The organism is Sorangium aterium, assembly GCF_028368935.1.
Lineage (GTDB): Bacteria > Myxococcota_A > Polyangia > Polyangiales > Polyangiaceae > Sorangium > Sorangium atrum.
Genome location: NZ_JAQNDK010000001.1, coordinates 692,059 through 807,401 on the forward strand (window position 1 = coordinate 692,059; position 115,343 = coordinate 807,401).

The 115,343-nt window shown below is 71.3% G+C and carries 93 protein-coding genes, 2 tRNA genes and 1 pseudogene (2 of these 96 only partly in view); 52 read left to right on the forward strand and 44 right to left on the reverse strand.

Annotated features, from left to right (window positions below; translation table 11 throughout):
- The 5 genes from POL72_RS02340 to POL72_RS02360 form a co-directional block, all read left to right on the forward strand.
- Positions 1-577: the 3' portion of an ABC transporter permease gene (locus POL72_RS02340; RefSeq protein ID WP_272093347.1), read on the forward strand. It extends 149 nt beyond the left edge of the window; the window shows 577 of its 726 coding nt (coding positions 150-726); the start codon falls outside the window, past its left edge; its stop codon occupies positions 575-577.
- Positions 574-2,559, forward strand: coding sequence for a Gldg family protein (locus POL72_RS02345; RefSeq protein ID WP_272093348.1), 1,986 nt, complete (start codon positions 574-576; stop codon positions 2,557-2,559). Before POL72_RS02340 ends, POL72_RS02345 begins: the two co-directional genes overlap by 4 nt.
- Positions 2,556-3,602 (forward strand): DUF4340 domain-containing protein, encoded by a 1,047-nt coding sequence (locus tag POL72_RS02350; protein ID WP_272093349.1) that lies wholly within the window; start codon positions 2,556-2,558, stop codon positions 3,600-3,602. Before POL72_RS02345 ends, POL72_RS02350 begins: the two co-directional genes overlap by 4 nt.
- Before the next feature lie 162 nt (positions 3,603-3,764).
- Complete coding sequence (locus tag POL72_RS02355; RefSeq protein WP_272093350.1) at positions 3,765-4,394, forward strand: hypothetical protein; 630 nt, start codon at positions 3,765-3,767, stop codon at positions 4,392-4,394.
- 4 nt (positions 4,395-4,398) lie between these two features.
- Complete coding sequence (locus tag POL72_RS02360) at positions 4,399-6,168, forward strand: serine/threonine protein kinase (protein ID WP_272093351.1); 1,770 nt, start codon at positions 4,399-4,401, stop codon at positions 6,166-6,168.
- Positions 6,169-6,181: 13 nt separating this feature from the next.
- On the opposite strand, the gene xerD is transcribed toward POL72_RS02360, so the two are convergent.
- Positions 6,182-7,072 carry a site-specific tyrosine recombinase XerD gene (gene xerD / locus POL72_RS02365; RefSeq protein ID WP_272093352.1) on the reverse strand — a complete coding sequence of 297 codons (891 nt, stop codon included), beginning with the start codon at positions 7,070-7,072 and terminating at the stop codon, positions 6,182-6,184.
- Positions 7,073-7,230: 158 nt separating this feature from the next.
- Between xerD and POL72_RS02370 the strand changes: the two genes are divergently transcribed.
- The 3 genes from POL72_RS02370 to rpmB all read left to right on the forward strand — a co-directional run bounded on the left by POL72_RS02370 (position 7,231) and on the right by rpmB (position 9,726).
- Complete coding sequence (locus tag POL72_RS02370; protein WP_272093353.1) at positions 7,231-8,094, forward strand: N-formylglutamate amidohydrolase; 864 nt, start codon at positions 7,231-7,233, stop codon at positions 8,092-8,094.
- A 13-nt stretch (positions 8,095-8,107) separates the two neighbouring features.
- Positions 8,108-9,190 carry a hypothetical protein gene (locus POL72_RS02375; RefSeq protein ID WP_272093354.1) on the forward strand — a complete coding sequence of 361 codons (1,083 nt, stop codon included), beginning with the start codon at positions 8,108-8,110 and terminating at the stop codon, positions 9,188-9,190.
- A 311-nt stretch (positions 9,191-9,501) separates the two neighbouring features.
- On the forward strand, positions 9,502-9,726 hold the full coding sequence (gene rpmB / locus POL72_RS02380) for a 50S ribosomal protein L28 (protein ID WP_012237062.1): 225 nt from the start codon (positions 9,502-9,504) through the stop codon (positions 9,724-9,726).
- A 320-nt stretch (positions 9,727-10,046) separates the two neighbouring features.
- Here rpmB and POL72_RS02385 read toward each other — a convergent pair whose 3' ends face one another.
- The 10 genes from POL72_RS02385 to POL72_RS02430 all read right to left on the reverse strand — a co-directional run bounded on the left by POL72_RS02385 (position 10,047) and on the right by POL72_RS02430 (position 17,216).
- Entirely contained in the window at positions 10,047-11,096 is a 1,050-nt protein-coding gene (locus POL72_RS02385; protein WP_272093355.1) for a hypothetical protein, read from the reverse strand.
- The gene (locus tag POL72_RS02390) at positions 11,093-11,818 is read right to left on the reverse strand and encodes a DUF72 domain-containing protein (protein ID WP_272093356.1); all 726 of its coding nucleotides are present in this window, start codon (positions 11,816-11,818) and stop codon (positions 11,093-11,095) included. Before POL72_RS02390 ends, POL72_RS02385 begins: the two co-directional genes overlap by 4 nt.
- Positions 11,819-11,907: 89 nt before the next feature.
- A complete protein-coding gene (locus tag POL72_RS02395) occupies positions 11,908-12,855 on the reverse strand; it encodes a lysophospholipid acyltransferase family protein (RefSeq protein ID WP_272093357.1) in 948 nt (315 codons plus the stop codon).
- 72 nt (positions 12,856-12,927) lie between these two features.
- A complete protein-coding gene (queG, locus tag POL72_RS02400) occupies positions 12,928-14,109 on the reverse strand; it encodes a tRNA epoxyqueuosine(34) reductase QueG (protein WP_272093358.1) in 1,182 nt (393 codons plus the stop codon).
- 71 nt (positions 14,110-14,180) lie between these two features.
- Positions 14,181-14,756, reverse strand: coding sequence for an RNA methyltransferase (locus POL72_RS02405; RefSeq protein ID WP_272093359.1), 576 nt, complete (start codon positions 14,754-14,756; stop codon positions 14,181-14,183).
- Positions 14,753-15,547, reverse strand: coding sequence for a tRNA (guanosine(37)-N1)-methyltransferase TrmD (trmD, locus tag POL72_RS02410; protein WP_272093360.1), 795 nt, complete (start codon positions 15,545-15,547; stop codon positions 14,753-14,755). The genes POL72_RS02405 and trmD overlap by 4 nt, the downstream gene beginning before the upstream one ends.
- A 40-nt stretch (positions 15,548-15,587) precedes the next feature.
- Positions 15,588-16,100: a ribosome maturation factor RimM gene (rimM, locus tag POL72_RS02415; protein ID WP_272093361.1), complete on the reverse strand. Its 513-nt coding sequence runs from the start codon at positions 16,098-16,100 to the stop codon at positions 15,588-15,590.
- A gap of 12 nt (positions 16,101-16,112) precedes the next feature.
- On the reverse strand, positions 16,113-16,364 hold the full coding sequence (locus POL72_RS02420; protein WP_012237070.1) for a KH domain-containing protein: 252 nt from the start codon (positions 16,362-16,364) through the stop codon (positions 16,113-16,115).
- A gap of 1 nt (position 16,365) precedes the next feature.
- Positions 16,366-16,632 carry a 30S ribosomal protein S16 gene (gene rpsP / locus POL72_RS02425; protein WP_012237071.1) on the reverse strand — a complete coding sequence of 89 codons (267 nt, stop codon included), beginning with the start codon at positions 16,630-16,632 and terminating at the stop codon, positions 16,366-16,368.
- A gap of 401 nt (positions 16,633-17,033) precedes the next feature.
- Complete coding sequence (locus POL72_RS02430) at positions 17,034-17,216, reverse strand: hypothetical protein (protein WP_157906850.1); 183 nt, start codon at positions 17,214-17,216, stop codon at positions 17,034-17,036.
- Positions 17,217-17,528: 312 nt separating this feature from the next.
- Between POL72_RS02430 and POL72_RS02435 the strand changes: the two genes are divergently transcribed.
- From POL72_RS02435 to POL72_RS02475, 9 genes are all read left to right on the forward strand, one after another.
- The gene (locus POL72_RS02435) at positions 17,529-18,965 is read left to right on the forward strand and encodes a DUF4350 domain-containing protein (RefSeq protein WP_272093362.1); all 1,437 of its coding nucleotides are present in this window, start codon (positions 17,529-17,531) and stop codon (positions 18,963-18,965) included.
- Positions 18,962-19,939 (forward strand): AAA family ATPase, encoded by a 978-nt coding sequence (locus POL72_RS02440; protein WP_272093363.1) that lies wholly within the window; start codon positions 18,962-18,964, stop codon positions 19,937-19,939. The genes POL72_RS02435 and POL72_RS02440 overlap by 4 nt, the downstream gene beginning before the upstream one ends.
- Before the next feature lie 6 nt (positions 19,940-19,945).
- On the forward strand, positions 19,946-21,616 hold the full coding sequence (locus tag POL72_RS02445) for a DUF58 domain-containing protein (protein WP_272093364.1): 1,671 nt from the start codon (positions 19,946-19,948) through the stop codon (positions 21,614-21,616).
- A 9-nt stretch (positions 21,617-21,625) separates the two neighbouring features.
- Positions 21,626-22,456 (forward strand): 16S rRNA (adenine(1518)-N(6)/adenine(1519)-N(6))-dimethyltransferase RsmA, encoded by an 831-nt coding sequence (gene rsmA, locus POL72_RS02450; protein ID WP_272093365.1) that lies wholly within the window; start codon positions 21,626-21,628, stop codon positions 22,454-22,456.
- Between the two features lie 247 nt (positions 22,457-22,703).
- Positions 22,704-24,128: a F0F1 ATP synthase subunit beta gene (gene atpD, locus POL72_RS02455; protein ID WP_272093366.1), complete on the forward strand. Its 1,425-nt coding sequence runs from the start codon at positions 22,704-22,706 to the stop codon at positions 24,126-24,128.
- 7 nt (positions 24,129-24,135) lie between these two features.
- Positions 24,136-24,693, forward strand: a complete 558-nt coding sequence (atpC, locus tag POL72_RS02460) for an ATP synthase F1 subunit epsilon (protein ID WP_272093367.1) — start codon at positions 24,136-24,138, stop codon at positions 24,691-24,693.
- Between the two features lie 199 nt (positions 24,694-24,892).
- A complete protein-coding gene (gene dnaG, locus POL72_RS02465) occupies positions 24,893-26,842 on the forward strand; it encodes a DNA primase (protein WP_272093368.1) in 1,950 nt (649 codons plus the stop codon).
- Positions 26,843-27,106: 264 nt separating this feature from the next.
- On the forward strand, positions 27,107-28,879 hold the full coding sequence (gene rpoD, locus POL72_RS02470; RefSeq protein WP_308738119.1) for an RNA polymerase sigma factor RpoD: 1,773 nt from the start codon (positions 27,107-27,109) through the stop codon (positions 28,877-28,879).
- 123 nt (positions 28,880-29,002) lie between these two features.
- Positions 29,003-29,314: a hypothetical protein gene (locus tag POL72_RS02475; RefSeq protein WP_272093369.1), complete on the forward strand. Its 312-nt coding sequence runs from the start codon at positions 29,003-29,005 to the stop codon at positions 29,312-29,314.
- Positions 29,315-29,356: 42 nt separating this feature from the next.
- On the opposite strand, the gene POL72_RS02480 is transcribed toward POL72_RS02475, so the two are convergent.
- The gene (locus POL72_RS02480) at positions 29,357-30,139 is read right to left on the reverse strand and encodes a rhomboid family intramembrane serine protease (RefSeq protein WP_272093370.1); all 783 of its coding nucleotides are present in this window, start codon (positions 30,137-30,139) and stop codon (positions 29,357-29,359) included.
- A gap of 212 nt (positions 30,140-30,351) precedes the next feature.
- Positions 30,352-33,000, reverse strand: coding sequence for an outer membrane protein assembly factor BamA (gene bamA, locus POL72_RS02485; protein WP_272093371.1), 2,649 nt, complete (start codon positions 32,998-33,000; stop codon positions 30,352-30,354).
- A gap of 309 nt (positions 33,001-33,309) precedes the next feature.
- Here bamA and POL72_RS02490 point away from each other — a divergent pair, with 309 nt between their 5' ends.
- The 3 genes from POL72_RS02490 to POL72_RS02500 all read left to right on the forward strand — a co-directional run bounded on the left by POL72_RS02490 (position 33,310) and on the right by POL72_RS02500 (position 38,621).
- Positions 33,310-35,712: a DNA gyrase/topoisomerase IV subunit A gene (locus tag POL72_RS02490; protein ID WP_272093372.1), complete on the forward strand. Its 2,403-nt coding sequence runs from the start codon at positions 33,310-33,312 to the stop codon at positions 35,710-35,712.
- A 2-nt stretch (positions 35,713-35,714) separates the two neighbouring features.
- On the forward strand, positions 35,715-37,652 hold the full coding sequence (locus tag POL72_RS02495) for a DNA gyrase/topoisomerase IV subunit B (RefSeq protein ID WP_272093373.1): 1,938 nt from the start codon (positions 35,715-35,717) through the stop codon (positions 37,650-37,652).
- A gap of 393 nt (positions 37,653-38,045) precedes the next feature.
- Positions 38,046-38,621 (forward strand): helix-turn-helix domain-containing protein, encoded by a 576-nt coding sequence (locus tag POL72_RS02500; protein WP_272093374.1) that lies wholly within the window; start codon positions 38,046-38,048, stop codon positions 38,619-38,621.
- An 84-nt stretch (positions 38,622-38,705) separates the two neighbouring features.
- On the opposite strand, the gene POL72_RS02505 is transcribed toward POL72_RS02500, so the two are convergent.
- Positions 38,706-39,524, reverse strand: coding sequence for a carbon-nitrogen hydrolase family protein (locus tag POL72_RS02505; protein ID WP_272093375.1), 819 nt, complete (start codon positions 39,522-39,524; stop codon positions 38,706-38,708).
- 63 nt (positions 39,525-39,587) lie between these two features.
- The gene (locus POL72_RS02510) at positions 39,588-40,259 is read right to left on the reverse strand and encodes a hypothetical protein (protein WP_272093376.1); all 672 of its coding nucleotides are present in this window, start codon (positions 40,257-40,259) and stop codon (positions 39,588-39,590) included.
- 173 nt (positions 40,260-40,432) lie between these two features.
- Here POL72_RS02510 and POL72_RS02515 point away from each other — a divergent pair, with 173 nt between their 5' ends.
- Positions 40,433-40,918: an NUDIX hydrolase gene (locus POL72_RS02515; RefSeq protein WP_272093377.1), complete on the forward strand. Its 486-nt coding sequence runs from the start codon at positions 40,433-40,435 to the stop codon at positions 40,916-40,918.
- A 13-nt stretch (positions 40,919-40,931) separates the two neighbouring features.
- On the forward strand, positions 40,932-42,956 hold the full coding sequence (ligA, locus tag POL72_RS02520; RefSeq protein ID WP_272093378.1) for an NAD-dependent DNA ligase LigA: 2,025 nt from the start codon (positions 40,932-40,934) through the stop codon (positions 42,954-42,956).
- Between the two features lie 33 nt (positions 42,957-42,989).
- Here ligA and POL72_RS02525 read toward each other — a convergent pair whose 3' ends face one another.
- Positions 42,990-43,994 carry a DUF2804 domain-containing protein gene (locus POL72_RS02525; RefSeq protein ID WP_272093379.1) on the reverse strand — a complete coding sequence of 335 codons (1,005 nt, stop codon included), beginning with the start codon at positions 43,992-43,994 and terminating at the stop codon, positions 42,990-42,992.
- 329 nt (positions 43,995-44,323) lie between these two features.
- Here POL72_RS02525 and pruA point away from each other — a divergent pair.
- Positions 44,324-45,831: pseudogene (gene pruA / locus POL72_RS02530) on the forward strand (L-glutamate gamma-semialdehyde dehydrogenase).
- A gap of 40 nt (positions 45,832-45,871) precedes the next feature.
- Here the strand turns inward: pruA and POL72_RS02535 are convergent.
- A complete protein-coding gene (locus POL72_RS02535; RefSeq protein ID WP_272093380.1) occupies positions 45,872-46,147 on the reverse strand; it encodes a hypothetical protein in 276 nt (91 codons plus the stop codon).
- Between the two features lie 444 nt (positions 46,148-46,591).
- Here POL72_RS02535 and POL72_RS02540 point away from each other — a divergent pair, with 444 nt between their 5' ends.
- Both POL72_RS02540 and POL72_RS02545 read left to right on the forward strand, forming a co-directional pair.
- Entirely contained in the window at positions 46,592-48,106 is a 1,515-nt protein-coding gene (locus POL72_RS02540) for a PPC domain-containing protein (RefSeq protein ID WP_272093381.1), read from the forward strand.
- A gap of 186 nt (positions 48,107-48,292) precedes the next feature.
- Positions 48,293-50,440: a M3 family metallopeptidase gene (locus tag POL72_RS02545; protein WP_272093382.1), complete on the forward strand. Its 2,148-nt coding sequence runs from the start codon at positions 48,293-48,295 to the stop codon at positions 50,438-50,440.
- A 117-nt stretch (positions 50,441-50,557) separates the two neighbouring features.
- Here the strand turns inward: POL72_RS02545 and POL72_RS02550 are convergent, their stop codons facing one another.
- Positions 50,558-53,359: a tetratricopeptide repeat protein gene (locus POL72_RS02550; RefSeq protein ID WP_272093383.1), complete on the reverse strand. Its 2,802-nt coding sequence runs from the start codon at positions 53,357-53,359 to the stop codon at positions 50,558-50,560.
- 149 nt (positions 53,360-53,508) lie between these two features.
- Here POL72_RS02550 and POL72_RS02555 point away from each other — a divergent pair, with 149 nt between their 5' ends.
- A complete protein-coding gene (locus POL72_RS02555) occupies positions 53,509-53,814 on the forward strand; it encodes a hypothetical protein (RefSeq protein ID WP_272093384.1) in 306 nt (101 codons plus the stop codon).
- Between the two features lie 14 nt (positions 53,815-53,828).
- On the opposite strand, the gene POL72_RS02560 is transcribed toward POL72_RS02555, so the two are convergent.
- Positions 53,829-55,157: a serine/threonine-protein kinase gene (locus tag POL72_RS02560; protein ID WP_272093385.1), complete on the reverse strand. Its 1,329-nt coding sequence runs from the start codon at positions 55,155-55,157 to the stop codon at positions 53,829-53,831.
- Positions 55,154-56,377 (reverse strand): FHA domain-containing protein, encoded by a 1,224-nt coding sequence (locus POL72_RS50910; RefSeq protein ID WP_272093386.1) that lies wholly within the window; start codon positions 56,375-56,377, stop codon positions 55,154-55,156. The genes POL72_RS02560 and POL72_RS50910 overlap by 4 nt, the downstream gene beginning before the upstream one ends.
- Before the next feature lie 105 nt (positions 56,378-56,482).
- On the opposite strand from POL72_RS50910, the gene pilB reads away from it, so the two are divergent.
- The 6 genes from pilB (at position 56,483) to POL72_RS02595 (ending at position 63,708) form a co-directional block, all read left to right on the forward strand.
- The gene (gene pilB, locus POL72_RS02570; protein ID WP_272093387.1) at positions 56,483-58,183 is read left to right on the forward strand and encodes a type IV-A pilus assembly ATPase PilB; all 1,701 of its coding nucleotides are present in this window, start codon (positions 56,483-56,485) and stop codon (positions 58,181-58,183) included.
- A gap of 4 nt (positions 58,184-58,187) precedes the next feature.
- The gene (locus tag POL72_RS02575; protein WP_272093388.1) at positions 58,188-59,327 is read left to right on the forward strand and encodes a type IV pilus twitching motility protein PilT; all 1,140 of its coding nucleotides are present in this window, start codon (positions 58,188-58,190) and stop codon (positions 59,325-59,327) included.
- Positions 59,328-59,524: 197 nt separating this feature from the next.
- Positions 59,525-60,217, forward strand: a complete 693-nt coding sequence (lexA, locus tag POL72_RS02580; RefSeq protein ID WP_272093389.1) for a transcriptional repressor LexA — start codon at positions 59,525-59,527, stop codon at positions 60,215-60,217.
- A 108-nt stretch (positions 60,218-60,325) separates the two neighbouring features.
- Entirely contained in the window at positions 60,326-60,652 is a 327-nt protein-coding gene (locus POL72_RS02585; protein ID WP_012237102.1) for a DUF4398 domain-containing protein, read from the forward strand.
- Positions 60,653-60,660: 8 nt separating this feature from the next.
- Complete coding sequence (locus tag POL72_RS02590) at positions 60,661-61,809, forward strand: OmpA family protein (protein ID WP_272093390.1); 1,149 nt, start codon at positions 60,661-60,663, stop codon at positions 61,807-61,809.
- Between the two features lie 246 nt (positions 61,810-62,055).
- Positions 62,056-63,708 (forward strand): hypothetical protein, encoded by a 1,653-nt coding sequence (locus tag POL72_RS02595; protein WP_272093391.1) that lies wholly within the window; start codon positions 62,056-62,058, stop codon positions 63,706-63,708.
- Between the two features lie 111 nt (positions 63,709-63,819).
- On the opposite strand, the gene POL72_RS02600 is transcribed toward POL72_RS02595, so the two are convergent.
- Positions 63,820-64,185: a PilZ domain-containing protein gene (locus tag POL72_RS02600; protein ID WP_272093392.1), complete on the reverse strand. Its 366-nt coding sequence runs from the start codon at positions 64,183-64,185 to the stop codon at positions 63,820-63,822.
- A gap of 268 nt (positions 64,186-64,453) precedes the next feature.
- Between POL72_RS02600 and POL72_RS02605 the strand changes: the two genes are divergently transcribed.
- Both POL72_RS02605 and POL72_RS02610 read left to right on the forward strand, forming a co-directional pair.
- On the forward strand, positions 64,454-66,070 hold the full coding sequence (locus POL72_RS02605) for a TIGR02266 family protein (protein ID WP_272093393.1): 1,617 nt from the start codon (positions 64,454-64,456) through the stop codon (positions 66,068-66,070).
- Between the two features lie 39 nt (positions 66,071-66,109).
- Positions 66,110-67,072: a hypothetical protein gene (locus POL72_RS02610; RefSeq protein WP_272093394.1), complete on the forward strand. Its 963-nt coding sequence runs from the start codon at positions 66,110-66,112 to the stop codon at positions 67,070-67,072.
- Between the two features lie 258 nt (positions 67,073-67,330).
- Here the strand turns inward: POL72_RS02610 and POL72_RS02615 are convergent.
- From POL72_RS02615 to POL72_RS02655, 9 genes are all read right to left on the reverse strand, one after another.
- A tRNA-Val gene (locus tag POL72_RS02615) sits at positions 67,331-67,402 on the reverse strand.
- A 399-nt stretch (positions 67,403-67,801) separates the two neighbouring features.
- On the reverse strand, positions 67,802-69,001 hold the full coding sequence (locus POL72_RS02620; RefSeq protein WP_272093395.1) for a pyridoxal phosphate-dependent aminotransferase: 1,200 nt from the start codon (positions 68,999-69,001) through the stop codon (positions 67,802-67,804).
- 84 nt (positions 69,002-69,085) lie between these two features.
- Complete coding sequence (locus tag POL72_RS02625) at positions 69,086-70,195, reverse strand: MlaD family protein (protein WP_272093396.1); 1,110 nt, start codon at positions 70,193-70,195, stop codon at positions 69,086-69,088.
- A 35-nt stretch (positions 70,196-70,230) separates the two neighbouring features.
- Positions 70,231-71,010, reverse strand: a complete 780-nt coding sequence (locus POL72_RS02630) for an ABC transporter ATP-binding protein (protein WP_272093397.1) — start codon at positions 71,008-71,010, stop codon at positions 70,231-70,233.
- A gap of 36 nt (positions 71,011-71,046) precedes the next feature.
- Positions 71,047-72,807, reverse strand: coding sequence for a single-stranded-DNA-specific exonuclease RecJ (recJ, locus tag POL72_RS02635; RefSeq protein WP_272093398.1), 1,761 nt, complete (start codon positions 72,805-72,807; stop codon positions 71,047-71,049).
- 88 nt (positions 72,808-72,895) lie between these two features.
- Positions 72,896-74,140, reverse strand: coding sequence for a protein translocase subunit SecF (secF, locus tag POL72_RS02640; RefSeq protein ID WP_272093399.1), 1,245 nt, complete (start codon positions 74,138-74,140; stop codon positions 72,896-72,898).
- Between the two features lie 74 nt (positions 74,141-74,214).
- Positions 74,215-76,368 carry a protein translocase subunit SecD gene (gene secD / locus POL72_RS02645; RefSeq protein WP_272093400.1) on the reverse strand — a complete coding sequence of 718 codons (2,154 nt, stop codon included), beginning with the start codon at positions 76,366-76,368 and terminating at the stop codon, positions 74,215-74,217.
- 55 nt (positions 76,369-76,423) lie between these two features.
- A complete protein-coding gene (gene yajC / locus POL72_RS02650) occupies positions 76,424-76,858 on the reverse strand; it encodes a preprotein translocase subunit YajC (RefSeq protein ID WP_272093401.1) in 435 nt (144 codons plus the stop codon).
- A 205-nt stretch (positions 76,859-77,063) separates the two neighbouring features.
- On the reverse strand, positions 77,064-78,206 hold the full coding sequence (locus POL72_RS02655) for a transketolase (RefSeq protein ID WP_272093402.1): 1,143 nt from the start codon (positions 78,204-78,206) through the stop codon (positions 77,064-77,066).
- A gap of 478 nt (positions 78,207-78,684) precedes the next feature.
- Here POL72_RS02655 and POL72_RS02660 point away from each other — a divergent pair.
- The 3 genes from POL72_RS02660 (at position 78,685) to infC (ending at position 80,107) form a co-directional block, all read left to right on the forward strand.
- A tRNA-Val gene (locus tag POL72_RS02660) sits at positions 78,685-78,756 on the forward strand.
- Between the two features lie 33 nt (positions 78,757-78,789).
- The gene (locus tag POL72_RS02665; RefSeq protein WP_272093403.1) at positions 78,790-79,143 is read left to right on the forward strand and encodes a hypothetical protein; all 354 of its coding nucleotides are present in this window, start codon (positions 78,790-78,792) and stop codon (positions 79,141-79,143) included.
- Positions 79,144-79,381: 238 nt separating this feature from the next.
- Entirely contained in the window at positions 79,382-80,107 is a 726-nt protein-coding gene (infC, locus tag POL72_RS02670) for a translation initiation factor IF-3 (RefSeq protein ID WP_272093404.1), read from the forward strand.
- A 199-nt stretch (positions 80,108-80,306) separates the two neighbouring features.
- Here infC and POL72_RS02675 read toward each other — a convergent pair whose 3' ends face one another.
- Together POL72_RS02675 and POL72_RS02680 are read right to left on the reverse strand one after the other, a co-directional pair.
- Positions 80,307-81,845 carry a serine/threonine protein kinase gene (locus POL72_RS02675; protein ID WP_272093405.1) on the reverse strand — a complete coding sequence of 513 codons (1,539 nt, stop codon included), beginning with the start codon at positions 81,843-81,845 and terminating at the stop codon, positions 80,307-80,309.
- A gap of 182 nt (positions 81,846-82,027) precedes the next feature.
- Entirely contained in the window at positions 82,028-82,714 is a 687-nt protein-coding gene (locus POL72_RS02680) for an SMI1/KNR4 family protein (protein ID WP_272093406.1), read from the reverse strand.
- A gap of 127 nt (positions 82,715-82,841) precedes the next feature.
- Here POL72_RS02680 and POL72_RS02685 point away from each other — a divergent pair, with 127 nt between their 5' ends.
- The 6 genes from POL72_RS02685 to POL72_RS02710 all read left to right on the forward strand — a co-directional run bounded on the left by POL72_RS02685 (position 82,842) and on the right by POL72_RS02710 (position 88,907).
- Complete coding sequence (locus tag POL72_RS02685; protein WP_272093407.1) at positions 82,842-83,105, forward strand: hypothetical protein; 264 nt, start codon at positions 82,842-82,844, stop codon at positions 83,103-83,105.
- Positions 83,102-84,718 (forward strand): hypothetical protein, encoded by a 1,617-nt coding sequence (locus POL72_RS02690; protein ID WP_272093408.1) that lies wholly within the window; start codon positions 83,102-83,104, stop codon positions 84,716-84,718. Before POL72_RS02685 ends, POL72_RS02690 begins: the two co-directional genes overlap by 4 nt.
- A gap of 85 nt (positions 84,719-84,803) precedes the next feature.
- On the forward strand, positions 84,804-86,249 hold the full coding sequence (locus POL72_RS02695; protein ID WP_272093409.1) for a hypothetical protein: 1,446 nt from the start codon (positions 84,804-84,806) through the stop codon (positions 86,247-86,249).
- A gap of 20 nt (positions 86,250-86,269) precedes the next feature.
- A complete protein-coding gene (locus tag POL72_RS02700; protein WP_272093410.1) occupies positions 86,270-87,682 on the forward strand; it encodes an FAD-dependent oxidoreductase in 1,413 nt (470 codons plus the stop codon).
- Between the two features lie 38 nt (positions 87,683-87,720).
- Positions 87,721-88,287: an FMN-binding protein gene (locus POL72_RS02705; protein WP_272093411.1), complete on the forward strand. Its 567-nt coding sequence runs from the start codon at positions 87,721-87,723 to the stop codon at positions 88,285-88,287.
- Positions 88,284-88,907: an Aq_1264-related membrane protein gene (locus POL72_RS02710; protein ID WP_272093412.1), complete on the forward strand. Its 624-nt coding sequence runs from the start codon at positions 88,284-88,286 to the stop codon at positions 88,905-88,907. Before POL72_RS02705 ends, POL72_RS02710 begins: the two co-directional genes overlap by 4 nt.
- Before the next feature lie 203 nt (positions 88,908-89,110).
- On the opposite strand, the gene glgB is transcribed toward POL72_RS02710, so the two are convergent.
- Complete coding sequence (glgB, locus tag POL72_RS02715) at positions 89,111-91,357, reverse strand: 1,4-alpha-glucan branching protein GlgB (protein ID WP_272093413.1); 2,247 nt, start codon at positions 91,355-91,357, stop codon at positions 89,111-89,113.
- A gap of 337 nt (positions 91,358-91,694) precedes the next feature.
- Here glgB and POL72_RS02720 point away from each other — a divergent pair, with 337 nt between their 5' ends.
- On the forward strand, positions 91,695-93,275 hold the full coding sequence (locus POL72_RS02720) for an aldehyde dehydrogenase family protein (protein ID WP_272093414.1): 1,581 nt from the start codon (positions 91,695-91,697) through the stop codon (positions 93,273-93,275).
- A gap of 304 nt (positions 93,276-93,579) precedes the next feature.
- The gene (locus POL72_RS02725; RefSeq protein ID WP_272093415.1) at positions 93,580-93,783 is read left to right on the forward strand and encodes a hypothetical protein; all 204 of its coding nucleotides are present in this window, start codon (positions 93,580-93,582) and stop codon (positions 93,781-93,783) included.
- Between the two features lie 303 nt (positions 93,784-94,086).
- Here POL72_RS02725 and mgtE read toward each other — a convergent pair whose 3' ends face one another.
- From mgtE to POL72_RS02745, 4 genes are all read right to left on the reverse strand, one after another.
- Positions 94,087-95,400: a magnesium transporter gene (mgtE, locus tag POL72_RS02730; RefSeq protein ID WP_272093416.1), complete on the reverse strand. Its 1,314-nt coding sequence runs from the start codon at positions 95,398-95,400 to the stop codon at positions 94,087-94,089.
- Positions 95,401-95,729: 329 nt separating this feature from the next.
- The gene (locus tag POL72_RS02735; RefSeq protein ID WP_272093417.1) at positions 95,730-96,044 is read right to left on the reverse strand and encodes a hypothetical protein; all 315 of its coding nucleotides are present in this window, start codon (positions 96,042-96,044) and stop codon (positions 95,730-95,732) included.
- 287 nt (positions 96,045-96,331) lie between these two features.
- Entirely contained in the window at positions 96,332-96,625 is a 294-nt protein-coding gene (locus tag POL72_RS02740; RefSeq protein WP_272093418.1) for a hypothetical protein, read from the reverse strand.
- Positions 96,626-97,122: 497 nt separating this feature from the next.
- Positions 97,123-98,376 carry an FAD-dependent monooxygenase gene (locus tag POL72_RS02745; RefSeq protein WP_272093419.1) on the reverse strand — a complete coding sequence of 418 codons (1,254 nt, stop codon included), beginning with the start codon at positions 98,374-98,376 and terminating at the stop codon, positions 97,123-97,125.
- Between the two features lie 88 nt (positions 98,377-98,464).
- On the opposite strand from POL72_RS02745, the gene POL72_RS02750 reads away from it, so the two are divergent.
- Positions 98,465-99,010, forward strand: a complete 546-nt coding sequence (locus tag POL72_RS02750) for a TetR/AcrR family transcriptional regulator (RefSeq protein ID WP_272093420.1) — start codon at positions 98,465-98,467, stop codon at positions 99,008-99,010.
- Positions 99,011-99,359: 349 nt separating this feature from the next.
- Here POL72_RS02750 and lon read toward each other — a convergent pair whose 3' ends face one another.
- The 4 genes from lon to POL72_RS02770 all read right to left on the reverse strand — a co-directional run bounded on the left by lon (position 99,360) and on the right by POL72_RS02770 (position 105,339).
- On the reverse strand, positions 99,360-101,759 hold the full coding sequence (gene lon, locus POL72_RS02755) for an endopeptidase La (RefSeq protein WP_272093421.1): 2,400 nt from the start codon (positions 101,757-101,759) through the stop codon (positions 99,360-99,362).
- Positions 101,760-101,994: 235 nt separating this feature from the next.
- Positions 101,995-103,812 carry an LA_2272 family surface repeat-containing protein gene (locus POL72_RS02760; protein WP_272093422.1) on the reverse strand — a complete coding sequence of 606 codons (1,818 nt, stop codon included), beginning with the start codon at positions 103,810-103,812 and terminating at the stop codon, positions 101,995-101,997.
- Positions 103,813-103,861: 49 nt separating this feature from the next.
- Entirely contained in the window at positions 103,862-104,740 is an 879-nt protein-coding gene (locus POL72_RS02765; protein WP_272093423.1) for a hypothetical protein, read from the reverse strand.
- Entirely contained in the window at positions 104,737-105,339 is a 603-nt protein-coding gene (locus tag POL72_RS02770; RefSeq protein ID WP_272093424.1) for an RNA polymerase sigma factor, read from the reverse strand. Before POL72_RS02770 ends, POL72_RS02765 begins: the two co-directional genes overlap by 4 nt.
- A 519-nt stretch (positions 105,340-105,858) precedes the next feature.
- Between POL72_RS02770 and POL72_RS02775 the strand changes: the two genes are divergently transcribed.
- Entirely contained in the window at positions 105,859-106,347 is a 489-nt protein-coding gene (locus POL72_RS02775; protein ID WP_272093425.1) for a hypothetical protein, read from the forward strand.
- A 56-nt stretch (positions 106,348-106,403) separates the two neighbouring features.
- On the opposite strand, the gene POL72_RS02780 is transcribed toward POL72_RS02775, so the two are convergent.
- Positions 106,404-107,105, reverse strand: a complete 702-nt coding sequence (locus tag POL72_RS02780; protein WP_272093426.1) for a glutathione S-transferase family protein — start codon at positions 107,103-107,105, stop codon at positions 106,404-106,406.
- Between the two features lie 18 nt (positions 107,106-107,123).
- On the opposite strand from POL72_RS02780, the gene gcvA reads away from it, so the two are divergent.
- Positions 107,124-108,059: a transcriptional regulator GcvA gene (gene gcvA, locus POL72_RS02785; protein WP_272093427.1), complete on the forward strand. Its 936-nt coding sequence runs from the start codon at positions 107,124-107,126 to the stop codon at positions 108,057-108,059.
- Positions 108,060-108,069: 10 nt separating this feature from the next.
- On the opposite strand, the gene POL72_RS02790 is transcribed toward gcvA, so the two are convergent.
- On the reverse strand, positions 108,070-108,702 hold the full coding sequence (locus POL72_RS02790) for a TetR/AcrR family transcriptional regulator (protein WP_272093428.1): 633 nt from the start codon (positions 108,700-108,702) through the stop codon (positions 108,070-108,072).
- A 334-nt stretch (positions 108,703-109,036) separates the two neighbouring features.
- Between POL72_RS02790 and POL72_RS02795 the strand changes: the two genes are divergently transcribed.
- Both POL72_RS02795 and POL72_RS02800 read left to right on the forward strand, forming a co-directional pair.
- Positions 109,037-110,518 carry a serine/threonine-protein kinase gene (locus POL72_RS02795; protein ID WP_272093429.1) on the forward strand — a complete coding sequence of 494 codons (1,482 nt, stop codon included), beginning with the start codon at positions 109,037-109,039 and terminating at the stop codon, positions 110,516-110,518.
- A gap of 10 nt (positions 110,519-110,528) precedes the next feature.
- The gene (locus POL72_RS02800; protein WP_272093430.1) at positions 110,529-111,650 is read left to right on the forward strand and encodes a tetratricopeptide repeat protein; all 1,122 of its coding nucleotides are present in this window, start codon (positions 110,529-110,531) and stop codon (positions 111,648-111,650) included.
- Between the two features lie 96 nt (positions 111,651-111,746).
- Here POL72_RS02800 and POL72_RS02805 read toward each other — a convergent pair whose 3' ends face one another.
- Positions 111,747-113,261: a PQQ-dependent sugar dehydrogenase gene (locus POL72_RS02805; RefSeq protein ID WP_272093431.1), complete on the reverse strand. Its 1,515-nt coding sequence runs from the start codon at positions 113,259-113,261 to the stop codon at positions 111,747-111,749.
- A 254-nt stretch (positions 113,262-113,515) separates the two neighbouring features.
- Here POL72_RS02805 and POL72_RS02810 point away from each other — a divergent pair, with 254 nt between their 5' ends.
- Both POL72_RS02810 and POL72_RS02815 read left to right on the forward strand, forming a co-directional pair.
- On the forward strand, positions 113,516-114,166 hold the full coding sequence (locus tag POL72_RS02810; protein WP_272093432.1) for a cytochrome c3 family protein: 651 nt from the start codon (positions 113,516-113,518) through the stop codon (positions 114,164-114,166).
- A gap of 155 nt (positions 114,167-114,321) precedes the next feature.
- Positions 114,322-115,343: the start of a TAT-variant-translocated molybdopterin oxidoreductase gene (locus tag POL72_RS02815; protein ID WP_272093433.1), read on the forward strand. The gene runs 2,014 nt beyond the window's last position; only the first 1,022 of its 3,036 coding nucleotides appear in the window; it begins with the start codon at positions 114,322-114,324; its stop codon lies off the right edge, out of view.

Below are 115,343 nucleotides of genomic sequence, written 5' to 3' on the forward strand. Positions count from 1 at the left end.
GGTGCTGCTCAAGTTCTTCGACGGCACGGCGTTCATCACGATGGTCGCGGCGCTCATCCTCTCGATGCGGCTCATCGCCGGCGAGCGCGAGAGCGGGACGCTCATCCTGCTCAAGACCGCGCCCGTGCGCGACGGCGAGATCATCGCCGGCAAGTTCCTCGCCGCGCTCGCGCTGGTGTCGCTGATGACGGCGATCACCATCTACATGCCGCTGCTCATCTTCGTGAACGGCAAGGTGTCCGTCGGGCACATCCTGGTCGGCTACTCCGGGGTGCTGCTGCTCGGCGCCGCGTCGCTCGCGATCGGGCTCTTCGCCTCGACGCTCGCGGCGAGCCAGGTCATCGCGGTCATCCTCGGGGCGGCGATCATCGGGACGCTCGGCTTCCTGTTCCTCGTCGCCCGCGTGACCGAGCCGCCGCTCAACGACTTCGTGAGCGCGCTGAACCTCTACCCGCTCAACCAGAAGCCGTTCCTGAACGGCGTGCTCCGGCTGGAGAACGTCCTGTACTACGTCGCGGTCGCGTACTTCTTCCTGCTCGCGGCGACCCACACCCTGAAGGCGCGGAGGTGGCGGTGAAGGACAAGCAAGCTCAGGCCGACGAGGCCGAGATCCGCGGCGAGGGAGCGGGCTCCGCGCCCCCGCCGGACGCCGGGCGGGAGGCCCCGCCGGCCGGCGAGCCGGCGCCTGCCGCGCCGCGCACAGCGCCAGCGATCCGCGCGGGGGGCTGGATGGTCCCGGCGTACGCGGGCGCGCTCCTCGCCATCTTCCTCGGCGAGCGCGTGGTGCCCACGATCGAATGGCTCCGCTATGCCCTGTCGGGGCTCGGGTTCCTGACCCTGGCCCTCGTCACGGCGCTGCGCTTCGCGACGGCGGTGCGCGAGGCGGGCGAGCGCCGCGCGGTCGAGCGCGCGCTCGCGATCCTGTCGGCGCTCGGCGTCGTCGCGGTGGCGGCCTACTTCACCACGACCGACGCGGGGCAGGCCATGCTCGGCGCCTCGCGCGCCGCGCCCGAGCTGCGCGCGCGCATCCACGCGGCCACGACGGTCGCCTGGATCGCGCTCCTCGTCATGGCGACGGTGCCGCTGTTCTTCGGCGAGGCGGCGCTCGCGCCGATGCGGCGCGCCGAGCGCATCGAGGGCCGGCGGGTGCGCGCCGCGACGCTCTCGGGCGTGACGCTCGCGTTCGCCGCGGTCTACTCGGCGCTCTTCGTGTTCGCCGCGAGCCAGCTCGATCTCAAGGCGGACTTCTCGTACTACCGCACGGCCCGCCCGGGCGAGTCCACGAAGCGCGTCGCCGAGAGCCTGACCGCGCCGCTCAAGATCACGGCCTTCTTCCCGCAGCAGAACGAGGTCGGCGCCGAGGTGGAGGGCTACCTGCGCGAGGTGAAGTCCGCGTCGCCGCAGATCACCGTGGAGATGCAGGATCGCCTGCTCGTCCCCGCGCTCGCCAAGGAGGCGAAGGTCACGCAAGACGGCGTCATCGTGCTCTCGCGCGACAGCTCGCGCGAGACGCTCACCGTCGGCTCCGACATCAAGAGCGCGGGCGCCAAGCTGAAGAGCCTCGACGCCGACTTCCAGAAGGTGCTGCTCAAGGTGATCCGACCGCAGCGCACCGCCTACCTGACGGTCGGCCACGGCGAGCTGAACGAGTCGGCCAGCTCCCCCGAGGGGCGGACGACCAAGAACCTCCGCAAGCTGCTCGAGTCCCAGAACTACATCGTCAAGGACCTCGGGCTCGCCCAGGGGCTCGGCAGCGAGATCCCGAAGGACGCGAGCGTCGTCATCGTGCTCGGCCCGCAGAAGGCGTTCCTCCCGGAGGAGGTCGCGGCGCTCAAGCGGCACGCCGACGAGGGCGGGCACCTCCTGCTCGCGCTCGATCCGGACGCCAAGGTCGATCTGGATCCGCTCGCCGGCGCCGTGGGGCTCACGTGGAAGCCCGAGGTCCTGGCGAACGATCGGGTCTATGTGCGGCGGCGCTACAACGACTCGGACCAGGCGATGCTGGTCACGACGCGGTACTCCTCGCACGCCTCGGTGTCGACGCTGAGCCGCCACGCGCAGCAGGCGCCGACGATCTTCCCGGGCGCGTCGTCGCTCGACAAGCGCGACGGCGGCGACCAGAAGATCGACTTCGTCGTCCGCTCGCTTGGCGAGACGTTCGCCGACGCGAACGGCAACTTCAAGTTCGACGCCGACAGCGAGAAGCGCAGCGCCTACAACCTCGCCGCGGCGGTCTCGAAGGAGCTCGCGCCCGGCGGGGACGACAAGGAGAAGAAGGAGCTGCGCGCGTTCGTGGTCGCCGACGCCGACGTGTTCAGCGACGCGGCGTTCAGGAACGAACCCAACATCGTGCTCGCGCTCGACGCGCTCCGGTGGCTCGGCGGCGAGGAGAGCTACGCCGGGGAGATCACGACGAGCGAGGACGTCCGGATCGAGCACACGAAGGAGAAGGACCAGGTCTGGTTCTGGGCCACGATCCTCGTGGCGCCGGCCATGGTGCTGGGTCTCGGGCTCTTCATCACGCGCCGCGGGCGGCGCGCGAGCGGGAGGCGCGCATGAGGTTGGAACGCAGCTTTTTCGTGCACCTCGGCCTTGTTGTGGTCGCGGCCTTGTTCGCGGTCCTCGCCTGGACGCGCGACGAGAAGGCGGCCGCCCTCTCGGTCGCGGACGTGACCGTCTGGGCCGGCCGCGCCGACGACGTCGAGCGCGTCGCCTTCGAGGGGAAATCGAAGACGGTCGTCCTCGAGGCGAAGAAGGACAAGGAGGGCCGCTACTTCGTCGGCACGACGGAGCGCAAGACGACGCCCCCGGCCGAGAAGCCGAAGGACCCGCACCAGAACCCAGACGACGCGGAGCAGGACGACGAGCCGCCCGCGCAGGCTGAGCCGACGGTGAAGACGACGACGTTCGTCTCGGTGGCCGCCGGCAACAAGCTCGCCGAGGCGATCGCGCCGCTGAAGGCGCTGCGCTCGATCGGCCGCATCGGCGACGACCGCGCGGCCGAGTTCGGCCTGGCCGAGCCGGAGGGCACGCTCACCGTCAAGCTGCGCGGCGCCGAGCGAAAGCTGGTCCTCGGCGGCGCGACGCCCGGCGGCGCGGACCGGTACGCGCGCGACGAGGCCACGGGCGAGGTGTACGCCATCAAGGGCGACATCTACCGCGATCTCGACACCGCGGAGTCACGGCTCCTGGAGCGGGATCTGCACGAGTGGAAGGACGTCGATCTCGCCAGGGCGCGCGTCATCGCCGGTGACAAGCGCCGCGAGGTCGTGCGCAGCGGCGACGAGGGCAAGAAGTTCTGGGCCGATCCGGCGAGCCCCGAGCAGAACGACGAGACGGTCGGCAACTGGATGACCAAGCTCGACCGCCTCCGTCCCACCGAGTACGTGGCCGCTGCCCCGGAGCAGAAGGAACTCGTGGTGCGGATCGAGTACACAGGCCGCTCCGGCGACATCGGCTTCGCCGAGCTCGTGAAGGGACCCCCCGGGGCGAGCGGCAAGCCCGACTATTTCCTGGTCACGGAGCGCACCCGCCTTTACGGCAAGGTGCCGGTCGGCGTCGCCGAGCAGGTCGAACAGGACGTCGGCGCCGTCGTCAAGTAGCCCTTGCGCCTCGCGACCGCGCCGGGCGGCTGCTCCGGCGCGGTCGGCCTTCCGTGCGGCGCCGGCCGCGCCCTGCGACGCAAGCTGCCTCCCCCCAGTCGCTCTTTACTTGCCGTACCGGGTCCGGTCCTGCAACGCTCGGGCGCAATGTTCTTCCGACGATTGCCTACCCTAGCGCTGGGCGCTGCGGCGGCGCTCGCCGCGGCGTGCAGCTCGCCGCCTCCGCCGCAACCTGTAACGGCGCCGCCGACCGTGACCGCGACGCCTCCGCCTCCGCCTCCCCCTGCTCCGAAGCCCTGCAAGGCGCTCGATGAGCAGTGCCAGGCAGAGGCGTCGACCCGGGCGAAGATCGCCCAGAGCTCGCTCGTGTTCACGCCCGCGAAGGGCTGGACCTACGCCCAGGCGGAGAGCGCCACGATCGCGCAGGCCGCGGACGAGGGCCCGGCCTTCGCGACGGCGCAGATCGACGCGGGCGAGGGCAAGCAGGCGATCGAGAAGCGCGACGCCGCGCTCGAGGCGCTGGCGCATGAGATCAACGTGACCTTGCCGAAGAAGAAGGTGAACTGGAAGAAGCCCGACGACATCAAGGACGTCGCCGGGCGGAAGATCGGCCTTTGGCAGAAAGAGGGCGCGACCCGCGGGGCCAGGAAGGGCCCGCTGCTGATCTTCGGCGACACCGGGAAGGACGGGGAGATCGTGCTGGGGCTCGGCTTCGTCCCCGAGGACGACAACTCGGGCGCCGACGAGACCATCCTGCAATCGATCGAGTCGATCTCGGTCGCGGCGGAGTGACCGCGTGACGGCACCGAACGTCGCGCCGGGCAGCGTCATCGCGGGGAGGTTCTCGGTCCGCTCGCTCCTCGGCTACGGGGGCGCGACGGCCACCTTCCGCGCGGTGACGGCGCAAGCGCGCGACGTCGCCCTCAAGCTGTACTCGCCGGTCGTCGGCCAGCGCGCGGATGCGATGCAGCAGCTCCAGCGGTACGTGGCCGAGACGAACCGGCTGCCGCCGGAGCTCGCCGCGCACATCCTCGAGGCCGGCTACGACCCGGCGACGGCCGCGCCCTTCACGGTGACGGACATGATCCCGTTCCCGTCGCTCGGCGAGCTCGTGCGACGCCGGCCGATGGGCTTCGAGGAGGTCGGCTCGATGCTCCGCTCTCTCGCGGCGGTGCTCGACGCGGCCCACGCCCGCGAGGTCCCCCACCACGGCCTCAAGCCGACGAACCTGTTCATCGACCCGAGCGCTCCGGGCAGCGTGAAGCTCACCGACTTCGGGCCGCCCCTCGCGCGGAGCATGCTGCCGACGCAGGAGGGGTACGTCCTCTCCGCCCCGTGGCTGGCGCCCGAGCAGCTTCAGCCGGGCGGCCAGGCGGGACCGGCCGCCGACATCTTCTCCGCGGCGCTGGTCTCCTTCTTCGCGCTCACGGGCCGCTCGTACTGGCGTTCCTGCCAGGGTCAGGTGGACGTCCAGGCCTGGCAGCGCGAGCTCATGGCGCCGCGCCTCGCCGCGTCCGTGCGGGCCGCGGAGCTCGGCATCCCGCTGAGCCCCGTGCTCGACGGCGCCTTCGCGCGCGCGCTGGCGCACGATCCACGCGAGCGTTTCCGCTCGGCGAGCGAGCTCGCGGCCATGCTCAGCGGCTTCTCGGCGGCCGCGATCGAGGTCGGCTCGACGCTCGCCCTGTCCCCTTCGGTGAACGAGGCGGTCGCGCCCACGCCGCCGCCCGTTGCCGTCACCGCGGCGAGCGCGCCCGCGCCCTTGCCGCCCGGCGACGCCACGCAGCTGGTGCCCTCGCCGTTTTCACCCTCGCCGCAGCCGTCGCCCTCGCCGTTTTCACCCTCGCCGCAGCCGTCGCCCTCGCCGTTTTCACCTTCGCCGCCGCTCGCGCCGTCGCCGCATCCTTCCGCCGACGCGCCCGCCGGACAGGCGCCGTCGCCTTCGGCCCAGAGCCCGACGCCATCCCGTGGAAGCGGCGTCCCCGCGCTGACGGCGGTCAGCACCGCGCCCCGGTCGCCGTGGGGCAAGGCGGCCTCGCTGATGGTGGGCATCGTTGGGGTGCTGCTCGTCGGGGGCACGGCCGCCGCGTGGTACGTCCTGGACCGCAAGGACAAGGCGCAGCCGAGCCCCAGCGCCTCGACCAGCGCTTCCGCGGCGGCTCCCCCCGCGCTGTCGGCCGAGCCCGCTCCGCCTGAGCCAGCCCCCAGCGCGCCGGCCGCCGACGCCGGCACCCCGAGCGCCGAGCTTCCGATCGATGCCGGCGCCTCGACCGACGCCGGCGTGGCGACCGACGCGACGGTGAAGATCTCCTGCAAGCCCGTCGCCTGCGAGGAGATCACCATCGACGGCAAGGTGACTCAGGCCCCGGAGGTCGAGCTCGGGCTCACCCCTGGGGTGCACAAGGTGAGCGTCAAGCGAACCGGCTACTTCCCGCGGAGCATGAGCGTGGTCGTCAAGGCCGGAACGCCGCTCGTGCAAGAGTTCCAGCTCACCGAGATCCCCCCGGCTCAGCCAGCGGGGCAGGCGGCGAGCAAGCCTTGCGGCAAATTCCTCAAACGCTGCAAATAGCCATGTTGCGCGCTCACGCGCGAGGGTGTGCCCGCCGGTACGCGGCGCGCACGTGGTCGTCGGCGAGGTGCGTGTAGATCTCGGTCGTCACGACGTTCGCGTGACCGAGGAGCGCCTGGACGCTCCGGAGATCCGCGCCCCCCTCGAGCAGGTGGGTCGCGAAGGAGTGACGGAGCTTGTGCGGCGAGCTCGGCTTGGCGATGCCCACGGCGCGCGCATATCCGCCGAGGAGCTTCCACACCGCCTGCCTGGTGAGCGGTCCGCCGCGCGGCGAGAGGAACAGCACCTGGGTCGCCGCGCTGCGCGGGTGCGTGGCGCGCAGCTCCAGGTACGCGTCGATGGCGGCGAGCGCCGGCTCGCCGAGCGGCACGAGCCGCCGCTTGCTCCCCTTGCCGAGCGCCATCACGATCCCTTTGCGCCGGTCGATGTCCGCGAGCTTGAGGCGCACCACCTCGCTGACGCGCAGGCCGGCCGCGTACATCACATGGAGCATCGCGCGGTCGCGCAGCCCCTTGAACGTTCCTTGCTCGGGCGCCTCGATGAGGAGCGCGATCTCGTCGAACGAGAGCACCTTGGGCAGCCGCCGTCCGACCTTGGGTCGCTCGACCAGCGCGCACGGATCCCGCTCGATGCAGCGCTCGCGGAGCAGGAAGCGGATGAACCCGCGGACCGCGGAGAGGTGGCGCGCCGCCGAGCTGGCGCTGATCCCGGCCTGGCCGAGCGCGACCAGGTAGGTGCCGATCAGCGCCTGGTCGAGCCCGTCGACGGTCGTGATCCCGCTCGCCTCTGCGTGAGCGACGAGCTTGGCGAGATCATGGCCGTACGCCTCGAGCGTCAGGGGCGCCAGAGCCCGCTCGACGCGAAGGTGATCCAGGTAGGCGTCCACCCAGGTCGCGAGGTCCACGGCCAACGGTACTTCGAAAGCGGCGAAGCGCGCCAGAAAGCCGGGCCGGAGCGGAGCGGCCCAGAACGCCCCGAACGGCAATACGTCCTTCTCTCTTCCGGCATTTCACCTCCCCGTCCTGGTTCCAGCCGGACGCGGAATGCGTCACAGTGGGCCTCGTGGTGTCAGCCTTCGAGGTCATCGAGCCCCGCGGAGCGGAAAGCCCGGTCCTCGTCGAGGTACCGCACGCGGGCGTCCACGTGGATCCCGAGTCGCTGTCCTGGACCATCGCGCCGGCGCGCAGCATCGGGCGCGACGCGGACCTGTACGTCGACGCGCTCTTCCAGGACGCTCCGGCCGAGGGGGCGACGCTCCTGTTCTCCCGGATGAGCCGGCTGGTCGTCGATCTCAACCGGAGCGAGGCCGACTGCGACGGCGACGCAGTCGAGGGCGGCGGCCGGGTCCCCTATCCGCGGGGGCTCATCTGGCGCATGACCACGGACGGCGAGCCCATCCTTGCCGCCCGGCTGCCGCGGCAGGAGGTAGAGCGCCGGCTCGACCGCTTCTATCGCCCCTATCACGGGGCCCTCAGCGCGCTCCTCGCCCGCAAGCGCGAGCGCTTCGGCTTCGCGATCCTCCTCTGCGCGCACTCGATGCCGAGCCAGAGCCGCCGCGGCCACGCGGAGGGCGCGATCGGTCGGGCCGACATCGTCCCCGGCACGCGCGGGCGGACGACCGCCGCGAGCGCGGTGATCGACGCGGTCGATCAGCACGCGCGCGCCTGCGGCTTCTCCGTGCGCCATGATGACCCCTATAAAGGGGGCTTCAGCACCGCGCACTACGGCCAACCGCACCGTGCCGTCCACGCCGTGCAAATCGAGATTGCACGCCGGCTGTACATGGACGAGCAATCCCTTGCCATGGATGGGCAAGGATTCCCTGCCGTGCGAGACTTCGGGCGCACCCTGGTCGCGCGGCTCACCTCAGCCGAGCTGCTCGGTCAGCTCCGCAGCAGCACTCCCTTCGACGCCCGTGAGATCTGATCCAGCTCCATCAATGGAAAAGCCTTTCGGAGAGGCGAGCCGCGACCGCCCGCCAGCGAGCCGTCGCACGATCGCCGAACGGGAAAAGGCAGCACCAGCCCAGCCGGAGGGCGCCACTGCCGGCGACAGCCCGGCCGACCGCGCCCAGGAAGAACCCGCTGCGGCGTCGATCAGCGTCCCTCCGGTCGATCGGCGCCTCGAGTCGAGCCCGGCCATCCAGGTCGAGGCGGCGCCCCCGAGCACGCGTGAGCACGTCACCAAGCCGCTGCTCGCGTCCGAAGCGCTCATGGAGGACCTGGCGCCGATGCGTCCAGCTCAGGACGCGGCGCGGATCTGGTGTGCCGCGGTGGGCGCCGGCTTCCTTCTGCTCGGCGGCCTGTCGATCGCTGGGCTCCGCCCGGACGGCGTTGTCGCGGGGCCGCCAGCGTTCGTCCTGGGCATCGTCGCGCTGTTCACCGCGCTCACGTCGGTGAGCTACCGGCAGCGCGCCGTCGCCATGGTGGTGCTCGGGGCGATCGCGACAGTCATCGGCCTCCAGAGCTCGGGGACCGCGGTGGGCTGGGGGACCGCCCGGGCCGTCGCGGCGATAGCGCTCCCGGCGGCGCTCGTCTTCCGGTCTCGCTACAGGGCCTACAGCGGCGCGCGGTGGCTGCTCGTCGCCGCCTTCCTCGTCACGCTCCCATCGTTCGGGCATGCGATCGTAAAGCTGGCTCTGCACGATCCACACCTGGGCCATCTTGGCGCCTTGCTGGTGATCCTGGCGGTCCTGTCCAGTCTTACCGGGTTCATGGGCGCGGAGACGACGGGCGCCGGGTCGTTCCTTGCCGTCGCTGTGGTGCTCGCCTTCACGGCCGACCTGGTCGTTGGCCGGCTCGCGCTTCTCGACGCCTTCTCGCCCCGGGACATCGTCATCGTTCTCTCCGCGGGCCTTGCGTTCGCGGCGACGTCCGCGATCACGAGCCTCGGCCTGTTCCAGATCCTGGCCTGGCGCCTGGCAGCCGACGCCCGGCGTATCGATCTGCACTCACGCCGTCCCGAGAACGAGAAGGACGGGCGCGATCGGCGTCCGCCCTCGGGCGGTGAGTGGCTGACCTAGGCCGCGCCTCGGGAGGCGCGAAGGCGTCGGGGACACCGAGGGGAGAGGCTCGTCCGGGCCGGGTTGCGACCCGAGCCTCCCCCGTCCCCTTCTGCGTCCGGCCGGCGTCAGCGCGCGATCGACCTCGCCGATGGAGATTTCCAGTCCGCTGCGGCAATGACCCCCGGAGGACGCTTGACATGTCCCCCGGCTTCCTTCACTTTCCCGCGCTCCCGAGCCCCCCTGCTCCCCCGCGCAGGGCGTGCGCCCGGCCAGCTAGTTCGATTTACGGTCGGGGCACCGAGGCAGGGCCCCTTCCAACCGAGGACGTCATGGCGAAGAGCGACATCACTGGGAAGCGGAAGCTTCTGGCGCAGAATGTCTCCCACTCCAACATCAAGACCAAGCGCTGGCAGCTCGTGAACATCCAGACGCGGCGCGTCTGGGTCCCCGAGCTCAACCGCTTCGTGAAGCTCAACCTCACGACGCGCGACATCCGCACGATCGACAAGATCGGCGTTGTCGCCTACGCAAAGCGCTACGGCGTCGCGCTCTAGGCCCAGCGTCGGCGCGCCGGCCGACCTGAATGTCGGCCGCCGCTTCGCGGCTGGATGCGCGCCGCGCTCTGTTCTCCCCCTCTCGGGGCTCGCCTCCATCCATCTCCAGCCCTAGAAGCGCCGCGTGCGTGACGGCACGCGGCGTATGCAGCCGGCGCGAGCTGGCAGGCGTCGGACGCAGCGCACGTTGCGCAGCGGCTCGCCGCGCCTCGCTGCATCAGCGCTCCTCCACGGCGCCCTCGATGGCCCGCGCCGCGGCGGCTTACGGCAGCCACGTGGCCGGCCGATCTCCGCTTCGGCCGACCGACGCCCGCTGCGCCTCACCCCTCTGCCGGCTGCGTCCCTGCCCCCGCCATGAAGCCAGCTGCGAGGTTGGCCGTGCGCGCGTCGCGTTCGTCGCGCAGGACGGCGATGGCGGCGCTGGCTCCCTGCTGCGTGCGGACGTCATGAAGGGCAGCCTCGAGCGCGGTGCCGCCGAGGAGCGCGGTGAGGACGTTCACCTCGATCGTGGGCTTGCCTGCGAGCGCGATCGCAGCCGCGAAGGCGCCGCGCTGCAGGATCCCGATCGGCGCGGCCGCGGGCAGGGGCGTACCGGGAGCGAGGCGCGTGATCCCGCGGCGCACCGGGACGGCGTCGCGGCCGAGCACGATCTCGAGCTCGGGGACGGTGATGCCATCGTCGGTGCGCGTGTAGGCGAGCGCGGCGACCGTGCCCCAGCCGTCGCAGGCGACGATGGCGTCCGTCGGTCGCGCCACGTCCCCGACCGGCCAGGGCGCCTGGAGCGCGGTCGCGCCCTCCGCGATCGTGGTCGACACGGCCTCCACCTCGGCGGGCACCGCTTCAGCGATGTCTTCCGCGGTCAGCGTCCCCCCTGCGACCGACCCGCCGACGGCCAGCAGCGCCCGCTCCACATCGCGCGCCCGGAGCGCCACCGCGCCCAGCGAGCCGACCTCGCGGAGCAGCGCAGCGCGCCCGCTCGCGCCCGCGCGCTCGGCCGCGGCCACACCGGAGCGAACCAGCTCACGGAGCCGCGCGCGTCCGAGGTAGCCGTGCAGCAGGACCAGCATGCCGAGCGAGCGCGGAACAGCGACGTGCGCGGCCTCCGGGACGCTCTGCCCGTCGACGAACCCGCGCGGCCGCGGCGCGCCGCGCCCAGGCTGGATCGCCCGTCCATCGAACGCCCTCGCGCCCACGCCGACACCGGCCGCCAGCGCGACGGCGGGCGCCAGCAGCACGTCGGGCTGCGCTCCAGCCGCTGCGAAGAAGCCGGCGACGATCGCGTCGATCGCGCTGCCGGAGGACTCGAGCGCGGCCCGAGCGGCCGAAGCCGCAAAGGCGTCGCTCGCGGTGGCTGCCGCGCCGCGGATCACTGCTCCTCGTCCTCGGCGACGAGGGTGCTGGGCATGGGCATGGTCGGCCTTACCACAGCCGACGCCGTCGAGCGATCGGGCGTGCGCGCGAGCGCCGCCGCGAGCAGCGACTTGATCTGCGGCGCGCGGTCGCCCTCGACGACCAGGAACACCTCACGCCGTCCGCGTAGACGCTCGGCGACCCGCTCGAGCGCGGCCGCTCCCATCGACGAGGACCGCCCGAGCGCGCGCAGCCGCGTATAGACGATCGGCCCGGGCGGCGGCGCGTCGCGGGCGACGTCGAGCACAGGGATGACCTTCGCGGCGCGCGCGGTCGCGACGATGTCATCGCGCTCCCAGATCCCGGAGGGCTCCCAACAGCGCACGACCCCTTCGGCGGGCAGGCGCTCGAAGAGCGCCGCGAGCTTCTTGCGGTTGCTCGCCGTCGGCCGGAGCGAGGCCGGCGTCTGGAGCAGGACGCACCGCGCCTCGAGCACGGCCGCCACCTCGAGCGAGGCCGAGAGCGCCTCGTCGAGTTCGCGCCCGCCGGCGAGCTCGCCGACCACGCGCGGCAGCACCACGCTGAAGACGAAGCCCGGCGGCACCGCCTTGCGCCATTTGCGCAGGGTCGTCGCGCGAGGCAGCGACGTATCGAGCGGGCGGAGCTCGACCAGATCGAAGCGATCTTTGTACTTCTGGATATCGCCCTTGAGCGAGGGCAGTCCGACGAGGAGGCGGGCCATCAGCGCGGACTCTTAACCCAGCTTGCGCGCCGATGCAGCGCGTGCCCGACGGCGGCGCGATTTCTCATTTGGGGAGCAAAATCCTTGATTTATTCGAAGTGGAACCACTGCGTCGGGTTGTCCCGGAGGAAACGCTCCATCTCCGCCGTGATCTGCCGCGCTGCCACGTCGAGCTCGGACGATCCTGGCTTGCGGGGGAGCGAGATGGGCGGCGCGATGCAGATCTCGTACTCCATGAAGCCGGTCCTCCGCGTGAACACGGGGACGATCGGCGCGCCGCTGGCCGCCGCGAGCTGAAGCGGGCCCTCCGGGACGCGCCAGGGCCGCCCGAAGAGCTCGACGTCGCGCCCGCGCATCCCGGACGGAAGCCGATCGATCTGGATGGCCACGACGCCCTGCCGCCTGAGGTGCGCGAGCAGCGGGAGCACCGCGAGCGGATCGTCGGCGACGTGCTGCATCCGTACGCCGACCCGATCTCGCGTGCCGTCCTGGATGGCCTGCGCTCGCTGGTCGCGCTCGCGCTGCATCACGATGAGCACGTCGGCGGCGTGCACCGATCGCAGCAGCGGCGCGGCGGCCTGCCAGCCGCCGGTGTGCGCTGTGACGACGATCACGCCGAGGCCCCGCCGGAACGCGTTCGTGAAGTGCTCGTCGTTCACGCACAGGCCGGTGAGCCGATCGGGCCGGCTGCTGCCCGCGATGAACGCGTCCGTGAGACAGCTGGCGAAGTTGATGAACACCCGGGCGACGTCGCGGTACTCGTCGAGCGTCCCCCGCTCGCCCAGCGCCAGCCGCAGGTTCCTGCGGACGGCCCGCCGCTGCTCGGGCAACACCGCCCCGACGACGAGCCCGAACAAAGCAGGGCTGTGCCGGACGAGGAGGTCCGGGCCGTAGGTCACCCCGGCGTCGACTGCCCGCCGCCAGAGGACGGAATCGTGCCGGCGTAGATCGTCGAGGAGCGCTCGGAGCCTGGAGGGGAGATCCACGTTGGTGCTCGTGCGCGCGGCGCCTTGCCGGCGGACACCGTAGCGGATCATCGCGCGCCCGCGAAGAGCGCCCGAGCAGCGCCGCGCTTCCGCGCCGCGCTCGATCGCGGCGGGCGGCGCGCCTCAACCTGCACCGGGATCCTCGATCGGCCCATCAGGCCTCGGCATGCCCGGGCTCGCCGGCTCGCCGCCTCCTGCGTGGCTCATCCCCCACGCGGCGACGGCGCGCACCGAGGCGTCGTCATGGGCGAGCGCCGCGACGAGCGCGCGCTTCGCGCTCGCTGCGGCCGCGCCCTCCGCGCCGCTCGCCAGCCGGTTCGCAGCGACGATCGTCGCGTTTCGGGCGAGCCCGCCGCGTCGCGCGCGCCGGACCGGCGTCCCGACGGTCAGCGCGTCGAACGCTTGCTCGTCGAGCGACACGAGGTCGTCGACGTCCCGCGCTTCCCATCGGGCCAGAGGATGGAACGGCGCGGTGCGCTCGAGCGGCGGGGGCGCGGTCCTGTTGAAGGGGCAGACCTCCTGGCAGACGTCGCAGCCGAAGAGGTGCTCACCCATGCCGGACCGCAGCGCCTCGGCGGGCGCGCTCCTCTGTTCGATCGTCAGGTACGCGACGCAGCGCCGCGGATCGAGCACGAAGGGCGCGTCGAACGCCTGTGTCGGGCACGCGTCGAGGCAGCGCGTGCACGAGCCGCAGCGCTCCGCGATGGGCACGTCGGGGACGAGCTCCAGCGTGGTGACCACCTCGCCGAGCAGCTGGTAGCTCCCCTGCCCCGGCGTGATGATCAGCCCGTTCTTGCCGACGAAGCCGATGCCGGAGCGCGCCGCCCAGACGCGCTCCATCACCGGCTCGACGTCGCAGAGCGGCCGCGCGAGCACGGATGGCGCGAGCGATCGGATGAACGCTGCGAGCCGCCGGAGCCGCCGCTTCAGGTGGTTGTGGTAGTCCTGCCCGCGCGCGTACCGCGCGACGCTCTGCGCGAGCGGCGGGTCGCGCCGCTCGCTCTCCTTGGGCCGGGCATACCTGCGGCCGACGCACACGACCGAGCGCGCTCCTTCGAGGATCGCGCCGGTGTCCAGCCGGCGCCGCTGCTCTGCGTAGTCCGCGAGGTAACCCATCTCCCCGTGCATGCCGCGCGCGACGAACTCCAGGTACCGTGCGTGCTCGACCCCGAGCGGCTCATCGGCGCGCGCGACGCCCACGACATCGAAGCCGAGCGCGAGCGCCTGCTCGCGCACCAGCCGGTCGGGCGTCGTTCGCGCCGCGCTCGCCTCCCCGGCGGCACGATGGGCATCGCGCTCGCTCATCGCAGGAGGATGGACCGGAAGGGCGCGCGGCGGTGCTGGATCCACGCTCGACGACCGCGCGCCACGCGGGATCACCCGGTGTTCCGGTCGCCGAGCAGCCGATCGAGCGTGATCGCGCACGCGGCGCGCACGCTCAGGTGGTTGTAGCCGGTGCTCGCCTCCGCCCTGATCGGCTCAATGCGGACGTCGGCATCGGCGATGACCTCGGGCGCGAGGCCCCAGCCTGTGCCGAACAGGATCACCACCGGATCGCTCGCCTGCGCGAGGCGCGCGCGGCTCGCTGCGTAGCTCGTCACCGGGAGCCCTCGCGAGGCCGCCGCGGTCGTCCAGACCTCGACGCCGCCCCGGCCTGCGCTGCTCAGCGCCGAGTACACGTCGTCCAGGCTGGAGACCACGCTCAGCACATCGAGCGCGACAGCGCGATCCGGGATCCGGCGCTTGCCGGAGCCGATCACCCAGTGTTCCCTGATCCGCTCTGCCAGCGCGCGCTGAGCGGCGACCGGATGAACGACGAAGAGCCGCTCGGCCCCGTACGTGCGCGCGCTCCGCGCCATGTCGTGCAGGTCGAGGTTCGTGATCGCCGTGGTCACCGTCTCTCCGGACCGGTCGAGCACGGGGTAGTGAACGAGCGCCAGCGCGAGCCTCATCGCCGGGCCTCGCCGCTCTCATCCGGGGGCGGCTCTCCCCCCCGCGCCTTGCGCCAGAGGTCGGGCCTGCGCTGGGCGGTGCGCAGCTCGGCCTCCGCTCGTCGCCAGCGCGCGATGGCCGCGTGGTTTCCTTGCTGCAGCACGTCGGGCACCTTGTGCCCACGGAACTCCACGGGACGGGTGTACTGCGGGTACTCTAGGAGCCCTGAAAGCGCCGGGCTGTGCGACTCGTGCTCCGCCGACACAGCGTTTCCGAGCACCCCTGGGAGCAAGCGCACGCACGCATCGATCACCGCCATCGCCGCAACCTCGCCGCCGGTCATCACGAAGTCGCCGAGCGAGATCTCCTCGTCGACGAACGCGCGGACCCGCTCGTCGAACCCCTCGTAGCGACCGCAAACGAGCGCGACGGCAGGGCGCGCCGCGAGCTCGATGGCCTTCTCCTGACGGAAAGGCTGCCCCTGCGGCGTGAGCAGCACCCGGTGCGCGCGCGGCAGAGGCACCGAGGCCCCTCCCGCCTCGGCCTCGGGAGGCGGGTTCGACGCGTCGCCTTCGGCGGCGGCCTCGTCGAGCGCCTCCATGCAGCGGACGATGCAGTCGACGCGCATCACCATGCCGGAGCCGCCGCCGTAAGGCGTGTCATCCACGCTCCGGTGCCGGCCGATGCCAAACTCACGCGGGCTGCGCGTCCGCACGGCAAGCGCGCCCGACGCGAGCGCGCGCCCGACCATGCCGATCGCCAGGAACCCCTCGAACAGCTCCGGAAATAGGGTGACTACGTCGATGCGCATCAAACTTGCCGAGGCGGGCTCCCTTGCGTGGAGCGGCGGCTCAGACGAGGCCTTCCAGCGTCGCCAGCTGGACGACCTGCCGCTCCGCGTCCACGCTGCTGACGAAGCTCTCGGTCAGCGGGATCTCGATGGAATCTGCGCCCTGCCTCTCCACGACGAGCACGTCGCAGGTCGGGTACGACTGGAGCGACTTCACGTGCCCGAGCAGGCCGCCATCGGGCGTCATCACGCGCGCCCCCTCGACGTCGCAGGCGTAGAACTCGCCCTCGGAGAGCGGCGCGAACGCATCCCGCGGCACGCACACCGTCGCTCCGCGCAGCGCCTCGGCCGCGTCCCGATCGTCGATCCCGGCGATCCGCACGAGCAGCGCCTTGTCGACGGGCCGCGTCGCGACGATCTTCGCGTCGCGCGCAGAACCGTCGGGAAGGCGCAGCCTGATCGGAGGGCGCGTGAGGAGCAGGTCGGACGCCTCGTTGTAGAGGCGCAGCCGCAGCTCCCCCTGGACGCCGTGCGGACGGGCGACATCCGCGACCGGAACGTAGCGTCGCTCCACGTCGGGCTCGCCTCAGTCGAGGATGTCGAGGTGCGCGCGGCGCCCCGACTTGCTCGCGGCGGCGCTCAGCAACGTCCTGATCGACTGCGCAGTGCGCCCGTCCTTGCCGATCACCTTGCCGATATCCTCGCGCGCGACCGTCAGCTCGATCCGGGGGAAGCGATCTCCCGCGACCTCGCGCACGACGACCCGGTCCGGCTGATCGACGAGCGCGCGGGCAACGAGCGCGACGAGATCGACCAGCGGAGACGTCGACGAGGCCATGCTACTTCGCGGCGTCCGCGGGAGCGGCCGCCTGGGCCAGCCCGGGGTGCTTCAGGAGCAGCGCCACCGTGTGCGTCGGCTGGGCGCCGTTCGAGATCCAGTGCCTCACGCGGGGAACATCGAGGCGGATCTCGGTCCGGCGCGGGTCGTACGTGCCCAGCCGCTCGATGAACCTGCCGCCGCGCGGGCTGCGCTGGTCGGCGACGACGATGCGGTAGAAGGGCGTCTTCTTGGTGCCCGCGCGGGCGAGGCGAATATGAACGGCCATCTGTAGAACCTCGATCGATATGGAAGAGCCCGTGCGCACGTTGTGCACGGCCTGCTCTGGAGGCGCCCGAGCGTAGCTCGTTCAGTGCTCGGCGCCAGAAGTGGGGGCGCAACCTAGGCGAAGATCCTGGTGGGGGTCAACCCCGCACGCGCACGGCACGTCCGCGGAGGACAACTTTGGGGCCACCGCAGCCAGCGCAAGGCCGCCCTTGCCGGTCGCCGACCGTCCTCGCCGGACGAGCCCGGTGCGAGCGCGGAGCCGACATCCGCGTGCATGCACGACCGTCAACTTCGTGGAATTCGCGAAAAACGATGAGTGTCGGGGAAGTACGTCGTCCAGAACGCGTTTGCTGGAGCGGCGTCTCCGGGAGGTTCACGCGGGAGCGCGTGCTACCCGTGGCGTCAGCCCAGATCGAGGATGATGACGCCCCGGTTGGGATCGTCCTCTTCCGAGTCCGGAAGACGACGAGGTGCAGGGTAGCGTTCGATCGGCAGCTCGAGGCGCGGTCGAATTTCTTCTCTTCTGGACCGATCCTTCTCTTCTTCGCGCTGCCGTATTTGCTCGATGATGAACGGAGGAAGCATCGACTAACCCCTCCACCTCGTAGAGTGCTCGGCTGAATTGGTGGAACGAGGTCTGCGAGAAAGCACCCCGCTCTTAGAAGCGAATCTAGCAATGTGGGATGGCGGGTCAAGGTTATCGGTCGGGCCGACAGTGGTATGTTCGCGGCGCTCATGACGCGGCACGGCGCGTGGTTTGCGCACGCATGTTCCTCAGGCTCAGGGTCGGGTTCTGCTTCTGGTCCTGGAGCCGGTTCCGGCTCCGGTTCCAGCTCCGGTTCCAGCTCCGGTTCCGGCTCCGCTCCCGAACTTGTTCGGGAAGATCGGCGTCGGCCGGTGCGCTCGCAGGTCACATCCTGCTCCTTCCTGGCGGCGCTGGTCGCACTGATGGCGCTGCTCGCGCCCGCCCGAGCAGCAGGCGCCGCCTTCGACGTGAACGACCCGAGCTGGGAGGGTTGCTCGGAGCTTCTCGAGATCGCGCGCGCAGAGCTGGGGGCCGCGAGGGTCCACCCCGTCGCTGTGCTCGACTGGAGCCAGGTCGGCCCCGAGGACGGCATCCTGGTCCTCCACCCGCTGCAAACGCTCGACGCTGACGAGACGACCTCTTTCATGAAGGCCGGGGGACGGCTCGCCATCATCGACGATTTCGGACGCGGCGACGACACGCTCAGGCGGTTCCAGATCGAGCGCATCCCCACGCCGGCCCGGCCGCTCGCCGCGCTCCGGAACCGACCCTCCCTCGCGATCGCGGAGCCGGTCGCCGACACCGTCGGGGGCCACTCCGTCGGCCGGCACCCCGTCGTCAGCCACGTGGAGCGGCTCGTCACGAACCACGCGACCGGCCTCCGGCATCCGAACCTCTCGCCCGTGCTGCGGATCCGCGCCGTCAGCGAGCCGGACGTGATCCTCGCCGTCGCCGGGCAGGTCGGCAAGGGACGGCTCTTCGCGATGGGCGACCCGTCCGCGCTGATGAACATGATGCTCAGGTACCCCGGCAACCGCGCCTTCGCCTCGGGCCTGACCCGCTACCTCGTCGACGAGGATGGGGCGGAGCCGCGCCGAGGGCGGCTCCACATCGTCGCGAACCGGTTCGATGAAGAGAGCTCGTTCGGCGGCGAGACGTCGCTCCGCAAGGACTTCGACGCGCACGTCAAGGCGCTCGCGAGCGCCGTCGAGGACGCCCGCCGCGACGGGCTTCCAGGCGGCGCCCTCCTCGCGCTCGCGGCGCTCGCCGGCCTCGGCCTCGCGATCTGGACCGCGCGCGCCTCCGCACGGCCCTACCGGAGCCCGCTCCCACGGTACGCCCGCCCGACGCCGCTCGTCGCGCAGGGAGGCGCAGCCGGGCGCGTCGCCGTCCTCGCCGCCCCCTCTTCCCCGCGAGGGCTCGCGTTCCTCGAGCTGAAGAGCGCCCTGTTCGAGGCGCTGTCGTTGCGGTTCGGCCTGGAGGCGAATCCGGCGCAGGAGACGGTCACGCGGCTGGTCGCGCGAGAGGGATCTCTTGACGAGCGAGCCCTCTCGGCCTTCAAGGATGTTCTGGGCACCATGTACCGAGTCGAAGCGTCCGTCGTCGCCGGCAAACCGGCGAACGTGTCCAGGCCCACGCTCATGCACGCCGCCGACGTCGTGCGGAACGTCCTCGCCGCTTGCGGCGCCGACGGCCGGAAACCGTCGCGCGGACGTCACGCCGGCGCGCCCCCTGATCCTGCGACGGCGCCCCCGTCGCCGACAGACGCGAAGCTCGCCACCCCCCACTCAGACAAAGGCGCTCGATGAACCAGGTGCAGGCCGTCGCCGTCGACGAAATCTCCGCGGCCAAGGAGCGGATCGAGGCGGTCCGGCGAGAGATCACGCGCGTTTACATCGGATCGTCGCGCGCGATCGATCTGATGCTCACCGCCCTGCTCGCGCAGGGGCACGTGCTGCTGGAGGGCGTCCCCGGCGTCGCGAAGACCACGCTGGTCAAGGCGTTCGCAGCCGCGCTGGGCGCGTCGGTCCGGCGGATCCAGTTCACGCCCGACCTCCTGCCCGCCGACATCACGGGGACCTATGTCCTGTCGCCCAAGGAAGGGACCTTCACGCTGCGCCCCGGTCCGATCTTCGCGAACCTCGTGCTCGCCGACGAGATCAACCGCGCCCCGGCGAAGACCCAGTCGGCCCTCCTCGAGGCGATGCAGGAGCGACAGGTGACGATCGAAGGCGATCGCTTCGAGTTGCCGTCGCCCTTCATGGTGCTCGCGACACAGAACCCGATCGATCTGGAGGGGACCTATCCGCTGCCCGAGGCGCAGATCGACAGGTTCCTCATCCGCGTGAGCCTCGGCTACCCGCAGCACAAGGACGAGGTGGCGATGCTCCGCGCGCACAACGTCGAGGCGCCGCGGGCGCGGGCGACGCTCTCCATCCAGGACCTCCTCATGCTGCAGGGTGTCGCGCGAAGGATCCACGTCGAGGAGGATCTGTACGAGTACGCGGTGAACCTCACCGCGTTCACGCGCACGCACCCTCGCGTGCTGCTCGGCGCATCGCCGCGGGCCACGCTCGCGCTGGTCCAGGCGGCCAAGGCGGCGGCGGTGATCGGCGGGCGCCCGTTCGTCACGCCGGACGACGTGCGCGGCATGGCGCAAGCGACGCTGGCCCATCGCCTCGTGCTGGTACCCGAGGCCGACGTGGACCCCAAGGCGCGCGACACGGTCATCGACGAGGCGGTTCAGCGCGTGGGGTACAGGCGCGCGGCGCGGCCGGCGTAGATCCGCATGCAGCTCTACCCCACCCGCACCGCCGCCCACCTGGCCATCGCCGGCGTCGCGGTCATGGGCGCCGGGCTCATCGCGCGCGAGCCGGCGATCGTCGGCTGGGGCGGGGCGATCCTTGTCGCGATCGCGCTCGCCCGCGGCGTGACGCTGGTGTCGGTGGCGCGCATCCGCGCGGCCGGGTTCGAGATGCTCTGGGGCGGCTCGCGGCGAATCCTCCGTTCTGCGCGGGGAGGCACCGTGGAGATCGAGGCCGAGGTTCGGAACCGCGACACCCTCGCGGCTCGCTACGTCAAGCTGCGCACCATCGCGTCGTCGCAGCTCGACGTGCGCATCGAGCCGAACCGCGGCGAAGTCTCCGCCTCGGGTCGGCTCAAGGTGAAGGTCATCGTGCGAACGCCGCGCGTCGGGCAGCACGGGCTCCACGGGCTCGCGCTCGAGGTGCACGGCGCCCCGGGCCTCTTCGAGGTACCCCTGACCTTCGCGAACCCGTACGGCATCGAGGTGCTCCCGCGGCCCTTCATGCCCTACCTGACGCAGCCGCGCGGAGGACGCAGTCACCTCCTCGCTGCCTCAGGCAAGCCCGGGCGCGTACGCGGCGAAGGAGACGACCTGCGCGAGCTGCGAGAGCACCAGCCGGGGGACCCGTTCCGGAAGATCGCGTGGAAGGCGAGCGCGCGCCGGGGCACACTGCTCGTGCGGGAGTTCGAGCGCGAGGAGCGGGATGTGGTCTGGATCCTCGTCGACGCGGCCGTGGAGCTCTGGGCGGGCCCGCTCGGCCGGGCTCCGCTCGATGTCATGATCGACGAGGCCGCGGCCATCGCGACGAGGCACCTCGGGCGCGGCGATCGCGTCGGGCTCATCATCCTGGCGCCAGGCCCGCGCGTGACGATCGCGCCCGACCACGGCCCAGGGCATGGCCAGAAGATCGCGCAAGCGCTCACCGTCGGGTGCGGCACGTACGACGCGGAGCGGAGCGAGCTCGACGAGCCGGACGTCGCGGCGCGCGTCATCGAGCACCTCAGGCCGCTCGACGCGCGCGGCCTCGACGATCTGCGCCGCGGCGACATCGATCGGCTGGCGGCCCGCGCGGAGTCGATGCGGGCGCGTGCGCCTTTCTCGGCTCCGGCGCCGCTCGGGCGCTCGCAGCGCGAACGGACCCTGCGCCGCTACCTCGCGAGCTACGGCATCGAGTCGCCCGCGCGCGCCGAGCCGGATCGGCGCGATCCCGCCGTGGCGGTCGCCGAGTCGCTCACGCACATCGCGCGCGTCAAGCCGCGCGCGAGCATGGTCTACGTCCTCGCGTCGCCTCCCGCCGACGCACAGCTGAGCCAGCTCTCGGAGGCCGTGCGTCGGCTCTCGCGGAAGGCGGTCCACGTGGTGTGGACGCTCCCGGATCTCGAGCCAGGGCTCGGCCCTCCCTGGGAGGCGCCGCGACCGCAGGAGAGCGACGGCGACGAGGGGCAGAGCGGCCCCACGCCCGCCAACAAGGCCTTCCAGGAGCTCGCGCCGATCGCGGCCGAGGCGGTGCTCATCCGCGCGCGGGTGGCTCAGACGCGCCGCGAAGCCGTTCTCCGCAGGGTCGGCGTGCGCGTGGTGCGGCTGCGCGCGGCGGCCGCGCCGAGCAGAGCCGCAGAAGCAGCCCACGACGGGGCGCACCCGCCGCAGATCTGAGGACGAGAGATGGCCATCGCAGAGCTCTTGCGCACACGCGGTCTCTCCCCGAAGAAGGGGTTCGGGCAGAACTTCCTCGTCGACGTCGATGCGGCGCGCCGGATCGCCGAGGCGGCCACGACGACGGAGGGCGGCGCGGTGATCGAGATCGGAGCAGGGCTCGGCGCGCTCACGCGGCCGCTCCTCGATCGCGCCGCGCACGTCGTCGCCATCGAGCGCGATCGCGACCTCGTCCCGATCTTGCGCGAGCAGCTCGCTGGGCCGATCGAGGAAGGCCGCTTGACGCTGCTCGAGGCCGACGCAGCGCAGGTCGACTGGGTCGGCGCGCTCTCCGGCCGCGCGCGGCCGCACGCGGTGGCGGGCAACCTCCCGTACCACATCACGGGCCGGCTCCTCGAGCAGGCGACCACCGTCGCGCATCAGATCGATCGCGCGGTGTTCATGGTGCAGCTCGAGGTCGCGGAGCGCCTCGTCGCCGCCCCGGGCAGCGCCGACTACGGCGCGCTCTCGGTCTTCGTGCAGGCCGCGTTCGACGTGCGCCGCCTCCTGATCGCGCGCGCCGGCGCGTTCTACCCGAGGCCCGAGGTCGACTCGGCGGTCGTCGTGCTGACGCCGTGGCGCCCGCGGCGCGCCGAGGAGACGGACGCCTTCCGCGCGGCCGTGCGCGCCGCGTTCTCGGCGCGCCGCAAGACGCTCCGGAACGCCTGGAAGAACCTTTATGGCTGGTCCGCCCAGGAGCTCGAGCGGCACGCGAAGGACGCCGGCATCTCGCTCGACGCGCGCGGCGAGACGCTCAGCGTGGAGGCGTTTGCGCGGATCGCCGCTTCCACAGGACGCTGAGCGCCCACCGCGCGCCGGCTCCCCCTCGCCCTCGCTGGAGCCGGAGAACGACCGCGAACGGACGTCGCCCCGGACGTCCCGTGCGGAGCCCAGCCTCCGGAAAACACGCCCGATGCCGCGCGTCCGCAGCGAAGCGGCTGTCAAAAATCCCGCAGAATTTCTGGCAGACGGCACTAGTCGGACGCGCAGGTCCGTGCTAGTGGGCCCCGCGACTCGTCAAAGCACGTACGAGGAGGACTCCCGCTCCATGGTTGTTGGAAAGATCACCCAGGTCATCGGACCGGTCGTCGATGTCGATTTCCCGGCTGGCCAGCTGCCCAAGATTCTGAACGCGCTCAAGCTGAGCAACCCGAGCATCTCGGCTGAGCCGGACAACCTCGTGCTCGAGGTCGCCCAGCACCTCGGCGAGTCGTCGGTACGCACGATCGCGATGGACTCCACCGACGGCCTCGTGCGCGGGATGGAAGTCCGCGACACGGGCAAGCCCATCATGGTGCCGGTCGGCAACGAGTGCCTCGGCCGGATCCTGAACGTCGTCGGTGTGCCGATCGACGAAGCCGGCCCCGTTCATGCGAAGAAGCTGGCGCCGATCCACCGGGAGCCGCCCCCGTTCATCGAGCAGTCGACCAAGGTCGAGGTCTTCGAGACGGGCATCAAGGTCATCGACCTGATCGCCCCCTACCGCAAGGGCGGCAAGATCGGTCTCTTCGGCGGCGCTGGCGTCGGCAAGACGGTGCTCATCCTGGAGCTCATCAACAACGTCGCGAAGGCGCACGGCGGCGTGTCCGTCTTCGCCGGCGTCGGCGAGCGGACGCGCGAGGGCAACGACCTCTTCCTCGAGATGAGCGAGTCGAAGCTCGCGGACGGGAGCCCCGTCATCTCGAAGGCCGCGCTGATCTACGGCCAGATGAACGAGCCCCCGGGCGCTCGCGCTCGCGTCGCGCTCTCGGCGCTCGCCGTGGCCGAGCACTTCCGCGACGAGGAGGGGCAGGACGTCCTCCTGTTCGTGGACAACATCTTCCGGTTCACCCAGGCGGGCTCCGAGGTCAGCGCGCTCCTCGGGCGCATCCCGAGCGCCGTCGGTTACCAGCCGACCCTCTCGACGGAGATGGGCGCCTTCCAGGAGCGCATCACCTCGACGACCAAGGGCTCCGTCACCAGCGTCCAAGCGATCTACGTCCCTGCCGACGACCTGACCGACCCCGCGCCGGCCACGGCCTTCGCCCACCTCGACGCCACCACCGTTCTCTCGCGCGCGATCTCGGAGCTCGGCATCTACCCGGCCGTCGATCCGCTCGACTCGAACTCGACGATGCTCGATCCCCAGATCGTCGGCGAGAAGCACTACTCCGTCGCGCGGCGCGTCCAGCAGACGCTGCAGCGCTACAAGGACCTCCAGGACATCATCGCCATCCTCGGCATGGACGAGCTCAGCGAGGACGACAAGCTCGTCGTGGCGCGCGCCCGCAAGATCCAGAAGTTCCTGTCGCAGCCGTTCTTCGTCGCCGCCCAGTTCACCGGCCTCGAGGGCAAGCTCGTGCCGCTGAAGGACACGATCGCGGGCTTCGAGGAGATCCTCGACGGCAAGCTCGACCATGTCGCGGAGCAGGACTTCTACCTGGTGGGCGGCATCGAGGACGTGAAGGCTCGCGCTTCGCAGAGGGCGTCCTGACGCAGCCATGGCCGACACAATCCTCCTCGAGATCGTGACGCCGACCGGCGTCGCGCTGCGCGAGCAGGTCACGGACGTGACCGCGCCGAGCGTCGCCGGCGAGTTCGGTGTGCTCCCGGGTCACCTCCCGCTGCTCGCCGCCCTCCGGACCGGCCTCGTGACCTACCACCAGAACGGCCAGGAGCACCGCCTGGCCGTCCATCACGGCTTCGTCGAGGTCGCCGACGACACCGCGCTGCTCCTCACCGAGCGCTTCGCGGTGAAGGATGACGTCGACGTCGTGAGGGTACGCCTCCGGCTCAAGGAGGTCGACACCGAGCTCGACCACTGGCAAGGCGACCTGACTGATCCGCGCCGCCGGGCGCTCATCGAAGAGGAGCAGTGGCTCGCCACCGAGCTCGAGCTCATCGGCGATCCGCCCCCTCCGATGGTACGCGAAGACACGCGCTTCCTGGCCGAGCACGCCGAGGCGCCGCCTGTTGACGAGATGGTCGAGGCTTCCCAGCCCGACGAGAGCCTCACGGACCACAAGAAGCCCGGCTCTCCGTTTCCCGATCCGAAGTGACGTCTCTGGCGGCTACCGCCTTGCACGTGCGGCCGCCGCACAGGACACTTGTCTCCACACAGGCCGCGAGGGACTGGGGGGTCTCCCGCTTCGCGAGCTGCCCGTACCGCCGAGGCGCTGGCGCGGACGCCGCCACGCCGTCTGAGTCCACCCGTGATGATCTGCGGGCCCCGCACCCACGGAGCCCCCAAGGCAGCCCATGATCTCTCCGGAGACGATCGCGCTCGTGAAAGAGCGCACGGATCTCGTAGCGCTCATCGGCGAAAGCGTGCGCCTCGCCCGCCGAGGGCACTCCTTCACCGGGCTCTGCCCCTTTCACAAGGAGAAGACGCCCAGCTTCCACGTGAGCCCGAACCGCGGGTTCTACCATTGCTTCGGCTGCAAGGAGACCGGCAGCGCCATCGACTTCGTGATGAAGCTCGAAGGCCGGACGTTCGCCGAGGCGGTCCGCGCGCTCGCCGAGCGCGCCGGCATCGAGGTGGCGGAGTCGCTGACCGAGGCCGAGCGGCGCGAGGCGCAGGCGGCGCGCAGGTCGAAGGACGACCTTTACGCCGTCAACCACCTCGCCGCGACGTTCTTCGAGCACAGCCTCCGCGGGGGGCCGGGCACCGCTCCTCACCCGCTCGCGCGCTACGCTCACGAGGAGCTCCAGCGGCGCGGCCTGCCCCTCCGCGACGGCGATGGAGCCGTTGATCCGATCGCCGACGCCCTCCAGGCGTTCCGGATCGGCTACGCCCCGTTCGGCTGGGACGGGCTCTCCACGTACCTGCGACAGCAAGGCGTCTCTCCGGTCCTCGCGGAGCGCGTCGGGCTCCTCGTGCCGCGCTCATCGGGGAGCGGACACTACGACCGCTTCCGCCACCGGCTCATGTTCGCGGTCACCGACGTGATGGGCCGGGTGATCGCGTTCAGCGGACGCGCGCTGCCCGATCCCAGCCCTTCCGAGCTCTCGTCGCTCGGCCTCACGGGCCCTGCGCCGCAGGCCGACGGCGCGCCGGCCAAGTACATCAACAGCCCCGAGTCACCCATCTACACGAAGGGAGAGCACCTCTTCGGGCTGCACCAGGCGCGCCAGTCGATCCGCCAGCGCGGCGAGGCGATCCTCGTGGAGGGCAACTTCGACGTCGTCGCGCTCCACGCGCGCGGCATCGGCCAGGCGATCGCTCCGCTCGGGACCGCCTTCACGCCCGGACAGGCGAAGCTCATCAAGCGCTTCGCGCCCGCGGTCATCCTGCTGTTCGACGGCGACGCGGCCGGCAAGAAGGCCACGCGCGCGGCGCGCGCCCCGTGCCGCGAGGCGGGGCTGAGCGCGCGCGTCGCCGTGCTGCCTTCCGGCGTCGATCCGGACGACCTCGCGCGCAAGCACGGCCCGGAGGCGATCGCGCGCATCGTCAAGGCGGCGCGCGGCCTGCTCGAGCACCTCATCGACGAGGCGCTCGACGGCGACACCTTCGGAGGCTCGTCGCTGCCCGAGCAGCTCGCCCGCGTGCGCGCCGTGACCGCGCTGCTCGCCGACGAAGACGACCCGAACCTCAGGATGATGGCGAAGCTCTACGCCGATCGCCTCTCCTCGAAGCTCGTGATCGGCGGCCGCTCACCGGACGACCTCCGGCAGCTGGAGCGCGTCGTCGAGGAGTCCCTCTCCCGCCCGCGGAACCAGCCAACCCGCGAGGTGATCCCGTCCGGACAGACAACCGAGACGTGGGAGCGCGCGCGATCACGCGCTCAAATCCAGGAGGTAAGCCTGGAGATCCTGGGCGCGATCCTCGATTTCCCTGAGCTTCTGGCCGACGACGATCTCCAGACAGCGCTGGAGTGCCTCGAAGGCGATGTCGCCCTGGCGATTGTCGCGGCGCGTCAAAATTTCACTTTTGAAATGGGTCTTGCCGCCAGCGAATTTCTTGCGCAAGTCCCGGCTCCGATCCATTCATTCGCGGCTGGACGGCTGGTCTCGCCTGTCTTCGAAGCGGCCTCAACGGCCAAGGCGACGCTCTTGGAGAATTCACAAAAGTTGAGCAGACAAGCCCTGGCGCGCCAAAAAGCAGCCGTCGTGAGCCAGCTCCAGAAGAGCGCGGTCGACGCTGATGCTGAAAACGCTTTGCTGCGTGAGCTATTCCAGCGAAGAGCGGGGGGTCTCGGTCTTCCTTGATGCGTTCCGGGTCGCCTCGCCGTGGCGGCCCGACGTGCGTGATCCCTAGAGTTTATCGGAGTCATTGGGTGTCTTGTCGGTCGCGGCGAGCTGGTCGCCGTAAGTGGAGCATGAGGTAATGGCGAGCAAGGCCAAGCAATCTTCCGGTCGGGCAGGCGGGGTCGCGAGGGCGGCGGGGGGCGGCGCGCTGAACGGCGCGCGGCACGCATCGACACGCGGGCACGCCGAGGGGGGGCGCGCCCTAGCAACAAAGGAGACGCGGGCATCCGGGCCGAGCGGTCGGAGAAGGACCGGAAGACGCTCGAAAAGCTCGTCGAAACCGGCAAGAGCAAAGGCTTTCTCACCTATGACGAGGTGAACGACGCGCTGCCCGCGGACGTCGCGCCCGATCAGCTCGACGACGTGGTGGGCGCCCTCGGCGACGAGGACATCGAGATCGTCGACGGCGCGACCCAGGTGAAGATCGCGCCGAAGCGCATCGCGGACGAGGAGGCGGGCGAGAAGAAGCTCGTCGTCACGCCCGACCGCGAGGAAGAGGACGTCGACTACTACTCGAAGTCGAACGACCCCGTCCGGATGTATCTCCGGAAGATGGGCAGCGTCTCGCTGCTCACCCGCGAGGGCGAGGTCGAGATCGCGAAGCGGATCGAGATCGGCGAGCAGAAGGTCAACGCCGCCATCCTCGACTCCCCCATCGCCGTCCGCGAGATCATCGATCTCGGAGAGAAGCTCCGGAAGCACAAGATCCGGGTGAAGGAGCTCATCAAGGACGCCGAGAACGACGACCAGGAGTTCGACGAGGAGGAGGCCGACCGGCGCATCATCCGCCTCATCGACAAGGTGAAGCGCGTCGACAAGAAGAAGGCGGAGCTCCTGGAGGAGCGCAAAGAAGTGAAGACGGAGGTCCGCCGCAAGCAGATCGACGTCGAGGTGACGCAGGCGACAGCCGAGCTCGTGACGACGCTCGAGGAGATGCGCCTCAACAAGCGGACGATCGACAAGATCGTCCAGAAGCTGAAGAGCCTGATCTCGAAGGTCGAGAAAGCGGAGGCGGGGGCGACGGAGCTGGAGCGGCGCACCGGGCTCTCGAAGGGCGAGCTCAAGCGCGAGCTCATCAAGGTGAAGGGCAACCGCGCCCTCGAGGGGCGGCTCGCCAAGAAGCTCAACGTCCAGCGCGAGGAGCTCAACGACTTCGAGTCGACCATCAAGAACGCCCAGAAGGGCCTGAAGAAGGTCGAGGAAGAGCTCAACATCGACGTCGCGGCGATCCGCGATACCTACGAGAACATCCGCGAGGGGGAGCGGATGGCGGAGCGCGCCAAGGCGGAGCTGGTCGAGGCCAACCTCCGCCTCGTGGTCTCCATCGCGAAGAAGTACACGAACCGCGGCCTCCAGTTCCTGGACCTCATCCAGGAAGGGAACATCGGCCTCATGAAGGCCGTCGACAAGTTCGAGTACAAGCGCGGCTACAAGTTCTCGACGTACGCGACGTGGTGGATCCGGCAGGCGATCACCCGCGCGATCGCGGACCAGGCGCGGACGATCCGCATCCCGGTCCACATGATCGAGACGATCAACAAGCTGATCCGCACCTCGCGCTACCTCGTGCAGGAGTACGGCCGCGAGCCGACCCCCGAGGAGATCGCCGAGAAGATGGAGCTCCCGCTCGACAAGGTCCGTAAGGTCCTGAAGATCGCGAAGGAGCCGATCTCGCTCGAGACCCCCATCGGCGAGGAAGAGGACTCGCACCTTGGTGACTTCATCGAGGACAAGAGCGTGATCTCGCCCGCGGAGGCCGTGATCAACATGAACCTCGCGGAGCAGACCCGTAAGGTCCTGAAGACGCTGACGCCGCGCGAGGAGAAGGTGCTCCGGATGCGCTTCGGCATCGGCGAGAAGAGCGATCACACGCTCGAAGAGGTCGGTCAGGACTTCGAGGTCACCCGCGAGCGCATCCGGCAGATCGAGGCGAAGGCGCTCCGCAAGCTCCGGCACCCCAGCCGCTCGAAGCAGCTCAAGAGCTTCATCGACAGCTAGTCCGTGGGCTGGCCTGCTCGCCAACCGAAGACAGCTCTCCCGCGCAGGCTGCGCTGCTGGCCTCGCGCTGGCCAATCACTCGCTCGCGCGGGCAGGCGCTCGCCTGGCGCGCTGCGCGCCGCCGTGACCCTCCTCGTGCTCGCGGGCGCGGTCCTCGGCGGCTGCCGCAAGACGATATCTGAAGAAGACTGCCGCGCGATCGGCGAGGGCATGCGGACCGCATGGGCAGCGGAGGCAAAGCGGGTGGGGTCCACCGCTCCAGGGGGCCCGGGGAAAGCCTCCGTGGTGATCGACAGCGAGGGCGAGAGGCTCTCGTCGGAGTGGACATCCGACTGCAAGCGGGAGCTCGTCGGGAGCAAGGTAGACCCTGGCGAGCTCGGCTGCCTTACCCGCGCGAAGACGCTCGAAGAGCTCCGCCGGTGCGCCACGCCCTGAACACCGGGGAGCGTGGCCGGGGCGGGGCGCTCCGTGACCCGTTCAGTTGAGATAGCGCTTGTCCTTCGGGGGGTCCTTCTGGCCGCCGGGGATGACCCGCAGCGGGACGCCCCCGGAGCGGCCGCGCGCCGCAGGGACACGGCGGAGCGCGGCGGACTGCGCCTGCAGCTGACGGAAGCGCATCCGTAGATAGAAGCGGCGCAGCGGGGAGAAGTCGCCGAAGAGGTAACCCGCGAGCATGCCGCCGAACGGCGTGATCAGCCCCTCGGGGGGCGCGCGCATGGCGATGACGTTGAGCACCGAGATCCCGAAGATGAAGACGAGCAGCATGGTGCCCGTCACGGGGAGGACGAAGAAGAGGCGGACCGTGGCATGTCGGTGCGCGAGCGCCCACGCGACCGCGACCGCCTCGATCATCCCGAGCCCACCGTAGAACACGGGCCGCGCCATCTTCGGGAGGAGCGCGCCCACCGCCACCTGGAGCGCGAACGCGAAGGCGGCGGAGCCGAACAGGAACGCCAGCGTGCGCCTGGCTCCCCAGCGCTCTTCGAGCGAGGGACCGAGGAAATACAGGCCGAGCAGCGTCGTGACGAAGTGCCAGGGATCGCTCGGGTTGTGGACGAGCGGCGCGGTGAGCAGCCGCCACACCTGACCGTGGAGCACCTTCTCGCTGATGCCGAGGAACGGCTCGAGCACGCCTTCGCCGGCGCCCCCCCAGTTCAGGCCCAGGGTGAACATCACCCAGATACAGCCGATCGCGATCATCATCCCCAGCAGGGCCCTGCCTGGCTTGGGGAACCCCATCGAGCTGTGCTCCGGGCGCATGGATCTCCACCTAACAGCGGCGCCCCCGACGAGCAACCGCTGCCCCCCGGACTCCACGGCGATCCGCCCCGCGCCGATCGCCCTCCAGCGGCCGCGACGCCGCTGCGCGCCATCCAGGACGCTCTGGGGTAGGGTCCGCCCGACCGCGCACCAGCCCCCCGGCAACCTCCCGGGGGGCGCGCACGTCCCTGCTGCGCCCGCTGGCTAGCCGCTCAGAAGAAGTTGCCGATATTGAACTCGAACTTGTACGTCTCTTCGTAGGGCAGCCGCTTGAACGGGAAGCCCCACTCGAAGCGCAGCGGTCCGAGCGGGGAGAACCACCGGAGCCCGAATCCCCACGAGGTGCGGACGTCGAGGAGGCGCTCGGCCGAGAAGCACGGATTCGTGACGTCGTGCGGCGATGCGGGGGCGGCGTTGCAGTAGAGCTTCTCGAGGTTCCAGGCGTTGCCCAGATCCGTGAAGACGACACCCTTGATCTGCACGGCCTCGAGGATCGGGAACTCCAGCTCGAGGTTCTGGTAGTACATCAGGTTGCCGCCGATGTTCGCGCCGTTCGCGATAGGCAGCGAGTTCGGATCGAGCGACTCGCGGAGCGGAAGGCGCGGGCCGATGTCCCGGATCTCGAAGCCGCGCACATCGAGGATGCCGCCCAGGAAGAAGCGGGCGAAGATCGGCACGCCCTGCGGGTTGGGGCTCGTCACCATGCCGGCCTCGGTGTTCAGCTTGAGGACCAGGCTGTCGGTGATCGGGTAGTAGAACCGCCCCGTGGCGCGGTACCGCAGGAACTCGTTCTCGCTGCCGAACGCGCTGTGGGCGAGCTCCACCGAGCCCTGCAGGTAAATGCCCGAGGTCGGGAAGAGCTGGTTGTTGCGCGTGTCGAAGGTGAGCGCAGGGCGGATGCTCGACGTGAGCCCGGCGTTGAAGAGGTTGTAGAGCGGGAGCCGCTGGAACGAGGCTCGCTCCTCTGCCGTGCCGAGGCCGGTATTCGTGGCCGACGAGATCTCGTCGTTCTCCAGCGTGTAGGTCAGCTGCGCGCGCAGCTCCGGCTCGATGAGCGGGTAGCCGAGCGTGAGCGAGCCGCCGGTGGAGGTCTGCGAGAACTCCGTGTAGGTCCGCAGCTGGTTGTAGACGCTCACCGCCGCGGAGAACGGGCTATCGAACAGGTACGGCTCGAAGAAGCGGACGTCGACGAGGCGCCGCGAGCCGGAGATCTGCGCCTGGAGCGACAGCGACTGGCCGCTCCCGAGCAGGTTCGCCTGCTGGACCTGCGCCGTCGCGATGAAGTTCTCGACGCTCGAGAAGCCCGCGCCGATCTGGAAGGTGCCCGTCGGCTTCTCGCCGATGTCGACGTTGACGTTGATGTGCTGGGGGTCGTCGCCCTGCTCGGTGGAGATGTCGACCCGCTCGAAGTAGCCGAGCGCCGTGATGCGCTGCTTCGAGCGCTCCAGCTTCGTCTCGCTGAACAGCTGCCGCTCCTCCACCTCCATCTCGCGGCGGATCACCTTGTCCCGCGTCTTCGTGTTGCCGCGGATCTCGATGCGCCCGAAGTAGACGAGCTGGTTTCTTCGGATGCCGACGGTGATGTCGACCTCGCGCCTGTCCGGGTCGAGCTGGGTGTCGGGCGCCGCCTCGACGTTGGCGTAGCCGGCGTCCCGGTAGAGCGTCTGGATCGCGCCGATATCCTTCGCCAGCTCGGCGCGGTTGAACCAGTCGCCCGGCTTGGCCCGCACCATCTCGCGCAGCGCGCGGCGCCCGCCGAGCGGCTCGATCTCGCGGCCGTCGGCGTCGCGCTCGTAGACGCGGAGCGAGCGGATGCGGAAGCGCGGCCCCTCGTTGATCGTGATCGTGACCTCGATGCCCGTGCGGTCGGGCGTGAGCATCACCCGGGGCGTCGCGACCTGCACCGCGAGGAAGCCACGATCGTAGTAGAGCGCGTTGATCACGAGGACGTCGCGCTCGAACGCGTCCTGGCGGAACGGACCGCCGGTGCCGAAGGCGAAGAAGCCCCCCTGCCCCGTGATCATGACCTCCCGGAGCTCCTCGTCCGAGATGTTGTGGTTGCCGATGAACGTGATGCGCCGGACGGTGACCGGCGAGTGCTCCTTGATCGTGAACTTGAGGGTGACCTGGTTCTCTCGCTCCGGTTTGACCTCGTAGCTGACCTCGGCGAGGAAGAAGCCCTCCTCGGCGTACTTGTCGCGGAGCTTCTGCACGCCGCGCCGGATCGCCGCGTAGCTCAGGATCGTGCCGGTCTTGATCTCGACCGAGAGCGCCTCGGTGAGATCCTCGCTGTCGATCTCCTTGTTGCCGGAGAACTCGATCGCCTTGATGCTCGGGCGCTCGCGGACCAGCACCCTCAGGCTCACGCCGTCGTCGCGGCGGGTGAGGTCGACCTCGACGTCGTCGAACAGGCCGGAGTCCCAGAGCTCGCGCACGTCGCGCGCCAGCCCCTCGGGGGTGAACGGCCTGCCGACCCGCGTCTGCCCCAGGTAGACGAGCACGTCCTCGGTCGAGACACGCCGGTTGCCAGCGATGGCGACCTGAACGACCGGCTGCCCCCGAGCGAGCTCGGCCTCCGTGGGCGCCAGGTGGATCGTCGACTCGACGGCGTCGGCGGCGACCTGCGCAGGTGTACCGGCGCCGGGCTGGGCTCCCACGGCCGCGTCGGCCGGCGCGGACGGCTGCGCAGCGCTGGCCGGGGCGGGGGGCGGCGCGGCGCCGCCCCGAGGCGGCTGCGCGCCAGGAGCGCCTCCTGGCACCTGGGCTGCCGCGAGCCGGGGCCGTATCGCCGCCACTGCAACGAACACCAGGAAGAGGCCGAGCCAGACGAGCCGCAGCCTGCGGCCGAGAAGGCGAAGCATGGGACGGGTGCCTGTCGCGTACAAGGCGCCACCCCGTAGCCCAGCGCGCCGTGAGTCTCAAGGGCGGACGCCGAAATCAAGGCGCGGTCGTCAGGTCGCGCTCCGCTGCTCTGTGTTCGGGTCGATCTCGCGGCCGTCTGACGCTATGCCAGGGTCCGCACGAGCGCAGGCGAGCACTCGCCGCCAGAAATTCCCGCGAGGCAGCCTTGACCGAGCGCGAGCCCCTGGGTAATTGCCGAGGCTCGCTAGCGTTCACCTGAACATCGGAGCACCTGTTCGTCGGTGCCCGCGCACTCCCTGGAGCATCGCGTGTCTCGAACCCCCTCCCTTCCGTCCGACGGTGACGCGTCCCGCAAGGGCCGCCGTGGCGGCCGGCCCGGTGACAGCGAGCCGCCGCCGCCCCCGGCGCCCGACACCTCGCTCGCCGAAGAGGCGCAGCGCCGGTACCTGAACTATGCGCTCAGCGTCATCACGTCGCGCGCGCTGCCCGATGTCCGCGACGGGTTGAAGCCGGTGCAGCGCCGCATCCTCTACGCGATGCTGCACGACCTGCACCTCGGTCCGGACGCGAAGTACCGGAAGAGCGCCGCGGTCGTCGGTGACGTGATGGGCAAGTACCACCCGCACGGCGACGTCGCGATCTACGACGCGATGGTCCGGCTCGCGCAGGACTTCGTGATGCGGGCGCCGCTCATCGCCGGCCACGGGAACTTCGGCTCCGTGGACGGCGATGCGCCCGCCGCGATGCGTTACACCGAGGCGAAGCTCCGGCCCCTCGCGCTGGAGCTTCTCAGCGAGCTCGGCCAGCGCACCGTGGATTTTCGTCCCAACTACGACGGGACCCGCTTCGAGCCGATCGTCCTCCCGTCGCGCTTCCCCAACCTCCTCGTGAACGGCTCGCAGGGGATCGCGGTCGGGATGGCGACGAGCATCCCGCCGCACAACCTGGGCGAGGTGATCGACGCGTGCGTCGCGCTGATCGAGAACCGCGAGCTCACCACGCACCGGCTGCTGTCGTACGTGAAGGGGCCGGATTTCCCGACCGGAGGTCAGCTGCACGCGACGAAGAAGGAGCTCGAGGCCGTCTACACGGCCGGCCAGGGCTCGCTGAAGCTCCGCGGCGAGTGGCAGCTGGAAGAGGGCGACGGCAAGCGCGGCGCCGCTCCGCAGATCGTGATCACCTCCATCCCGTACGGCGTCGAGCGGAAGGCCATCGTCGAGAAGATCGCCGAGGTGATCCTCTCCAAGAAGCTGCCGACGCTCGTGGACGTGCGCGACGAGTCGACCGGCGAGGTGCGCATCGTGATGGAGCTCAAGCGCGGCGCCGACGCGCAGCTCGTGATGGCGTACCTCTACAAACAGACGCCGCTCGCGATCAACGTGCAGGTGAACCTCACCTGCCTCGTGCCCACCGACAGCGCGGAGATCGCCGCGCCGCGGCGGCTCGGCCTGCACGAGATCCTGACGAAGTTCCTCGACTTCCGCTACGCGACGGTGACGCGGCGGCTCGAGTTCGAGCTCGGCGAGCTGAGGCGGCGGATCACGATCCTCGAGGGGTTCGAGAAGATCTTCGACGCGCTCGACGAGGTGATCCGGATCATCCGCAAGAGCGAGGGCAAGGCCGACGCGGCCGAGAAGCTGATGAAGCGCTTCACCCTCAACGAGGAGCAGACGGACGCGATCCTCGAGCTCAAGCTCTACAGGCTGGCGCGGCTCGAGATCCTGCTCGTGCAGAAGGATCTCGGCGAGAAGCGCGCCGAGGCCAAGCGGATCGAAGGGCTGCTCCGGAGCGACGCGAAGCGCTGGGGCATCGTCCGCGACGAGCTCGTCGAGATCAAGGGATCCTACGGCGAGAAGCGCCGCACGAAGGTGGTCGGCTCGATCGACGAGCCCGAGTACCAGGCCGAGGACTTCATCGTGGCCGAGGACGCGAACGTGATCCTCTCGGCGCAGGGCTGGGTGAAGCGGGTCCGCGAGGTGAAGGATCTCGCCTCGACGCGCATCCGCGAGGGAGACAGCGTCCTCGCGGTCGTCGCCGGCTCGACGCGGTCGACGGTCGCGTTCTTCTCGAACCTCGGCGCGTGCTACGTGTGCCGCATCCACGACGTGCCGCAGTCGACCGGTTACGGCGATCCCGTGCAGAAGCTGTTCAAGCTGGCCGACGGCGAGCGGCTGATCGCGCAGATGTCCTTCGATCCGAGGGCGCTCGACGTCCCGGCGCAGACCCCGGACTCCGCCGAGCCAGAGCCGCCCTTCGCGCTGGCGATCACCCGAGGAGGCCTCGGCTTCAGGTTCTCGCTGCGGCCGCACCGCGATCCGTCGACGCGCTCCGGGCGCCGCTTCGCCAAGCTGAACGAGGGCGACGAGGTGCTCTTCGTCCATGCGGTGGACGGCGCCGACCGGGTGCTCTGCGCGTCGAGCGACGCCTGGGCGCTCAGCGTGGCCGTGGAGGAGCTCGCGCTGCTCTCGGGCCCGGGCAAGGGCTCGGTCGTGATGCGGGTCGCCGAGGGGGAGCGCCTGGTCGGCGCCGCGCTCGCCCTCGGGCCGAACGACGCGATCACGGTCGAGACGGAGAAGGGCAAGACGCTCGAGATCGCCGCGAGCAGAATCGCCGGCCAGCGCGGCACGCAGGGCGAGCCGGTCGCACGACGCGACCGCTTCGTCCGCGTGGTGCCGCCGGCCGTCGTCGTACCGACGCTGGAGGTGAGCTGAACATGGCCGCCACGAATCCCCCGGTCCGCGCCGCTTCGGGCGCACGTTACACGGCCGCTGACATCGAGGTGCTCGAGGGGCTGGAGCCCGTCCGCAAGCGCCCCGCCATGTACATCGGCGGCACGGACGTCAGGGGCTACCACCACCTGCTCTGGGAGATCGTCGACAACGCCGTCGACGAGGCCATCAACGGGCACGCGAAGCGGATCGAGGTGACGCTCGACGCCGATCTGCAGGGCGCCACCGTGACCGACGACGGGCGCGGCTTCCCCGTGGACATCCATCCCAGGTACAAGCGCCCCGCGCTCGAGCTCATCCTCTGCACGCTGCACGCGGGCGGGAAGTTCGGGAGCGACAACTACAAGGTCTCAGGTGGGCTCCACGGCGTCGGCTCGAGCGTCGTCAACGCGCTCTCCGAGCTCGTCGAGGTCCGGGTGCTGCGCGACGGCTTCGAGCACCAGCAGACGTTCTCGCGCGGCGCGCCGACCAGCAAGCTCAAGAAGGGCGCGCCCACCCGCAAGCACGGCACGAGCGTCCATTTCCGACCCGATCCGGAGATCTTCGGGCAGGGCCGGCGCTTCGATCCCGAGACCATCCGCGAGCGCCTGGAGGCCAAGGCGTACCTCCATGGAGGGCTCGAGATCGCGTTCCGCGATCTCTCGTCCGGAGAGTCGATCGAGCTCCTCCACCCGAACGGCATCGCGGACTTCTTGCCGAAGCTGATCGCCCAGCGCGGCAAGGCGGTGACGCACCCGACCATCTTCTACGTCGCGCGCGAGGGCGAGATCCGCCTGGAGGCCGCGCTCCAGTGGACCGAGTCGACCGACGAGTACGTGAAGTCGTACGTCAACGGCATCCCCACGCACGCGGGCGGGGCGCACGAGTCCGGCTTCGGCGCCGCGATCGTGAAGGCGGTCCGCGCGTTCATGGACGCGAAGAAGGTCCAGCCGAAGGGGGTGACGCTGACGGCCGACGACATCCGCGAGGGGATCGTGGGTGTCCTGTCCATCTACATCCAGGACCCGCAGTTCCAGGGGCAGACGAAGGATCGACTCAACAACGCGGAGGCTGGGCCGGCGGTCGAGGGCATGGTCCGGCCGGCGCTCGAGCAGTGGATGCTCCACAACGGCACGGCCGGCGAGTCGATCGTGGCCCGCGCGATCCTGGCGGCGCGCGCCAGGGAGGCGCGACGCGAGGCGACCCAGCAGGTCCTGCGCAAGACGCCGGTGTCGCACCGGCTCAACCTGCCGGGGAAGCTCGCCGATTGCGCCTCGACCGATCCGAGCGAGAGCGAGCTCTTCATCGTCGAGGGCGACAGCGCCGGTGGCTCGGCCAAGCAGGGCCGCGATCGCCGGACCCAGGCGATCCTCCCGCTCCGGGGCAAGGTGCTCAACGCGGAGCAGGCCTCGACATCGAAGGTGCTCGGCAACAAGGAGCTCCAGGACATCGTGAGCGCGCTGGGCTGCGGCTTTGGAAAGGACTTCGATGCCTCCAAGTTGCGTTATGGAAGGATTTTTCTACTCATGGACGCCGACAGCGACGGCCAGCACATCGCGACGCTGCTGCTGACGTTCTTCTACCGGCACCTGCCCGGCCTGCTCCGCGGCGGGCACGTGTTCCTCGCGCAGCCGCCGCTCTACAGGATCGATGTCGCCAAGGAGACGCACTGGGCGCTCGACGATGCGGAGCGCGACCGGGTCCTCGCGAAGCTCCCCAAGACGGCCAAGGCGGATATCTCGCGGTTCAAGGGGCTCGGCGAGATGCCCGCGGAGGACCTCAAGGCGACCACGCTCGACATCCGACGCCGGCGCGCGCTGCGCGTCGTGATCGAGGGAGAGATCGAGACCGATCGCATCCTGAACGAGCTGATGGGCAAGGACGCCCAGGCGCGCTTCCGCTTCATCATGGAGCGCGCGCCGAACGCCGAGATCGACGTCTGACATCGATCCTTCGTTCGAGAGGTCGCGGAGACTCCGCGCCTCGCGCGGACGTCGTTGGATGCGGGAGCGCGCTCCCGCATTCATTTCCAATGACCGTCATGAGCTCGCCGCGAGGATGTCGCGCTGCAGGCGACCGCCACGGCGCGCACGTCGTGAAGACACAATGTGCCAACCGCGGGTGATCTCTGGCGCCTGTGCCACGTGAACGGCAGGCCACACCCCGTCGGACGTCGCGAGCAGGTTGCCGGGCAATCGCGGCATTTTGTGCTGCTGAATGCCGAACCGCGTGAGCCGAGAGCGCTGCGTCAGCTTGCGGCCTGCTGGTTGCAATACGTCGCGCCGGTGGCCGCGATGACCGCGAGACACCGCCCTTACACCGCTGGAGAGGTACTCGTGACGACTGCGCTTCCCATCTCGACTCCGATCGCACCCTCCTCGTCCCACAGCATGCCGGCCGCATGTTCCCTGTCGGTTCCGAGCGGCGCGCCTGCCGTTCGGCCGGCGTCGCTCCCCACGCCTGGCGTCGCTGCGCCGAGCCTCAGCGCGCAGCCGCCGCGCGAGCGCGCTGCAGCGACCGGCGCCTCGCGATCCTCGCCACCACTGCGCTCCGCAGCCCCGCTCCCGCGCAGTACCTCGGAGCGGATCCTGCTCGGCCGCGACCGCATCCGCAGCGCCGCGGAAGCAGGCCAGAGGATCCGTTCCTACGAGGTCGCGCTGGACCTCGATCTGTCCGAGTTTCACTTCGCACGGCTCTTCCGCGCCGCCTTCGGGTCATCGCCCCACGTCTATTACGATGAGGTGCGTGCGGAGCGCGCGCGAGCGCTCCTGCATGAGGGGCTAACCGAGGGAGAGGTCGCCCGCCGCATCGGCTTCCGCAGGCCTGCAGAGCTCCGCGCCCTCCTGTCCAAGCGCGGCAGCACGCCGCCCTCGGCCGAAGAGGCGGAGCCGAGCGACGCCTCTGCCGAGTGAGCAGACGGCAGAGATCGGCCATAGGAAGCGCCGGCACGCGACCTCCGGTGCGAGGACAAAGTGCTTACCCCCATGACATGACGATCAGAGCCTCCGGTGCGTGAGCGAAGGTAGGTTCGCCCTGACGCGATCGAGGTAGGAGGGGTCGAGCATCGCCATCGCGATCCCCTCCCCTTCCGAGGCCTGCGCGATCACCTCACCCCACGGATCGATGACGCACGATTTCCCGAACGTCGCCCGCCCGCCTGGATGCTTGCCCCACTGCGCCGCGGCCACCACGTACGCCTGAGCCTCGATGGCCCGGGCGCGGAGCAAGACCAGCCAGTGGTCCTTGCCGGTGAGCAGGGTGAACGCCGCAGGGACGGCGATCGCCTCTGCGCCCGCGGACGAGAGCGCGCGGTAGAGCTCCGGAAACCGGACGTCGTAGCAGATCGAGAGCCCGAGCTTCACGCCGTCGATCTCGGTGACGACGGGGCGCTCCCCGGCGGTCGTCGACGCCGACTCGCGGTATTTCGTTCCGTCGGCAATCTCGACGTCGAAGAGGTGTATCTTCCGGTAGCGCGCGGTGAGCCGGCCGTCGGGCCCGAAGACCGCGCAGGTGTTGTACGGCCGCGCCGGATCGTGCGCGCGCTCAGGGAAGCCGCCGGCCACGATGGTCACCCGGGCGGAGCGCGCCGCGTCGGCGAGACGACGCGCGATCGGACCGCCACCGGCGTCGAGGTCCTCCGCGATGTTGCGCTTCCCCTCCTCGTTGCCCATGTACGCGAAGTTCTCGGGCAGCACGACCGTCGTCGCCCCACGGCGCGCCGCCTCCACGACGAGCACCTCGACCCGCGCCAGGTTCTCGCTCGCGTTCTCCTGGCTGGAGAGCTGAAGGGCCGCCCAGATCACCGGTTTCTCCATGCGGCAAGCCTACCGCATGGGGAACCGGCGCGGACCACGCGCCGGAGCGGAGCGGAGGGCTCATCAGATTCCTGGATCTCCGGACGCTCCCGCAGCCCCGCCGGTGCCAGCGCCGTCTGCCCCGCCGGCGCCAGCGCCACCTACCCCGCCGACACCCGCGGCCCCGCCGGCGCCAGCACCACCTGCCCCGCCGGCGCCCGCGGCTCCACCGCCGCCGTCCACCTCGTCGGGCGCAGCGCACTCGAGCGGCGCGCCCGAGTAGGCGCACCTGGCGCCGCACGCGGCGCACACACAGGCGAGCACCCGCTGGAACATCCGGTGAGCGGCGCCCGCATCGTCCGGGAACACGCACGCCGTCTGGCAGGCTTTGTTGTGGCCGCACCCCTTGAGGCACAGGCTGATCGGCCTGCACTCAGGCTCCCCGTCGCACGCCGCGAGCTCCGCCTCGCAGCGCCCACCGCGGGACGCATGCTCGTTGAAGCAATCGCCGCAGCGCCCGGCCTCGCCGCCATAGGCCGCGAGGCACTCGCAGACATTCGCGGGCCCCTCGTCGGCGCCCATATCGGGCGGCGCTCCCCCCGAGGCGCCTGCGCTGGTGGAGCTGCCCGCCTGAGGGCGCGGCGGCGGGGGCCGCTCGTCGGAGCAGCTCGGGAGCGACGCGAGCGCGAGCGCCGCCCCGAAGGCCATCACGCCGTAGCGGACAGCGCAGCCGTACAACCCGACAGGAGCGCGCATCGCCCTCCGCACGATCGCCATGATGGGGACGAGCGTAGCCTGCCTCTCTCCCGCGACCGAGCCTGAGCCGCACGGCTCATGGACGTCCGCAGGATCCGCCGAGGCCGCACGGAACCCTCTCCCGGCGGCGCCCGATCGCTCCTATGCTTTCCCCGCACGTCACAAAAATTCTCATGGAAATCGCTCCCCTGTCGCTGTTGCCGCGCTCCGTGCTCGCCCTCGCCAAGGAGGTCGCCCGCGCGCTGCTCCGGCGACCTGTCGTCGGGATCGCCGCCGCCGCTCAGACCGCCGACGGCCGGTGGCTGCTCGTTCGCCGCAGCGACACCGGAACCTGGGCGCTCCCGGGAGGCACCCTGGAATGGGGAGAGACGCTCCGCGACAGCATCGTGCGGGAGCTCGCCGAGGAGGCCGGCGTCACCGAGGTCGAGCTCGGGCGGGTCGTGGGCGTGTACTCGCGGCCTGATCGCGACGTCCGCTTCCACGCCGTGACGGTCGTCGTCACCGCCCGGATCGCCGCGCCGACGCGCCCCCCGCAAAACCCGCTCGAGATCCGCGAGGCAAGGCTGTTCCGGGAAGACGAGCTCCCGTCCGAGCTCGCGATGGACATGGGGGATCTCTTCGCCGCCGCCCGGCGCGCCGGCGACACGGAGCTCGAGTGAGCCGAGGCAAGCGATGACGCAGGCACACCACGACGACGCCGGAGCGCGCGACGCGCTTCAGGGCGGGCTCGCGACGGATCCGAAGCACAAGGCGAGGATCGAGGAGCTCGCCGAGCGCGTCGAGAAATACAGGGCGAGCTACTACGCGGGGCGCCCCGAGATCTCGGACGCGGCGTTCGACGCCCTTGAGGACGAGCTCCGCGCCCTCGATCCGGCGCACCCGGTGCTCGCCCGGGTCGGCTCGGCCTCGCTGATCACCGAGTGGGAGAAGGCGCGGCACGAGATCCCGATGGGCTCGCTCAACAAGGTCGTCTCCGAGGACGAGCTCCTGGGCTGGGTCGCCCGGTGCGACGAGATCCTCGTGAAGGACGGGCACGGCGGCACGGGCGCGGCGCCGCCGGCGCCGGGATCCATCTCGAGCGTCGCGGGTGACCTCTTCGTGGCGGAGAAGCTCGACGGCATCTCCATCGAGGTCATCTACAAGGGCGGCAAGCTCGTCGACGCCATCACCCGCGGCGACGGCGACTGGGGCGAGCGGATCACCGCGAACGTCGCGCGGATGAAGGGGATCCCCTCGCGGATCCGGGAGAAGGGCCGGCTGTCCGTGCGCGGAGAGATCATCCTTCGCCTCTCGGACATGAAGCGCCACTTCCCCGGCGTCACCAGCCCGCGCAACATGGCCGCGGGCGCGGCCAAGCGGTTCGACGGCCAGGGGGCGGAGCACTGCACCGTGCTCTTCTACGATGTCGCCGATCACCTCGAGATCCCGACGTGCCGGGCGCGCTTCGCCTGGCTGCGCGAGCTCGGCTTCGCGACGCCGCAGACCGCGTACGGCAGCGTCGATGACGTCGTGAAGCTCTACCGGCGCTACTCGAGCGAGCTCCGCGCAGGCCTCGACTACGAGATCGACGGGCTCGTCGTCTATGTGGACTCGCTCCACGTCCAGGGCCTGCTCGGCGACGTCAACCGCCGGCCGCGCGGCGCGGTCGCCTTCAAATTCGCGTCGCCCGCCAAGGTGACGACGGTCGTGGCGATCCAGTGGGACACCGGGCCGAGCGGCCGGGTCACCCCGGTGGCGATCGTCGAGCCGGTGGAGCTCGCCGGCGCGAACGTCCGGCGCGCTTCCCTGCACAACTCGGCCAACGTGCGGAGCCTCGGCATCGGGGTGGGCGACGAGGTGCTGGTCTCGCGCCGCAACGACGTCATCCCGTACGTCGAGGAGGTCGTCGAGAAGCGCGGCCCCGTCGCCGTCCCTCCATCGGCCTGCCCGGTTTGCAGCGCGCCGCTCGTCGTCGAGGGAGAGTACCTCCTCTGCCGGAACGCCGCGTGCCGCGCCCTCATCGAGGGGCGCATCCACAACTGGATCGACGCCATCGGCGCGCTGGAGTGGGGCGACAAGCTGATCGAGCAGGTGGTGGCCGCGGGCCTCGTGCGAGAGCCGCTCGACCTCTACAAGCTCACGGTCAAGAGCATCGCCGACCTCGATCGGCGCGGCGAGAAGAGCGCAACGAAGTGCCTGGAGCAGCTGAAGAGCCGCCTCCCGCTCGCGCTGCCGGTGTTCCTCGCGGCGCTCGGCATCGAGGGGTTCGCGATCCAGACCGCGCGGCTGCTCGTGTCGGCGGGGTACACGACGATCGAGAAGCTGCTCGCCGCCGGCGAGGACGAGCTCGCCAGCATCCCGGGCCTCGGCGCGATCAAGGCCGCGAGCATCATTCGAGGGCTGCGCGCCCGCAGCGACGAGATCGCGCGGCTGCTCGCCGCCGGCATCGTGCCCGTCGCGCCCGAGGCCGAGGGCCCGCTCGCCGGACTGACGTTCTGCTTCACCGGCGCGGGCGCGCGCCCCCGCGGCGAGCTCACCCACCTCGTCGAGTCGAACGGCGGCCGGGTGCTGAACAGCGTCACGAAGGAGCTCAACTACCTCGTCATCGCCGACGTGGCATCCACGTCGAGCAAGGCGGTGAAGGCGCGCAAGTACGGCACGAAGCTCATCACCGAGGACGATCTGGACAGGCTCATCGCCGAGCGCCGCGGCGGCTGACCGAGGTGAGCCGCCGGCTCGATCCGTCGACCCCTACCAGGTGATGTCCTGGTCCTCCGTGACGCCAAGGACGTCGCGGAGCTCGAGGAGCCGCCCGTCCGGGAGGCGGATCGTGCCCGAATAGAGGCCGATCGGCTGCATGAACTCCGACGCGAGCAAGCCGAGGTTCGTGTGGTTCGAGTGCGCCGCGCCGGGGGCGAAGCGTAGATCCACGGCGCCGTCCGCGGTCCGGACGCGCCACGGGTCGAGCGGCCGCGCCGCGTCGAAGGTGAACCGGCCTTCGGCGAGCGGGATGAGCTCACCGTCGATCCAGATCGCGCACTCGGCGTCGCCGACGAAGCCTTCGCCCAGGTTCAGGCCGACGCGCTCGCCGCTCTCCGCGCGCCCCAGCGCGAGGGCCCAGCGCCAGGTCGTGCGGCGCCGCAGGAGGCCGCCCGTGTAGTCGTAGCTGGCGATCGCTCCGTCGAGGGAGATACGGCGACCGAGCACCGACGCCTCGCCTTCGACGCCGAGGAGCAGGCGCTTCTCGCTGGTGATCAGGACGCCATCCGAGGCCTGCGCGATCGCCGAGAGCGCCGGCGGGGCCCCGCGACCGTCGAGCCGCGCCTCGAGCTCGATGCCGCGCAGCGCGGCGGTCACCGCGGTCATCGCGTCCCTGCGCGGCCGCTCGATCCGCACGCGCGCGTGGGGGAGCCACACGCGCGCGGAGCAGCCTTCGCCGCTCGCCTCGCCCACGCTCGCCGCGAAGGGCGGCCCGAACGCCGCGCGATCCACGAGCAGCCGCCGGCCGGCCTTGTCGAAGACGACGCTGAACGCGATCGAGAGGTAGCCGAGCTGCACGACCGCGACGGCGACGAACACCTCGTCGGACGCGATCGCCACGTAGACCCATCGCTTGTGCTTGAGCAGCCGATCGAGCCAGCGCGGCGCGAGGAGCGCCGGGTCGACGCGGGGGAGATCGCCCCGGTACGACCCGACGCGCGCCGCTCCCGTGATCGGGTCGAGGATCGCATCGGGCGGCGTGATGAGCTCGCGCATCGGACGAGAGTAGCGGCGACGTCGTCGTTGCCCAAGGCGAGGGACGCCGGAAACCTGACATCGTTAGAATCGCGTGAATCGCGTGAATCGCGTGATTGCGCCGAGCGCTCTCCGCCGTGGCCATCTGGCTCACGCCGCGGCGGAGAGCAGCGGCGCCGGAGCCTGCGCGCCCTCGGCTCCCCCGCTAGACTCGCGTCATGATCGACGCCATCGCCACGCCCCCGAGCCCTCTGAACGAGCCCGTCCTCACGTACGCGCCTGGCAGCCCGGAACGCGCGGCCCTCAAGGCGGAGCTCGACCGCCGGGCGCGGGAGACGATCGAGATCCCGATGGTCATCGACGGCGAAGCGATCCGGACTGGAGCGCTCGACGAGGTCCGCGCGCCGCACCGGCGCGACCTCCTCCTCGCCCGGGCTCACCAAGGTGGCGCCGAGCACGTCGCGCGCGCGATCGAGGCCGCCCGACGGGCGCACCCCGCCTGGTCGAGGACGCCGTGGACCGAGCGCGCCGCCGTGTTCCTCAAGGCGGCCGAGCTGCTCGCGACCCGGTACCGCCCCACGCTCAACGCGGCGACGATGCTCGGGCAGAGCAAGACGGCGTACCAGGCCGAGATCGACTCGGCCTGCGAGCTCATCGACTTCTTCCGCTACAACGTCCACTTCGCCCACCGGATCGCGGCGGAGCAGCCGGCGAGCGCGCCCGGCGTCTGGAACCTCGCGGAGCCTCGCCCGCTGGAGGGCTTCGTCTTCGCGGCGACGCCGTTCAACTTCACCGCGATCGCGGGCAACCTGTGCGCGGCCCCGGCGCTGATGGGCAACACCGTGGTCTGGAAGCCGTCCGCGAACGCGCTGTACTCCGCGCACTTCGTGATGGAGCTGCTGATCGAGGCGGGCCTCCCGCGCGGCGTCATCAACCTCGTCATGGGCCCGCCCGAGCTGGTCTCGAACGCGTGCCTCGATCATCCGGACTTCGCCGGCATCCACTTCACCGGCTCGACCGCGGTCTTCCAGTCGATCTGGCGCCGCATCGGGGAGAACATCGGGCGCTACCGCAGCTACCCGCGGATCGTGGGCGAGACCGGCGGGAAGGACTTCGTCTTCGCGCACGCGAGCGCCGACGTCGACGCGCTCGCCGTGGCGCTCGTCCGGGGCGCCTACGAATTCCAGGGGCAGAAGTGCTCGGCCGCGTCGCGCGCGTACATCCCCCGCTCGCTCTGGCCGGCCCTCAAGGACCGGCTCGTGGGCCACATCCGGGCGATCCGCGTCGGGGACGTCGCCGACTTCCGCAACTTCATGGGCGCGGTGATCGACGAGCGAGCGCACGCGCGGCTCACGGGGCGGATCGCCGCGGCGAAGGCGGACGCGGCGTGCTCGATCGTGTGCGGCGGCGGCGCGCGCGCGCACGACGGGAGCGACGGCTGGTTCCTCGAGCCGACGCTGATCGAGACCACGGATCCGCCCACCCGCTGATGGCGGAGGAGCTGTTCGGGCCGGTGCTCACGGTCTGGGTCTACCCCGACGGCGAGGAGCACAGGGCGCTCGCGCTCTGCGACGAGACGTCGCCGTATGGCCTGACCGGCGCCGTGTTCGCGCGGGATCGGGCGTTCATCGAGGCGGCGAGCGACGCGCTCCGCTTCGCCGCGGGCAATTTCTACATCAACGACAAGCCGACCGGCGCCGTCGTCGGACAGCAGCCGTTCGGCGGCGCGCGCGCCTCCGGCACGAACGACAAGGCAGGCAGCCTGTTCAACCTGCTCCGCTGGGTCTCCCCCCGGGTCGTGAAGGAGACGTTCTCCCCGCCGCGCGCGGTCGCCTATCCGTTCATGGCGGCCGAGTAGGAAGCGCGCCGCGCGCCGACGAGGCGGCGGGCCTCGTCGATCAATCCTCCGGCGAATAGTCGCAGACGCCACCCGCGAGGTCGGCGCAGGACCGGTCCTCCTCCTCGTAACACTCGGCCGTGCGCTCGATGGCCGTGGCATAGGACGCGCGGTCGGACAGCTCGAGGCACAGCGCGACGCACGTGTCCTTTCCAGGGCTGTCGGTCTGGCACTCGGCGTTCTTCGTGCAGACGACGTCGCACGCGTCGATGTCGGGCGAGCAGCCAGGGATGGGAGCGAAGAGCAGCAGGGCCAAGACGAGCGCGTGACGGGGCATAACGAAAGCTCCGACGGCCATCGGAGCACGCGGCCGAGCCGGCGGCGAGAGGCGAGCAGAGGGCGGCCGCGGGGCGCCGGCTCGCCCCTGCCCCGGATCCCTCCTGGAAGTGCGCGCCGCCGGAGGCGAATCGAGCCGGTGAGCCCACCCGCGAACTTCGTGTTCCGCCCGAGTCGTTAAGCGCACCAGCGAAGATGGGGGTCTCTTCTCAGGAGTCATGCCCGGAGTCATTGCCATCCGACTCGCCAGCCACCGAGCTCTACAGGGCGATCCGACCTCGACCATTCGGTTGTGGAGCAGCACCCGACCATTACGTATGCTCCAGATCTCCGCCCGTCAAAAGCGTGCGCTCCCATGGCGCGCAGGACGAGCAGAAGCGTAGGTGTATATTTCCCACGCCGCTACACCAGGGGTCGCTGTGGGATAGAAAACGTTGGAGGTGCCATGAAGTCGATGCATTTTCTGGGTTTCTTCGTGCTCGGCACGATCGCGGCGACCGCCGCAGGCTGCGGCGGAGGCAACGAGGGCGACGGCGGCGGAGGCGAGGGAGGAGCCGGGAGCACCACGACGTCCTCCGCGACCACCGGCCCCGTCGCCGGCAGCACCTCCACGGGCGCGGGCGAGGTGGACGACGGCAACGATAGCCCCGAGGAAGCGGAGCCGATCCAACCCGAGGACAACTGGCTTTCGGGGACGCTCGAGCCGCTGGACACGGACGCTGACTACTACAGCTTCACTGGAGCCAAGGGTCAGCCCGTGTATATCCTGAGCGACGCGAAGCCTTCGGATGACGAGCGGGATCCGACATACCCCGATACAGTCATCACGGTGCTTGACGCCGACGGGAACCAGCTCGCGCAAAACGACGACCCGGCCCGGGGCTTCACCAACGACAGCGAGCTCCTCACCGTCCTGCCAGCGGACGGCGAGTACTTCATCGTCGTCCAGGATTGCAACGCAGCCTTCCCGCAGTTCGCCTTCCCGGACGGTTGCTTCAACCCGGCGGACGTCCTGAGCTTCGACTATGGGCTGCGGCTCATCCCGCTCGATGTGGCGGAGAGCGACACCGATAGCCTCATCGGCGATACGGAGCCCAACAATGACGCCGAGCAGGCCGTGCAGCTGCACTATGAGCTGAACGACGACGAGTCGGGCCACTTCACCACCTTCGCGTTCGGCAATTTCGAGAGCGCGACCGACGTCGATGTGTATTCGTTCACCCCGCCGGAGACCCCGGCGGTCGACAACGCCATCCTCGCCCAGCTGATCGCCGACCAGCCGACGGGGATCGAGGGCAACGGCGCGACGGTGGACGTCAGCGAGATCGCCGTGTTCGCTTCGACCGATCTGACCAACGCCTACGCGAAGGTGGACCCGTCGACGGGCGGCGATATCGCCCTCCCGGTGGAAGCCGGGCAAGAGTACTTCGTCTTCGTCAAGCGCCCTGCGGGCGAGGTGGGAAAGAACGATTTCTACATCCTGCTGCACAACCGCACGAACTCCGATCCCCTCGAGGCCGAGGACGAGACCAACGGTGTCATTGAGACGCCGGAAGCCGGCCTGGTCTCCTTCCCCAACGGGGGAGGCGGCGTCAGCTACGCGATCGAGGGGCAGATCGTCGACGGAGAGACCGCAGACGTCGACATCTATGCGGTCCCCCTCGACGACGTGGAGGCGGGCTGGACGTTCTCGGTCATCTGCGAAGCGCAGCGCAACGGGTCCGGGGTCCGCGAGCTCAGCGCCGAGGTGCTGAACGGAGACGGCGCACCGATCGACACCGCCACCTACTCGGCGACGGAGACCGAAGACGAAAACCTGTACGTCGAGCGGGTCGCGATCCCGGAGGGCGCGGCGGACAACCGGTTGCTCGTCAAGGTATCGGCCGGAACGCCCGCCGCCGACGTGACGAGCCGAGGGTACAACTGCCTCTTCGCTTACCTGCCGCCGGAGACCAACTGAGGGTCTGAAGCACCTCGCGGCGTGAGCGCCCGTCCACCGGGCGCTCACGCCGGGTGCTCTGGAGCACGCGGCGCAAGACCGCGCTCGAAGGCCGGCACCGCGCTCCGTCGTCGGCAGACCCGCGGGAGCAGATCGCCGGCGGCTGCCCCCGGGCCTCCCCGCTCCCCGTGGTATAGCCCGACCGACATGAAGGTCGGCACCACACCCGCGCGCTCAGGGCTCCTCTCCCTTCTCCTGCTCGTCGCCTGCAACGCTGGCACCCAGACCGGTGAGGTCTCCTCGCCGGCCAGGACCGGCGGCGCCGCGCCGCAGGGGGCGACGTCGACGCCGGCGACGACCGCGCCGCCCGAGCCGACGCCGCGCGCCGAGTTCGATCCCGTGGCGCAGGGGCTCACCGTGGAGGGAGTGAAGCAGCTCTGCGACGAGCACCTGCGCGCCGCAGAGGGGCACCTCGCCGCGATCCGGGCGCTCCGAGGCGCGCCGCCGGAGAAGCTCACCTACGCCGCGACGCTCGGGCGGTTCGACGACGCCGCGCTCGAGGTGAACAGCGCGGGCGAGTTCCCGTACTTGATGGGGGTCGCGCACCCGGACGCGGCGGTGCGAGAGGCCGCGAGGCTCTGCGAGCCGAAGGTCGACAGGTTCACGACCGCGATGTGGCTGGACGCCGATCTCGCCGCCGTCATCGAGGCGTACGCCGAGAGAGGCGACGCGCGCGAGGCGTTGAACGGTGAGCGCGCCCGGCTGCTCGCCGATGTCCTCCGCGACTTCCGCCGCAACGGGCTGTCGCTGCCGGTAGACCGACAGCAGCGCCTCCGCGACGTGAACGAGCAGATCACCCGCATCGGACAGGAGTTCATGTCGAACCTGTCCGCCTCGACCGCATCGATCGAGATCGCGCCCGCGTCCCTCCAGGGGCTGCCCAAGGAGTACGTGGCGAAGCACGCGCCGAAGGCGAACGGCAAGGTCGAGATCACCACCGACTACCCCGACTTCTTCCCGTTCGTCACCTACGCCAAGGACCGCAAGGCCGCGCTCGATCTCTACGTCCTGTTCACCAACCGCGGCGGCGAGAAGAACGTGAAGCTGATCGATCGCCTCCTCGCGCTCCGCTCCGAGAAGGCGAAGATGCTCGGCTACAAGAGCTGGGCCGACTACGCCATCGAGCCGCGAATGGCCAAGACGAGCGGCGCCGTGCGCGGCTTCCTTGACCAGGTCAGGGCCGCGCTGAAAGAGCCCGCCAAGGCCGAGTTCGCCGCGCTGATGAAGGAGCACGCGCGGCTCGGGGGAAAGCCGACCGACAAGCTCCCCCCCTCGGATCGCTACTTCCTCGAGGACCGTGTCCGCGCGTCCACGTACCAGTTCGACTCGCAGGCGCTCTCGGACTACCTCGAGCTCGGCGCGGTGAAGCAGGGGCTCATGGACATCACCGCGAGGATGTACGCCCTCGAGTACAAGGAGGTCCCCGCGAAGGCGTGGCACCCCGACGTGACCGCGTACGAGGTGCGCTCCGAGGGCAAGCTGATCGGCAAGTTTTACCTCGACCTCTACAGCAGGCCCGACAAGTACAAACATGCCGCGATGTTCGCCGTGCGGACGGCGAAGCTGCTCGACGACGGGTCGTGGCAGACCCCCGTCGCGGCGCTCGAGTGCAACTTCCCGAAGCCGGGGGCGCAGCCGGCGCTGATGTCCCACGAGGACGTGGTGACGTTCTTCCACGAGTTCGGGCACGTGCTGCACCACCTCCTGACGCGCTCGGAGCTGGCCTCCTATTCAGGGACCGCGACGGTGCGCGACTTCGTCGAGGCGCCGAGCCAGATGTTCGAGGAGTGGGCGTGGTCGCGCGAGGTGCTCGATCTGTTCGCGAAGCACCACGCGACCGGCGAGAAGATCCCGGACGCCCTCTTCCAGGCGATGACCCGCGCGCGAGGCTTCGGTCGAGCGCTCGCGACGCAGCGGCAGCTCACGCTCGCGTCGATCGATCTGGAGCTCCACACCCGCGATCCTGGCTTCGACGCGACCCTGGTCGTGGAGCAGGCGCAGCGCGCGAACGAGTCCTTCGCGTTCGTGAAGGGGACGCACCTCCAGTCGAGCTTCGGACACCTCATCACCTACGACGCGGGCTACTACGGCTACCAGTGGGCGCTGTCGCTCTCGCGCGACGTGCTCACCCGCTTCAAGAAGGAAGGCCTGCTGAACCCCGCCGTCGCGCGCGCCTTCCGCGACGAGGTGCTCGCGAAGGGCGGCGGCGTCGAGGCGGGAGCGCTCGTCGCCCGCTTCCTCGGTCGACCGCCGAGCCACGACGCGTACCTCGCTTACCTCCAGGGCAAGGAGTGAACGGGCCAGCCGCGGAGCGGACGCAGCGCTCGGCGATGGCAAGGCCTGCGCTGAGCGCTCGGCCGCGGAGCGGCGCAGGGGTCTGGCCATCCGTGATCGGACGCCTGACGGGAAAGCTCAGGGCTCGATCGCGACGCCGAGCTCCTCGCGCAAGGCGTGGTAGGCGTCCGAGACCGTGAACGAGAGGAGATCGCCGATCTTCTCCTCGGCCGTCAGCACGCCCGGCGCGTCTCCCCGCGAGAGCGACGACGCCGCCACCGAGAGATCGCCGGTCAGCAGATAGCCGACCCGGGCAGCGCACCGCTCGACCGATCCCACCCAGTGCGCGAGATCGAGCGGCGCGCGGATCTCGTAGAGCTCGAACACCGCGGCCTCCAGGGCGTCGCGCTCGCTCTCCGTCAGGCGCTCGTCGAGGAGGGGCACCAGCGCGAGCACCGCGCCCTCGAGATCCGCGGGGACGAGCTCCGACGGCCTCGCCACCTTGACGGCCGCCGCCAGGCAGACGCCGAGCTCCTCTAGCGACGGGAAATGGAGCAGCAGCCGGTGCGGGCCGACGTGGTACGCGACGTGGCTGCCCACCAGGAACGCGAGCTCGGCCGCCGTCCTCCCGCGGAGCGCCTCGCCGCCGACGAGGACGCTCGGCTCTTCGACCGCCACCGCGGCGACCGCGATCGGCGCGTCCTTGCGGAGGTAGACCGCTGGCGAGGCGATCCCGAGACACCGGCTCGCCCACGAGAACAGGCGAACCACGCCCGCCGCGTTCCGCTCCGCGTCGGCGCGCGCGGCCGGATCGAGCTGGGGGACCCGCTTCTCCCGCACGCGCTGGGCGAACCGCGCGCGGATCGCCGCGCCGGCGACCGACGCGAGGACCTCCTCGAGGGCGCGATCGCGATCGCCCGCTCGCAGGAGGTCCCACGTCCCGACGCTCAGCCCGCGCGCAGGCTGGACGAGGCCCGCCGGGCGGTGCTCCTCGAAGATGAAGCGCTCCCGCGCCTCGGCCGCGCCGAGGTAAACGGCCACGCTCGCCGCGGACCAGGCCTGGTCGACCTGCCTCAGCTTCTGGAACGTGTCGAACAGGTCGTGAAACACCTGGACGTTGCCGGGATCGAGCACCGCCGCGGCCTGGAGGTGCGCGGCGGCGCGCTCGAGCCGGCCGGCGGTCCGCGCGAGCGACGCCGCGCTGAGCCGCCCCGGGACGTCGTCGGGCCGCTCGTCCACCGCGCCCTCGAACGCCTCCAGCGCGGAGGTGGGATCCTCGAGGTGATCGCGGAAGAGCATGCCGAGGCGGCGGCAGAGCTCCCAGGTGACGTCGCTCCGGACGCGCAGGTCGGGGATGCGCTGCGCCCGATCGAGCATGCGCCGGTACGCGAGCTCGAGCTCGCCCCACTCCTGCCGCGCCGAGAGGAGGATCGCGATGAGGGAGAGCGGATCGAGGAACGTGGGATCTGCGTCCAGCGCGAGCTCGAGCAGCTCGATCCCGTCCCGCTCCCGCGTGACCTCGGTCAGGGTCGCGCGGGCCTCGCCTTGCATCGCGGCGCGCGCGAGCTCCAGGAGCGCGACCGCCCGCTGCCTCGGCTCCTCTATCCTCTCGATGAGGCAGCGGCGCGCCTCGATCGACGCATCGACGTCGCCCGCGGCCTGGTAGAGCCGGCCCAGGCTGCGCAAGACAGCTGTGTCGTCGGGGCGGAGCTCCCGCGCCCGCTCGAGGAGCTCCAGCGCGCGCGCCGGCTCTCCGGCGATGCCCTCCCAGCGCTCCGCGAACTGGACGAGGAACCCGAAGCGATCGCCGTCCCCCTCGACGCGCGTGAGCAGCCGCTCCTCCGCGATGCGCAGCCGGACGAAGTCGCGCCCGGTGAGGTGGAGCTCGACCAGGGCCTCGAGCGCGGGCCGGTGCTCCGGCGCGAGCGCGAGCGCCTTGTCGAAGCTCTCGATCGCCTCGCGGTGCCGCTCCTGGCGCCACCTGGTCTGGGCGATCCGCAGATGCACCTCCGCGCGCGCGTCCCGGTGCGCTACGCCGACGAGCGCGAGCGCCTTCCTGTACGCCGTGAGCGCGCCCTCCAGGTCCCCGGCGGCCGCGAGCATGTCGCCGGCCGCGAGGTACTGCGCGACCGGATCGTCCGGCGCCGGCGCCGGCGTGGTGGCGGCGTCCCGCTCGTCCGCGACGTCCAGCGGCGCGGCCTCGGTCCCCTCCGCCGGGGGCGCGCCCGCGGCGCCGCCGCGAGGGACGAGCACCGAGAAGGAGCCCTGCCCGCCCGTCCGCGCGAAGCACGGGATGGCGCTGGCGAGCTCGGTGTTCCCCTCCACGCGGCGGAAGATCGCCTCCGCGGTGAGGCCGCGCTCCGGCTCGGCCTCGTCGAGGTGCTCGACGAAAGCGCGGGTGAGCACCGACGGCAGATCCGCGTCGAGCGAGCCGATCGGGTGCGCCGCCACGAGGAGCTCGACCCCGGTCACGGAAGACGCCACCGCCTGCTCCGCGGCGGCGACGACGGCGCGCGAGGTCGCCCCGGGGCCGTGGTGGCACTCGAGGACGAACAGCACCTCGCCGCGCGCGCGATCGCGGAACACCGCGGCGATGTCGCCCAGCGCGTCGCCCAGGCCGGGGTTCTCGGGGTCGAGGCAGAGGAAGAGCTCCCCGTCCGGTGACAGCGCGACCGCGCTGGAGGCGTAGAAGAGGAACAGGGTCGATGCATCGTCGCGCGCGGCGTCCTCCGCGTCGACCAGGGTCCTCCGCGTCGCGACCACCTCATCGAACAGCGCGTCGAGCTGCTCCGCGAGATCCCGGGCGGGATCGACGTCGATCACCCGGAAGCCCGCGTCGTCCAGCGAGAGGCGGGCCCGGATGAGATCTCCGTCCAGCGAGCCGGGCGCCGGCCGCTGATCGCGGTGCAGGCTGGGCGTGGCGACGATGGCCAAGCGCATCAGGGCGCCCTCTTCTCGTTGCGTACGCGCATGCAGGCGAGCAATCTACCCAGGGCCGCGCCCGAAGCGAAGCGGGTTGCCACGCTGCGCCGCACCACGCCGCAGCGTGAGGTCCCCCGAACGAGAGATCGGCCCGGCAGAGAGCAGGCATGAGCGAAGGCAGGCGTCGTTGGTGGACGGAAGCACCCGGCAGCGCACGAGCAGCTCGCGCCGCGTCAGCCGCGTCAATTGCGCTCGCGGTCGCCCTCGCGCCCGGCTGCGGGAGCGTGTGCGACGAGGCGACGGAGCACACCGAGGAGTGCGGCTTCCACGGCAGCGGCATCTCCGCCGAGGCGTCGTGCGACGGCCGCGCCCGGTGCGCGTCGGCGTGCGCGGCGGAGGCTCCCTGCGGCGCGTTCGATGGAACCGACGCGGCCGCGTTCGATCGGTACCAGCGCTGCCTCGAAGATTGCTGAGCCCGCCGCGGCGCTCAGCGGGCGGCCCGGACGAGCGCGGCGCCGTCCGGCGGGCGGTCGTCGTCCGGGCCGAGGCACCGCAGCGACAGCTCTTTCCAGGGGGCGAGCCCCTCGCCGCCGAGGGGCTCGAGGTGGACGAGGACGTCCTCGAGCACGCGGCCGAAGCCGTAGACGTCATCGCGCGGATCGCTCGCCCGCCCGGCGAGCCGCTCGGGTGAGACGTACCCTGGGCTGCCGCCGGCCGACGGCGCGCCACGGGGCCTGGCCAGCCCGAAATCGGTGAGCACCGGCTCGCCGAGGTTGCGCAGGAGCACGTTGGCCGGCTTCACGTCCGCGTGGACGTAGCCGCGCTCATGGATGCGGGCGAGCGCGCGCGCGAGCGGACGCGCCCACCGCGCGATCGGCGCGAGCGCCGCCGCGTCGCCCGCGCGGAGCACGTCTTTCACCGACCCCCGCGCGATCCACTCGAGCGCGATCCAGCCCTCCTCGGGGTCCGCGTCGAACACCCGCACGACGCCGGGGCCCGCGAGCGCCGCGGCGAGCCGCACCTCGCGGGTGAGGTGCGCCCGATCGCTGCCCCGCCCGTGGTAGACCTTGAACCCGATGCGCCGGCCGAGCGCCTCGTCCTCGGCCTCGTAGACCGCGCCAGCGCCGCCGCGCGCCACCTCGCGGAGCAGGCGGAACGGGCTCTTGCCCGCCGAGGGCGCGACCACGGTCGCGTCGTCCACGCGGGCGACCGCGGCGGGCCGATCCGCGCCGAGCGCCGCCCGCCAGCGCTGGTGGCGCTCGCGCGCGCCTGGCGCGCCGATCTCCCGGACGAGCACCCGCTCGATCGCGCCGACCGCGCGCGGGAGCTGCCCCAGCGAGGCGTAGAGATCGGCCGCGAGGACGAGGCCCTCGGTCGAGGACACCGGCTGCGCGCGCGACGCGCCCCCGCGCTCGCGCGACGCGGCGCCCTCCAGCACGGCGAGCGCGCCCTGCTCGTCGCCCCGAGCCGCCAGCAGATCCGCGCAGGCCACGCGGATCGGATCGGGCAGCACCCGCTCCTCCATCGCCGCGACGAGGTGCGCCACGGCCTCGGCCTCCCGGAGCGTCCCGCGCGCCCGCCGGAGCACCGCGATCACCTCGTCCGTCGAGGGCCCCTCGCGCGCGCCGGAGCTCCGCAGGCGCGCGATGTCGTCGCTCTCGCGCGACGCGCGCGCCTGCGGCCGCTCCGCTCGCGCCGGATGCGCGCCGCCCCCGACGTCCGCCCCGCCCGGCGCGCCGCCGCTCGCGTCCGCCGGCGCACCGCCGTCCGCCGCGGCGCCGCCGAGGCGCTCCTTGAGCCGGCGCCACAGGCTCACGCCGGGCCGCCCTCGGCGCCGCCGCGCCGGATCGACGTTGCCTCGCCGGCGGGGGGTAGCCGGAAGACCGCCGTCCCCCCGCGCGCCGAGGCGATCGCGTCGCCCGCGCAGAGCTCGACCGACGGCGCGAGCTGGTAGTCGCCGAGGAACGGCGGCGGCGCCCCCGGCGGCGTCTTCAGCGCGACGAAGGACGATGCCCCCGCCCGATCGAGGCGGATCCGCCAGGGACCGACCGGCAGATCGCCGAGCGGCGCCGTGAAGCGATCGCCGGCGATCTCCACCACGCACCCCTCCCCGGTCCCCGGCGCGATCGCGCACGGCACCTCCCCGCCGAGCAGGAGCTGCACGCCGCGGCCGACGGGCAGCGGCCCCGTGAGCCGCGCGCCCGCCAGCGTCGTGCCGTTGCGCGTCCCGAGATCCTCGACCTCGACGCCGGACGGGCCGCGCCGGATCCGCACGTGCGTCCTGCTGACGGCGCGGGACGCGATGACGATGGTCGCCTCGCCGCGGCCGATCGTGACCTCGTCGCCGAGCGCGCACCGCAGGAGGGCGCCGCCGAGCTCGAGCGAGAGGATCGGCCCCGAGAGGAGCCGCGCGCGGATCGCGCGCAGGGCGTCGGCCACCTGCTCGCCGCCGCGGTTCCCGGCGATCCAGGCCTCGGCCACCCCGATCGCCTCGCGGCGCTCCGCCATCCGGTCGAGATCCGCGATCGATCGCAGGACCGCAGCGAGCTCTCGCTGGTCCCTCTCGACGGTCATCGCGGAGCGGAGCCGCTCCTCGAGCCGCTCGATCGCGCCCGCCGCGGCCAGCACCCGCGTCTCCGACTCGGTGTCGCCCACCAGGGCGTATGCGTCGGCCGCGCGCTCGAGCTCGCCCGCCTCCTCGAGCTCGCGCGCGACGGCCAGCGCCTCGCTCCGCATCACGCTCGCGCCCCGCGCGCGCACCAGATCGAACGCGAGCAGCGCCTTGCGCCCGAGCGCCGAGCGCTTGAGCTCGGGGCTCTCCGCCATGCGGGACGCCGACGCGCAGAAGGCGATCCGCTTCTCGACGCTTCGCTCGGCGTCCGCCCGGAGGAGGAGGACCCGGGCCGCGTCGTCCGGCATCCCGGCGTCGAGGTACAGCTCGACCGCCCCCGCGAGATCGCCGGCGAGCTCCTTGGCCTCGGCCGCCCTGCGTCGGCTGTCCCCCCGCCTGAGCCCGAACCACTCAAAGAGACTCACGCAGCGCCATCCTCGCCACCATCCGACATCCTACCCTTGATGCGCGCCGGCCCCAACCGCCAGCGTTGACTCCCTCCCTCGTCACCCGCAGGATTTGCGGCCTCGATGTCGACAACGAACCGCCTCGGCGAACTGCTCGTCCGCGAAAAGCTCATCAGCCTCCAGCAGCTCAGGCAAGCCCAAGAGGAGCAGCGCAAGACAGGTCAGAACCTCGGGTACGCGCTCGCCAAGCTCGGGTACATCTCCGACGGAGAGATCACGAGCTTCCTCTCGACGCAGTACCGCGTCCCGGCCGTCGCCCTCGACGAGTACGAGATCGACGCGGAGGTCTCGCGCCTCGTCTCGCGGGACGTCTGCGAGAAGCACAAGATCATCCCCATCTCCAGGTCGGGGACGGCGCTCGTCGTGGCGATGGCCGATCCGACGAACCTCCACGCGATCGACGACATCAAGTTCCTCACGGGCTTCAACGTCGAGCCCGTCGTCGCGTCCGAGACCGGCATCACGGAGGCGATCGAGCGCGCCTACAACGTCGGGCCCTCCTACGACGAGGTGCTGAGCGAGTTCGGGGAGGAGGAGGTCGGCTTCCAGGTCGAGGCCGACGACGTGAACGTCCTCGAGCTGGAGAAGGCCGCCGAGGGCGCGCCCGTGGTCCGGCTCGTCAACGCGATCCTCCTGAACGCCATCAAGAAGGGCGCGAGCGACATCCACGTCGAGCCGTACGAGAAGAAGCTCCGCGTGCGCTACCGCATCGACGGCGTGCTGATGGAGGAGATGCAGCCGCCGATCAAGCTGAAGAACGCGATCTCGAGCCGCCTCAAGATCATGAGCTCGCTCGACATCGCCGAGCGGCGGCTCCCGCAGGACGGCCGCATCAAGCTGAAGATGGGCAGGGGCCGGGAGATGGACTTCCGCGTCTCGGTGCTCCCGACGCTCTGGGGCGAGAAGATCGTCCTCCGCCTCCTCGACAAGTCGAACCTGCAGCTCGACATGGCGAAGCTCGGCTTCGATGCGAAGCCGCTCGCGGACTTCAAGTGGGCGATCGGCCAGCCGTGGGGCATGGTCCTCGTCACCGGCCCGACCGGCTCCGGCAAGACGACGACCCTCTACTCGGCGCTCTCGGAGCTCAACCAGATCGGCTCGAACATCAGCACCGCCGAGGACCCTGTCGAGTACAACCTGCACGGCATCAACCAGGTGCAGATGCACGACGACATCGGGCTGAACTTCGCGATGTCGCTGCGGTCGTTCCTCCGGCAGGACCCGGACATCATCATGGTCGGCGAGATCCGCGACTTCGAGACGGCCGAGATCGCGGTCAAGGCCGCGCTCACCGGCCACCTCGTGCTCTCGACGCTGCACACGAACGACGCGCCGTCGACGATCTCGCGCCTCCTCAACATGGGCGTGGAGCCGTTCCTCATCACCGCCAGCGTGAACCTCGTGCTGGCCCAGCGCCTCGCGCGCAAGATCTGCCCCGACTGCCGCGTCCCGCTGAAGGTCGACGCGAGGGTGCTCCTCGACTTCGGCTTCACCGAGCAGCAGGTGGCGCGCGCGGAGCTCGTCCGCGGCGCGGGCTGCAAGACGTGCAACGGCTCGGGCTACAAGGGCCGCGTCGCGCTCTACGAGGTCATGCGCTTCACCGACGCGCTGAAGGAGATGGTCCTCCAGGGCGCGTCCACGGCCGAGCTCAAGGCCGCCGCGATCAAGGGCGGGATGCTGACCCTCCGGATGAGCGGGATCGAGAAGGTGCTCGCGGGCGTCACCACGACCGAGGAGGTCGGCCGCGTGACGATGGGGGACTGAGCGCATGACCACCGAGCTCGTCGGACAGCAGGAAGGCCTCCGGTACACGCTCCAGCAGCTCCTCCGCGCGATGGTGGAGAAGGGCGCGAGCGACATGCACATCACGAGCGGCACGCCGCCGCTCCTGCGCATCGACGGCACGGTGGTGCCGCTGAAGCTCCCGCCGCTCATGCCGAGCGACACGAAGCAGCTCTGCTACTCGGTGCTCAGCGAGGAGCAGGTGGCGGCGTTCGAGCAGCGCAACGAGCTCGATCTCTCGTTCGGCATGAAGGGGCTCGCCCGCTTCCGCGCCAACATCTACATGCAGCGCGGCGCCGTCGCGGCCGCCTTCCGGCAGATCCCCTTCCGGATCATGAACTTCGACGAGCTGGGCCTGCCGCCGGTCGTGCTCGACATCACCGCCAAGCCCCGCGGCCTCGTGCTCGTGACGGGCCCGACGGGCTCGGGCAAGACGACCACGCTCGCGAGCATCATCGACAAGATCAACGCGGAGCAGCGGCTGCACATCCTCACGATCGAGGATCCGATCGAGTACCTGCACCCGCACAAGCTGTCGCTCGTGAACCAGCGCGAGATCGGCTCCGACACCGCGTCGTTCAAGGACGCCCTGCGGTACGCCCTGCGCCAGGATCCGGACGTCGTGCTCGTCGGTGAGATGCGCGACCTGGAGACCGTCGAGTCGGCGCTGACGATCGCCGAGACCGGCCACCTCGTCTTCGCGACGCTCCACACGAACTCGGCGATCTCGACGATCAACCGCATCATCGACGTCTTCCCGCCGCACCAGCAGTCGCAGGTGCGCCAGCAGCTCTCGTTCACGCTCGTCGCCGTAATGACGCAGCTCCTCCTGCCGCGCGCGAACGGCCCGGGGCGCGTCATGGCGATGGAGGTGATGATCCCGAACGCCGCGATCCGGAACCTCATCCGCGAGGACAAGCTCCACCAGATCTACTCGCAGATGCAGGTGGGCCAGGCCGGCAGCGGCATGCAGACGATGGCCCAGTCGCTCGTGTCCCTCTACCAGCGCCGGATGATCACGATGGAGGAGGCGTTCGCCGCCGCCGCCGACGCCGACGAGATCCGGGCGATGCTCGAGCCCCGTCAGGCGATGAGCTCACGGAACAACGTCCCGAAGCAGCCTTGACCACAACGGGCCCCTGCCCTTCGGTTCACCCTGCACGCTCGACGCGCCTCGGGGCTCACGGCGCGGCGCGGCGGGAGGCGGACGGACGGGCGGACGAGCGCCGCTGGCTTCCAGAAATTCGCAGTGAAATCGAGCCCCTGGCGAGAGGGCTCCACACTTTTTTGACATCTACCCAACCGTTCAGTAGGTTCCGCCCGATGCAGGGGCTCACCGAGCGACAACAGCAGGTGCTTCACTATATCCGGCAGTCGATCAGCGAGCGCGGGTACCCGCCGACGCTGCGCGAGATCGGCGCGCATATGGGGATTCGCTCGACGAACGGGGTGAACGATCACCTCCGAGCGCTCGAGCGCAAGGGCTACCTCACGCGCGAGGACATGAAGTCGCGCGCGCTCCGCCCGCGGGATCTCGATGGCGCCGGCTCCGGCGGCGGCGCCGATCTCCGCGGCGCGCTCGTGAACGGCGGGAACGACGCCCCCGCGAACGACCAGGAGGACGACCTCGTCGAGATCGCGGTCGTCGGCCGGATCGCCGCGGGCTTGCCCATCCTCGCCGAGGAGCACGTCCTCGATACGGTCCGGATCGAGCGCACGCTCGTGCGCGGCGGGCGCGAGGTGTTCGGCCTGCGCGTCACCGGCGACTCGATGATCGAGGCGGGCATCTTCAGCGGCGACTACATCTTCGTGCGCCGGCAGCTCACCGCGCAGCGCGGCGACATCGTGGTGGCGCTGATCGGCGACGAGGCGACCGTGAAGTACTTCTTCCCCGAGAAGGACTACGTGCGCTTCCAGCCGGCGAACGCGGCGATGGCCCCGATCCTGGTCCGGGCGAGCGACTTCAAGCCCGCGATGCTCCTGGGCGTGGTCGTCGGCGTCTACCGGAAGCTCTGACCTCACACTTCCCTTCCCCGAGCCGGTTGACGTGCGCCGAGCGGCCTTGATAGCGTCGCGACGGCCGGGCAGACGGTCTTAGGTGCCCGCTCCAGAAAGAACGCGATCGTGACGACGCACGGGCGGCGATTCGGGACTTGGATTTCAGGCGCGGGCATGGTGCTCGCGGCGGCCCTCACGGGCGGCTGCGGCGGTACCCTCTACGCGTTCACCGCGAACTCGGCCTCGAGCAAGCTCGAGACGGCCGAGGCGCTCGGCGCAGAGAAGTATGCGCCGTACGAGTACTACACCGCGCGCGAGCACCTCTGGAAGGCTCGGGAGGAGGCCGCGGCCGCCGACTACGGCGACGCGATCGACTTCGCCGACGTCGCAGAGGAGTACGCGGACAAGGCGATCACCCTAGCGAAACAGGCGCACGAGGGCGCGGGTCGATGAGCATTGGAATGACGCGCCGCAGTTCCCGCCGCGCCCGTCGCGCAGGCGCCGTCGCTCTCGTGGCGATCGCCGGGGCCGCCTTCTCGTGCACGCAGGTGCCGGTCATGCGCGGCGACATCGAGGCGCTGACCACCATCGCGAAGCAGGCGGAGCGCAACGGCGCGCTCCGCTGCGCGCCGCGCGAGCTGGCGATGGCGAAGTCGCACCTGTCGTTCGCCTCGGTCGAGCTCGATCAGGGCTTCTTCGTCCGGGCCAAGGAGCACCTCGACATCGCGAAGGCGAACACGCACGCCGCGTACGACCTCTCGCCGCCGCAGAAGTGCGCCGAGCGCGGGTTCGTCGAGGAGGCGCCGCCGCCCAAGCCCGGAGACTGCGATGGCGACGGGCTGCTCGATCCGGACGACAAGAAGTGCCCGTGCGACGCCGAGACCTGGAACGGCTTCCAGGACGATGACGGCTGCCCGGACGATCCGGACACGGACGGCGACGGCCTGACGGACAGCAAGGACAGCTGCGTGCTCCTGCCCGAGGACAAGGACGGCTACCTCGACGAGGACGGCTGCCCCGAGGTCGACAACGACCTCGACACGATCCTCGACGCGAACGACAAGGACAGCACGGGCAAGAACTGCGCGAACGATCCGGAGGATCCGGACGGCTACGAGGACGCCGACGGCTGCCCCGAGCCGGACAACGACCAGGACACCGTGGTCGATCTCGAGGACCAGTGCCCGAACGAGCCGGGCGTGGTCGGCGGCGACAAGCCGGGCTGCCCGAAGAAGCCGAGCCTTGTCATCGTCACCGAGAAGGAGATCAAGATCACGCAGCAGATCCACTTCGAGTTCGACAAGGACAAGATCCGGCCCGAGAGCTTCCCGATCCTCGACGCCGTGGTGGAGGTCCTCCAGCAGAACCCGAAGATCAAGATCGAGATCCAGGGGCACACGGACAACAAGGGCGCCGCGGCCTACAACAAGAAGCTGTCGGATCGGCGTGCGGCCTCGGTGAAGAAGTACCTGGTGGCCAAGGGCATCGACGAGGCCCGGCTGACATCGAAGGGGTACGGCATGGAGCAGCCGATCGTGCCGAACACGTCCGACCAGAACCGCGCCCTGAACCGGCGCGTGCAGTTCGTCCGCACGGAGGGCGCGCAGTAGTCCAGCCGTCACGGGGGCACCGCCTGGCGTGTCGGGGTCCGGTCGCTCTCGACCGCGCAGTCCAGGGGGCCGGACCCGGCCCCCTCATCCTGAAAGCAAGAGCCCCTCCCCAGCACACCCTGGAGGTCAGAACCCGTGTTTTTCCGTCGTTCACGCCGCGCTCGCCTCGCGTCTGCACTGACTTCGCTGTGGATCCTCGGCGCGCCGGCGGTCGCCGGCGCCGCCGGCGAAAAGGACGCGGAGGCGATGAAGCTGCACAACCAGGCGATGGACGATGACTACCTCTCTGTCGAGTTCGACAAGGCGGAGAAGAAGCTCAAAGACGCGCTGAAGAAGTGCGACAAGAACGCCTGCTCGAAGTCGGTGGTCGGCAAGCTGCACATCGCGCTCGGCACGGTGTACGGCGGCGGCAACAAGCTCGAACAGGCCAAGGCCGAGTTCGTGCTTGCGCTCCAGGCCGATCCGAAGGCGGCGCTCATCGACGCGCTGACGACGACCGAGCTGGCCCAGGCGTTCAAGGAGGCGCAGAAGGAGGCGCAGGCCGCCGGGAAGGCCGGGAAGGCGGCGGGCGACGGCGGCGGCAAGGCCACGAAGGCCGCGGCGGGCGACGTTCCCCACACGCCGGTGGCGGAGCAGGCGGTGAACACGCCGGTGCCCGTGTATGTCGAGATCCCGGACGAGATCGACGCGTCCAAGGCGACGGTCCGCTACAAGCCGTTCGGCTCGCCCAAGTGGAAGTCGCTCGAGATGAGGCGTCTCGAGAGCGGCTTCGGCGTGGAGATCCCCTGCGAGGATGTCACGACGACCGGCGATATCCGGTATTTCGTCATCCTGAGGGACGAGGCGGGCGATCCGGTGGGCACCGCCGGCTCGATGCAGGCCCCTCACCGGGTGCCGATCAAGAACGAGATCGAGCACGAGCCGTCGCTGCCTGGCCAGGAGCCGCCGAAGCGGTGCGCCGCGAAGGAGGATTGCCCGCCAGGCCTGCCTGGCTGCCCCGAGGCCGGCGGCAAGCGCGGGGACAAGACCTGGGGCGCGGCCTGCGACGCGACCGAGGAGTGCCAGTCGGGGCTCGCCTGCGTGAACGGGACCTGCGAGCAGGGGAGCGACGAGGGGGGCGGGGCGTCGAAGGGCAAGAGCAAGGGCAACCGCAACGTGGTCGGCGTCTCCGGCCAGCTCGACCTGCTCCTGGTGCGCGGCACGGATTACGTCTGCTCGGGCAGCGACGCCGCCTACGCCTGCTTCTATCCGGGCGGCGACGGCCGGCAGTTCTACGGCGAGCCCGCGGATCTCGAAGGGACGAACGGGGTCAAGGGCGGCCTGAGCCTCGCTGGATGGCGGGTGATGCTGTCGTACGATCGGCAGCTGTTCTCGGATCTGTCGCTGCTCCTCGGCGTACGGGTCGGATTCGCGTTCGGCGGCTCGCCCTCTTCCAAGAACGGGCCGAACCCGTGGTCGGACGGGGCGGGCAATGAGCTGCAGAACCCGCATCTCCAGGCGCTCAGCTTCCTGCCGCTCCATGCGGAGCTCCGCGCCACGTATTTCCTCCTGGGGGATCGGATTGTCGAGAAGGGCGGGTTCCGCCCCTACGCCTTCGTCTCGCCCATCGGGCTGGCCCAGGTGAACGCCTCGGTGCCTGTGGATGTGTGCGATCGCCGCACCGAGGAAGGGGATCCTCTGAGCACCAGCAGCAGCAACAGGTGTCCGGCGAACACCCGCTACGTCGAGAATCTCGATGCCTACCAGATCACCGGGCGGAACTTTTCGGCGCTAGGCGCCGGTGTGGTCTATGGCATCACCCAGAACTTCGGTGTGTCCGCCGAGATGAAGGTGATGCTGATGTGGCCAACGCTCGGCCTCGTCCTGGCCCCCACCGTCAGCCCCGTGTTCGCCTTCTAGTATTCCGTCGCCTGAAGGTCGTCCCGGGTTGGGCGCGCGCTCTTGCCGATCCGCCCGGCCGCCAGCGAGGGTGTTCATCGCGCGGCGCGGCGCGTGGGGCACCCCCCCGCGCTAAAGCTCGAAGTGTTCGGTGCCGAGCAGCTGGTAGAGGCCGTAGAGCGACCCGGCGTCGTGGTGCTCGAAGCGAACGCCCGCGCGCGCCGGCCGGCCCGCCGCACCGCGGCGGATCCAGGCGATACGACCGCGGAGGCTCAGCGGATCCCACAGGTTCGGGGCGGTGACCTCGAGCGTCACCGACGCCTCGGGATCCAGGAGCTCCGACGCGAGCTGGGCCTCGGACAGCTCGATGCCGGCGCCGCCCAGCCCCAGATCGCGGATGCGAACGCCGTGCTCCTCGACCGACTGCCGATCGCGCAGCGTCGCCCCAAGATCGACGCGTCGCCTCGCGTGAACGCGAAAGTGGTCCCGGACAGCCATCCTGGCGCATTCTCCAGTCGACGCGAACATATCACGAGAGACGCGCGCACACGCTCGGTTCGCCATGCCCTGCGGCGCAGGGGCGCGGGCTCGGGCGCGGTGACGCGCGCCGCGCGCCGCGCGAACAGCATGCTCGCCCGGTCGCCCATGGCTGCGTTCGGTAAAGCGACCGTCACGTGTTAGCCTTTGGGCTTCGCGGCGAACCTTGGGTAACATGCGGACCACATCCGCTGGAGCGAGTCGCGAAGTAGACGGGAGTTCTACCCTGATGGCCCAGGACACACGCAAAGATCCGCGAGCGAGAGTGCTGCAGATGACCGTCCGCTACAAGAGCGCCACGGTCGACGAGTTCATCGAGCACCACTCGCATGACGTGAGCCGTGGCGGCATCTTCATCAAGACGCCGTCGCCCTTCCCCGCTGGCACGCTGCTCAAGTTCGAGATCCGTCTGCAGGACGAGCAAGCCGTGATCGCCGGCGTCGGCCGCGTCGTGTGGAAGCGCGAGCCCGCGCAGGGGAGCGACGCGCACCCGGCGGGCATGGGCGTGAAGTTCATCAAGATCGATGAGAAATCCAAGGCTGTGATCACCCGGCTCGTCGACGCGCAGGCTGGCGCCGGGTCGGCGTTCGAGGCCGGCATCACCGACCGCGCGGATCTGGGCGACGACGTGCAGGAGATCACGGCCCCGTCGGCGACCGCGAGCGCACCGCAGGCCGAGCCCGCGCCCGCCAAGGCAGCGCAGGCGCAGGTGAAGCGGGCGTCGACGATGCTGGGGCTCGGCTCGATCGGGGCGAAGGGCGACGCGGGCAAGGGCGAGGCGAAGAAGGCCGACGCCGCGGAGGGCGGCAGCTTCTTCCCGCAGACGAACCCCGAGAAGGAGATGCCGCCGCCCGACGAGCGGACGATGATGAAGCAGGCGGCCGAGCTGCTGAAGCAAGCGCTCGCCGACGCCGGCGGTTCGCTGGACGAGATCGGCCCGTCCAAGGAGCCGCTCATGGCCGCCCCGCCGAAGAAGGCCGAGCCCGCTCCGGCGCCGAAAGAGGAGCATGTCAGGCCGCTGGCCGAGCCGGCGGCCATACCGGTCCCTGCGGTCGCTCAGCTGGTGAACGAGCGGGAAGCGCGGGAGGACGCGCCCGCGGCCGAGGCGAGACCAGCGAAGGCGGCCGCGGCCAGGAAGCCGGCCGAGGTCGCGGACAGGGCGCCGGCAGACGATCTGCACGGCAAGGCTGCGCGCCAGGAAGCAAAGGCGCCGGACGATCAGGCAAAGGTGAAGCCGACGTCCGCCAGGCCGAAGGAAGACAAGGCGGCCACGGCCAAGCCCGCGCCCGCGGCCCAGGCTCCGCTCGCACAGGAAGAGGAGAGCAGCGGCACCGGGCGGCTGCTCACGATCCTGCTGGTCGCGGCGGCGCTCTGCGGCGCGCTCTGGCTCGTCTTCGGGCAGAGCGACAAGCCCCCTGCGACCCCGCCGGCCGCGCCGGAGCAGCCCGCGGCGAAGCCTGCCGCTCCGGCGGAGAAGCCTGCGGCTCCGGCGGAGAAGCCTCAGCCGACGGAGGCCGTGCCCGCAGCGACGGACAAGGCTCCGCCCACCGGGACGGCGGCGCCCACGACGACCGCCGAACCGCCGGCGGCGCCGGCGGCGAACGCCACCGCGCCCGTCGGGGCGACGGCGGAGCCTGCGGCGCCCAAGGCGACGGCGGTGCCTGCGGCCCCGGCGACGGCGGAGCCCGCGGCGCCCAAGGCGACGGCGGAGCCTGCGGCGCCCGCCCCGACGCCAGAGCCCGCGGCCCCCACGGCGACGGCGGCGCCTGCGGCGCCCAAGCCGGCGGCCCCCAGGCCCAGGCCGGCCGCGCCGAAGCCGCCGAAGAACGACGATCCCTACGGTTGATGACCAGGCCGCGGGTCCTCCGCGGGAGAGGCAGCTGCGATGAGCGGCTCGGTGAGTCACGTCGGTGAATCAGGGCTGGGCCGCCCGAAGACGGCTGCCACGCTGGCCGCGCTGGGCCTGCTGGCCGCGACCGGGCTCGTCTGCGGCGCGGTAGCGCTGCGCGACCCGACGGTCGTGACGGCGCTCGAGCGGGACGCCGGTGCCTCGCCGGCCCCTTCGCCGGCCGCTGCACCCAGCAGCAGCGTCCGCGAGAGCAGCAGCGCGCCGGCCCCCGAGCCGGCGCCGGCGCTCGCGCCCGCGGAGCCCGAGGCCCCGGCGAAGGCGCCGCCTGCCCGCGCTCAGGCCGCGGAGCTCGAGAGCGCCCAGGCCGCGGGGAGCGCGGCGCTCGGCTCGCTCGCGCAGCGGTATCCGGAAGATCCCGCGGTCCTCCGGGCGCTCGCGGTCGCGCAGGCGCGCGAGAAGGCGATGGCGGCCGCGCTGCTCACGGCGCAGCGGCTGTTCGAGCTCGCTCCCGAGGAGGCCGGGAACGACGAGCTCAAGCAGATCATCCTGAGGGCGGCGAACGGCACCCCGGACCTCGCCCTCACGGCGTTCGATCTGATGGCCAAGCACATGGGAAGCCGCGGTCCCGACCTGCTCTACGAGGTGGTGACCGCGCCGAAATTCGGCGATTGGCCCAGGGACCACGCGAGCACACGGCTGATCGAGAGCAGCGTACGGCAGCTCGCGTCGCCGGCGCTGCTCGTGGCCGACGATCTGCGCCGCCTCACGGACTGCCCCACCAAGGCGATGCTCGCCAGGGTGCGCGAGGAGGGCGATATCCGCGCGCTCCATTACATCAAGGCGCTGGGCACCCCCCAGCCCTGCCGGGGTCATCGGACGCGCAAGTGCCTCAGGTGCGGCCCCCTCCAGAAGGAGCTTCGCGCGACGGCCAGCGCCATCGAGAAGCGCAGGAACGACAAAGCGGCCGCTGCGCCGCCCGCAGCGAGCGCCGCTCGCTGACGCCTTCACCTCGCCAACCCCGGAGCGGCCTGCGCCCCTTGCGCCCCTTGCTTCGCCGGCTTCACGCGTCAACGTGACGGCGCCGAGCGGCCCCGCGCCCGCCACCCCCGCAAGGCTGCCGGCACGAAGGGAATGCCTCGTCACGGCCGCGTGGGCGGCTCAATGCTCCGAAGGAGCCGCTCAACACCTGATGGGAGCGGCACGGCCACGCAGACAGAGCGACGCGTGGAACCAGCTCACAAGGGGAGCGAATCGGGGTGGGCGCAGCAGGACTTGAACCTGCGACTTCGTCCGTGTGAAGGACGCACTCTACCGCTGAGTTATGCGCCCGATGCCAGCCGGTTGTCACCCGGCCGTTTCGGAAAGACGTGGCGCTTTTAACCCAACCATCGGCGTTCGACAAGAAGAACTCGCTGGCGATGTCGAAGTTCTTCGCGGCGCTCGGTCAGCCCCGTAGCCGGCGGCCCATGGGGCAAGCCCGGAACTGGCGGGTCGCCGGTGAAGGCGCGTTGGCGACCGCGGTCAGCGAGCCGGCCGCGGGGCCCGCGCGCGCCGATTGCGCGCCAGCCATCAGCAACCGGGCAGCGACCGGGGCGTGGAGCCAGGCGGGCTGCCGCGTCCGCGCGGCGTCGCGGTCGAGCGAGCGGGGACGGGCGCCGCTGCCCTTCGAGCGCGCGTGGGCACCGGCGCAGACCGGCGCAGAGCGACTCGCGCATCGGACGCGCGCGGTCAGTCGAGCGTCGCGACGGCGCGCCGGAGCGCGGCGAGGCCTGCTTCGATGTGATCCTCGTCGCAGGCGTACGAAAATCGAAGGTACCCAGGCGCGCCGAAGGGGGTGCCGGCGACCGCGGCCACGTGCGCCTGCTCGAGCATCCACGTCGCCACGTCCTCGTCGCTCGCGAGCGTCGTCCCCTGGAAAGTGCGCCCGCAGAGCCCGCGCACGTCGGCGAAGGCGTAGAACGCGCCCTCCGGCATCCTGCAGCGCACCCCGGGTACGGCGTTGAGCCCCTCGACCATCAGCGCGCGCCGCCGGGCGAACGCGGCACGCATCGCGAACACCGCGTCGCGAGGCCCGTTCAGGGCGGCGACAGCGGCCGCCTGGGAAACGGCCGCCGCGTTCGTGGTGCTCTGACCCTGGACCACGTCGAGCGCCCTCGCGACCTCGGTCGGCGCGATGCTCCAGCCGATCCGCCAGCCCGTCATGGCGAAGGTCTTGCTGACCCCGTCGACGACGATCACCCGGGGCGCGAGGTCCTCCGCGAGCGCGGGGAGCGACACGTGCCGGAACCCGTCGTAGGTAAGATCGGCATAGATCTCATCGACGATGATCCAGCAGTCGTGGCGGCGCAGCACGCCCAGCAGCGGGAGCAGGTGCTCCTCCGCATACGCCGAGCCGGTCGGGTTGGAGGGCGTGCACAGGATGATCGCCTTCACCCGCGGAGAGAGCGCGGCCTGGAGCGCGTCCGCCGTGAGGCGGAAGCCCATCTCCTCGGTCGTGCTGGCGATGACCGGCGTGGCGCCGACGAGGCGCACCTGCTCCGGGTAGCTCACCCAGTAAGGCGCCGGGATGACGACCTCGTCTCCCGGCTCGAAGAGCGCGGTCGCGAGGTTGAACAACGCGTGCTTCGCGCCGCAGCTCACGGTGACCTGGCTCGGCAGCGGCCGCCAGCCGCGGTGCTGCTCGGTCGCGGCGCAGATCGCCGACTTCAGCTCGGAGATGCCGGACACGGCCGTGTAGTGGGTGGCGCCGGCGTCCAGCGCCGCCTTCGCCGCGATGCGAATGTGCTCGGGCGTGTCGAAGTCAGGCTCGCCCACGCCGAAGGAGTAGACCCTGTGCCCGTCGGCGCGGAGGCGCGCCGCCCTCGCCGCCATGGCGAGCGTTGCACTGGGCGCGACGGCCGACAGACGGTCAGCGAGCTTCGTGGGCATCGAGACACTGAGAAATAAAGGGCGGACCGAGATAACGCAAGGCGCTGCCGCTCCGACGCTTGCGCGGGCGGCTCGGATGTGCCGCTAGGGCGACGGCGTGGCGCCGCCGACCTGGACCGCGGGCTTCTGCTCGTCCTGCTTGATCGAGTAGCGCACGAGCGCGCGGAGCACGTCGTTGCGCTGCACGTTGCCGAGGAGGCTCTTCATGTCCTCGTAGATCGACGGATCGACCAGCAGGGCGCCGAGGGTCCCCTTGCCCGCCCTCATGTCGTGCACGATCGCCCGCAGATCGCCGGTCATCGCCGTCACGTTGGCGAGCGCCTCGGCGCCGTCGCCCTTGCCGCCGTAGAGCGCGTCGTGCGCGAGGCTGTCGCTCTCGCGGATGCCCCGCAGCGTCATGGCGACCTCGTCCGCCGCGTTCCCGAACTGCTGAACCTGCTTCTGCGGGCCGTCGCCGTAGATGACGTCGTGCGCGAACCCCGGCCCCTCCTTGACCCGGGACACGACCCCCCGCACCTCGCGCACCGCGCCCGCGAGCTCCGTGCTGAGGCGGTCGAGGCTCTGCACGGTGCGCGAGATGCGCTCGGCCTCCTCGGGATCGGTCAGGAAGCGGTGCGGGTAGCCTTCCCCCTCGGTCACCTGCTTCATCAGCGTGTTCGCCGAGGCGACCGTCTCGCGGAGATCCCTGTGCAGCTTCTCGTCGGCGATGCTCTCCGAGACCTTCTGGATGTTGTCGAGCGTCGCCTCGGCCTTCTCGGCCATGCCGGTGACCTTGCCCATCACGTCGGTCGGCACCTCGCCGGGGATTTGCCCGCCAGGCGGCACCGAATCCGGGCTCTGCCCCTTCGTGAGCTCCAGCATCTTGTCGCCGAGCAGGCCCTTGTTCGCGATCTGGGCGACGCTGTCCGTCTTGATCCGGCTCGCCTCGCTCTCGACGATCTCGAGCTTCACATAGATCTTGGTGTCCTTCGGATCAGGGCCGTAACCGACCTCGGCGACGTGACCGATGTCGATGCCTCCCATGCGGATGGGCGCGCCCGGCTTCAGCCCCTGCACGTCGGCGAAGTTCGTCGTGAAGCTGACGGAGGAGTCGAAGAGCCGCCGCTCGTCACCTATCAGGAAAATGACTACGGCGGAGAGTACGAGGCCCGCCAGCACAAAGAGTCCGACCTTCAGATCGCGCGCTCTGCCCATGCAGAAGGGCATCTTGCGCGATCTCGAGGGGATCGTCACGCGCCGAGAAGCGTCTGGACGTCCTCGTTCACCGGAGCGGTCCCGGTGATGAAATCGGCGACATGCGGATCGGTGGACGCCCGGAACTCGTCCGGGGTGCCGGTAGCGATGACCTCGCCGCGGAAGATCATCGCCATCCGATCCGAGATCGAGAAGGCGCTCTTCATGTCGTGTGTCACCACGATGCTCGTCACGTTGAGCGCCTGCTTCAGCCCCTTGATGAGGTGGTTGATGCGCTCGGTGTTGATCGGATCGAGGCCGGTCGTCGGCTCGTCGTAGAGCAGCACCTCCGGCTGCACGGCGATCGCGCGCGCGAGGCCGACGCGCTTCTTCATGCCGCCGGACAGGTCCCCCGGGCGCATCTGCTCGATGCCCGGCAGGCCGACGAGCGACAGCGCCCAGTTGACCCGATCCGCGATCTGCGCCTCGGTCATCTCCTTGCGGTAGTGCTCGTGCAGGCCGTAAGCGACGTTCTCACCCACCGAGACCGAGTCGAACAGGGCGCCGCCCTGGAAGAGCATCGCGATGCGCTGACGCACCCCGGCGATGCGCGACTCGCTCAGGCGCGTGATCTCTTCACCGTGAAATTGGATAGATCCATCGTCGGCGTCGAGCAGACGGATGAGCAGCTTGAGCATGACGCTCTTGCCGACGCCGGAGCCGCCCATGATGGTGATCGTCTCGCCCGGGTACACGTCGAGGTTCAGGTCGCGGTAGATGACCTTCGGACCGAAGGCCTTGCGCACACGCGAGAACCGGATCAGCGGCTCAGCCACGCGATCACGCTAGCACGCCGCGGACGCCCGCCGCGCTCAGTCGGACGCGGCGACGTGCTCGATCCTGATCTCTACGGCGTCCCCGCCGCGCCAGGCGTCGCGCCGGAGGCGGCCCACCACGTCGACGCGCCCGCCGGTGAACCGCGGCGCGAGCTCGCCCAGCTCGAACCCGAAGCACGAGATCTCGCGGCGGGAGAACGTGAGCTCCAGCTTGAGGTGGCCCTTCAGGTTCCTCGAGGAGCGCACTGCCGCGCCCGGCACGAGGACGTACGACGGGCGGTTGCCCTCGCCGCACGGCTCGAGCCGCTCGAGATCGCGCGCCACGGCCGCCGGATCGTCGCGATCGTCGAGCCGGACGTGGGCGGCCGCGGACGCCGCGGCGGCCGGGAGGTCCTGCTCGCGGAAGGCGTCGCACCACGCCGCCCGGAGCGCCTCGACGCGATCGGCGCGCACCTCGACGCCGGCCGCGGCCTGGTGGCCTCCGAAGCCGACGAGCTCGGCGCGACACCGGGTGAGCGCGTCGTGGAGCCGCGCGCCCGATGGACCACGCACCGAGCCGCGCCCCTTCACGCCCTCGAGCGCGATCACGATCGTCGGCTTGCCGTAGCGACCCGTGATCCTGCCAGCGACGATGCCGACCACGCCGGGGTGGAACCCCTGCCGCGCGATGACGATCGCAGGATCCCGATCGAACCCGGCGCGCTCGATCTCGGCGAGCGCAGAGGTCAGCATCTCGTCCTGGATCGCGCGCCGCTTCATCTGCGCCTGCTCCACCGTGGCGGCGAGCGCGGAGGCGGTCACGCCGTCGTGCGCGAGCAGGAGCTCCAGGGAGATGTCGGGATCGCCGAGCCGACCGGGCGCGTTGAGGCGAGGCGCGATCCGGAAGGCGACGTCCTCGGCGGACGCGCCGCGCCCGAGATCGAGGTTGGCGAGCGCCGCGAGCGCGCGGAGCCCTGGACGGGGCCCGGTCTGGAGCACGCCAAGGCCGGCCCGCACGAGCGCGCGGTTGTCGCCGGTCAGCGGAGCGACGTCGGCGACCGTGCCGATCGCCACGAGGTCGAGGTAGGGGCGGAGATCGAGCGACGAGCCGAGCTTCTTGCGCACGGCGGCCAGGAGCGAGAGCGCGAGCCCGCACGAGGCGAGCCCCTTGTACGGGAAGCCGCAATCGGCGCGGTGCGGGTTCAGGAACGCGATCGCGGGGAGCGGCTCGGCCGGCACGAGGTGGTGATCGATGACGACGCAGTCGATGCCGGCCGCGCGGGCCGCGGCCAGCCGCTCGTGATCGCTGGAGCCGCAGTCGCACGTGATGAGCAGCGTGGGACCTGCGCGCATCACGCGCTCGAGCGCGGGCGCCGAGAGCCCGTAGCTGCCTTCGGCCCGCGTCGCGAGGAGCGGCACCACCTGGCCCGAGAGGGCGCGCAGCCCGCCGGTCATGATGGCGGTCGCGGTGATCCCGTCGCAGTCGTAGTCGCCGAAGACGGCGATCCGCTCGCCGGCGCGCACGGCGCGCGCGATCCGCTCCGCGCTCGCCTCGCGATCGGCCATCGCGTCCGGCGACGTGAGGTGCGAGAGCCGCGGGTCGAGGAAGCGCCGGGTCGCCTCGTCAGGCGCCCAGCCGGCCCGGTGCAGGATGTCCGCTACCGTGATCGACAGCCCGAGCTGGCGCGCCATCACGAGCGCCTCGGCCGACGCCTCGCCCGGATCCACGACGGGCGCGGCGCCCGGCGCGCCGGACAAAGCCGACGCTGGCGCCTCGCGCTCGGGGAGCTCCCTCCACGCCTCGGTGGCCGTGCTCATCACGGAAGCGGGTACACCGGCGGGATGGATGCGTCCATGGCCTGGGGCGGCTCAGGCCGCGCGTCCACGCGCGGCCACGGCGAGGCGCTCAGACGACCGCGTCGGCGCGCTTCTGCGTGCGGACGCGGCTGACCTTCTTGCTGCGCTTGCCCGCGTTCGAGCCGAAGAACCGGCGGTCGATCCACTCGGTGAGCGGCGCCGCGACGTAGATGGACGAGTAGGTCCCGACGGCGATCCCGACCACGAGCGTGAACGCGAAGTCCTTGATGACGCCCGTGCCGTAGAAGAGGAACATGACGAGCGACAGCAGCGTCGTCATCGACACGAGGATCGTTCGCCCGAGCATCTCGGAGAGCGAGAAGTTGATGACGGCGGCGAAGCTCATGTCGCGGTGCTTCCCCAGGTTCTCGCGTATCCGGTCGTAGACGACGACCGTGTCCGTGATCGAGTAGCCGACGATCGTGAGCAGCGCGGCGACCGTGGAGAGGGTGATCTCCCGCTGCGTGATCACCATCGCGCCGAGCGCGATGCCCACGTCGTGCACGAGCGCGACGATGCCGCCGGGCGCGAACCGGATGTCGAACCGGAACGCGATGTACGCCATGATGAAGAAGATCGTGATGGCGACGCTCTTGATGGCCGCGTCGCGCAGCTGCGCGCCGGCCTTCGGGCCGATCCACTCCACCCGGAGCGCCTGCTCGGGCACCTTGTCCGCGCCGAGGTGCTCCCGGAGGCCATCCATCAGCTGGTCGCCCTTCGACTTCAGGTGGAGCTCGACCTTGTGGTCGCGCTCGCTCACGACGAGCGGGTTGTTCGCGCCGGCCCTGAGCTCGACCCCCTCGATGCCCTCGAGCTGCTTCCTGATCCCCTCCAGGTCGGGCGCGACGTCGTAGCGCGTGGAGATCTTGTCGCCGCCGGGGCTGAACTTGACCTCCGTGGCGCGCACCGCGTGCGGGCAGCGGTCCTCGGGGACGGAGCCGTTCTCCGGCGGCAGGCACATCCGGTCGCGCACCGCGGCCTTCTGCTGCTCCGACAGGGTCGAGACCTCGTGGACCCGGATGAGGTAGCGGTTCGGGTTGGCCTGATCCGCGACGGACACGATGTCCGGGGAGTCGAAGCCCGACTTGGTGACGGCCTCGCGGACCTCGGCGCTCGAGACCGGAGCCCGGAAGGCGACCTCGATCTCGGTGCCTCCCTTGAAATCGGTCCCGAGCTTAGGCCCCGGCACGAAGAACGAGATGATCGACAGGATGAGCAGCACCGCGCTGAGCCCGATGAAGAGCCAGCGCTTGCTCATGAAGTCGAACTGACGGCCAGGTTTGATGAGTTCCATCGTCGTGTCTCAATCGGAGAGCCGCTCGCGCGTTCTCCCTCAAAGGTCGGAGATCGGCTCGCGCGCCCTCGTTCTCAGCCGAGCGAGAGCGTCTTGATCTTTCGGCCGCGGACCGCCCAGTCGAACATCAGGCGGGTGCAGACGACCCCGGTGAACAGGCTGATCGCGATGCCGACGATCAGCGTGATCGCGAAGCCCTTGATGGGGCCGGTGCCGTACTGCGCGAGGATGAGCCCCGAGAGCAGCGTGGTCACGTGGCCGTCGAGGATGGCGCTGAACGCCTTGTCGTAGCCGACGTCGACCGCGGCGCGCGGGCTCTTGCCGGCCCTGAGCTCCTCCCGGATGCGCTCGTTGATCAGCACGTTGGCGTCGACCGCGATGCCCATCGTGAGCACCAGGCCAGCGATGCCGGGCAGCGTCATCGACGCCCCGAACATCGCGAGGACGGCGACCTGCAGGATGAGGTTGAAGATGACGGCGATGTCCGCGATGAGCCCGGCGCGGCTGTAGATCACCACCATGAACACGACGACGAGCACGCCGCTCGCGATGGCCCCCTTCATGCTCTGCTGGATCGCGTCCTTGCCCAGCGACGGGCCGATGCGCTGCTCGTTCGAGGGCGAGATCGGGGCCGGCAGCGCGCCCGACCGGAGCACCAGCTCGAGCTTGCGCGCGTCCTGGAGCTGCTGATCCGGGTTCTGCGAGCCCATCGTGATCTGCGCGCGGCCGCCGCCGATCTTCGTCTGGATGACCGGCGCGCTCTCGACCTTCTCGTCGAGGATGATGGCGAACCGCCGCTTGACGTTCCTGCCGGTGATGTCCTCGAACCGGTCGGCGCCGGTCGGGGTGAAATCCATCGACACGTACCAGCCGCCGAGGCCGCCGTCGCGCTGATCCGGGAGCGCCTGCGCGTCGCGCACCATGTCGCCCGTGATCTCGGCCTTGCTGAAGAGGAAGTACGTCCGCCAGCCGATCTCCTCGATGGCGTCCTTCTCCTCGTTGAACTCGTACAGCTTGCCGTAGCCGACCTCGTTGTCCGCCGGGACCTGGAGCGTCCCGACCCACTCGCGCAGCCGCTTCAGCGTGTCGCGCATCTCCTCGTGCTCCGCGCGCACCATCCGCGCGAAGTGGACCGGCTTCGTCTTCCCGGGGCCGACCGGCGCGTTCTCGATCGAGAACGTCAGCCCCTTCGGGAGGTCCTCCTCCTTGGCGCTCCTCGCGATCGGCTCGAAGAAGTCGTGGTCGTCGTCGACCATCTTGAACTCGAGCCGCGCGGTCTGGCTGATGATCTCCCGGATCGTGGCGAACGCGCTCTCGTCGTCGCCGGGGACCTCGATGATGACGTCCTCGTCGCGCGTGGAGACGCTCGCCTCCTTGAGGCCGAGCCCGTCGACGCGGCGGAGCACCGTCTCCTTGGCCTGCGATACCGCCCGGTCGCGGATGGTGCTCGAGACCTCGTCGCGGATCCGGAACTTCGCCACGCGGCGATCCGCCGAGCGCACGAGCTGCAGCTCGTGCAGGAACTTCGCCAGGAACTCGTCGTTGATCTTCGCGGAGTCCGCCGGGTCGTTGAACGTGATCGCGATCGTGTCCGCCTGCTCGCGCGACTTCTCGATGCGGAGCTTCGTCTGGAGCTTCTGCATCTCCTCGATCGTCGGCGGCTTGTCGCCCTCGTGGAACCCGAACGACCTCGCGAGCGCCGCGCGCAGGTCGTCGTAGTACCGATCCCGCTTGTCGCTGATCGCCTCGTCGACGTCGACCGTGTAGACGAGGCGGAGGCCGCCCTTCAGATCGAGCCCGCGCACCAGGCGGAACGGGATGTTCGACGTCAGGAAGCGGCTGAACCCGAGCTCGCCCGCCCTCGCCTGCGTCTCCTGCTCCGCCACCTCCTCCGAGGAGAGGCCGGTGTGGACGGGGCGGCCGTACCGCTCGTCGTGGTAGGTCGGGTAGATGGCGAGCGCCGAGCCGAGCGCCAGGAACAGCACGAAGCCCGTCTTTACCCGCCACGAGAAATCGATCCACGGCCCGACGCAGAACAGCGCCCACGGCACCATCAGGCCGAAGGTCGCGAGGGCCCAGAACACGTGGTAGTGGGCCGCGATCGCGGCGGCGCCGGCGGCGAGCGCCGCCCAGGCGAAGACGCTGCGCTTCGATCGGCTGAGCCACGCGCCGAGGACGCACAGGCCGGCGACGCCGGCGAACCCGTACTGAAAGATGTTTAGGAGCATGGAGTGGGGCGCCGCGGGGGCGGTAAAAAAGCTTCCTGTTGGGCCGAGCGCCGGCCTACGACTTCTTTTCCTTCGCCGCGTCGGCGACCTTGGCGTCCGCCGCCGCGACCTCGCCCGGGTCGGGGCCCTGGATCGCGCTCTTCAGGACCTGCACGTTCACGCCAGCGGCGATCTCCAGCTTCACCCTGGGCGAGTTCGGGCTGATGTCGACGATCCTGCCGAGGAGCCCGGACTGCGTGACGACCCGGTCGCCCGCCTTGAGGTTCGACTCGAGCTGCTTCTGCTTCTTGTTCTGGCTCCGCGTCATCACGAAGATGAGCAGCAGCGGCAGCGCCAGGATGAGGAACTGGAAGGCCCCTCCGCCGAACGGCGAAGAAGGCGGCGCCTCCTGCCCTCCGGACGGCGGCGATTGACCTTCGACCGGCGTCGCGGGCGCGTTGCCCGCTCGTCCGGGGGCGGCGTTCGGCTGGAACCAGTTTGAGCTTGCCAAGGTGACGCGTGTCTCCGGGCCCCGACGGGCTCGCCCGCAAATTGCGGGCCTCTCCCAACCCCCCGGGGCCCGCCTCCATACCCAGGATCCAAGGGTCGCGCAAGGAGCTAGGCGGGCAGGCTCACCCGGGCGTCCGGGGAATGCAGCCTGGCGGCCTTTTCCGTACCCATTCCGCGGCTGTGTTCCCTTCCGCTGCCGCGCGGCGTCAGCCGTCGCTGCCGAACACGATGTGCCGGCGAGCGCGCTCCCCGCTCGCGATCTCCGCGAGCGAGAGGCGCACGTCGCGTTCGGTGATGGTGCCGTCGATCGTCGCGAACGTCGCGGAGAGGATCGGCGGGATGCGCCCGACGCCGGGGAAGCCCGGGGCCCAGGTGATCGCGTCCGCGAACGCCGCCTTCACCCCGGCGGCGACCGGCCCGTACGGCGCGAGCGGCACGTCGAGCGGCTCCAGGACCACGACGGCCTTGGCCCGCCCGAGCGTCTTCACCACGTCGGCGCCGAAGAACGGGCGGAGCGCGCGCACGCCGACGAGGCCGACGCGGCGGCCCTGCGCGCGCAGGCTGCGCACGACCTCGCGGGCCGCCGGGAACGCGCAGCCGACGACGACCAGGATCTCCTCCGCGTCCGCGGTCTCGACGCGCTCGATCGCGCCGAGCGGCCTGCCGGTCAGCTCGCAGAGCTCCCGCATCGCGCTGGCGAGCGCGAACGGGACGCGCGCGCAGAAGCCCCGCTCGGCCCGCTTCCGGACGACGCCGCGGCCTTGCGGGCGAGGCCCGCCGTCGCCGTCGCTCTCGCCCGGCGCCGCGTCGATGAAGGTCGGCGCGCTCCGCTCGGAGCCGAGGAAGCGCGCCGCGAGCTCGCACGCCCCGCCGAGGGCCGAGACGTCCGACGGCAGCGCGTCGACGAGGTGCAGGAACGGCGTCTCGCTGTCCTCCGCGGCGCGCCGCGCCACGAGCGTCATGTCGGCCGCCTCCTGGCTGCTCCAGGTCACGAGCACCCCCGCGCCGACGTCGAGCGCAGGCGCGAGCTCGTCGCGCCCGACCGCGAGCCCGCCGCGCCGCTCGATGACGTGAACGGTGACCGGCGTCCGCACCGCGGCCGCCTCGCCGAGGGCGGCGAGCGCCCCGACGAGCTCGTGGGCGCCCAGCACGACGCTCGCGCGCTGCCCGCCGCGCGTCCGCGCGGCGGCGCCGCGGATCGCCTCGCTGGCGCTCGCTGCGCGCTCGATCGGCAGATTGCCGGGCACCGCCGCGTGCGCGGCGAACAGCGCGCTCCCCGCGGCCACCTCGACATGCGCGATCACCGCCGCCGGATCCGGCGGCGAGCCTAGACCGTCAGGCCCTGCCATCCAATCGTTCGTCGCCCGAGCCGCACGCGAGGTCAAGCGCGAGCGCGATCGGCGTCCGCGCAGCGGCCGGCCTGAAGTGGCGCGGCGATCGCGATCTTCGGTGTCCGGACGTAACTCCGAGAATTCATGCTCCCACCGCGCAATGCGCTTCCGCCGCGCGCGGCTGCCGATGGGTCGCTCGCGCGGCACGTCGCTCGCGCGGCACGTCGAGCGGGAGCGCGCCCTGGAGCCCGCCACGATCGGCCTGAGGCTGCCCGCCGGCTCGTCGATTCATCGATGGGACGGTCGACGCCGGCTGCTCGACCAAGCGGCGGGGGCGGGGCGAGTACGGCCGCCGTCCGAGCCCTTGCACCACGAATCCGTCACCAGGCCGCCACGACAAAAGCGACCCCACGAAACATATCGCTTGACGGACTTCACCCCCCTTGATAGGAGGCGCTCTCCGTTTCGTCGGCATCGGGCCGAGCGGGCGGGACATAGGCGCGTAGCTCAGTGGTAGAGCACTACCTTGACACGGTAGGGGTCGCCGGTTCGAAACCGGCCGCGCCTACAAATCAGCAGGTGACCTAGCCTGCGAGGTTTCATGGCCCTCGATCAGACAGCCCTGGCCGCCTCGGCGGCCCGCACCACGGTGCGCAAGGCTCTCGTGGACGACATCGCCAAGAACCACCCCATCCCCGGCGCCCACGTCAAAGGGCGCCTCATCGATCTTCACACACACTTCCTCTGCGACGACGTGGCCCGGATCGGGCTGGTCCGGACGAGCAATCCGGATGGCCCTTGCGTCGTGCGGCGCTCGACGGAGCACGTCGTGACCGCCCCCGGGTCGCGCGACCTCGAGAAGGACCTCGAGGCGATGCCGTTCGAGGAGCTCGCCGACCGGCGAGCCGCAGCGTGGAAGCTCCCCCGGCGCGCCATGAGCGCATCGGGTTCGTGACCTCCCGCTCCGGCCGGCCCCTCTCGCCCGGCAGGCCCTCCCCCACCCCCGTCCAGCCGGGCACGCCACGGCCCGGAGCGCCCATGCGCCGCGGCGCTCGTCCTGCTTGCCGCCGTTGCCTGCGGCGCAGAGTCGGGCGACATTGTCGTGGTGATGGACGCCACGACCGGGCTCGGTCGCGGAGCGGCGGCCCGTCGCTTTCAAGAGCACAGAACACAAGGAGGCAGCGAAATATCACATGGCGATGAGACGCTTCGACCCTCGGCAGGCCCAGCGGGGGCCGCAGATCCGCATCAACCAGCGCATCCGCGTCCCGGAGATCCGCGTCATCGGCGATGATGGCGAGATGCTCGGCATCATGCAGACCCACGAGGCGCTGCGCCGAGCACAGGAGAAGGGGCTCGACCTCGTCGAGGTCAACCCGAAGGCGGATCCCCCGGTCTGCAAGATCCTCGACTTCGGCAAGTACAAGTACGACGAGAAGAAGAAGGCCCGCGAGGCGAAGCGCAAGCAGAGTGTGGTGGAGATCAAGGAGATCAAGCTCCGTCCCAAGACGGACGACCACGATCTCGAGTTCAAGACCCGGGCTGCGCATCGATTCCTCGGCGCAGGCCACAAGGTGAAGTTCACGGTGCGCTTCCGCGGCCGCGAGATCACCCACCCGGAGAAGGCGCAGGAGCAGCTCGACTGGATCGTCCAGCACTGCGAGGAGATCGCGAACGTCGAGGTGCGCCCCATGATGGAGCAGCGCACGATGACGCTGATGATGGCGCCCAAGCCGGCGATCCTGCAGAAGGTGGCCCAGGCCCGCGCCGCCGCGGAGAAGGCTCGCCAGAAGGCGATCCAGGAAGGGCGCGCCGCTCCTGCCCAGGACGACACGGAGGACGAGGAGATCGAGAAGCTCGAGAGGGAGCTCGAGGAGCAGGACGACGACGACGACGACGAGGCGGAGGGGACCGAGTAACGCATCCGGCGAGAGAGCGCGCCACGACGCCGATCACGGTGCGGCGCGCCTCGCAGGGGCGGCGTGTCATCGTGTGTTGAGGCGTGTTGACGCGTCTTGACGCGCGCTGAGATGCGCCGGGCACCTCGCCGCCGCGCGGCACGCAGCGCGCCCATGGCTCGGCCGTGGGCGCCGCAGGGAGCACGCTCCCTTCGCCGGGTCAGTGCGGGATCAGGCCGCCGAACCACGCGCCTGCGGCGAGGGCGGCGAGCGTGGCGACGAGCAGCACGGCCTTCACCGCGCCGCCCCCGGTCCTGGCTGGAGGGGCCGGATCCGGCTCCAGGTCGCGCGGCGTGGCCGGTACGAGCGGCGCGAGCGGCGGCGGCAAGGGCGGCGCAGGGCGCTGCATCTCGGGTACTGGCTGCGGGGAGGCCAGGGTCGGCACGGCTCGCCTCTCGAGCGGCGGATGCGCCAGCGCAGGCGGCGCGAGCAGCGGCCCCGCGGGCCTGGACGAGGGACCTCCGGATGAAGGGGCAAGCGGAAGGCCGAACCCCGTCTCCTCGAGCGCGGCGAGGTTGCCCTCCTCGACCGACACGGTGGCGAGGGACCGCCGCATGACGTCCTCCCCCGGCGCCGAGAGCTTGTCCCCCGGCGCCGAGAGCTTGATCTCGTCGGCCCATTTGCCGATGTCCTCGAAGGCCGAGATCTTGAGCGGCTCGTTCAGGCGCGTGGTGCTCGGCGCCGCCTTGTCGTCCGGGAGCGACGTGAACTCGAGCAGCGTCTCCTCGATGAGCCTGTCGATGAACGACGCCTTGTCCGACGTGGGGGCCCGCTTCCGGAGCGCCATGGCGCTGCGGACGTGCTCGGCGATGTCGTAGGCGCTGACGGGCCTACCGAACCTGTACAGGAAGGTCGTGAGATCCCGGCCGAGCTCGCGCGCCGAGGCGTAACGTTCCCCGGGATCGCGGGCCAGCGCGCGGGCGATGATGCGATCGAGCTCGGGGGGAACCGCCCTGTTGCTCTCGGAGAGCGTCGGGATCTGGGCCTGCTGCACGAGCTTGACCGTCTGGTAGTCGGTGTCGCCGAGGAAGAGCCGCTTCCCGGAGAGCATCTCCCAGAGGATCGCGCCGAGCGCGAAGATGTCGGTGCGGTGATCGACCTCCTGGCCCTGCGCCGCCTCGGGCGAGAGGTAGCTGAACTTGCCCTTGATGATCCCGGCCTCGCTCTTCTCGAGCTGGCTCGTCGCCTTGGCGAGGCCGAAGTCGACGATCTTCACCTCGCCGTACTTCGTGATGAGCACGTTCGGAGGCGACATGTCCCGGTGGACGATCTGGAGCGGATGCCCGTCGGCCCCCTTGAGCTCGTGGGCGTACGTGAGCCCCTCGCAGAGCTTCGCCGTGATGAACACGGCGGACTCGACCGGGAGGGTGCGGCCGGCCTTGCGCATCGACTCGAGGACCGCCTTGAGGTCGGCGCCGTCGACGTACTCCATCACGATGAAGTACGCGTTGTCGCCGACGCCGATGTCGAACACCTGCGCGACGTTGGAGTGGGAGAGGTGCGCAGACAGCCGCGCTTCGTCGAGGAACATCGCGATGAAGCGCTTCTTCTCGCTGAGGTGCGGGAGCACGCGCTTGATCGCGACCTGCTTCTTGAACCCCTCGATCCCGGCGCTCTCCGCCAGGAAGACCTCGGCCATGCCGCCCGAAGCTAGCCGCTCGATGACCCGGTAGCGCTGCTGCTGGTGGGCATCCGTCATGGTCCACCTAGTACACCACGTCCCACGCTTCGCGCGGAAACAACCGGCTCGTCTTCATCGGAGCCCGCGGTCGAAGCGCGCAAAGAGTGCGGTCTGCGATGATCGCGCACGAGCGCGCCCTGGTCGCGGGACGCAGCCTTACGCGGGCGTCGCAGCGGCCGGGCTCGGGGGGCGAGGCTCGCTCAGCCGGTGAGCGCGCTCCGCAGGAGCGGGCGAGGTGCAGGTGTGAGCGGCACCGCCACCGCGCGCACGCGGCTCCGCGACGCGACCGCGCCGCGCGCGAGCGCCGCGGGCTCGATCTGCGCGACGGCGCGCCTGCGGCGATCGTCCAGCTCCGCGGCGAGCATGTCCTTCACCATGTCGAGGAGCTCCGGGAAGCCCGACAGGCGCAGCCCGACGTCGTTCGTCCAGAGGATGATCTCGAGCTCTCCGTCAGGCGTCCTCGCCTCGGGATCCCACGCGAAGACCGTCTCGGCCGCCGCGTCGATGCCGAACGGGACGAGCGCGCTCCGCGCGCCATAGCGGCCGCGCACGGTCGCCGACGCGCCGTCGCGCTCGCCCGCGCCGCGCACCTCTTCGCCCTCGCAGTGCTCGAGCACCATCCGCCCGACGTCCATGTACGAGCCGCGCGCGAGCGCGCGCACCCCGAGCAGGTTGGCGCCGGCGAACAGCTGCGGCCAGCCGTCGTGCCGCGAGAGCAGCTCCCGATAGCTCGGCGGCAGCGCCATCCCGAGGCGCCGCTCGACGCCGGCGATCGCCTCCTCGGAGGCCCCGGCCGGCGGCGCGATCGGCATTCCCCGCCGTGGATCCATCCGCGCGAGCTCCAGCTTGAGCGCGCGGATGCGGTGCATCGACTCGAGCCACTCCATGCGCGCGACCCTACGCGCGCGGCGCCGGAAGGAGCAAAAAACGAGCGACGCTCCGCCCCGCCGCGCAGGCGCAACCCGGGGGACACACGCGCTTGACAGTCATTGGGGTCAGCGGCACGGTGCTTGCGTGGCTGGCTTGGGCTCCTGGGCATCGCTTCGCTCCGCGTTCGTCGTGGCGGGCGCCACGTTCGTCGTCGCGTCGCTCGCGACCGCGTGCCTCGACTACGCGGGCGAGGAGCTGTTCGATCAATGCGACACGCCGGCGGCGCCGCTCCCCGGCTCGGGGTCCGGCTCGGGCGCCACCACGAGCGCCGGGGCGGCCACCGTGGATCAGCCGGACTGCGGCGCGCCGACGCACGCGCCCGGCTCGGGATCCGGCTCGGGCTCGTGAGGGAGGAGCGGCGCGAGCTCGCCGCGCTCGCCGCGCTCACCGCCGCCGCGCTCGCCTCGCGCCTGCTCTTCCGCATCGATCACGACGAGGACATCGACGCGCTCCGGTTCGCGCTCGGCGTGGAGCGGTTCGACGTGGCCGAGCTCCGCCCGCACGCGCCGTACTACCCCGTGTTCGTCGCGGCGGCGAAGGGGCTCGCGCTGCTCGGCGCGACGCCGCGCGCGGCGCTCGCCCTCGTCAGCGCCGCGTCGGGCGCGGCCACCGTCGCCTTCACCGCCCTGCTCGCGCGCGACGTCGCCGGGCCGCGCGCAGCGGTGTTCGCCGGGGTCCTCGCGCTCGCGTCGCCGTTCCTCTGGCTGTCGTCCGAGAAGCTCCTCAGCGACATGGCCGGCACCGCGACGGTGACCGCGGCGCTCTGGCTGTGCGCCCGCGCGAGGCGCCTCCGCGGCGCGCAGATCGCCGCCCTGGCCGCGCCGCTGGAGACCGCCGCGGAGGCGCGCGCGGCGCGCACGCGCACCTGGGCGCTCGTGCTGCTCGGCGTCGGGCTCGGCGTGCGGCTCTCGTACTTCCCGTTCGCGCTGGCTTGCCTCGCCGTCATCGCCCGCGGCGAGGGCGGCCGCCTCGCGTGGCTCGCGCGCGGCCGCGACCTCGCGGCCGGCGCGCTCGCGTGGCTCGTGCCGCTCGTGCTGATGGCGACGCCGCGCGACCTCGTCGCGACGACGTGGGTCCAGGGGCTCGGGCACTTCACCCGCTGGGGAGGGACGGCGATCACCGTCTCGTCGCCGCTCGATCGCCTCCGCGGCGTGATCTGGGGGATCTGGGCCAACGGGCTCGGCGGCGCGTGGCCTGACGCGCCGGCAGCGCGGTGGCTCGGCGCGCCGCTCCTGATCGCGCTCCTCGCCGCCGGCGCGCTCCGCGTCGCGCCGCTCCGGCGGGCCGCGCGCGCGCTGCGCGAGCAGCCCGAGCTCTGGGCCTCCGCGTTCGCTTATTTCCTCTGGGCGCTCCTCGGGCAAAACATCGCCTACAAGCCGCGGCACTGGCTCCCGCTCGTCCCGCTCCTCCTCGTCGCCATGGCCGCCGGCGCAGCGGCCCTGTCGGCGGCGCGCCCCGCGGCAGAGGGCGCTCCGCGCCGGCGCGCGCTCCACGGCGCCGCGCCCTTCGCCGTCGTCGCGGCCCTCGCGGCGCAGTGGCTCGCCGACGCGATCTCGCTCGCTCGCCAGCACGAGGAGCCCTCGCCGGCGGCCGCGATCGTGCGCTTCCTCCGCGACGCCGGCGCGCCGCCGCGCCCGGTGCTCACGCGCGACCTGGACCGGATGATCCAGGAGGGCGCGCCGGGCCGGTTGCCGGTGCGCGTCCGCGACGACGCCGCGCTCGTCCGCGGCGTCGAGCAGGCCGGGCCGGGAGGCGCGCTCATCACCAGCGAGGCGCTGTCGCAGGAGGCGCGCGACGCGCTCGCACGCCGCGGCTACACGATCGCGATCCGCTTCGCGCGCCCGCGCTCGCGCTACGTCGACGCGCTCTGGAGCGACCTCGCCCTGCTCGAGGCGCTGCCCGCCGGACCTCCGACAGGCGGCGCGCTCTCACGCGCGCCGCGCGGCGCGCCCCCTCGCTGAAAACGAGGTTGACCTCCGTTTTCAGGGGCGCGAAGACTCCCGCCCCTCCGGGCTCCCGGTCCTCGTCATGAAAGCGATCTCGTCCTTGTGGCCTCGCTCCGCGGGCGTCGTCCTCGGCGCGCTGCTGCCTTTCGCCGCCGCTGCGCAGCCCGCGCCTGCCACGCAGCCCGCGCCTGCCACGCAGCCCGCGCCTGCCGCGCAGCCGGCGCCCGCCACGCCGCCCGCGCTTGCCGCGCAGCCGGCGCCCGCCGCCCAACCCGCGCCCACCGCCCAGCCCGCGCCGGACGGCCCGGTCCTCGACCTGCCGCCCGAGCACGCCGCCCCGCCGCCGGAGCCCGGGAAGCCCGCCGTCGGTCTCGGCGCCGGAGAGGCGCCCGAGCACGAGCTCGTCCGCGGCCTGACCGAACAGCGGTTCCGAAGCGCCGGAGCGAGCGCCAGCAGCACCTCCGTCGGCGGCTACGGCGAGGTGCATGTCCGCGGCACGACGACCGGCCGCGAGGGCGAGCGCGCGTGGGTCGCCGACATCCCCCGGCTCGTGCTCTTCGTGGCGCACGAGTTCACCGCCGACATCCGGTCCTATGTCGAGCTCGAGGTGGAGCACTCGATCTCCTGCGCGAGCTGCCCGGGCGCCGCGGAGCTGGAGCAGGCCTACATCGAGTGGAACGCCGTAGGCCGCGCCCTCGGGCTGCGCGCGGGCCTCGTGCTCGTCCCAATGGGGATCATCAACCAGTGGCACGAGCCGCCGGTGTTCCACGGCGTGGCCAGGCCCAAGGTCGACACCCTCGTCATCCCCTCGACGTGGCGCGAGATCGGGATCGGCGCGTTCGGGCAGCCGCTCGACTGGCTGCGCTTCGAGGCCTACGCCATGACCGGCCTCGATCCGCTAGGCTTCCGCGCGGGCGGCCTCGCCGGCGGGCGGCAGAACGGCGGGCTCGCCCGCGCCAACGCGTGGGCGGCCGTCGCGCGCGTCGAGGCCGAGCCGCTGCTCGGCGTCGTCGCAGGCGCGTCGGTGTACGCGAGCGACGCTGGCCCGAACGGCGAGGGCAAGTTCTTCCTTCGCGATGGCACCCCGGTGGATCTCTCGGTCCCGGTCCTCGGCTGGTCGCTCGACGCGCGCTGGCGCAGGAGCGGCCTGGAGACGCGGGTCCTGTTCGCCGAGTGGCACCTGCCCGAGGCGCGCGCCCTGATGGTCTCGTTCAACGAGAGCGGCGCGCCGAACTTCATCGACCCCACGAGCCCCGTGGCCACCCGGATCCGCGGCGGCTATGTCGAGGCCGCGTTCGACGTGCTCCGCCCGCTCGGCGTGGGCCACGAGCTCCTGCCGTTCGCGCGCGTCGAGGCGTACGACACGCAGTCGGCGGTGCCCGAGGGCTACAAGGCCAACGCCTCGTACGGCGTCCGCGAACTCACGCTCGGCGCGTCGTACCGGCCGACCCAGGGGGTCGTCGTGAAGGCCGACTACCAGCTGCGCGACCGCACGCTCGGGTTCGATCAGACGCAGCTCAACCTCGGCCTCGGGTTCATGTACTGAGCGCCGGACGCGGGCACGCCATGTCACTCCGCCCAGACGACGCCGGGCCCGAGCGCCTCGTGGTCGGCGCCGGCATCTCCGGCCTCTACGCCGCGCTGCTGCTCGCGCGGGCCGGCCGGCGCGTGCGCCTCCTCGAGCGCGCGGCGCGGGCCGGCGGGCTCGCCGGCGCCGAGACGTTCCGCGGCCTGCCGTGCGATCTCGGCTCGCACCGGCTCCACCCTGCAGCCCTCGATCAGCCTCTCTTCCGCGAGGTGCACGCGCGCTCCCCGTTCCTCTCGCGCCCGCGACGCGGGGTGCTCGTGCTCGGCGAGCGCCACGTCCCCTACCCGCCGAGCGCGCCCTCGATGCTCCGCGCGCTCGGCCTCCGCGCCGGCGCCGCCATGGGCCTCGGGTTCGTGGCGCAGCGCGGCCGCCGCGCGGCCTTCGCCCGCTGGGAGCACGACCGCGCCCGCGCCGGCGACGACGTCGGCTTCGAGCGGTTCGTGCGCGACCGCGTCGGAGCGGCGGCCTACGCGTCGTTCTACCGGCCGTACGCCGAGAAGGTCTGGGGCATCCCGCCGTCGGAGCTCTCCCAGACCGTCGCGAAGAAGCGGATCAGCACGACGAGCCCGCTCGCGCTGTTCAAGGGGCTCGCCCGCGGTCGCGGCGGCGCCGCGGCGGATCTCGCGCGGTTCATCTACCCGCCGGCGGGCATCTCGTCCCTCATCACGTACCTCGAGGCGCGCCTCGCCGAGGCCGGCGTCCGGGCCGAGTGCGGGACCGCCCTCGGCCTGGCCGGGGCGGGCGCGCGCGCCGGCGCGGCGCCGATCCTGTTCGCCGGTGATCTCGCGGATCTCGTGCCCGACGCGCCCCTCGAGCACCGCGGGCTCTACCTGGTCTACCTGGCGTATCCGCGTGCGCGGCTCGGCGCCCCGGAGACGTACTACTGCCCCGACCCGCGCTTCTGGTTCGGCCGCGTCTCCGAGCTGCAGAACTACGCGCCCGATCTCCGCCGCCCGGGAGAGACGGTGCTGTGCGTCGAGATTCCCGAGGGGGCCTGGGGGAGCGGGCGCGACTTCGCCTCGGGCCCGCCGCTCGAGGCGCTGCTCGATCAGCTCGTACGCGCGGGCATCGCCCCGCGCGGGGGTGGCGCCGCTCGAGGCCCGGCAGCGCTTCGTGCCCCGCGTGTACCCGCTCTACCGGCGCGGCTGGCTGCGGGACTGGCGAGCCGCGATGCGCCGCGCCGCCGCGCTCGGCGTGGTCCCCTTCGGACGGCAGGCGCTCTTCCTGCACTGCAACCTCGATCACTGCGCCGCGATCGCGGCCGACGCGGTGGCGCACGTCGAGGCCGGCCGCAGCCCGGAAGCGTGGGCGCTGAACGCCGAGCGCTACCTGGACGTGCAGGTGCGCGACTGACGCCCGCGCCGCCGGATCCGCCGCCCAAACGCCGTTGACTTTGACTTTCACGAATGACAGCTTCGTCGGAGCCTTGATGCGTCCTTCTCGTGACCTTCGCACCGCCCACTTCGCCGCAGCGGCGGCGCTCACGTTCATCCTGGCGGCGCTGCCCGCCCACGGCGCGACGTACTGGACGGTCCCCGCTGTCCTGAAGAGCTTCTTCGCGAGCTCGAAGAAGGTCGGTTATCGCAAGGTCGTCCTCGGCGACGGGGAGGCGCAGGAGCTCGGCAAGAAGCTGGGTGCGCCGGTCAAGCGCGAGTGGGTGGTGTACGTCGCGGAGTCCGACGGCAAGATCGACGGCTACGCGATCAAGGACGAAGAGAAGGGGATGCACGAGCCGATCGACTTCGCCGTGCAGTTCTCGACGGCCGGCGCGGTGGAGCGCATCGAGATCCTCGAGTACCGCGAGGCGTACGGTGACGAGGTCCGCGGCGATCGCTTCCGCGCCCAGTTCCGCGGCAAGACGGCGGGCGACCCGATCACCGCGGGCAAGGACATCGACATCGTGTCGGGCGCATCCATCTCGTCCCGCTCCGTGGCGCTCGGCGTCAAGCGCGACGCGCTCGTCCTCCAGCTCGCGCTGAAGCGCGGCGGTCTGTGAGGGATTTCACAGCTTCAGCCGGTCGGCTGAGGTCGCTCTCGCTCGGCGCGAAGCTCCTCTACTCGGCGTTCGCGCTCGCGTCGGTCATCGGGCTGCTCGTGTCGTGGCGCCTCTACGGGGCGATGGTGCAGGACGCGGGGGCTGCCGCCTACTACGCGGGCGCGGCGATCGCCGCGCCGCCGCCTGCCCCGACCCAGGCGCCCGCCGCGGCCGGGGGGCCCGCGCTCGATCTGGGCCCGGAGCTCGAGCTCCCTGGAACGCCGGAGCCGCCGCGCGTCCTGGTCGAGCAGATCTCCGAGCGGAAGCTGCTCGAGGTGACCCATTTCCACCTCTTCTCCGTGCCGGTGTACGTGCTGATCCTCGCGCACCTCTGGCTGCTCGCGCGCCTGCCGTCGTGGCTCCACACCGCGGGCGTCGCGGCGGCCGTCGTCGCGAGCGGGCTGCACATCGCGGCGCCCTGGCTCATCCGGAGCGCGCCCGGCGCCGCGGCGCTGATGCCCATCTCTGGCGTGGCGATGCTGCTGTCGCTCGGCGCCATGGCGGTCGTCTCGACCGTGGACATGTGGCTGCCAAGGCGCTCGCGGCGAGGCGAGGCAGCGCCGGCGGACGAGGCCCAGTAAACAGGCGCGCGGAGCGCGCTCGCTCCGATCGTTGGGTACTTTGGCTGAAGGTGGGGTCGTTTGAACCGCCAAGACGCCAAAAGACGCCAAGATTTTTGTGGTTTTCTTGGCGTCTTTCGGCGTCTTGGCGGTCGCATCATTCCGCCACGACCTTCGCTCCGACGAGCGAAGGCGCCCTGGGTGCCAGGGCGCCGGATGAGGCCTCAACCCGGCGCGTCGTGCTCGGGGACGAGCCAGAGCACCCCGAGCGGCGGGAGCGACAGCACGATGGATTGCGGGAACCCGTGGCTGGGGACGTCCTCGACCTGGACGCGACCCAGGTTGCCAACGCCGCTGCCGCCGTACTGGACCGCATCGGTGTTGAGCACCTCCAGGTAGGCGCCGCGCCGCGGGACGCCGATCCGGTACGAATGGCGCGGGACCGGCGTGAAGTTGCCGATGAACACGACGTGCGTGCCCGAGGGCGACATCTGATCTCCCGCGCCGTCGCCGTAGCGGATGAACGAGATCACGGTCTGCATGTGGTCAGTGCAGTCGATCCACCGGAAGCCGTGGTGCTCGTCGTCGAGCTCGTACATCGCCGGATACTTCTTGTAGAGCGCGTTGATCTCCGTCACGAGCCGCTTGAGCCCGGCGTGCTCGGGCACCGAGAGCAGGCCCCAGTCGAGCTCCGTCTTCTCGCTCCACTCGGCGAACTGACCGATCTCGCCGCCCATGAAGAGCAGCTTCTTGCCCGGGTGCGCCCACATGTAGCCGTAGAGCGCGCGCAGGTTCGCCAGCATCTGCCAGTAGTCGCCGGGCATCTTCGAGAGCAGCGCCCGCTTGAGGTGCACGACCTCGTCGTGGCTCAGCGGCAGGAGGAACTTCTCGGAGAAGGCATAGATGAGCCCGAACGTGAGCTGGTGGTAGTGGAAGGCGCGGTGGATGGGCTCGTGCTTGAAGAAGTCGAGCGTGTCGTGCATCCACCCCATGTTCCACTTGAAGTCGAAGCCGAGCCCGCCGACGTACGTCGCGTGGGTCACCGACGGCCAGGCGGTGGACTCCTCCGCGCAGAGGATCGCGCCCGGACAGCGCTCGTGCACCCGGTTCGACAGCTCCCGGATGAAGTCGATGGCCTCGATGTTCTCGCGGCCGCCATACCGGTTCGGCACCCAGTCGCCGCCCTGCGCGGCGTAGTCGAGGTAGAGCATCGAGGCGACGGCGTCGACCCGCAGGCCGTCGATGTGGAACTCGTCGAGCCAGTAAAGCGCGTTGGCCACAAGGAAGTTCCGCACCTCGTGGCGGCCGTAGTTGAAGATGTACGTGTTCCACTCGCGGTGCTCGCCGAGGCGCGGATCGAGGTGCTCGTAGAGCGCCGTGCCGTCGAACCGCCCGAGCGCCCACGCGTCCTTCGGGAAGTGCGCGGGGGTCCAGTCGAGGATCACGCCGATCCCCCGCTGGTGGCAGCGGTCGATGAAGTAGCGGAGGTCGTCGGGATCGCCGAAGCGGCTGGTCGGGGCGAAGTAGCCCGCCACCTGGTAGCCCCACGATCCGTCGAAGGGGTGCTCCATGACCGGCATGAGCTCGATGTGCGTGAAGCCGAGCTCGGCCACGTACTCGACGAGGTGATCGGCGAGCTCGCGGTACGTCATCCAGCGCATCCCGCCCTCGTACGGCGGGCCGTCGCCCGGAACGCGCCGCCAGGAGCCGGCGTGGACCTCGTAGATCGTGATCGGCTTCTTGCGGGAGTCGAGCTTGCCGCGCTCCTGCATCCAGTCGCCGTCCTGGAACGAGTAGCGGCTCGTGTAGACGCGCGAGGCGGTGGCCGGCCGGAGCTCCATCGCCTGGGCGACGGGATCGGTCTTCACCGTGATGTGCCCCTCCGGCGTCTTGATCTCGTACTTGTAGAGCGCGCCCTCGCCGAGGCCCGGGATGAAGATCTCCCAGAAGCCCTCGCCCATCCGGCGCATCGCGTGGCGGCGGCCGTCCCATTGGTTGAAGTCGCCGATGACGCTCACCCGCCGCGCGTTCGGGGCCCAGACGGCGAACGACGTCCCGGAGACCCCGTCCACCTCGCGCACGTGCGCGCCGAGGACGCGGTAGAGCTCCCAGTGCCGCCCCTCGGCCAGGAGGTGGCGATCGATGTCCCCGAGCGTCGGCGGCATGGAGTACGGGTCGAGCTCCACCGAGGAGTTGCCGTCCGCGAAGCGGAGCTCGAGCTGGTACCTGAAGCGTCCGTCCGCGGGGTAGGACACGCCGGAGAAGCGCGCCTCGAAGAGGCCCGCGGGGTGGACGCGCTCCATCGGCTGCTTCCGGAGCCTGGGGTCGGCCGGGACCACCGCGATCTCGGTGGCGTCCGGTCGAAAGACGCGGACCACCAGGTCGTCCTCGTCTTCGTGCGCGCCGAGCACGTGGTGCGGATCCGGATGCTCGACTGCCGCGATGAGATCGAGTTCTCGTTGTTCCAACATGTCGGGGTCCGGCTATAGCGGCTCCTCTCGCCGACGTCATGCCGAGAGTCCGCCCGAGACGCCGACCCGGCTCACCCGGGCACACCGGCGCGGCCCGCGGCGCCGGTCCCCCCTGGCGCAACCACGGTGTGCTCACCATTTGTCCGCAACGCAACAGCGGACGTCGCGGGGCTGGATCGACGGCGCGCATGCCGGAGAATCGCCGGGATTCATCGGGAAACAGCGCAAATGCTCATTTGCTGTACCTTCTCGGGAAGGGTAGGGTCCCGGCGTCGAGCAGCGCGCCACGGAGGCCATCTCGCAAGCGACGCGGGCTCGACAGGCGGAGGGATCGAACATGGGTCAGGTGGTGAGCGAGCGCCCGATCGGGGGCAACGGCAGCGGTCCTGGCATGAACGGGCACGGGGGCGGGGCGATCCGCAGCTACGCGCCCGCGACCGGGGAGCTCCTTGGAGAGGCCCCGAACACGAGCGCCGAGGAGGTGCGGGCCGCGGTCGCCCGGGCGCGGCGCGCGCAGGAGGCGTGGGGCGCGCTGCCCGTGGAGGAGCGCTGCCAGCGGGTCCTGCGCTTCCGCGACGCCATCGTCGATCGGACGGACGAGATCGTCGATCTGCTCTCGCGCGAGTGCGGCAAGCCGCGCCACGAGGCGCTCTTGCACGAGGTCCTTGTCGCGGCCGACATGGCGACGTACTTCGCGCAGGTCGCCCCGAAGGCGCTCGAGCCGCACGAGATCAAGCTCCACCTCTTCAAGCACCGGCGCAGCTGGGTCCACTACGTCCCCCGCGGCGTGGTCGGCGTGATCTCGCCGTGGAACTTCCCGTTCCAGCTCGCGCTGCGCGACGTGCTCTCGGCGATCGTCGCCGGCAACGCCGCCGTGCTCAAGCCGAGCGAGGTGACGCCGCTCATCGCGCTCAAGCAGAAGGAGATCTGGGACGGCGCGGGCATGCCCGAGGATCTCTTCCAGGTCGTCACCGGCTACGGGCCGACCGGCGCGGCGCTCATCGACAGCGGCATCCAGATGCTCCTGTTCACCGGCAGCGTCGGCACCGGCAGGAAGGTCGCCGCCGCCTGCGGCGAGCGCCTGATCCCGTGCGTGATGGAGCTCGGCGGCAAGGCGCCGCTCATTGCCTGCGCGGACGCGGACATCGAGCGCACGGCGCAGGCGATCGTCTTCGGCGGCTTCGCGAACGCCGGGCAGGTGTGCGTCGCGGTGGAGCGGGTCTATGCGCACCGAGAGATCCACGACCGGCTGCTCGAGCGGACCGTCGAGATCACGAAGGGGCTGAACCAGGGCGATCCGGGCAAGGAGTTCGTCGACGTGGGGGCGATCATTTTCCCGCCGCAGATCGACGTCGCCGAGCGGCACATCAAGGACGCTGTCGACAAGGGGGCGACCGTGAAGGCCGGCGGCAAGCGCGCGCCGGGGCAGGGCCAGTTCTTCGAGCCGACGGTCCTCGCCGGCTGCGATCACGCGATGACGGTGATGACCGAGGAGATCTTCGGGCCGGTCGTGCCCTTCATGCAGGTCGCGACCGAGGAGGAGGCGATCCGCCTCGCGAACGAGTCGCACCTCGGCCTCAACGCCTATGTCTTCTCGGAGGACACCGATCACGCCCGCCGGCTCGCCGAGCGCCTGCAGGCCGGCAGCGTGCTGGTGAACGACGTGCTCATGAACGGCGCCCTCCCCGACGCGCCGTTCGGCGGCGTCAAGCAGAGCGGCTTTGGCCGGGTGATGGGCGAGGACGGGCTCCGGCAGATGTGCGACGTCAAGCACATCAACGCGGACCGCATCGCGCTGGGATCGAAGGACCCGACCTGGTTCCCCTACACCGCGTCGTCGTACAGCTGGTTCAAGCGGGGCATGCGCGCGCTCTTCTCGAGCGGCAGCTTCCTCCGGCGCATCGGGGAGCTCTTCTAGAGCGACGGTCACCCGCTTCGGAGACGGGCCCACCTCGACGTTTTCGGTGCTCAGCGCACCGGAGTGCGCTTGCGCGCCGAAAACGTCGAGGTGGGCCCGTCTCCTGTGCGGGAGACCGCCGCTCGCAGAGGTGGGCGGAAACCGCGGTAGAGCGGCGCGCTGTCGGCGGCGTGGCGGGGAAACCTCGAGGCCGTCAGCTCGCCAGACGCCAGCTGGACGTCCACCAGGCGGGCACAGATCCTGCGCTTCGCGCCGGGCGCGCACGCCCTTGCGTCCCTGCCCGCTTGTGATCCAGGCTGAACCCATGTCTACCCGGCCCGGTTCCTTGCCGAGCGACCCCATCCTCGCGGCCATCGATCGCGCGCCGCGTGTGCAGAGGCTCACGCCGGAGCAGCGCGCCGAGCTCGATCAGGATGTCGCCGACATTGCGGCGGGCCGTGCGCGCCTCGTCGCTCACGAGGATCTGCCGCAGGCCCTGGAGGAGCTGGCCCGCGAGCAAGGCGGATGAGCTTCCACGTCGCCTGGAACTTCCCTGCGCTGGTCACGTTTTACAGGCTGCCGATGCACTCGGCCTTCATGATCGACTGAGCGGTCGTTCGCTTCGCGGAGACAGGCGAAGGCGAGCTCGTGTGGGAGGCGCCCTATCACCTCCTCAGCGCGGGATTCCACGATGTGGTGCTCGCGATCGAGCGTGAGACGCGGACGATCACCGTGCTCCGCATCTACCGCGCTCGCTGAGCGCCTCGGCGCCGCAGGGAGCGCCGCCCGATGGAGCGGGCCCCTCGATCACGACCGGCCCCGCGCTGCGGCGTCACAGCAGGCTCCCCTGGAGGATGACCTGCGCGACGTTGAAGTAGATGACGAGCCCGGAGACGTCGACGAGGGTCGCGACGAACGGCGCGGACGCGCTGGCCGGGTCGAATCCCAGCCGGCGGATCACGAAGGGCAGCATCGCGCCGGCGAGCGTCCCCCACGCGACGATGCCGACCAGGCTCGCGGCGACGGTGGCGGCCACCTGCAGGTAGTGCTCGCCGTACGTGTGGAAGATGGCCTGCCACACGAGGATGCGGACCAGGCCGATCGTGGCGAGGATGAGGCCGAGCGAGAGGCCGGCGGTGAGCTCGCGGCGGACGATGCTCCACCAGTCCTTGATGGTGACCTCGCCGAGCGCCATCGCGCGGATGATCAGCGTCGTCGCCTGGGATCCGGAGTTGCCGCCGCTCGAGATGATGAGCGGAACGAAGAGCGCGAGCACGACCGCCCTCGCGATCTCGTCCTCGTAATGCCCCATCGCGCTCGCGGTGAGCATCTCGCCGAGGAAGAGCGCCGAGAGCCAGCCGGCGCGCTTCTTCACCAGGGCGACCATGCCGGTCTTCATGTAGGGCGTGTCGAGCGCCTCCATGCCGCCGAGCTTCTGGATGTCCTCGGTCGCCGCGCTCTGGACGACGTCGACGATGTCGTCGACGGTGACGATGCCCTTGATCCGGCCCTCGGCGTCGACGACCGGAATCGCGTTGAGGTCATGCTGCGCGATGACGCGCGCGACCGCCTCCTGGTCCAGCGTATCGGGCACCGAGATGACGTCCCGCCGCATGACCTCGGACAGGGCCTTGTCGCTGCGCGCGGTGATGAGGTCCCGGAAGGACACCACGCCCAGGAGCCGCTGCTCCTGGTCGAGCACGTACGCGTAGTAGATGGTCTCGAGCTTCGCCTGGGCCTGCCGCTGGAGGTACCGGATCGCCTCTCCGACCCTCATGTCGGGCCGCAGCCGCGCGAACCGTGGGCTCATGAGCCCGCCGGCCTCATCCTCGGCGTACGCCATGAGCGCCGCGACCTCGCGCCGCGTCGGCTCGTCCAGCATCTCCAGGAGCGAGGCGCGGAGCTCCTGGGGAACGAGCTGGATCACGTCCGCGGCGTCGTCGGGCGCGAGGAGCCGCATCCAGAGCCTGCGCTCGCCGGCCTTCATCGCGAGGAGGACGGCGGCCTGCTCCTGCTCGGCGAGGCCGAGGAAGAAGCTGTGCGCCTCGCCCCGCTCGAGGTGCTCGACGCCGTCGGCGCGCTCTTCGGGGGACAGCACCGCCCAGATCTCGCCGAGCTCTGCGGCGGTAAGACGGTCGTCGGACATGGGTCACCTCCACGACGAGGTAGCGGGCGAGGAATGCTGGATCGAGGATGTCGAGGCGCGCGACCTGAGGTCCCGCTGCAACACCATGCCCCGGCGCGCCGAGCATCTACCGGCGAGCTCGGCATGCGCAACGGGGATTTTTCGGCTCAGATCAGACCGGCACGGGCTCGGCGGGCTTGACCTGGACGGGCGCGGGCTCAGGCAGCGCAGGCTCGTCCGGTGTGGCGGCGCTCCCCCGGCGCTTCGGACGGAGCCTTCGCAGCGCGTTGCGGAACGAGGCGGGGCTGAACGAACGCCTTGAGCCGCGCGCCAGGGCCGGCTCGCCTTGATCAGCTGGTCGACCGATCGCACCTGATACGCCCGGTGCGCCTGCCCTCGCCGAACCAGAGGTTCGCGGTGTCGAGGAGCTGGATGGCGCCGCGGAGCAGCGCGCGCCGCTCGGGGCCGTACGCCTTGCTCGCGAGCGGCGCCTCGTACTGGACGACCGCCAGGTAGAGGTCCCGGAGCTCCGTGAGGGTGGTCGAGATGGGCTGACTCGGCTCCATGACCTCGCGGACGATGCGGTCGAGCTCTGGACGCGCTTGTTCGAGGAGGGTCTGAAACTCCGCGGGGGTGCCCACCGCGCGGGTCTCCTTCCGGACCACGAGTCGCTCTTGTGACAGCTCGATTCCCATAACCTACCTCCAGGTGGGGTGGTGGCCAGTGTGGACATCGTGGCCAAAGGGCGGTCGTAGCACGACAGCAAAGCTCGGTGCGGCCCAGCGTCTCCTGGCACACCAGAAAGCAGGGGTGCGCCGCCGGGGAGTTGCACCGGCGCTTCTGGGATGCGGCCCGGCGGAGGTGGGGAATGGGATCAGCGGGTCGGGAGCGCGGCCAGCAGCGCGGAGGAGCTACAGCAGCAGATCGGAGGGCGAAGAAGCGCGAGCCAGGCCTATACCGCTGTCCCGCTACCTTCGCTGGGGTCGGCAGCTTTGCCTCTCAGCGCCGATTTCACGTGGTCGTGAGAGGTGCGCAGCAAATCGCCCAGCTTGTCGAGATCATCGATCGACTCCATCGTTACGCACGACCAGCCGAGCTGGGGGATGGTGACCGGAAGCGAGGCAGCGAGGGGGCCCCCCCTGTCGAGCGGCGGAGGCACCCAGATGCACGGCTTCTTACGGCCGGCCAGCAGTCTGCAGAACACCGCCGTCCGCTTCTCCTGAAGGTGCATCTTGAAATAGGACACGGTGTCCTCGTAGGCGATCGACCGTTCGGGCCCAAGCAGGCGCTGAGCCGCTGCAAAGGCACTGAGCTCTTTCAACGCCCTTTGGCCAACGGTGCCCACAAGACAACGTGAGCGCCGGCGGGGGGCTGTGCGCGGCGGCGCGCGGGTGGGCGCGGCGAGCACCGAAACGAGGTGCCATAAGGTCTCAGAAGGCTCTACGTCCCAGGCGCGCCTTGTGTGGCGCGCGACGAGGCGTCTCAGGGGGCATGGCCCGAAGTGAGACATGCCGGGCGGTGTTCTCAGCGCAAGCTCTCCCGTCCCCGTCTTGGCGGATGGCCGAGCGCTCACCCGCGCGCCGCCGCGCACAGCCCCCCGCCGGCGCGTGCGGCTCGGCTCAGCGATCCACGATCGCGGCGCGCCAACAGGACGATCCAGGCAAGGAGTTCGTCGACATAGGCGCGATCATCTCCCCGCCGCAGATCGACGCCGCGGAGCGGCACACGAAAGATCCCCCCGCATCACGGCCCGCCCGCGAGGACAGCAGGCTGGCGGACCGCCGTCGGCGCGCGCGCGTACTCGTTGAGCGCGATCGAGTCGTGCAGCCGGACCCCATGGCTGCTCAGCTTGGCCAGCGCGCGCGACACCCCGCGCGGCGCCACGCTGACCAGGCGGCCGATCTGCGCCAGCGCCCACAGCTCGAACTGGCTACCCGGGACCAGGCGCCTGGCGGCGTTCAGCGCGAACACCCGGCTGCGGCGCACGTAGTCGGCCAGCTTGCGCTCGCAGGCCTGGAACGCGCGCGCGTGGTCGCCGCCGGCCGCGGCCAGCTCACCGGCGAGGACATAGGCGCCCACCACCGCGAGGCTGGTGCTGCCGCCGACCGCCGGCCCCGGCGAATAGCCGGCGTCGCCGGTCAGGGTGACGCGCCCGCGTGACCACGAGTCCATGCGCAGCTGCGTGATCGAGTCGAAGTAGAACGCCGGGGTCCGATCGAGCTCGGCCATCAGCCGCGGCACCTCCCAGCCGGCCCCGGCAAACGCCTCGCGCAGCAATTGCTTCTGCCGCGCGACGTCTCGGTGGTGGACGTCGAGCTCGCGCGGGCTGCGGAACAGGAACACCGCGCGCGCGTCGTCGATCGTGTGCGAGCCATAGATCGCCGCCATCCGCCCGACCCCGCCGAGCACGACCGCGTGGTCGTGCAGCTGCAAGTAGTTGGGGATCGAGATCACCGCGAGGTAGGCGCCGATGAAACGCGCGAACTGCCGCTCCTCGCCGAACACCAGCCGCCGCACGTTCGAGTGCAGCCCGTCGGCGCCGATCACCAGATCGAAGCGCCGCGGCGCGCCGCGCTCGAACGTCACGTCGACACCGGCCTCGTCCTCGGCGAGCGAGGCGATCGAGTCGCCGAACACGTACTCGACATCGTCCCGGGTCGCGTCGTGGAAGATCTCGCTGAGATCGTCGCGCATGATCTCGACGTGGCGGTCGGACACCGCGTGCATCAGCCGGCCGACGTCGACGTCGACCTGCCTTTGCACCCCCTCGCGCAGCAGCGTCATGCGCTCGGTGCCCGTCTTCTTGGCCTCGACCCGCGCCAGCACGCCCATCCGCTCGACGATGTCCATCGCCGGCCGAAACAGATCCACCGCGTGGCCGCCCGTCTTGCGCAGCGTCGGCGCGCGCTCCACCACCGTCGGCCGAAACCCGTGCCGCTTGAGCCAGTAGGCCAGCACCGGACCGGCGATGCTGGCCCCCGAAATGAGGATCTCCATGGGCCCCTCCTTACTTACCGATAGGTAAGCACGCGACCCCACCTCGCACAAGGCTTACCGATCGGTAAGTAACCGCTACACTGCGCGGGTGACCCGAGCCCGGCCCTCCGACACCAAGGCGCGAATCCAGGCGGTGGCGCGCGAGCTGTTCGCGCGCCAGGGAGTCCAGCGGACCAGCCTGCGCGAGATCGCCGATCACCTCGGCATCACCAAGCCTGCGCTCTACTACCACTTCGACTCGCGCGAATCGCTGGTCGCCAGCATCGTCGAGCCGCTGCTCGCGGACGTGGACGCGTTCATCGCCGAGCGCGAGGGCGGCCCGCAGCCTGACCCCCGCGTCCTGCTCGCCGACTACTTCGATCTCCTGCACCGCCACCGCGACACCCTCACGATGGTGGTCCGCGACCTCGCAACGCTCGCCTACCTCGACCTCGGCATGCGCATGATCGAGTGGCGCCGCCGCCTGATGCGCCTTCTCATCGGCCCCCGCCCCTCGCTCGCCGCCCGCGCCCGCGCCGTCGTCGCCATCGGCGGCCTCTCCGACTGCGTCATCGAGTTCACCGACGTACCGATGGAGAAGGTCAAGTCGCTCGCCGTCGAGGCCGCCTTGGCCGCCCTCGGACCAACGTCATGAATCGCGTACCCACGCATTACTGCCGTGCAGCTCGGCGCCCTTTGACTGGCGCTCACAAGACAACGTGAGCGCCGGCGGGGGGCTGTGCGCGGCGGCGCGCGGGTGGGCGCGGCGAGCACCGAACGAGGCGCCATAAGCTCCCAGGAGGCTCCACGTCCCAGGCGCGCCTTGTGTGGCGCGCAACGAGACGTCTCAGAAGGCATGGCCCGAAGTGAGACATGCCGGGCGGTGTTCTCAGCGCAAGCTCCCCGGCCCAGTCTTGGCGGATGGCCGAGCGCCCACCCGCGCGCCGCCGCGCACAGCCCCCCGCCGGCGCGGCGGCTCGGCTCAGCCCCTCTCTCCCTGTCCGCTACGCGGCCGCCGCCGGCTCTCCCGCCGCCGCCCCCGCCGCGCCGCCCGGAGCCGCGGCCTCGATCGGCGCCTCCTCCAGCGCCGCCGCGATCACCTGGCTCATGTCCTCCACGAAGATGAGCTCCAGCTCGGCCCGCACCTCCTTCGGGATCTCCTCAGCGTCGCGCGCGTTCTTCTGCGGCAGGATGACCCGCGTGATCCCCGCGCGGTGCGCCGCCAGCACCTTGGACTTGATCCCGCCGACCGGCAGCACCCGCCCGCGCAGCGTGCACTCGCCCGTCATCGCCGTGTCCGAGCGAACCCGTCGCCCGGAGAGGAGCGACGTCAGCGCCGTGAACATCGTCACGCCCGCGGACGGCCCGTCCTTGGGCACGCCGCCCGCAGGGACGTGGATGTGCAGGTCCTCGGCCTCGAGCTTCGCCGTGTCGACGCCGAGCTCGACCGCGTGGCTGCGCACATAGGTGAGCGCCGCCTTCGCCGACTCCTTCATCACGTCGCCGAGCTGGCCCGTGATCTCGACCCTCCCCTTCCCCGGCATCCGCGACGTCTCGATGAACAGGATGTCCCCGCCCACCGGCGTCCAGGCGAGCCCTGTCGCAACACCAGCGACGCTCGTCCGCTCCGCCACGTCGCTGAAGAACCGGATCTTGCCGAGGTACGTCCCGAGATTGCTCGCCTCGACCACCACGCGCGGCGCCTTGCCGTCCGCCGCGCGCGCGATCTCCAGCGCGACCGCCCGGCAGAGCTTCTTGATCTCCCGGCCGAGCTGCCGCACCCCGGCCTCGCGCGTGTAGTCACGCACGATCGCCGCGAGCGCCTCGTCCGTGATCGACAGCGACGCCGGGTCGATCGCGTGCTCCTTGAGCTGCTTCGGGACGAGGTGCGACCGCGCGATCGCGATCTTCTCGTCCGGCGTGTAGCCGGACAGCTCGATGACCTCGAGCCGGTCCCGGAGCGGCGCCGAGAGCGCGCCGAGATCGTTCACCGTGCAGAGGAAGACGACCTCCGACAGATCGAACGGGAGCTCCAGGTAGTGGTCGACGAACGTCCGGTTCTGCTCCGGATCGAGCACCTCCAGGAGCGCCGCCTCGGGCGAGCCCCGCCACCCGGCGCCCAGCTTGTCGACCTCGTCGAGGAGCACGATCGGGTTCCTCACCTTGGCCTTCTTCAGCGCGTGCACGATCCGGCCGGGCAGCGCGCCGACGTACGTCCGCCGGTGGCCGCGCAGCTCCGCCTCGTCGTGCACCCCGCCGAGCGAGATGCGCACGAACGGGCGGCCCGTGGCGTCGGCGATCGACTGGCCGAGCGAGGTCTTGCCCACGCCGGGCGGGCCCGCGAAGCACAGGATCGTCGCGCGCGCCTTCCCGGTCAGCTTGAGCACCGCCATGTGCTCCAGGATGCGGCGCTTCACGTCGTCGAGGCCGCGATGATCCTCGTCGAGCTTCGCCTTCACCGCGTCGAGGTCGTCCTTCACCTCCGCCCTCGCGCTCCACGGCAGGTCCGCGATCCACTCGAGGTACGTGCGGATCACGTTGTGCTCCGCGCTCTGCGGGCCGACCGAGTCGAGCCGGCGGAGCTCCCGATCGGCGACCGCGCGCGCCTCCTCGGGGAGCCCGGCCTCGTCGAGGCGCCGCCGGAGGGCCGACAGCTCGTCCTCGCCCTCCTCGCCGCCCGCGAGCTCCTTCTGGATGGCCCGGAGCTGCTCGCGGAGGATCGCCTCGCGCTGGCCCTTGCCGAGCTCGCGCCGCACGTCGCCGTCGATCTTCTTCTTCAGGTCCGCCAGCGCGGACGCCTCGGCGAGCAGGCCGGCGACCCGCTGGAGCCGCGGCACCACCCGGAGCTCGGAGAGCACCTCCATCTCCTTTTCGGTGGGCAGGCCGAGCGCACCGGCGACCTGATCCGCGAAGACGCCCGGCTCCGCCCGGCTCGTCGCGGCGATCTCGGCGAGGTTGGTCCCCGTCTTCGGGCCGACCTCCCGGGCGCGCTCGCGCAGCGACGCCGCGAGCAGGCGCGCCTCCTCGGCGTCGCCGAGGAACTCGGGCGCGAGCGTGCCCTCGGCCCGCCACGTCGGCTCGGTCTCGACCAGGGCCGAGAGCGCGAAGCGATCGAGCCCCTCGATCACCAGCCGGTAGCCGTTCGAGACGCGCGAGATGTCGACGACCCGGGCGAACGTGCCGATGTCGTGGAGGTCCTCGCGCCGCGGATCCTCGCGCTTCGGATCGCGCTGCGCGATGACGCCGATCACGTCGCCGGCGTGGACGGCGTTGAGCAGCGCCACCGAGCGGGGGCGACCCACCGGGAGCGTGAGCACGGTGCCGGGAAAGAGGACGCCGGTGCGGAGCGGGAGCAGGGGAAAAGGGGAACGAGGCGCGCTGGCGCCGCTGCGAAGCTGGCTCATGCGAACTCCTGTGGCAGCGGTCGGCTCGCGCCATCCGTGCCGGATCGGTGGAAGGTTCGGTTGACTGCGTGGACAGCGCGCCGCACCTCCGCCCGTGAGGGCGGCGCGGCGCGCGGATGGGCTCACGTAGACCGCCGCGAGCAACCGCTCGGGCGAGCTCCATGAATCGATGAACGAAAAGTAAATTCGTTCACGCGCCCGTCAACCCGCCCCGCCAGCGAGCGCGACGGCTGGATCAGAACGCCTGGACGCCGAGCACGACGCCGGGCCAGGCGCGCTCGGTGCTGCTGGCGTCGGAGCCGAGGGGGGCGCTGCCGTAGGGGCTGAGCTGGGCGTCCTTCGGGGTGCCGCTGAACGCGACGTTGACGCTGGGGCCTCCGAAGATCGCGAGCTCCGGGAAGAGGCGGAAGCCGAGGAGCGCGCGCGCCTGCGCGATCGTGGCCGCGGGCTTGAGCGTCGAGGGCTCGTGGAGCGTGTACCCGAGCACGTCGAGGTCGATATAGGCGCGCTGGTGGATGGAGATGCGGCCGCCCAGGCCGAGCGCGGAGACCAGGAGAGGGCGGTTGCCGATCGTGCGAAGGCCGACGCCGTAGATGTTGTGGATGTGGTCGCTCCCGTTCTTGAGGCCGGCCACCACGATGCCGGACTCGAGCCCCCAGACGTCGACGTGCAGGCGGCCCTTGCGGATGAAGTTGAACAGCCCGAGCGAGAACGGCGATTCGTCGGCGTAGTTGACGAGGCCGATCTGCGCGCCCCCCACCTTGCCGGTCGCGACGTTCAGGAGCCCGATCTGCAGGCCTGTCGACTCGCCCGCTGCCACGTTGGCCACGCTGATCTGCGTGCCGGTCGACTTGCCCGCGGCCACGTTGGCGACGCCGACCTGCACGTCGGTCGCTGCGCCCGCGGCGACGTTGGCCACGCCGACCTGCACGTCGGTCGCGTCGCTCACGGCGACGTTGGCCATGCCGACCTGCAGGTCGATCGAGGCGCCCGCCGCGACGTTGGCCGCGCCGAGCTGCGCCCCGTCCACGGCGCCGATGGCGACGTTGAACACGCCGCCCTGCGCGCCCGTGACCGGACCTGCGGCGACGTTGAGCGAGCCGACCTGCGCGCCCTGGAGCGAGCCGGCGACGTTGAGCCCCATCGTGATCTGCGCGCCGCGCGCCGGACCGAGCACGAGGTTGGCGACGGACGAGAGCTGCGCGCCGCACAGGAACGACGACGCGATGTTGACGCCGAGGCCGAGCTCGAGGCCCGCGACGCCCGCCGTGTACCCGGCGATGAGGTTCAGCGAGTAGCGGCGGACGACGTTCGTGCCGTCGAAGGTCGAGGTGCCGACGAGCGGGAGGACGTCGGCGCCGAGGAGGACGGCCTTCGCGCCGGGGAGCGCGCACCGAGGAGGCTTCGGGGCCGCGGCGCGCGCGGCCTGCGCGCCGCGTCCGGCCTGCGCGGGGCGCGCGCCGCGGGGAGGCGCGGACTTCTCGCCTGCAGCGGGCGGCGCCGGGCGCGCCGCGGTCTCCGGCTGCGCGGCGGGCGGGGCCTCGGGCGGGCGCTTGCCGAACGCCGCCGCGAGCTCCGCCGCCTCGTCCCGGACGAGGTTGCCCGCGAGCAGGGCGATCGCCTCGGCGGCGCGATCGGGCTCCGCGGGGACGTCGATGGTGCGCTCGATGCGGCGGCCGTCCGCGGCGCTGTAGCTCAGCGTGACGCGGCCGTCGGGCTCGCCGCGAAGGACGAGCGTGGGGCGCCCGGCGGTCGCCGCGGGGGCCAGCGTCACGCCGGCGCCGAGCTCGCTCCCGATGGCGGCGCGCACCGCGTCGGGATCGAGCGTCCACGGCGCGCCGTCGACGACGAGATCGACGCCCGAGGCGCTCGGCTCCTCGGCGAGCGCAGGCGCGGGAGGCGCGGTGACCGCGGCGAGCGCGCCCGCCGCCGCGAGCGCATGCAGAAGGAGGACGCCCGCGCGGAGGCCTGCGCCGCGCGCGGACGTCTTCCGGTCACCGCGCGGCGAGCCCCGCGGCGGCGCGGGGAGAGGTGCGAGGGCGGGTGTGTTCATCGACCGTGCTGTGCCCGCTCGCGTCGCGTTCGTTCACGCGCCGCGACGTTCACTCGTCCGCGCCGCGCATCGCCTCGAGCAGCGAGCGCGACTCGGTCTGGCGGTAGCCGCCGAAGGCGCCCTGCGCGAACGGCTCGAGCGCCCGCCGCGCCTCGTCCGCGCGGCCGAGGCGCACCAGGCAGAGGGCGCGGTTGTACTGGGCCTCCACCGCGAAGCGGCCGCGCGGGGCGGCGGCCAGGTACGCGTTCCACGCGGCGAGCGCGGCCGCCGGGCTGCGCTCGACGAAGTGCGCGCGGTGCGCCGCCTGATAGAGCGCGTCCGCGTCGGGGCCGGCCGGCGGGCGCTCGATGGCCTGCGGATCGCCCGCGGCCGGCCGCGGCGCGGCTGGCAGGCGCGCGACGCTCGGCGCGACGGCCGCAACCTGGCGCGACGCCGACCGGACCGGCGCGACCGCCAGCACCGGCGCGCGCGGCGACGCGGGGGCGATCGGGGGCTCCGCGATCGGCGCAGGCAGCGGCGGCTGCTCCGGCGCGACCGCCTCCGCGTTCGCCTCGGCCTCCGGCGGCGCGGGCGCCTCGGCCTCCGGCGGCGCAGGCGCCTCGGCCGCGTGCCGCGGTCCGGACAGCGCGCGGTGCGGCGGCGGCGCGGGCGGCATGCTGGGCGCCTCGGAGACGCGCAGCCCGAGCCGCGACGCGACGTCGTCCCAGCCGCCTGGAAACCAGCGCGCGGCCGAGGCCCACGCGACCGAGCCGACGAGCACGGCGGCCAGCGGGACCACCACGCGGACCATCGCGAGGCGACGGGCGCGCTGGGCCTTCAGGCTCCTCATCACGCGGGCGCGCGTCTCGTCGCGGCGGCCGCGCGACGCGTCTGCCTCCGTGCGCAGCGCGCGCGCGGCGTCGCGGAGCACGTCGTCCTTCTCCTTCACGGCGCCCTCTCTTCCAGCAGCGTCCGGAGCTTCTGCTTGGCGTGGAACAGCCGCGTGCGCACGGTGGCCTCGGGCACGCCCATGATCTCGGATGCCTCCCGCGCGCTGCGCTCCTCGACCTCGCAGAGCACGAACGCCACGCGCTGCGCCGTCGGCAGCGCGTCGAGGGCGCGGTTCAGGGCCTGGGCGAGCGCGGCGCGGCCGGCCTCCCGCTCGGGGCTCGACGCCTGCTCCTCGTCCGGCTCCAGGGCGAGCCGCTCCATGGCCGCGCGGCGCCGCGCCGCCGAGCGGAGGTGGTGGCGGGCGTGGTTGACCGCGATCGCGATGAGGAACGTCTTGAGCGACGAGCCGCCGCGGAACCGCTGCGCGGCCTGCGGCAGGCTGAGGAAGACGTCGTGGGCCAGGTCCTCGGCGGACGCGTCGTCGCCGGTGAGGCGGCGGGCGAACCCGCGCACAGCGCCGTAGTGCTTGTCGTACGCCTCGCCGACCGCCGCGGCGTCCCCGCGCCGCAGCCGCTCGACGAGGTCCTCCTCCGCGTCCTGCGCGCGCTCGGCGCCGCGGGCGAAGAAGAACGGCATGAGGAGCGCCATGGTCTTCATCGGTCGCCACCTCTCCCCGGCGCGCGGGGGCTCGACGTCGCCGGACGGCTCTGCCCCCGGAAAACCCGCTGCTCGCTCCGTCCCATCTCGGTCCATCCCTGCGCCATCATCGTTACACCCGAACGCGCCCGGCGGCGTTGCCCGTTTGCCATCAACAAGCGTCGGAGAGCCCGGGGCGACATGAGGCACACCCCGTCGTGCCCGGCGTGGAGGAGAGCGTTCATGGTCGGCGCGTCGGTTTCGTGCCCGGAGGGGTCCGGAACGTTCAACGCCGGTCGGCAAAATCGACCGCCGGGGTCCGGACGGCTGAAATCGACGGCCAGGGGGCGCGATCGACCGCCGGGGTCCATCCCGCCGCCCGGGAGCTCCGGACCGGCGGCCGTCGAGATCGTGCGCAGGGGCGCGACCCGTTGAACGGACCGCGTAGCAGCGGGCACGCAGCTCCGAGTGGGCAGAGGGCGCCGCGCCGACGAGCCGCGCCGCTGCCCTGGATCCATCGCTGATCAGGAGTGATGACACATGAACATGCGCACGGCCTTCGAATGGGGTCTCGGTCTCTCTTTGTCCTTTATCTCGATGACGACGGTCGGTTGCTACATCGAGACTGGCGACGACTGCGACTGGAGCGATGACTGTATCGACCAGCCCGGCGCCCCCGACGCTCCCGACTTCGAGCGCCCGGATCCGGACGAGGACACCGACGGTGAGGACGGTGCGAGCAGCAGCGGTGGTGAGAGCAGCGCGAGCGGCGGCGAGAGCAGCGCGAGCGGCGGCGGCGAGAGCTCACCAGGGACCCCGGGCGCCTGCCAGGCGTCGTGCGACTGCCCGAGCGGCGACGTGTGCGTCGAAGGGACCTGCAAGACGCCGTGCGCGGCCTCGTGCGAGTGTCCCGAGGGCGACTCGTGCGAGGGTGGCTATTGCGCGCCCCCGCCGGAGCCGGCCATCTCCTGCGAGGCGAACTGCGATTGCCCGAGCGGCAGCGAGTGCGTCGAGGGCGTCTGCAGCTGAGCCGAACTGGTGAATCCTGCGAAGCGGGGCGATGAGCGCAGCGGGGGAGCCCAGGCTCACCGCGACGGGATGAGCCGCTCGAGCCGGGATATGTACCCCGGCAGCTCCGCCGCCAGCGCTCCCGGCAGCGCCCGGTCCGCCTCGAACAACATCGCCAGGTTGCCGTAAAGCGCCGCGTCCGCGAGGCTCGGGGCCTCGCCAAACAGGAACGGCGCTCGCTTCAGCGTCCTGACGGTCGGCGCGAGCAGGGTCCGCGCGCGATCGAGCAGCGCCGGCGTGTCACGCTCCCACTGCTCGATACAGCCGGCGCCGAACTTGCGCTCCTTGATCAGCGTGTACAGAGCGCGCTGACCCGGCCGCTCCCAGGCGTCGCGGATGCGCGGCGACGCGATCCGAAACAGCACGTCCTCGAGCGGTCCGTCGCAGAAATCCGCGTACGCCCAGACCGGCCCCTCGAGGGCGTCCAGCGTCAAGCGCCTGGCGGCAGGGTCCTCGAGCAGGAGCTCGCAGATCCGCCGCGACTCGACCGTCACCTGGCCGTCGTCGCCGACCAGCACGGGCACGTAGATATAGCCGCCGGTCACGCGGGCCAGCTCGTCGCGATCGTCGTACGGCACCTCGACCAGCTCGTACGGGCGAGCCAGGAGGTCGAGAAGCATCTGAACTTTGCGGGCGAAGGGGCTATATCGGAGTCGGTAGAGCTTCATGGCTCCCGGGATACCCCGGCGCAGCAGGACGAGCGAACGAATGTTTTCCATGAACCATGAGAAATTCTCATGACCGGCCCCGCCCCGGGGGATCGCCCTCCGCCGCTGCCTTCGCTCACCGCCCTGCAGGCGTTCGAGGCCGCGGCGCGCCATTCGAGCGTCACCCACGCGGCGCGCGAGCTGGGCGTGACCCAGACAGCCGTCAGCCACCAGATCCGCGCCCTCGAGGACACGCTGGAGACGGCGCTGTTTCGGCGCTCGCCGCACGGCATCAGCCTGACGGAGGACGGCGAGCGCTGGGCCGCGGAGCTGGGCGTCGTGTTCGCCCGGCTGCGCGAGGCGAACGCCCGCTTGCGGCGGCCCGCCGCGGACGCGCGGCCCGCCGTATCGGTCAGCGTCACGCCGTCGTTCGGGGCGCGCTGGCTCGTGCCGCGGCTCGGGCAGTTCCTTGTGACCCACCCGGAGGTGGACGTGCGCATCTCCGCCACCGAGCGCCTCATCGATCTCGCGAGAGAGCCGGTGGACATCGGCATCCGTTATGGCCTCGGCAGCTACCCGGGCCTGGTCACCGTCAAGCTGGCGGACGACGCCCTCATCGTGGCCGCCGCGCCGAGCGTCGCGAGCAAGCGCGCGCGCTGGCGCGTCGAGGACCTGAGCCACGAGGTGTTGCTCGGCGACGACCACCCCGACGCCTGGGGCCGCTGGTTTCGCGAGCGCTCGCGCCGCCTCCCGGCCCGGGTGCGCCAGAGCCAGCTCACCGACTCGTCGATGCTCGTGGATGCGGCGGTGCGCGGCCAGGGGGTGGCGCTCGCGCGCTGGTCGCTCGCGGCCGCAGAGCTCGATCTCGGCCGCCTGATGCTGCTCTTTCCCAGGCTCCCGGCGCTGCCGACGGGCCTCGCCTACTACCTCGTGAGCACGCGCGCGAGCCTGCGGCGAAAGCCGGTGGCCGCCTTCAGGGACTGGGTCGTATCCGAGGCCGCGAGCCTGCGCAGGCCCGGAGGCTGACGGCGCGGACTCAGCGCTCGGGCTTGCGGGCGGCGCGGGCAGGCTCGCGGCCGACGAGGCCGTAAAGGACGATCCGGTGGACCGCGGACAGCATCGCCTCCACCTCTTCACGGGAGCTCTGGAACAGCCACGGAGGCGCGAAGCTCGCATAGGCGCGCAGGAGGGCGCGCGCGGTGAGCTCGGGGTCGGCGGCGTCGAGCTCGCCGGCGCCGGCGCCGCGCGCGACGAGATCGCGGAGGAGCGCGCGCTCCTCGTCGAGGAAGCGGGCGTGGGCTGCCTTCACGGCGCGGCTCTGGCAATGCACGAGATCGCACGCGTGCGCGCCCGAGCCGGCGAGCTCAAGGAAAGCGCGCGCGCGGGCGTCGAACACCGCCCGCAGCCGGTCGCAAAAGGGCACGTCGTCCCTGGCCGCGGCGGCGCGCATCGCGGCCATGACGGCGCGGTGCTCGCCCTGGGAGAGCTCCTCGACGATGGCGTCCTTCGAGGCGAACTCCAGGTACACGGCGCCGACCGCGATCTCGGCCTCGCGCGCGATATCGGCGACCGTGGTCTTGGCAGGCCCGTACCGGCGGAGGAGCCGCTCTGTCGCCTCGAGGATCCGCTGGCGCCGCTCACTGGCGCCGCCGGGGTAACCGTGCTCCATGAGGTGAGCGATGTTCTCCCGGATTCACGGCCGGGGGAAGCGTCCTGGCGGGAGGACGGGAGGGACCATGGGGACGCCACGGCGCGCGGGCACGGGGATGCGGCGCGCCGGCAGGGGCGGCGGCGCGCCGGCGCCGGCGCGGGCGCGGGCGCGGCGGCGCGCTGGTGATGGCACGAACCCGACGGCGCGCGGGCCACGCCGGCGCGGCGGAGCCAAGCCCCGAGATTGATTGCCGTCCGTCCGGCGGCTATCGTTGGCTGGCTTTGCACCAGATTTTCCGCGAAGATCGTGCTGTTCACGGGGTCCGCGGTCCGGCGCGCGAAGGGACCGAGCCATGACGACCACCGCGCCGACACACGACGAAGCCGAGGGGCTGGTGCGACCGGGGCAGGTCATCGCCGAGAAGTACCGCGTCGAGCGGGTGATCGGCGCCGGCGGGATGGGCGTCGTCGTCGCCGCCACCCACCTCCAGCTGGAGGAGCGGGTCGCGATCAAGCTGCTGCTGCCGGAGGCGGCGAAGTCGCGCACGCTCGCCGAGCGCTTCGTGCGCGAGGCGCGCGCCGCGGTGAAGGTCAAGAGCGAGCACGTGGCGCGCGTGACGGACGTCGGGACGCTCGAGTCCGGCACGCCGTACATGGTGATGGAGTACCTGTCGGGCAGCGATCTCGCCGACGCGCTCCGCGCGGGCGGGCCCATGACCCCGCAGGCGGCCGTCGAGTACGTCCTCCAGGCCTGCGAGGCGCTCGCCGAGGCGCACGCAGCGGGCATCATCCACCGCGACCTCAAGCCCGCGAACCTGTTCCTCACGCGGCGCGCGGACAGCTCCCCGTGCGTGAAGGTGCTCGACTTCGGGATCTCGAAGGTGGCGACCGGCGGCTCCGACCCGCGGATCACCGACACGAAGGCCATCATGGGGTCGCCGCTCTACATGTCGCCCGAGCAGCTCAAGTCCTCGCGCGACGTCGACGCGCGCACCGACATCTGGTCGCTCGGCGTCATCCTGTTCGAGCTGCTCACCGGCGCGCCGCCGTTCGACGGCGCGACGATGCCGCAGCTCTGCGTGGCGATCATGCAGGGGATCCCGAGCCCCCTCGCCGCGTTCCGCTCCGACGTGCCCCGGGCGCTCGAGGCGGTGATCCGCAAGTGCCTGGAGAAGCTGCCGGAGCAGCGGTTCCGCCACGTCGGGGAGCTGGCCGAGGCGCTCGCGCCGTTCGCGACCGGGCGGGCCCGGCTCTCCGTCGACCGGATCAGCGGGATCTCGCGGAGCTCGGGGCCCCCGCGGCCGGAGCTCCCTTCGGCGAGCGGGGTGACCTCGCCGACCGTGGTGAACACGTCGCTGAACACCTCGCCGACGTGGAGCGGGACGGTCGTGACGCGAAAGCGGCCGGTGGGGCTCGCCGTCGCGGCCGGCGCCGGCGTGTCGCTGATCGCCGCAATCGCAATCTTCGCGTTCCTGACGTCCCGCGCGCGCGGCGACGGCGCAGCGACCGAGCCGACCGCCAGCGCCTCGGCCGCGCCGTCGCCGGCGGACGCCGCGGCACAGCCGCCGACCGCGCCCGCGTCGCTCTCGCCGACCGTCACGCCCGGCGGCGCCGAGGCCCCGGCGCCGACGGACGACCGCACGGCGGCGCCGGCCCCGGCCGAGATCCCCCCCGCGGCGACGGCCAGCGGCAAGCCCGCCGCGCCGCGCCGGCCGAGCGCCGCGCCGCGACCCCCGGCCGCGGCGCACGCCACGCAGCAGGCTCCGGCCACCCGGCCGCCCGCCTCCCCGGCCGCTGCGCCGCCCGGCGGCAACCTGTTCGACGATCGCAAGTGAGGACACCACGATGACGAGCCTGCCCGTGCAGCACCTCGGGCGCCTGCTGGCGCTCGCGATGTTCCTTGCCGCCCTGCTGGGCGGCCGCGATGCGAGGGCCGACACGGCGGCCGCGCAGGCCCTGTTCGACGCGGCCAAGCAGCTGATGGCCCAGGGGAAATACGCCGACGCGTGCCCCAAGCTCGAGGAGAGCCAGCGGCTCGACCCGGGCATCGGCACGCAGTTCAACCTCGCGGCCTGCTACGAGCAGCTCGGCCGGACGGCGAGCGCCTGGTCGATGTTCCTCGAGGTGGCCGGCGCGTCGAAGGCCGCCGGCCAGCTGGAGCGCGAGAAGGTCGCCCGGCAGCGCGCCGCCGCGCTCGAGCCGCGGCTCATCCGGCTGACGATCACGGCGCCGGCCGACTCCCCGGCCGACCTCCAGGTGAAGCGCGACGGCGCCCTCGTGGGGCGCGCGCAGTGGGGCACGCCGGTGCCCGTGGATCCCGGGAAGCACACGGTCGAGGCCTCCGCCGCCGGCCGAGCGCCGTTCGCGAGGTCCGTGGAGCTCAGCCGGGCGGGCGCCTCGGAGACGCTGGCCATCCCGCCGCTGCCCCCGGGCGCGCCGGCGCGCGACGCCGCGCTCCCGCCGAGCGGCCCCCCCGCGCCGGCGCGCGCCGCCGGGCCTCCGCCGAGCGCCGTGGTGGCACCCGCAGGCGCCGCCGCGCCGCGAGCGAGCGGCGCCCCGTTCGCGCCGGTCGCCGCGCATGCGCCGGCGCCCCCGGCTGCGCCGCTGACCAAGCGCCGCAGCAAGGGGATGATGGTCACGGGCATCGTCCTGACGAGCCTCGGCACCGTCGCCCTCCTGGGCGGGGGCCTGGTGCTCGCCTCGTCCACCTCGTGCTCCGGCGACAGCTGCGGGTACGACTCCAGCGACCCGTTCGCCGACGAGGTCTACGAGGAAGACGACACGGAAGGCGCCGGGGCCGGGCTCATCATCGGCGGGCTCGTCCTCGCCGGCGTCGGCATCCCGCTGGCCATCGTCGGCGGCCGCAAGGTGCCGGTGCAGCCCGAGAAGCAGGCCGCCTCCGCGCCGGCGCCGCCGCCAGAGCTCGTCATCGGCCCGCGCTACGCCGGGCTCCGCTGGTCCATGTGAAGGCCGGCGCCACGCTGCGCCAGCGCGGCGCCCGTGGTCGTGCGCCAGCGCGGCGCGGCGAAGGGGCCGTGAGCGCTCACTCCGGACCGTGAGCGCTCATTCCGGATCGATGCGGTACACGGTGCCGCCGAGATCGACCACGTAGACCTCGCCGGCCCCATCCTGCCCGAAGCTGGCGATGTGGAAGCCGAACGACCCGAGATCGTCCGTCCGGTCGACGGGCGCCGAGGCCACCCCGCCCTCATAGGTGAGCGTCCAGATCCTGCCGCTGCAGTAATCGCCGTAGAAGTAGCTCCCCCGGAGCCACGGGATCCTGCTGCCCCGGTAGACGTAGCCGCCGGTGACCGAGCAATCCTCGATGACCTGCCCGGCATGGCCGTACTCGACGGCGGGGAGCGTGATGGTCCCGTCGAGATCGCAGCTCTCCGCGGGAATGAAGCAGTGCGCGCCCTCCATCCGGCGCCAGCCGTAGTTCTTCCGTCCCTGCCCGGCCGGCTCGATGTCGATCTCCTCCCAGAGGCGCTGACCGACGTCCGCGATGTAGAGATCGCCCGTGCACGCGTCGAAGCTGAAGCGGTACGGGTTCCGCAAGCCATAGTCCCAGATCTCGGGCAGGACGCCTTCGCCCGTCATGTTCCCTTCCGGGATGCCGTACGGGTGTGTCGAGACGTCGAGGCGAAGGATCTTCCCGAGCAGCGTCGTGAGCGCCTGGCCATTGCCGATGTCCGCGTGGCCGGGGCCGGCGTCATTGTTGTCCCCTCCGTCGCCGAGCCCGAGATAGAGGAAGCCGTCGATCGGGCTGAACTCGAGCGAACCGCCGTTGTGGTTCCGATGTAGATCCACGACCTCGAGGTACGTGGCCACCGGGTCTGGACTGGCCACGTCCGGTCGCTCTCCCCGCGCGAACTCGACCACATGCGCGTTGCCGCCCGTCGCCTTGTCCGTGTAGTGGACGAAGAAGCGACCGCCGTCCTCGTAATCCGGGTGGAAGGCGAGCCCGAGCAGACCGCGCTCGCCGTTGTCATTGAACAGGACGCGGTCCCGGATATCGAGAAACACCTTGGGCTCCGCCGCTCCGTCGTCGAGGACGAGGATCTGGCCAGGCTGCGTCAGGATGAAAAGCCGCGTGGGGTCGCCCGGCGCGGATTTCACGAGGAGCGGGTGATCGAGGCCGGAGACGACCGTCGTGAGCTTCAGCGCGCCCTCGTCCTCGCTCGGCGGCGCACAGCTGAATCCCTCCGCGGGCTCACCGCCGCCGCTGCCGCCAGCGGCGCTGCCGCCGCTTCCGTCAGCGCCGCTGCCGCCAACCCCGCTCGCGGCAGCGCCGCTCGCGCCAGCCCCGCTGCCGCCAGTCCCGCTCGCGCCAGCCCCGCTGCCGCCAGTCCCGCTCGCGCCAGCCCCGCTGCCGCCAGTCCCGCTCGCGCCAGCCCCGCTGCTGCCACCCCCACTCGCGTCCGCTCCGCCGGCTGCGGCCGATGAGGCCCCGCCGGTCGTGCCGGGCGGCAGCGGAGAGATCGACTCCTCGCGCGAGCAGGCGATGAACGCGAGCTCGGCCGCCAGAACAAGCGCGAGCACCGGAAGGGACGACAGGGCTGAGCTCGACGGCCTCATGGCCGGACGATATCGTAGATCGAAGCCCAGGGCGGCGAAGATCCGGTGTTGGAGGCGCCCTCACGCCCCGCGCGCGTTCGAGGACGCCCGCCGCGCGCGCACGCCGGACGGCGCCGCTGCGGCCTCCCCCTGACGCGCCTACGCCGGCGTTCGGGGCGTGGCGAGATCGCGAAACGAGCCCTGCGATCCACGCATCGATATCGATGGAGCTGGCCCCATCGCCGCACCTCGAGCGAGGCCAACCACACGAGAGCATGGCATCCGTTTTTCCGCGCTGGAGCAACACCGCTTTCCGACTCGCCATCGCCGCCGTCCTCCTCGGCGGCACGGCGGCCGTGGCAGCGCCGATGATCTACGTGCGCACGGACTGGAACACCGGGCGGCACCTGCCCGTGCAGCAGCCCGTGCAGTTCGACCACAGGCACCACGTGCAGGACGACGCCATCGAGTGCCGGTTCTGCCATTACACGGTCGGGCGGACGGCCACGGCGGGCATGCCATCGACAGCGGTCTGCATGGGCTGTCACAGCCAGATCTGGAATCAGAGCCCCAAGCTCGAGCTCGTCCGGAACAGCTATTTCTCGGGCACGCCCATCGTCTGGAACCGCGTCAACGACGTGCCCGACTTCGTCTATTTCAACCACGCGATCCACGTGAACAAGGGCGTCGGCTGCGTGACGTGCCACGGCCGCGTGGATCAGATGCCCGAGGTCCGGCAGGCGACGCCGATGACGATGGGCTGGTGCCTCGAGTGCCACAGGGCGCCGGAGCGCCACCTCCGCCCGCTCTCGGCGATCACGGACATGGACTGGGACCCGGGCCCCGACGCGGAGCGGATCGGCCGGCAGATCGCGCAGCAGCTCGGCGTGCGGCACCTCGTCCACTGCTCGGCCTGCCACAGGTGAGCGCGCGCGGGCGCGAACGGAGCGACACACAGGGGATCATCGAGGAGCGACCAGGACACCTACGAGAGCGCGAGAGGACGAGGGGCCATGGGCGGCCAGCAGCGGAGCGCCGTCAGGGCGGCGGCGCGGATCCAACGATGACCTGAAGAGGGACGATGGCTGATCAGAAACAGATCCCGTGGAGCGCCGCGCTCGACGGCAAGACGGGTAAAGCGTACTGGCGCAGCCTCGCGGAGCTCCTCGAGTCACCAGAGCTCGTCGAAGCCGCGGCGCGGGAGCTCCCGCCAGGCGTGGGCGATCCGGCCGCGATGAGCCGGCGGCGCTGGCTCGAGCTCCTCGGCGCGGGCATGGCGCTCGCCGGCGTGTCCGGGTGCAGATCGAGGGCTGGGGACAACATCGTCCCTTACGTGACGACGCCGCCCGAGGTGACGCCGGGCGTGCTCCGGTATTACGCCACCAGCCTGGATCTCGACGGGTTCGCGACGGGCGTCCTCGTCGAGAGCCACGAGGGGCGGCCGACGAAGGTCGAGGGCAATCCGCAGCACCCGGCGAGCCTCGGCTCGACCGGCGTCTACGAGCAGGCGTCGGTGCTCGGCCTCTACGATCAGCACCGCGCGCGCGCGGCGCGCCGCGGCGCGGCCCCGGCGACGTGGCGCGCGTTCGTCCAGCAGTTCGAGGGCGCCCGGAGCGATCGCGGCGCCGGGCTCCGGTTCGTCCTTCGGCCCACCGGCTCTCCGCTCCTCCTCGACCTCATCGGCCGCGTCCAGGCGCGCTATCCGGCGGCCCGGTTCACGTTCTACGCGCCCGCTCGGTCGGCGCACCCGGCGCGCGGGGCCGAGCTCGCCTTCGGCGCTCCGCTCCAGGCGCAGTACGACTTCCGGACAGCCGACGTCATCCTCGCGCTCGACGCCGACTTCCTCGCGTCGATGCCGTTCAGCGTGCGGTATGCGCGCCAGTTCGCGGAGCGCAGGCGCGTCGGCTCGCCGACAGGCACCATGAACCGGCTCTATGTGATCGAGCCCGGGCTGACCCCGACGGGGAGCATGGCCGATCACCGCCTGCGCAAGCGGCCGAGCGACGTGCCGGCGATCGCCGCGGCGATCGCGGCCGAGCTGCTCCTGATCGAGGGCGCTCGCCCGGGGCTGATCCCTCCCCAGGCGCTCGGCGCGCTCGATCC

Coding starts and splice junctions, on each gene's coding strand:
- POL72_RS02350 (WP_272093349.1), top strand. CDS start 2,556: ATGAGGTTGGAACGCAGCTTTTTCGTGCACCTCGGCCTTGTTGTGGTC.
- POL72_RS02375 (WP_272093354.1), top strand. CDS start 8,108: ATGGAAAAGCCTTTCGGAGAGGCGAGCCGCGACCGCCCGCCAGCGAGC.
- rpmB (WP_012237062.1), top strand. CDS start 9,502: ATGGCGAAGAGCGACATCACTGGGAAGCGGAAGCTTCTGGCGCAGAAT.
- POL72_RS02390 (WP_272093356.1), bottom strand. CDS start 11,818: ATGGCCCGCCTCCTCGTCGGACTGCCCTCGCTCAAGGGCGATATCCAG.
- POL72_RS02395 (WP_272093357.1), bottom strand. CDS start 12,855: ATGATCCGCTACGGTGTCCGCCGGCAAGGCGCCGCGCGCACGAGCACC.
- queG (WP_272093358.1), bottom strand. CDS start 14,109: ATGAGCGAGCGCGATGCCCATCGTGCCGCCGGGGAGGCGAGCGCGGCG.
- POL72_RS02405 (WP_272093359.1), bottom strand. CDS start 14,756: ATGAGGCTCGCGCTGGCGCTCGTTCACTACCCCGTGCTCGACCGGTCC.
- trmD (WP_272093360.1), bottom strand. CDS start 15,547: ATGCGCATCGACGTAGTCACCCTATTTCCGGAGCTGTTCGAGGGGTTC.
- POL72_RS02420 (WP_012237070.1), bottom strand. CDS start 16,364: ATGGCCTCGTCGACGTCTCCGCTGGTCGATCTCGTCGCGCTCGTTGCC.
- rpsP (WP_012237071.1), bottom strand. CDS start 16,632: ATGGCCGTTCATATTCGCCTCGCCCGCGCGGGCACCAAGAAGACGCCC.
- POL72_RS02430 (WP_157906850.1), bottom strand. CDS start 17,216: ATGCTTCCTCCGTTCATCATCGAGCAAATACGGCAGCGCGAAGAAGAG.
- POL72_RS02440 (WP_272093363.1), top strand. CDS start 18,962: ATGAACCAGGTGCAGGCCGTCGCCGTCGACGAAATCTCCGCGGCCAAG.
- POL72_RS02445 (WP_272093364.1), top strand. CDS start 19,946: ATGCAGCTCTACCCCACCCGCACCGCCGCCCACCTGGCCATCGCCGGC.
- rsmA (WP_272093365.1), top strand. CDS start 21,626: ATGGCCATCGCAGAGCTCTTGCGCACACGCGGTCTCTCCCCGAAGAAG.
- atpD (WP_272093366.1), top strand. CDS start 22,704: ATGGTTGTTGGAAAGATCACCCAGGTCATCGGACCGGTCGTCGATGTC.
- atpC (WP_272093367.1), top strand. CDS start 24,136: ATGGCCGACACAATCCTCCTCGAGATCGTGACGCCGACCGGCGTCGCG.
- dnaG (WP_272093368.1), top strand. CDS start 24,893: ATGATCTCTCCGGAGACGATCGCGCTCGTGAAAGAGCGCACGGATCTC.
- POL72_RS02480 (WP_272093370.1), bottom strand. CDS start 30,139: ATGCGCCCGGAGCACAGCTCGATGGGGTTCCCCAAGCCAGGCAGGGCC.
- bamA (WP_272093371.1), bottom strand. CDS start 33,000: ATGCTTCGCCTTCTCGGCCGCAGGCTGCGGCTCGTCTGGCTCGGCCTC.
- POL72_RS02495 (WP_272093373.1), top strand. CDS start 35,715: ATGGCCGCCACGAATCCCCCGGTCCGCGCCGCTTCGGGCGCACGTTAC.
- POL72_RS02505 (WP_272093375.1), bottom strand. CDS start 39,524: ATGGAGAAACCGGTGATCTGGGCGGCCCTTCAGCTCTCCAGCCAGGAG.
- POL72_RS02510 (WP_272093376.1), bottom strand. CDS start 40,259: ATGCGCGCTCCTGTCGGGTTGTACGGCTGCGCTGTCCGCTACGGCGTG.
- POL72_RS02515 (WP_272093377.1), top strand. CDS start 40,433: ATGGAAATCGCTCCCCTGTCGCTGTTGCCGCGCTCCGTGCTCGCCCTC.
- ligA (WP_272093378.1), top strand. CDS start 40,932: ATGACGCAGGCACACCACGACGACGCCGGAGCGCGCGACGCGCTTCAG.
- POL72_RS02525 (WP_272093379.1), bottom strand. CDS start 43,994: ATGCGCGAGCTCATCACGCCGCCCGATGCGATCCTCGACCCGATCACG.
- POL72_RS02535 (WP_272093380.1), bottom strand. CDS start 46,147: ATGCCCCGTCACGCGCTCGTCTTGGCCCTGCTGCTCTTCGCTCCCATC.
- POL72_RS02540 (WP_272093381.1), top strand. CDS start 46,592: ATGAAGTCGATGCATTTTCTGGGTTTCTTCGTGCTCGGCACGATCGCG.
- POL72_RS02545 (WP_272093382.1), top strand. CDS start 48,293: ATGAAGGTCGGCACCACACCCGCGCGCTCAGGGCTCCTCTCCCTTCTC.
- POL72_RS02550 (WP_272093383.1), bottom strand. CDS start 53,359: ATGCGCTTGGCCATCGTCGCCACGCCCAGCCTGCACCGCGATCAGCGG.
- POL72_RS02555 (WP_272093384.1), top strand. CDS start 53,509: ATGAGCGAAGGCAGGCGTCGTTGGTGGACGGAAGCACCCGGCAGCGCA.
- pilB (WP_272093387.1), top strand. CDS start 56,483: ATGTCGACAACGAACCGCCTCGGCGAACTGCTCGTCCGCGAAAAGCTC.
- POL72_RS02575 (WP_272093388.1), top strand. CDS start 58,188: ATGACCACCGAGCTCGTCGGACAGCAGGAAGGCCTCCGGTACACGCTC.
- lexA (WP_272093389.1), top strand. CDS start 59,525: ATGCAGGGGCTCACCGAGCGACAACAGCAGGTGCTTCACTATATCCGG.
- POL72_RS02590 (WP_272093390.1), top strand. CDS start 60,661: ATGACGCGCCGCAGTTCCCGCCGCGCCCGTCGCGCAGGCGCCGTCGCT.
- POL72_RS02595 (WP_272093391.1), top strand. CDS start 62,056: ATGAAGCTGCACAACCAGGCGATGGACGATGACTACCTCTCTGTCGAG.
- POL72_RS02600 (WP_272093392.1), bottom strand. CDS start 64,185: ATGGCTGTCCGGGACCACTTTCGCGTTCACGCGAGGCGACGCGTCGAT.
- POL72_RS02605 (WP_272093393.1), top strand. CDS start 64,454: ATGGCCCAGGACACACGCAAAGATCCGCGAGCGAGAGTGCTGCAGATG.
- POL72_RS02610 (WP_272093394.1), top strand. CDS start 66,110: ATGAGCGGCTCGGTGAGTCACGTCGGTGAATCAGGGCTGGGCCGCCCG.
- POL72_RS02620 (WP_272093395.1), bottom strand. CDS start 69,001: ATGCCCACGAAGCTCGCTGACCGTCTGTCGGCCGTCGCGCCCAGTGCA.
- POL72_RS02625 (WP_272093396.1), bottom strand. CDS start 70,195: ATGGGCAGAGCGCGCGATCTGAAGGTCGGACTCTTTGTGCTGGCGGGC.
- recJ (WP_272093398.1), bottom strand. CDS start 72,807: ATGAGCACGGCCACCGAGGCGTGGAGGGAGCTCCCCGAGCGCGAGGCG.
- secF (WP_272093399.1), bottom strand. CDS start 74,140: ATGGAACTCATCAAACCTGGCCGTCAGTTCGACTTCATGAGCAAGCGC.
- secD (WP_272093400.1), bottom strand. CDS start 76,368: ATGCTCCTAAACATCTTTCAGTACGGGTTCGCCGGCGTCGCCGGCCTG.
- POL72_RS02655 (WP_272093402.1), bottom strand. CDS start 78,206: ATGGCAGGGCCTGACGGTCTAGGCTCGCCGCCGGATCCGGCGGCGGTG.
- POL72_RS02665 (WP_272093403.1), top strand. CDS start 78,790: ATGGCCCTCGATCAGACAGCCCTGGCCGCCTCGGCGGCCCGCACCACG.
- infC (WP_272093404.1), top strand. CDS start 79,382: ATGGCGATGAGACGCTTCGACCCTCGGCAGGCCCAGCGGGGGCCGCAG.
- POL72_RS02675 (WP_272093405.1), bottom strand. CDS start 81,845: ATGACGGATGCCCACCAGCAGCAGCGCTACCGGGTCATCGAGCGGCTA.
- POL72_RS02680 (WP_272093406.1), bottom strand. CDS start 82,714: ATGGAGTGGCTCGAGTCGATGCACCGCATCCGCGCGCTCAAGCTGGAG.
- POL72_RS02700 (WP_272093410.1), top strand. CDS start 86,270: ATGTCACTCCGCCCAGACGACGCCGGGCCCGAGCGCCTCGTGGTCGGC.
- POL72_RS02705 (WP_272093411.1), top strand. CDS start 87,721: ATGCGTCCTTCTCGTGACCTTCGCACCGCCCACTTCGCCGCAGCGGCG.
- glgB (WP_272093413.1), bottom strand. CDS start 91,357: ATGTTGGAACAACGAGAACTCGATCTCATCGCGGCAGTCGAGCATCCG.
- POL72_RS02720 (WP_272093414.1), top strand. CDS start 91,695: ATGGGTCAGGTGGTGAGCGAGCGCCCGATCGGGGGCAACGGCAGCGGT.
- POL72_RS02725 (WP_272093415.1), top strand. CDS start 93,580: ATGTCTACCCGGCCCGGTTCCTTGCCGAGCGACCCCATCCTCGCGGCC.
- mgtE (WP_272093416.1), bottom strand. CDS start 95,400: ATGTCCGACGACCGTCTTACCGCCGCAGAGCTCGGCGAGATCTGGGCG.
- POL72_RS02745 (WP_272093419.1), bottom strand. CDS start 98,376: ATGGAGATCCTCATTTCGGGGGCCAGCATCGCCGGTCCGGTGCTGGCC.
- lon (WP_272093421.1), bottom strand. CDS start 101,759: ATGAGCCAGCTTCGCAGCGGCGCCAGCGCGCCTCGTTCCCCTTTTCCC.
- POL72_RS02760 (WP_272093422.1), bottom strand. CDS start 103,812: ATGAACACACCCGCCCTCGCACCTCTCCCCGCGCCGCCGCGGGGCTCG.
- POL72_RS02770 (WP_272093424.1), bottom strand. CDS start 105,339: ATGAAGACCATGGCGCTCCTCATGCCGTTCTTCTTCGCCCGCGGCGCC.
- POL72_RS02775 (WP_272093425.1), top strand. CDS start 105,859: ATGAACATGCGCACGGCCTTCGAATGGGGTCTCGGTCTCTCTTTGTCC.
- POL72_RS02780 (WP_272093426.1), bottom strand. CDS start 107,105: ATGGAAAACATTCGTTCGCTCGTCCTGCTGCGCCGGGGTATCCCGGGA.
- gcvA (WP_272093427.1), top strand. CDS start 107,124: ATGACCGGCCCCGCCCCGGGGGATCGCCCTCCGCCGCTGCCTTCGCTC.
- POL72_RS02790 (WP_272093428.1), bottom strand. CDS start 108,702: ATGGAGCACGGTTACCCCGGCGGCGCCAGTGAGCGGCGCCAGCGGATC.
- POL72_RS02795 (WP_272093429.1), top strand. CDS start 109,037: ATGACGACCACCGCGCCGACACACGACGAAGCCGAGGGGCTGGTGCGA.
- POL72_RS02800 (WP_272093430.1), top strand. CDS start 110,529: ATGACGAGCCTGCCCGTGCAGCACCTCGGGCGCCTGCTGGCGCTCGCG.
- POL72_RS02805 (WP_272093431.1), bottom strand. CDS start 113,261: ATGAGGCCGTCGAGCTCAGCCCTGTCGTCCCTTCCGGTGCTCGCGCTT.
- POL72_RS02810 (WP_272093432.1), top strand. CDS start 113,516: ATGGCATCCGTTTTTCCGCGCTGGAGCAACACCGCTTTCCGACTCGCC.